Annotated in this window: 100 protein-coding genes, 1 tRNA gene and 1 pseudogene (2 of these 102 cut by a window edge); 67 read left to right on the plus strand and 35 right to left on the minus strand. The window is 58.8% G+C overall.

The features are described from left to right. Both D3871_RS03865 and D3871_RS03870 read left to right on the plus strand, forming a co-directional pair. A protein-coding gene (locus D3871_RS03865) for a proline--tRNA ligase (protein ID WP_119767701.1) crosses the window boundary here: on the plus strand, positions 1-613 show its final stretch. 1,112 nt of this gene lie to the left of the window's left edge; only the last 613 of its 1,725 coding nucleotides appear in the window; its start codon lies beyond the left edge, outside the window; it ends in the stop codon at positions 611-613. 16 nt (positions 614-629) lie between these two features. After that, positions 630-1,235 carry a lytic transglycosylase domain-containing protein gene (locus tag D3871_RS03870; protein WP_119767702.1) on the plus strand — a complete coding sequence of 202 codons (606 nt, stop codon included), beginning with the start codon at positions 630-632 and terminating at the stop codon, positions 1,233-1,235. Between the two features lie 93 nt (positions 1,236-1,328). Here the strand turns inward: D3871_RS03870 and D3871_RS03875 are convergent, their stop codons facing one another. Beyond that, positions 1,329-1,832 (minus strand): SWIB/MDM2 domain-containing protein, encoded by a 504-nt coding sequence (locus D3871_RS03875; RefSeq protein ID WP_119769870.1) that lies wholly within the window; start codon positions 1,830-1,832, stop codon positions 1,329-1,331. Positions 1,833-2,385: 553 nt separating this feature from the next. After that, positions 2,386-3,753, minus strand: a complete 1,368-nt coding sequence (ffh, locus tag D3871_RS03880) for a signal recognition particle protein (RefSeq protein ID WP_119769871.1) — start codon at positions 3,751-3,753, stop codon at positions 2,386-2,388. A gap of 424 nt (positions 3,754-4,177) precedes the next feature. Between ffh and D3871_RS03885 the strand changes: the two genes are divergently transcribed. From D3871_RS03885 to D3871_RS03940, 11 genes are all read left to right on the plus strand, one after another. Beyond that, a complete protein-coding gene (locus D3871_RS03885) occupies positions 4,178-6,007 on the plus strand; it encodes a sensor histidine kinase (protein ID WP_119769872.1) in 1,830 nt (609 codons plus the stop codon). Further along, a complete protein-coding gene (locus tag D3871_RS03890) occupies positions 5,976-7,346 on the plus strand; it encodes a sigma-54-dependent transcriptional regulator (RefSeq protein WP_119767703.1) in 1,371 nt (456 codons plus the stop codon). The genes D3871_RS03885 and D3871_RS03890 overlap by 32 nt, the downstream gene beginning before the upstream one ends. Before the next feature lie 95 nt (positions 7,347-7,441). Further along, positions 7,442-8,251, plus strand: a complete 810-nt coding sequence (locus tag D3871_RS03895; RefSeq protein WP_119767704.1) for a cytochrome C assembly family protein — start codon at positions 7,442-7,444, stop codon at positions 8,249-8,251. Then, positions 8,248-8,493, plus strand: coding sequence for a PP0621 family protein (locus D3871_RS03900; RefSeq protein ID WP_119767705.1), 246 nt, complete (start codon positions 8,248-8,250; stop codon positions 8,491-8,493). The genes D3871_RS03895 and D3871_RS03900 overlap by 4 nt, the downstream gene beginning before the upstream one ends. Before the next feature lie 36 nt (positions 8,494-8,529). Beyond that, positions 8,530-10,242, plus strand: a complete 1,713-nt coding sequence (locus D3871_RS03905; protein ID WP_119767706.1) for a two-component system sensor histidine kinase NtrB — start codon at positions 8,530-8,532, stop codon at positions 10,240-10,242. Between the two features lie 13 nt (positions 10,243-10,255). Continuing rightward, positions 10,256-11,728, plus strand: coding sequence for a sigma-54-dependent transcriptional regulator (locus D3871_RS03910; RefSeq protein ID WP_119769873.1), 1,473 nt, complete (start codon positions 10,256-10,258; stop codon positions 11,726-11,728). After that, positions 11,725-12,318 carry a 1,6-anhydro-N-acetylmuramyl-L-alanine amidase AmpD gene (gene ampD, locus D3871_RS03915; RefSeq protein WP_119767707.1) on the plus strand — a complete coding sequence of 198 codons (594 nt, stop codon included), beginning with the start codon at positions 11,725-11,727 and terminating at the stop codon, positions 12,316-12,318. The genes D3871_RS03910 and ampD overlap by 4 nt, the downstream gene beginning before the upstream one ends. A gap of 378 nt (positions 12,319-12,696) precedes the next feature. After that, positions 12,697-15,615 (plus strand): ribonucleoside-diphosphate reductase subunit alpha, encoded by a 2,919-nt coding sequence (locus D3871_RS03920; protein ID WP_119767708.1) that lies wholly within the window; start codon positions 12,697-12,699, stop codon positions 15,613-15,615. 109 nt (positions 15,616-15,724) lie between these two features. Beyond that, positions 15,725-16,915, plus strand: a complete 1,191-nt coding sequence (locus tag D3871_RS03925) for a ribonucleotide-diphosphate reductase subunit beta (protein WP_119767709.1) — start codon at positions 15,725-15,727, stop codon at positions 16,913-16,915. 527 nt (positions 16,916-17,442) lie between these two features. Further along, entirely contained in the window at positions 17,443-18,078 is a 636-nt protein-coding gene (locus D3871_RS03935) for a histone H1-like DNA-binding protein (RefSeq protein ID WP_119767711.1), read from the plus strand. 98 nt (positions 18,079-18,176) lie between these two features. Continuing rightward, a complete protein-coding gene (locus D3871_RS03940; RefSeq protein ID WP_119767712.1) occupies positions 18,177-18,719 on the plus strand; it encodes a YggT family protein in 543 nt (180 codons plus the stop codon). Between the two features lie 150 nt (positions 18,720-18,869). Here D3871_RS03940 and D3871_RS03945 read toward each other — a convergent pair whose 3' ends face one another. From D3871_RS03945 to D3871_RS03985, 9 genes are all read right to left on the minus strand, one after another. Then, entirely contained in the window at positions 18,870-19,325 is a 456-nt protein-coding gene (locus tag D3871_RS03945) for an outer membrane lipoprotein (RefSeq protein WP_119767713.1), read from the minus strand. Positions 19,326-19,477: 152 nt separating this feature from the next. Beyond that, entirely contained in the window at positions 19,478-20,410 is a 933-nt protein-coding gene (locus tag D3871_RS03950) for a carbohydrate kinase family protein (RefSeq protein WP_119769874.1), read from the minus strand. Positions 20,411-20,448: 38 nt separating this feature from the next. Then, the gene (locus D3871_RS03955; RefSeq protein ID WP_119767714.1) at positions 20,449-21,624 is read right to left on the minus strand and encodes a DUF3426 domain-containing protein; all 1,176 of its coding nucleotides are present in this window, start codon (positions 21,622-21,624) and stop codon (positions 20,449-20,451) included. A 5-nt stretch (positions 21,625-21,629) separates the two neighbouring features. After that, positions 21,630-22,544 carry a 50S ribosomal protein L11 methyltransferase gene (prmA, locus tag D3871_RS03960; RefSeq protein WP_119767715.1) on the minus strand — a complete coding sequence of 305 codons (915 nt, stop codon included), beginning with the start codon at positions 22,542-22,544 and terminating at the stop codon, positions 21,630-21,632. A 12-nt stretch (positions 22,545-22,556) separates the two neighbouring features. Continuing rightward, the gene (accC, locus tag D3871_RS03965; protein ID WP_119767716.1) at positions 22,557-23,936 is read right to left on the minus strand and encodes an acetyl-CoA carboxylase biotin carboxylase subunit; all 1,380 of its coding nucleotides are present in this window, start codon (positions 23,934-23,936) and stop codon (positions 22,557-22,559) included. 90 nt (positions 23,937-24,026) lie between these two features. Continuing rightward, positions 24,027-24,494 carry an acetyl-CoA carboxylase biotin carboxyl carrier protein gene (gene accB / locus D3871_RS03970; RefSeq protein ID WP_119767717.1) on the minus strand — a complete coding sequence of 156 codons (468 nt, stop codon included), beginning with the start codon at positions 24,492-24,494 and terminating at the stop codon, positions 24,027-24,029. A gap of 78 nt (positions 24,495-24,572) precedes the next feature. Continuing rightward, entirely contained in the window at positions 24,573-25,010 is a 438-nt protein-coding gene (aroQ, locus tag D3871_RS03975; RefSeq protein WP_119767718.1) for a type II 3-dehydroquinate dehydratase, read from the minus strand. Between the two features lie 81 nt (positions 25,011-25,091). After that, a complete protein-coding gene (locus D3871_RS03980) occupies positions 25,092-25,616 on the minus strand; it encodes a TlpA family protein disulfide reductase (RefSeq protein WP_119767719.1) in 525 nt (174 codons plus the stop codon). Next, on the minus strand, positions 25,613-26,227 hold the full coding sequence (locus D3871_RS03985) for a hypothetical protein (RefSeq protein WP_119767720.1): 615 nt from the start codon (positions 26,225-26,227) through the stop codon (positions 25,613-25,615). The genes D3871_RS03980 and D3871_RS03985 overlap by 4 nt, the downstream gene beginning before the upstream one ends. A gap of 165 nt (positions 26,228-26,392) precedes the next feature. On the opposite strand from D3871_RS03985, the gene mpl reads away from it, so the two are divergent. The 8 genes from mpl to corA all read left to right on the plus strand — a co-directional run bounded on the left by mpl (position 26,393) and on the right by corA (position 34,800). Further along, entirely contained in the window at positions 26,393-27,769 is a 1,377-nt protein-coding gene (gene mpl / locus D3871_RS03990) for a UDP-N-acetylmuramate:L-alanyl-gamma-D-glutamyl-meso-diaminopimelate ligase (RefSeq protein WP_119767721.1), read from the plus strand. Then, positions 27,766-28,350 carry a YqiA/YcfP family alpha/beta fold hydrolase gene (locus D3871_RS03995; RefSeq protein WP_119767722.1) on the plus strand — a complete coding sequence of 195 codons (585 nt, stop codon included), beginning with the start codon at positions 27,766-27,768 and terminating at the stop codon, positions 28,348-28,350. Before mpl ends, D3871_RS03995 begins: the two co-directional genes overlap by 4 nt. Beyond that, positions 28,347-28,946, plus strand: a complete 600-nt coding sequence (locus D3871_RS04000; RefSeq protein ID WP_119767723.1) for a chorismate--pyruvate lyase family protein — start codon at positions 28,347-28,349, stop codon at positions 28,944-28,946. The genes D3871_RS03995 and D3871_RS04000 overlap by 4 nt, the downstream gene beginning before the upstream one ends. Positions 28,947-28,960: 14 nt before the next feature. After that, a complete protein-coding gene (locus D3871_RS04005) occupies positions 28,961-30,949 on the plus strand; it encodes a ribonuclease catalytic domain-containing protein (RefSeq protein ID WP_119767724.1) in 1,989 nt (662 codons plus the stop codon). Between the two features lie 71 nt (positions 30,950-31,020). Next, complete coding sequence (locus tag D3871_RS04010; protein WP_119767725.1) at positions 31,021-31,923, plus strand: energy transducer TonB; 903 nt, start codon at positions 31,021-31,023, stop codon at positions 31,921-31,923. An 8-nt stretch (positions 31,924-31,931) separates the two neighbouring features. Continuing rightward, on the plus strand, positions 31,932-32,741 hold the full coding sequence (gene aroE, locus D3871_RS04015; RefSeq protein ID WP_119767726.1) for a shikimate dehydrogenase: 810 nt from the start codon (positions 31,932-31,934) through the stop codon (positions 32,739-32,741). A 6-nt stretch (positions 32,742-32,747) separates the two neighbouring features. Continuing rightward, a complete protein-coding gene (mtgA, locus tag D3871_RS04020; RefSeq protein ID WP_119767727.1) occupies positions 32,748-33,443 on the plus strand; it encodes a monofunctional biosynthetic peptidoglycan transglycosylase in 696 nt (231 codons plus the stop codon). A 391-nt stretch (positions 33,444-33,834) separates the two neighbouring features. Further along, positions 33,835-34,800 (plus strand): magnesium/cobalt transporter CorA, encoded by a 966-nt coding sequence (corA, locus tag D3871_RS04025; protein ID WP_119767728.1) that lies wholly within the window; start codon positions 33,835-33,837, stop codon positions 34,798-34,800. 90 nt (positions 34,801-34,890) lie between these two features. Here the strand turns inward: corA and hemL are convergent, their stop codons facing one another. Further along, complete coding sequence (gene hemL / locus D3871_RS04030) at positions 34,891-36,174, minus strand: glutamate-1-semialdehyde 2,1-aminomutase (RefSeq protein WP_119767729.1); 1,284 nt, start codon at positions 36,172-36,174, stop codon at positions 34,891-34,893. Between the two features lie 18 nt (positions 36,175-36,192). Then, positions 36,193-37,023, minus strand: coding sequence for a bifunctional hydroxymethylpyrimidine kinase/phosphomethylpyrimidine kinase (gene thiD / locus D3871_RS04035; RefSeq protein ID WP_119767730.1), 831 nt, complete (start codon positions 37,021-37,023; stop codon positions 36,193-36,195). Positions 37,024-37,134: 111 nt separating this feature from the next. On the opposite strand from thiD, the gene D3871_RS04040 reads away from it, so the two are divergent. The 6 genes from D3871_RS04040 to D3871_RS30705 all read left to right on the plus strand — a co-directional run bounded on the left by D3871_RS04040 (position 37,135) and on the right by D3871_RS30705 (position 47,651). Continuing rightward, entirely contained in the window at positions 37,135-37,287 is a 153-nt protein-coding gene (locus tag D3871_RS04040; RefSeq protein WP_119767731.1) for a rubredoxin, read from the plus strand. A 189-nt stretch (positions 37,288-37,476) separates the two neighbouring features. Further along, positions 37,477-37,878, plus strand: a complete 402-nt coding sequence (locus D3871_RS04045) for a response regulator (RefSeq protein ID WP_119767732.1) — start codon at positions 37,477-37,479, stop codon at positions 37,876-37,878. 23 nt (positions 37,879-37,901) lie between these two features. Next, positions 37,902-38,267, plus strand: a complete 366-nt coding sequence (locus D3871_RS04050) for a response regulator transcription factor (protein WP_057290154.1) — start codon at positions 37,902-37,904, stop codon at positions 38,265-38,267. Positions 38,268-38,275: 8 nt separating this feature from the next. After that, the gene (locus tag D3871_RS04055; protein ID WP_119767733.1) at positions 38,276-38,848 is read left to right on the plus strand and encodes a chemotaxis protein CheW; all 573 of its coding nucleotides are present in this window, start codon (positions 38,276-38,278) and stop codon (positions 38,846-38,848) included. 52 nt (positions 38,849-38,900) lie between these two features. Next, positions 38,901-41,201: a methyl-accepting chemotaxis protein gene (locus tag D3871_RS04060; RefSeq protein ID WP_119767734.1), complete on the plus strand. Its 2,301-nt coding sequence runs from the start codon at positions 38,901-38,903 to the stop codon at positions 41,199-41,201. 105 nt (positions 41,202-41,306) lie between these two features. Next, the gene (locus tag D3871_RS30705; protein WP_233575503.1) at positions 41,307-47,651 is read left to right on the plus strand and encodes a hybrid sensor histidine kinase/response regulator; all 6,345 of its coding nucleotides are present in this window, start codon (positions 41,307-41,309) and stop codon (positions 47,649-47,651) included. An 85-nt stretch (positions 47,652-47,736) separates the two neighbouring features. Here the strand turns inward: D3871_RS30705 and D3871_RS04075 are convergent, their stop codons facing one another. Further along, a complete protein-coding gene (locus D3871_RS04075; protein ID WP_119767735.1) occupies positions 47,737-49,230 on the minus strand; it encodes a cryptochrome/photolyase family protein in 1,494 nt (497 codons plus the stop codon). 105 nt (positions 49,231-49,335) lie between these two features. Between D3871_RS04075 and D3871_RS04080 the strand changes: the two genes are divergently transcribed. From D3871_RS04080 to D3871_RS04105, 6 genes are read left to right on the plus strand one after another with little or no spacing between them, the layout of a single operon-like run. Next, complete coding sequence (locus tag D3871_RS04080; RefSeq protein WP_233575504.1) at positions 49,336-49,974, plus strand: YqgE/AlgH family protein; 639 nt, start codon at positions 49,336-49,338, stop codon at positions 49,972-49,974. Between the two features lie 2 nt (positions 49,975-49,976). After that, positions 49,977-50,366, plus strand: a complete 390-nt coding sequence (ruvX, locus tag D3871_RS04085) for a Holliday junction resolvase RuvX (RefSeq protein ID WP_119767737.1) — start codon at positions 49,977-49,979, stop codon at positions 50,364-50,366. Further along, positions 50,353-50,859 carry a bifunctional pyr operon transcriptional regulator/uracil phosphoribosyltransferase PyrR gene (gene pyrR / locus D3871_RS04090; protein WP_119767738.1) on the plus strand — a complete coding sequence of 169 codons (507 nt, stop codon included), beginning with the start codon at positions 50,353-50,355 and terminating at the stop codon, positions 50,857-50,859. Before ruvX ends, pyrR begins: the two co-directional genes overlap by 14 nt. Further along, on the plus strand, positions 50,852-51,811 hold the full coding sequence (locus D3871_RS04095; RefSeq protein WP_119767739.1) for an aspartate carbamoyltransferase catalytic subunit: 960 nt from the start codon (positions 50,852-50,854) through the stop codon (positions 51,809-51,811). Before pyrR ends, D3871_RS04095 begins: the two co-directional genes overlap by 8 nt. 3 nt (positions 51,812-51,814) lie before the next feature. Continuing rightward, positions 51,815-53,107, plus strand: coding sequence for a dihydroorotase (locus D3871_RS04100; protein ID WP_119767740.1), 1,293 nt, complete (start codon positions 51,815-51,817; stop codon positions 53,105-53,107). Positions 53,108-53,114: 7 nt separating this feature from the next. Continuing rightward, positions 53,115-53,930, plus strand: a complete 816-nt coding sequence (locus tag D3871_RS04105) for a lysophospholipid acyltransferase family protein (protein WP_119767741.1) — start codon at positions 53,115-53,117, stop codon at positions 53,928-53,930. On the opposite strand, the gene D3871_RS04110 is transcribed toward D3871_RS04105, so the two are convergent. After that, on the minus strand, positions 53,884-54,708 hold the full coding sequence (locus D3871_RS04110; protein WP_119767742.1) for a symmetrical bis(5'-nucleosyl)-tetraphosphatase: 825 nt from the start codon (positions 54,706-54,708) through the stop codon (positions 53,884-53,886). The two genes, D3871_RS04105 and D3871_RS04110, sit on opposite strands and share 47 nt — an antisense overlap. 238 nt (positions 54,709-54,946) lie before the next feature. Here D3871_RS04110 and rfbB point away from each other — a divergent pair, with 238 nt between their 5' ends. From rfbB to waaA, 19 genes are all read left to right on the plus strand, one after another. Further along, entirely contained in the window at positions 54,947-56,026 is a 1,080-nt protein-coding gene (rfbB, locus tag D3871_RS04115; protein WP_119767743.1) for a dTDP-glucose 4,6-dehydratase, read from the plus strand. Further along, positions 56,023-56,910 carry a glucose-1-phosphate thymidylyltransferase RfbA gene (gene rfbA / locus D3871_RS04120; RefSeq protein ID WP_119767744.1) on the plus strand — a complete coding sequence of 296 codons (888 nt, stop codon included), beginning with the start codon at positions 56,023-56,025 and terminating at the stop codon, positions 56,908-56,910. Before rfbB ends, rfbA begins: the two co-directional genes overlap by 4 nt. A 2-nt stretch (positions 56,911-56,912) precedes the next feature. Further along, positions 56,913-57,464 (plus strand): dTDP-4-dehydrorhamnose 3,5-epimerase, encoded by a 552-nt coding sequence (gene rfbC, locus D3871_RS04125; RefSeq protein WP_119767745.1) that lies wholly within the window; start codon positions 56,913-56,915, stop codon positions 57,462-57,464. Then, positions 57,461-58,342 (plus strand): dTDP-4-dehydrorhamnose reductase, encoded by an 882-nt coding sequence (rfbD, locus tag D3871_RS04130; RefSeq protein ID WP_119767746.1) that lies wholly within the window; start codon positions 57,461-57,463, stop codon positions 58,340-58,342. Before rfbC ends, rfbD begins: the two co-directional genes overlap by 4 nt. Before the next feature lie 79 nt (positions 58,343-58,421). Next, on the plus strand, positions 58,422-59,831 hold the full coding sequence (locus D3871_RS04135; protein ID WP_119767747.1) for a mannose-1-phosphate guanylyltransferase/mannose-6-phosphate isomerase: 1,410 nt from the start codon (positions 58,422-58,424) through the stop codon (positions 59,829-59,831). 11 nt (positions 59,832-59,842) lie between these two features. Then, complete coding sequence (locus D3871_RS04140; RefSeq protein ID WP_199724726.1) at positions 59,843-60,628, plus strand: ABC transporter permease; 786 nt, start codon at positions 59,843-59,845, stop codon at positions 60,626-60,628. Continuing rightward, on the plus strand, positions 60,628-61,857 hold the full coding sequence (locus D3871_RS04145) for an ABC transporter ATP-binding protein (protein ID WP_119767749.1): 1,230 nt from the start codon (positions 60,628-60,630) through the stop codon (positions 61,855-61,857). The genes D3871_RS04140 and D3871_RS04145 overlap by 1 nt, the downstream gene beginning before the upstream one ends. Before the next feature lie 132 nt (positions 61,858-61,989). After that, positions 61,990-63,216 (plus strand): glycosyltransferase family protein, encoded by a 1,227-nt coding sequence (locus tag D3871_RS04150; RefSeq protein WP_147376743.1) that lies wholly within the window; start codon positions 61,990-61,992, stop codon positions 63,214-63,216. After that, positions 63,206-64,618, plus strand: a complete 1,413-nt coding sequence (locus D3871_RS04155) for a glycosyltransferase family 4 protein (RefSeq protein ID WP_119767751.1) — start codon at positions 63,206-63,208, stop codon at positions 64,616-64,618. Before D3871_RS04150 ends, D3871_RS04155 begins: the two co-directional genes overlap by 11 nt. Before the next feature lie 136 nt (positions 64,619-64,754). Further along, positions 64,755-65,798, plus strand: coding sequence for a GDP-mannose 4,6-dehydratase (gene gmd, locus D3871_RS04160; protein ID WP_119767752.1), 1,044 nt, complete (start codon positions 64,755-64,757; stop codon positions 65,796-65,798). Beyond that, positions 65,782-66,711, plus strand: coding sequence for an NAD-dependent epimerase/dehydratase family protein (locus tag D3871_RS04165; RefSeq protein WP_119767753.1), 930 nt, complete (start codon positions 65,782-65,784; stop codon positions 66,709-66,711). The genes gmd and D3871_RS04165 overlap by 17 nt, the downstream gene beginning before the upstream one ends. Positions 66,712-66,797: 86 nt before the next feature. Further along, the gene (locus tag D3871_RS04170; protein ID WP_119767754.1) at positions 66,798-67,943 is read left to right on the plus strand and encodes a glycosyltransferase family 4 protein; all 1,146 of its coding nucleotides are present in this window, start codon (positions 66,798-66,800) and stop codon (positions 67,941-67,943) included. Between the two features lie 59 nt (positions 67,944-68,002). Beyond that, on the plus strand, positions 68,003-68,866 hold the full coding sequence (locus tag D3871_RS04175) for a glycosyltransferase family 2 protein (protein ID WP_119767755.1): 864 nt from the start codon (positions 68,003-68,005) through the stop codon (positions 68,864-68,866). A gap of 13 nt (positions 68,867-68,879) precedes the next feature. Further along, entirely contained in the window at positions 68,880-70,037 is a 1,158-nt protein-coding gene (locus D3871_RS04180; RefSeq protein ID WP_119767756.1) for a glycosyltransferase family 4 protein, read from the plus strand. Between the two features lie 8 nt (positions 70,038-70,045). Then, complete coding sequence (locus D3871_RS04185) at positions 70,046-71,524, plus strand: oligosaccharide flippase family protein (protein ID WP_119767757.1); 1,479 nt, start codon at positions 70,046-70,048, stop codon at positions 71,522-71,524. 151 nt (positions 71,525-71,675) lie between these two features. Continuing rightward, a complete protein-coding gene (locus D3871_RS04190) occupies positions 71,676-72,791 on the plus strand; it encodes an MraY family glycosyltransferase (protein ID WP_119767758.1) in 1,116 nt (371 codons plus the stop codon). A gap of 65 nt (positions 72,792-72,856) precedes the next feature. Beyond that, positions 72,857-74,233: a phosphomannomutase/phosphoglucomutase gene (locus D3871_RS04195; protein ID WP_119767759.1), complete on the plus strand. Its 1,377-nt coding sequence runs from the start codon at positions 72,857-72,859 to the stop codon at positions 74,231-74,233. Between the two features lie 12 nt (positions 74,234-74,245). Continuing rightward, on the plus strand, positions 74,246-75,244 hold the full coding sequence (gene waaC / locus D3871_RS04200) for a lipopolysaccharide heptosyltransferase I (protein WP_119767760.1): 999 nt from the start codon (positions 74,246-74,248) through the stop codon (positions 75,242-75,244). A gap of 31 nt (positions 75,245-75,275) precedes the next feature. Further along, positions 75,276-76,538: a lipid IV(A) 3-deoxy-D-manno-octulosonic acid transferase gene (gene waaA / locus D3871_RS04205; RefSeq protein ID WP_119767761.1), complete on the plus strand. Its 1,263-nt coding sequence runs from the start codon at positions 75,276-75,278 to the stop codon at positions 76,536-76,538. 75 nt (positions 76,539-76,613) lie between these two features. Here the strand turns inward: waaA and D3871_RS04210 are convergent, their stop codons facing one another. The 3 genes from D3871_RS04210 to D3871_RS04220 form a co-directional block, all read right to left on the minus strand. Further along, complete coding sequence (locus tag D3871_RS04210) at positions 76,614-78,020, minus strand: efflux transporter outer membrane subunit (RefSeq protein WP_119767762.1); 1,407 nt, start codon at positions 78,018-78,020, stop codon at positions 76,614-76,616. After that, positions 78,017-81,166 carry an efflux RND transporter permease subunit gene (locus D3871_RS04215; RefSeq protein ID WP_119767763.1) on the minus strand — a complete coding sequence of 1,050 codons (3,150 nt, stop codon included), beginning with the start codon at positions 81,164-81,166 and terminating at the stop codon, positions 78,017-78,019. Before D3871_RS04215 ends, D3871_RS04210 begins: the two co-directional genes overlap by 4 nt. 138 nt (positions 81,167-81,304) lie before the next feature. After that, positions 81,305-82,519 carry an efflux RND transporter periplasmic adaptor subunit gene (locus D3871_RS04220; RefSeq protein WP_119767764.1) on the minus strand — a complete coding sequence of 405 codons (1,215 nt, stop codon included), beginning with the start codon at positions 82,517-82,519 and terminating at the stop codon, positions 81,305-81,307. A 197-nt stretch (positions 82,520-82,716) separates the two neighbouring features. On the opposite strand from D3871_RS04220, the gene D3871_RS04225 reads away from it, so the two are divergent. The 4 genes from D3871_RS04225 to D3871_RS04240 all read left to right on the plus strand — a co-directional run bounded on the left by D3871_RS04225 (position 82,717) and on the right by D3871_RS04240 (position 88,035). Next, positions 82,717-83,352, plus strand: coding sequence for a TetR family transcriptional regulator (locus D3871_RS04225; protein WP_119767765.1), 636 nt, complete (start codon positions 82,717-82,719; stop codon positions 83,350-83,352). Positions 83,353-83,573: 221 nt separating this feature from the next. Next, the gene (locus tag D3871_RS04230; protein ID WP_119767766.1) at positions 83,574-85,595 is read left to right on the plus strand and encodes a TonB-dependent receptor plug domain-containing protein; all 2,022 of its coding nucleotides are present in this window, start codon (positions 83,574-83,576) and stop codon (positions 85,593-85,595) included. Then, positions 85,595-86,137, plus strand: a complete 543-nt coding sequence (locus D3871_RS04235; RefSeq protein WP_233575505.1) for a YfiR family protein — start codon at positions 85,595-85,597, stop codon at positions 86,135-86,137. Before D3871_RS04230 ends, D3871_RS04235 begins: the two co-directional genes overlap by 1 nt. After that, the gene (locus D3871_RS04240; protein WP_119767767.1) at positions 86,134-88,035 is read left to right on the plus strand and encodes a putative bifunctional diguanylate cyclase/phosphodiesterase; all 1,902 of its coding nucleotides are present in this window, start codon (positions 86,134-86,136) and stop codon (positions 88,033-88,035) included. The genes D3871_RS04235 and D3871_RS04240 overlap by 4 nt, the downstream gene beginning before the upstream one ends. Positions 88,036-88,051: 16 nt before the next feature. Here D3871_RS04240 and D3871_RS04245 read toward each other — a convergent pair whose 3' ends face one another. Genes D3871_RS04245 through D3871_RS04270 form a run of 6 tightly spaced genes read right to left on the minus strand, consistent with a single transcriptional unit; the run spans position 88,052 to position 95,580 of the window. Beyond that, complete coding sequence (locus D3871_RS04245; RefSeq protein WP_119767768.1) at positions 88,052-89,371, minus strand: TolC family outer membrane protein; 1,320 nt, start codon at positions 89,369-89,371, stop codon at positions 88,052-88,054. 33 nt (positions 89,372-89,404) lie between these two features. Further along, the gene (locus D3871_RS04250; RefSeq protein WP_119767769.1) at positions 89,405-89,728 is read right to left on the minus strand and encodes a rhodanese-like domain-containing protein; all 324 of its coding nucleotides are present in this window, start codon (positions 89,726-89,728) and stop codon (positions 89,405-89,407) included. 10 nt (positions 89,729-89,738) lie between these two features. Beyond that, positions 89,739-90,395 carry a protein-L-isoaspartate O-methyltransferase family protein gene (locus D3871_RS04255; RefSeq protein ID WP_119767770.1) on the minus strand — a complete coding sequence of 219 codons (657 nt, stop codon included), beginning with the start codon at positions 90,393-90,395 and terminating at the stop codon, positions 89,739-89,741. 42 nt (positions 90,396-90,437) lie between these two features. Continuing rightward, a complete protein-coding gene (locus D3871_RS04260; protein ID WP_119767771.1) occupies positions 90,438-93,668 on the minus strand; it encodes an efflux RND transporter permease subunit in 3,231 nt (1,076 codons plus the stop codon). A 44-nt stretch (positions 93,669-93,712) separates the two neighbouring features. Next, the gene (locus tag D3871_RS04265; protein WP_199724727.1) at positions 93,713-94,915 is read right to left on the minus strand and encodes an efflux RND transporter periplasmic adaptor subunit; all 1,203 of its coding nucleotides are present in this window, start codon (positions 94,913-94,915) and stop codon (positions 93,713-93,715) included. A gap of 14 nt (positions 94,916-94,929) precedes the next feature. Beyond that, positions 94,930-95,580, minus strand: a complete 651-nt coding sequence (locus D3871_RS04270; protein ID WP_119767772.1) for a TetR/AcrR family transcriptional regulator — start codon at positions 95,578-95,580, stop codon at positions 94,930-94,932. A gap of 226 nt (positions 95,581-95,806) precedes the next feature. On the opposite strand from D3871_RS04270, the gene D3871_RS04275 reads away from it, so the two are divergent. The 4 genes from D3871_RS04275 (at position 95,807) to recQ (ending at position 99,480) form a co-directional block, all read left to right on the plus strand. Beyond that, complete coding sequence (locus tag D3871_RS04275; protein WP_119767773.1) at positions 95,807-96,073, plus strand: YkgJ family cysteine cluster protein; 267 nt, start codon at positions 95,807-95,809, stop codon at positions 96,071-96,073. A gap of 10 nt (positions 96,074-96,083) precedes the next feature. Continuing rightward, positions 96,084-96,635: a DUF1439 domain-containing protein gene (locus D3871_RS04280; RefSeq protein ID WP_233575506.1), complete on the plus strand. Its 552-nt coding sequence runs from the start codon at positions 96,084-96,086 to the stop codon at positions 96,633-96,635. A 112-nt stretch (positions 96,636-96,747) separates the two neighbouring features. After that, complete coding sequence (locus tag D3871_RS04285; protein WP_119767774.1) at positions 96,748-97,581, plus strand: undecaprenyl-diphosphate phosphatase; 834 nt, start codon at positions 96,748-96,750, stop codon at positions 97,579-97,581. A gap of 72 nt (positions 97,582-97,653) precedes the next feature. Continuing rightward, positions 97,654-99,480 carry a DNA helicase RecQ gene (gene recQ / locus D3871_RS04290; RefSeq protein ID WP_119767775.1) on the plus strand — a complete coding sequence of 609 codons (1,827 nt, stop codon included), beginning with the start codon at positions 97,654-97,656 and terminating at the stop codon, positions 99,478-99,480. A 23-nt stretch (positions 99,481-99,503) separates the two neighbouring features. On the opposite strand, the gene gntR is transcribed toward recQ, so the two are convergent. Then, positions 99,504-100,526, minus strand: coding sequence for an HTH-type transcriptional regulator GntR (gene gntR, locus D3871_RS04295; protein WP_119767776.1), 1,023 nt, complete (start codon positions 100,524-100,526; stop codon positions 99,504-99,506). Positions 100,527-100,759: 233 nt separating this feature from the next. Between gntR and D3871_RS04300 the strand changes: the two genes are divergently transcribed. The 4 genes from D3871_RS04300 to D3871_RS04315 are packed head-to-tail and all read left to right on the plus strand — an operon-like array spanning position 100,760 to position 104,165. Then, entirely contained in the window at positions 100,760-101,314 is a 555-nt protein-coding gene (locus D3871_RS04300; protein ID WP_233575507.1) for a gluconokinase, read from the plus strand. Further along, on the plus strand, positions 101,311-101,862 hold the full coding sequence (locus D3871_RS04305) for a TRAP transporter small permease (RefSeq protein ID WP_119767777.1): 552 nt from the start codon (positions 101,311-101,313) through the stop codon (positions 101,860-101,862). Before D3871_RS04300 ends, D3871_RS04305 begins: the two co-directional genes overlap by 4 nt. Further along, positions 101,859-103,136, plus strand: a complete 1,278-nt coding sequence (locus tag D3871_RS04310) for a TRAP transporter large permease subunit (protein WP_119767778.1) — start codon at positions 101,859-101,861, stop codon at positions 103,134-103,136. Before D3871_RS04305 ends, D3871_RS04310 begins: the two co-directional genes overlap by 4 nt. A gap of 21 nt (positions 103,137-103,157) precedes the next feature. Further along, entirely contained in the window at positions 103,158-104,165 is a 1,008-nt protein-coding gene (locus D3871_RS04315; protein WP_119767779.1) for a TRAP transporter substrate-binding protein, read from the plus strand. 64 nt (positions 104,166-104,229) lie between these two features. Here the strand turns inward: D3871_RS04315 and trmB are convergent, their stop codons facing one another. Further along, on the minus strand, positions 104,230-104,922 hold the full coding sequence (trmB, locus tag D3871_RS04320; protein ID WP_119769880.1) for a tRNA (guanosine(46)-N7)-methyltransferase TrmB: 693 nt from the start codon (positions 104,920-104,922) through the stop codon (positions 104,230-104,232). A 94-nt stretch (positions 104,923-105,016) separates the two neighbouring features. Beyond that, a tRNA-Gly gene (locus tag D3871_RS04325) sits at positions 105,017-105,090 on the minus strand. Positions 105,091-105,314: 224 nt separating this feature from the next. Here D3871_RS04325 and D3871_RS04330 point away from each other — a divergent pair. The 3 genes from D3871_RS04330 to D3871_RS04340 all read left to right on the plus strand — a co-directional run bounded on the left by D3871_RS04330 (position 105,315) and on the right by D3871_RS04340 (position 107,584). Further along, positions 105,315-106,412, plus strand: a complete 1,098-nt coding sequence (locus D3871_RS04330; RefSeq protein ID WP_119767780.1) for an MliC family protein — start codon at positions 105,315-105,317, stop codon at positions 106,410-106,412. A 166-nt stretch (positions 106,413-106,578) separates the two neighbouring features. Beyond that, positions 106,579-107,061, plus strand: a complete 483-nt coding sequence (locus D3871_RS04335) for an META domain-containing protein (RefSeq protein WP_158597866.1) — start codon at positions 106,579-106,581, stop codon at positions 107,059-107,061. Positions 107,062-107,218: 157 nt separating this feature from the next. Beyond that, the gene (locus D3871_RS04340) at positions 107,219-107,584 is read left to right on the plus strand and encodes a Na+:solute symporter (RefSeq protein ID WP_147376744.1); all 366 of its coding nucleotides are present in this window, start codon (positions 107,219-107,221) and stop codon (positions 107,582-107,584) included. 118 nt (positions 107,585-107,702) lie between these two features. Here D3871_RS04340 and D3871_RS04345 read toward each other — a convergent pair. The 8 genes and pseudogenes from D3871_RS04345 to D3871_RS04380 form a co-directional block, all read right to left on the minus strand. Then, positions 107,703-108,284, minus strand: a pseudogene (locus D3871_RS04345) (LysR substrate-binding domain-containing protein); the annotation flags it as partial. Between the two features lie 65 nt (positions 108,285-108,349). Beyond that, positions 108,350-108,889 (minus strand): Rrf2 family transcriptional regulator, encoded by a 540-nt coding sequence (locus D3871_RS04350; protein ID WP_119767784.1) that lies wholly within the window; start codon positions 108,887-108,889, stop codon positions 108,350-108,352. Positions 108,890-109,215: 326 nt separating this feature from the next. Next, the gene (locus D3871_RS04355) at positions 109,216-110,466 is read right to left on the minus strand and encodes a putative Na+/H+ antiporter (protein ID WP_119767785.1); all 1,251 of its coding nucleotides are present in this window, start codon (positions 110,464-110,466) and stop codon (positions 109,216-109,218) included. 208 nt (positions 110,467-110,674) lie between these two features. Further along, positions 110,675-112,132 carry an NAD-dependent succinate-semialdehyde dehydrogenase gene (locus D3871_RS04360; RefSeq protein WP_420799654.1) on the minus strand — a complete coding sequence of 486 codons (1,458 nt, stop codon included), beginning with the start codon at positions 112,130-112,132 and terminating at the stop codon, positions 110,675-110,677. Positions 112,133-112,198: 66 nt separating this feature from the next. Beyond that, positions 112,199-112,918 (minus strand): helix-turn-helix transcriptional regulator, encoded by a 720-nt coding sequence (locus D3871_RS04365; protein WP_119767787.1) that lies wholly within the window; start codon positions 112,916-112,918, stop codon positions 112,199-112,201. Positions 112,919-113,028: 110 nt separating this feature from the next. After that, positions 113,029-113,397 (minus strand): VOC family protein, encoded by a 369-nt coding sequence (locus D3871_RS04370; protein WP_119769881.1) that lies wholly within the window; start codon positions 113,395-113,397, stop codon positions 113,029-113,031. 106 nt (positions 113,398-113,503) lie between these two features. Then, positions 113,504-114,709 carry a THUMP domain-containing class I SAM-dependent RNA methyltransferase gene (locus tag D3871_RS04375; protein ID WP_119767788.1) on the minus strand — a complete coding sequence of 402 codons (1,206 nt, stop codon included), beginning with the start codon at positions 114,707-114,709 and terminating at the stop codon, positions 113,504-113,506. Positions 114,710-114,802: 93 nt separating this feature from the next. Continuing rightward, a protein-coding gene (locus D3871_RS04380; protein WP_119767789.1) for a 2-hydroxychromene-2-carboxylate isomerase crosses the window boundary here: on the minus strand, positions 114,803-115,343 show its 3' portion. Its footprint extends 62 nt past the window's final position; the window shows 541 of its 603 coding nt (coding positions 63-603); its start codon lies off the right edge, out of view; its stop codon occupies positions 114,803-114,805.

The raw sequence follows: 115,343 nt of genomic DNA on the forward strand, positions 1-115,343 counted from the left end.
CTACACCGGGGTCAACTGGGGGCGTGACGTTCCCGAACCGATTGTTGCCGACTTGCGCAACGTGGTGGCGGGCGATCCGTCGCCCGATGGCAAAGGCACGCTCGCAATCCAGCGCGGCATCGAAGTCGGCCACGTATTCCAGCTGGGTACACGCTATTCCGAAGACATGCAGGCTACCTATCTCGATGAAACCGGCAAGCCGCAACTGATGCAGATGGGATGCTATGGCATCGGCGTGACGCGTATTCTCGGTGCGGCGATCGAACAGAACTTCGACGACAAAGGCATCATCTGGCCGACCGCGATCGCGCCTTTCGAAGTCGTGGTCTGCCCTATGGGTTACGACCGCAATGAAGCAGTCAAAGCCGAGACCGACAAACTCTACGATGCATTGCTGGCCGCCGGTGTCGACGTCATTCTCGATGACAGGGGTGAGCGTCCGGGCGTCATGTTCGCCGACTGGGAACTGATCGGCGTGCCGCACCGCATCGTGGTTGGTGACCGCGGCCTGAAAGAAGGCAAGCTTGAATATCAGGGCCGTCGCGATGCAACTGCAACGCCGGTCGCCTTGGAGGAAATGCTCGCTTTTGTTCAGATGCGACTGAACGGTTGATCCTGGTCCCGACGTGATGTTTTTGTTTTCGCGCCTGCTGGCGCTTGGCCTAGCGCTGTCGATGCTTGCCGGCGCCCATGCCGGCAACCAGAAGGAAGAAGCGCTCGCCGATTCGGTGCGGCTGGCGCTGGCGCGTGCCATCAGCGATACCCGTCCGCCCAAGCCCGAGTTTGCGAATATCGAGGACCGCATCAAGTACCTGCACTGGCTGGGAGAGATGTCGGAGCGGCTCAAGAAAAAATTGCCGGACACCCAGGTCAGACGGGAATTCCTGCAGACCGCCTGGTACGAGGCAAAACGGGCCGGTCTCGACCCCTCGCTGGTACTGGGACTGATCCAGGTGGAGTCGGCGTTTCGCAAATATGCGGTCTCGTCGGTCGGTGCACGTGGCTACATGCAGGTCATGCCGTTCTGGACCCGGGTGATCGGCGATGGCGATCGGAAGAAGCTTTTTCAGATGCAGACCAACCTGCGCTATGGATGCTCGATCCTGCGTCTTTATCTGGACATGGAGCGCGGCGACCTTTATCTGGCGCTTGGCCGTTACAACGGCAGCCGCGGCAAACCCGAATATCCGAACGCCGTCCTGGCCGCATGGAAAAGATGGGAGTTCAAGGAATAGTCGCGATTGTCGCCAGCATCGCGATGGCATCGTCGCAAAAACAAAAACGCCCGCGCGATGCGGGCGTTTTTGTTTGGCCTCTGGAAAGAGAGATTATTGCAGGTGATTGGAAATGAGTTTGGTCATTTCGAACATCGACACTTGCTTCTTCCCGCCAAACACAGCTTTGAGCTTGTCATCCGCATTGATCATGCGTTTGTTGGCATCGTCTTGCAGCTTGTTCTTCTTGATGTACTCCCAAACCTTCTTGGTGACTTCGGTACGCGGCAGCGGATTTGCACCAATCACGGCACCTAGCGTAGCGGACGGCGTCATCGGCTTCATGAACGCGGCGTTCGGTTTACGCGGAGTCTTTGGTGCAGCGGCTTTCTTTGCTACGGCCTTTTTGGCGGGAGCGGCGGCTTTCTTCGCCGGAGCTGCCTTCTTCGCAGCGGGTTTTGCTGCTGCCTTCTTTGCTACCGGCTTTGCTACTGCTTTTTTAGCAGGAGCTGCTTTCTTTGCCGGAGCTGCTTTTTTTGCTGCAGGTTTCGCTGCGACCTTCTTCGCAGCGGGCTTCTTGGCGGCCGTCTTGGCCGCGGGTTTTTTGGCTGTTGCCATCTTCAAGCCTCCTTCACAAAGTGTGTTGGGAAATTGCGTCATATCACGCAACGCTAATAGTGGTGCGGTTTTTCAAGGTATGCAAGTGTTTTTTGATCGTTTTAATACGATTTTTTAGAGGGCTATCCGTCGCTTCTTCATAGGGGAAAAACGATGAATGCGCTTTGTGCGGCAGAACAGGAATCGGAGCGATGCGTCGCTGCTGCGCTGCCCCAAGGGATGGTGCGCTGCAGAGTTGGCGGGGAAAGGGGCTTTGAAAAAAACGTGAATCAGCCGGAGAGCCGCGCCAGTAGCGGCTCTCCGCGAAACATGATGTTTACGATGGCGAGGCGGATGGGAGGGGAGGACAGTATATTCAGCCCTCCATCACGCGGTGTGCGCCGTAGTGAATCGGTGCCTTGGCGATGCATCATTCACCGTTCCGATGCACTGCTTTGGCATCTGCTTCGGGTATGGCGGCTGAATGAGCCATGCGTGTCCGATGCCGTACGCGTTGGGCGCCAGCCACGCCCACCCGTCGTCATGCGGGGGGGTGATGACGTGGATTGACGGTTTAACGGGTACCGGGCAGCATGCCTTTCATGCCGCGCATCATCTTCATCATGCCGCCGCCCTTGAGCTTTTTCATCATGGACTGCATCTGCTCGAATTGCGCCAGCATGCGATTCACTTCCTGTACCTGCACGCCGGCACCGGTGGCGATGCGGCGTTTGCGGGAAGCCTTGATCAGGTCGGGCTTGGCGCGCTCCTGCGGCGTCATCGAATTGATGATGCCTTCCATGCGGCGCACCTGTTTTTCTGCCTGATCCATGTCGGCATTGCCTGCCGCCTGCTGGAATTGCGCCGGGAGCTTGTCGATCAGACCCGACAGACCGCCCATTTTTTTCATCTGGCTGAGCTGGGCCTTGAAGTCATTGAGGTCGAACCTGCCGCCCCCCTTGATCTTGTCGGCCAAGTCTTTGGCGGCGGCAACGTCGACACCTTTGCGTGCTTCTTCGACCAGTGCGAGGATGTCGCCCATGCCAAGAATGCGGTTTGCCATCCGGTTCGGGTCGAAGGGCTCCAGTCCGTCCAGCTTTTCCGCAACACCGGCAAACTTCACCGGCTTGCCGGTAATATGCCGCACCGACAGTGCGGCGCCGCCACGGGCGTCGCCGTCGAGCTTGGTCAGCACCACGCCGGTCAGCGGCAATGCATCGTTGAACGCCTTGGCGGTATTGATCGCATCCTGGCCGAGCATCGCGTCGACCACAAACAGGGTTTCGATAGGCTTGAGCGCCGCATGCAGTGCGGCGATTTCATGCATCATCGCTTCGTCAATGCCCAGGCGGCCGGCTGTGTCGACGATCAGCACATCGTGATAATGCTTCTTTGCATAATCGAGCGCGGCGAGCGCGATGGCGACCGGTTTGTCGGTGACATGGGATGGAAAGAAGTCGGCGTCCACCTGCGCGGTCACGGTCTGCAATTGTCCGATCGCCGCCGGACGGTAGACGTCGGTGGAAACGGTCAACACCTTTTTCTTTTTTTGTTCCTTGAGAAACTTCGCGAGCTTGCCGACCGTCGTGGTTTTACCCGCGCCTTGCAGGCCGGCCATCAGGATGACCGCCGGCGGCTGGGTGGCAAAATTGAGTTGCGATGCTTCCGGGCCGAGATCGGCGCCCATGATGGATGCCAGTTCGCGCTGCACCACGCCGACCAGCGCCTGACCAGGGGTCAGCGAACCGACGACGTCTTCGCCAAGAGCTTTTTCCTTGACGCGCGAAATGAATTCGCGCACTGCCGGTAATGCGACGTCGGCTTCCAGCAGTGCCAGACGCACTTCACGCAGCATGTCGGCGGTATTGGATTCGGTCAGGCGCGCTTCGCCGCGCATCGTTTTGACGACTTTGGCAAGTCGTTGGGTCAGATTGTCGAGCATGGGGTGACGGTATCTCTGGAAGTGGAAGCTTGCTGCAGCCAGGGAAGGCGCAGCGGCAAAGCGCCATTTTACCCGATGCCGGCTCCGGTCTCCGGCGCAAGGTGCAATACGGCACCAGCCGGAAATGCCTTTTTGCAAAGGCAGGCAAACCATATCCGGCATGCGGCTTTCCGCACAGGTGCGATGCATGTATGCGGCCAACCGCCCTGTGCGCGTTGGGTCGTGCGAGACGGGCGCATCAGACGGACTACTGGGTGCCGCGCATCGCGCCTGGAAACTTGGCACAAAGCATGCAAGGCGCTGCGGTATGCAATATGGCAAATCCAACTCACCGTCCACCTTACGCGAAGGTAATATGTGGTCTGCAGCCCCGCAAGGCTGCGCATTCGAATTTGACCCCTATCATCGCCGCATGGACGACCGCATGAAATCCGTCAGGTTCAAGGCTGGCATATGTCTGGCCGTGGCTGTCGCCATTCTTGCCGTAGCAGCAGTCTATCTGCTTGCCGCAGGCAGGGCGGGCGACGATATCCATGCCGCCGGCGCAAGGCAACTGCAGATCATTGCACTAGACCTTGAATCGGTCCTGGAGCGATACGAGACGCTGCCGTTCACGCTCGGCGTACATCCCGACGTCGTGCGGGTACTGCTGCGGCCGGACGAAAACCGGACCGTCCAGCGCCTGAATCAGCTATTCAGTCAGATACAGCGGCATGCAAAGGTAAGCGCTATCTACCTGATGGATAAGGAAGGCAATACTCTTGCCGCGAGCAACTGGAACGAGCCGCTGACTTTTGTCGGCCGCAATTTCGCATTCCGGCCCTATTTCCGCGAGGCGCTCGCGGGCAAGGCAGGCCGTTTCTACGGGATAGGCAATGCCACCGGCGAACCCGGATATTTCATCGCCCATCCTGTCTATGCAGAGGCATTGCACCAGCCGGCCGAACCGATAGGCGTCATTGCCGTCAAGATCGGCCTGGCTGAATTCGAACAGACCTGGCGCAGCAGCGAAGACCCGATCACGCTGGTCGATCGCAACGGCGTGGTATTTCTCAGCAACCGCCCGGAGTGGCGCTATCACAGCATGAAGCCGCTGGACCGGCAGGCTCAGCAGCGCCTGGCGGATACGTTGCAATACGCGGCTCGGACGATACAGCCGATTGCTTTGCTGCCGAAGAAAGTGCAGGCCGGTTTCGGCGACCACGTCGCTCAACCGGTCAGCCGGCTCGGATGGCAACTGATGCTGTTTCCGTCGCAGGCGCGGATCAACCGGTCGGCCTTGCTGTCCGCCATCGCTGCGGCGCTGGTGTTATCGGTAGGCGCGATTTCGGCTTGGGCAGTCCACCAGCGCCGGCGACGGCTCGAAGAACGGATCGAATCGCGCAAGGCATTGCAGCGGGCGGCCGAAGAACTGGACCGCAAGATCGTCCAACGCACGCAAGAGCTGTTGCAGGCGAACCTGGATCTTGCATCGAGATATGCAAAATTGCAGGAAGCGGAGCATTTGCTGCGGTCGACGCAAAATGAACTGGTGCAAGCCGGAAAGCTTGCAATGCTGGGCCAGATGGCCGCCGGCGTCACCCATGAACTGAACCAGCCGCTGGCGGCGATCCGTGCATTCGCCGACAATGCCATCACTTTCCTGGCCCGCGGCCAAGCCGCCAAGGCGGAAGAAAATCTCGGCCAGATCAGCGCCGCGAGCGCCCGCATGGGTGCCATCATCGGTCAGCTCAAGGGCTTCGCGCGCAAGAGCCACGATGCGGTGGCAACCGTAGACCTCGCGAGGTCGGTACAGGCGTCGGCGATGCTCCTCGACAGCGAATTCCGGCGTCACGGCGTGCGTCTCGACATCGAGATCCTGCATCACGCGGCGGTGCTTGGTGATGCGGTACGCACCGAGCAAGTGCTGATCAATTTGCTGCGTAATGCGCTGGATGCGGTCGAACAGGCATCGGAGCGGCGGGTGGCGGTGTCCATCGATTGCGACGGGGAAGAAGCGCTGGTCCGGATTCGCGATTCGGGGCCCGGCATTCCAGAAGATGTCGTCCGGCACCTGTTCGAACCGTTTTTTACGACCAAGCCTTCCGGCAAGGGCTTGGGCCTGGGGCTCGCCATCTCTTCATCGATCGTGCAGGCCATGAACGGCCAGCTCAGCGCACGCAATCTGAGCGAAGGCGGCGCGGAATTTACGGTGCGCTTGCCGCTCGCGGCGGACATCCCAAATGAAATTGGAGGGCAGGTTGCCAGTGCATGAAGCGATATTGATTGAAGACGAGCAGGCGGTGCGCATGGCTACCGCGCAGACGCTTGAGCTGGCGGGCTTTCGGGTGCATGCCTGCGAAAGTGCCGAGAATGCGTTGGCCTTGCTGCAGTCCGAATTTCCCGGCGTTGTCGTCACGGATGTGCGTCTGCCCGGCCAGTCAGGGCTCGATTTGTTATCGCAGCTTGTCGCGATGGATGCGGACTTGCCGGTGATCGTCGTAACGGGACATGGCGATGTCGACATGGCGGTGGAAGCGATGCGTGCCGGCGCGTACGACTTCATTGAAAAGCCGTTTGCCGCCGAACGCCTGATGGAAACCGTCCGTCGCGCGCAGGAAAAGCGCAGTCTGGTGCTCGAAAACCGGCGGCTGAAAGCAGCCTGGACTTCGCATCCCGACATGCCGGCGCTGATCGGCGAATCGGTGGCGATCGAGCGTGTGCGCATGCTGATCCGCACAGTCGGTCCAACCACGGTCGATATCCTGATCAATGGCCAGACCGGCACCGGCAAGGAAGTCGTCGCTCGCCACCTGCATGCGGCAAGCGGCCGCAAAGGTCCGTTTGTCGCGCTCAATTGCGGCGCCTTGCCGGAATCGGTATTCGAAAGCGAAATCTTCGGTCACGAAGCGGGCGCTTTTACCAGTGCGCAGAAGCGGCGCATCGGCAAGCTGGAATATGCAAACGGCGGCACGGTATTTCTTGACGAGATAGAAACCATGCCGCTCGCATTGCAGGTCAAGTTGCTGCGCGTGCTGCAGGAGCGCAAGCTTGAACGCCTCGGTGGCAATGAGGCTATCAGTATCGATTGCCGGGTGATTGCCGCAAGCAAGGCCGACTTGCTGGAACTCAGTACCCAGGGCCGCTTCCGCGAAGACTTGTACTACCGTATTGGCGTCGTCAATATCGAACTGCCGCGACTGGCCGAGCGCCGCGACGATATTCCGCTTTTGCTTGCGCATTTCGTGCAAGGCGCGGCCATCCGCTACCAGCGACCGGTGCCGGGCTGGACGCAGGCGCAGATCGCCGGGTGGCAGGCGCGAGACTGGCCCGGCAATGTACGTGAGCTGCGCAATTTTGCCGACCGCCTGGTGCTTGGCGTTCTCGATCAGGCCGGTGCCGCTTCGGCGGCATCATCGGCAGAGTCCGATCTCGCCTTGCCGCAACAGGTCGATGCCTACGAACGCATGGTGATCGCTGATGCGCTGGCAGCCAGTGAAGGCAATGTCGCGGCGACAGCCGACCGGCTTGGCGTGCCGAAAAAAACCTTGTACGACAAGTTGAAAAAGTACCAGTTGCCTGCCGGACGCGGGATGGATGACAAAGCATCATGAAGGCGGACGATGCGATGGAGAGTGCAGTTGCCGGCACCGGATCCCGACCGGACATGGTGTAAACTCGGAAATCTGTCCATAACCGTCCCTGCGCGATGCACATCACCTTATTTGTACTTGCAGCGCTGCTCTACATGACTTGTGCCGCTTTGCCTTCGAAGCAACGGTTCGGCATTTCCGTCGGCACTGCGGCTGGCTGGCTTTTGCACGGCGGCGCGCTCTGGGCCGACATGGTGGTGCCGGGATCGCTGCGCATCGGTTTTGCATTTGTGCTGTCGGCCACGCTCTGGATTTCCGTCGCGGCGTATTGGCTGGAGAACCGCAATTTTTCGCTGGACGGTTTGCGCGTGCTGGTATTGCCGACCGCTGCAGTTGCCGTGGTGCTGCCGGCCTTGTTCCCCGGCAGCCTGATCCCCTTGCAGGACAAATCCAGTCTGTTTCCTTGGCATGTTGTGATCGCCATCCTTGCCTATAGCTCGTTGACCCTCGCGGCGTTTCATGCGGTGCTGATGGCGCTGCAGGAGTCGCGCCTTCATGCATCGCCGGCCGATGCGCGCGACCGTTGGCTGGCGCGCGCGATCGACCGGCTTCCCGCACTGCTGACCATGGAAAAGCTCTTGTTTCGCATGATTGCGTTCGGATTTGTATTGCTGACCCTGACAGTCCTGTCCGGCATCGTGTTCTCCGAACAATTGTTCGGCACGCCGATCAAATGGGATCACAAAACCATTTTCACTATCCTGTCCTGGGGTTTGTTTGGCCTGCTGCTGGCCGGACGGGTCGGGCGTGGATGGCGCGGCAAGACTGCCTTGCGGTTTACGCTGACGGGGTTTGCCACGCTGCTGCTGGCCTATGTCGGCAGCCGCTTCGTGCTTGAAGTCGTGCTGCACCGGGGGCTGGCATGAAGGTGCTGATCTGGACCGTCATCGTATTGATCGTGGTGCTATGGCTGGTGCGCGGCAAGAAAAACAAGACAAGGTCGCAAGCGTCTACGCATGCGCCGCAACCGGATTCGCTGGACGAACCGCAGCCTATGATCCAGTGCGCGGAATGCGGCGTCCACTTGCCGATGGCGGAAGCCTTGCCGGGACCGGCTGGCACGGTATTCTGCAGCGACGAACATCGGCGGCTGCATGCCAGTCGCTGAACGCCGCACGATACATCCGATGATGACGGCGGGTCGATGACGGACGTGGCGCAACAGCCGAGGGAAACGCGCGAGACCTTCTGGCGCACGCTGCAAACCTTTTGCGCTACCCGTGTCGTGATTACCGTGGTGCTGCTTGCCTACTTTGGCATCAATGCCATCCGGGCAACGCGTGCAGGCGAGGCCTTTGCCGATTGGCAATCGTGTGCGGCTTATCTGCTGGTGGCGATCGGGTTCGGCGTCTTGAGCACTTATGTGCAGCGCCGGCTCATGCTGCAGCTGCTGACCCAACTAGTGTTCGATATTGCCGCTATTTCCTTTCTTTATATCGCCTCGGGCGGCGCACGCAGCGGGCTGGCCATCCTCTATCTGTTTCCGCTGTCCGGTGCCGCAGTGCTTGCGCCCCTTGTGCTCGCGCTGTTCTTTGTCTCCATCGTCACGCTGATCCTGCTTGGCGAAAGCCTGTACCAGCTCCTTTATTCACTTGCCGACACCACGCCATCGCAAGCCGGTTTGTATGGCGCCGCCTTCTTCGCAGCGATTTTCGTCATCAACCGTCTCGCAGCCAAGGTGATCAAGCAGGAAGATCTGGTTGCGCAGCGGGGCAGGGATCTGCAATTGCAGGAAGCGATTAATCGGCTCGTCATCGCCGACATGGGCGACGGCATTCTTGTAGTCGGTGACGATACCGAGGTATTCGCTGGCAACCCGGCGGCGGAACACATGCTGGGGATGTCCATTGCATACGGACAACCGCGTTACAAGCTGACCGATCTTCCGGCCCTGGGACCGATCGCCGATGCCTTTTTCGCCTGGCAGCAGCCACGTGGCGCAGGCTCCGATGCCACTTCGGCTGGATCCAGTTACGTCAGGATCAAGCCGGTTGACAGGTCCGGTCCATCGCGCGACCGACGCCGCGAACTGGCTGCCCACCTGAAGCTGCGCTTTGCATCGGTCGAGAGTCTGGGCTTGAGTAACGACCGCACGGTGATCTTTCTGCAGGACGTCAGCGAAATCGAAAACCAGGCGCAGCAACTGAAGCTGGCGTCGATGGGTCGCCTGACCGCCAGCATCGCGCATGAAGTACGAAACCCGCTATCCGCGATTTCCCATGCGGCTTCTCTATTAAGTGAAGACCTGGTGCAGCCTACCGAAAAGCGCCTGCTCAACATCATCAGTGATAACGTGGTGCGTCTGAACCGGATGATCGAAGATATCCTGAAGCTGTCGCGCAAGGCGCATACCCATGCCGAGCCCTTGCGGCTTGCAAGCTTCCTCGCTGAAGTGCTGATCGAGTTGCGCGAAACGCACAATGTGGCGCCGGACATGATTGCGATGAGCAGCATGGATTACTATCAAGTCCGTTTCGATCCACTGCACCTGCGGGAGGTGGTGCTTAATTTGGTGTCGAACGCCTTGCGCTATGCAAGCGGTCTGCCCGGCAGCATCCGCCTGATGGGCACGTCGCCGACTGCCGAAAGGCTGGAACTGCATGTCCAGGATGACGGGCCGGCGATCACGCCGGAAGTCAGGGCGCATCTGTTCGAGCCGTTTTACACTACTTCCAGCAAGGGTACCGGACTCGGGCTCTATGTTGCCCGTGAACTATGCCTGAATAATGGCGCGATGCTGGATTACGAATACCGGATGGAGTTGTCGGGTGACGGGCGCGACGAACCAAGCGGCCGTTTTGTGATCACTTTTGCCGTAGCGCGTGATGGGTCGCTTGCCGGCCGCCATGATCAATGATGCGAGTATTGCCATGACTGTACCCCGAATTCTGGTTGTCGACGATGAAGACGATCTACGCGAACTGCTGGAAATCACGCTGATCAAGATGGGGCTGGATGTCGATTGCGCCGATTGCCTGGGCCAGGCGCGCAGTCATCTTGCGCAGACAGAATATGGACTGGTCCTTACCGACATGCGTCTGCCCGATGGATTGGGTATCGAACTGGTGCGGGAAGTCGCTGCTTCTTATAAGAATACGCCGATCGCCGTCATTACCGCTTTCGGCAGTACCGACAATGCGGTCTCCGCATTGAAGGCCGGCGCCTTCGATTATCTGTCCAAGCCGGTCGCGCTCGACCAGTTGCGGATGATGGTGCAGTCGGCGCTGCGCACGCACAAGACCGGCGGCAATGTCATGCCGGCCGGAACGCGAGCCGACAATGCTCAATCCTGTCTGGTCGGCCAATCGGCAGTCATGCGCGATTTGCGTGCGCAGATTGTCCGGCTTGCGCGAAGCATGGCGCCGGTGGCGATCACCGGGGAGTCCGGCAGCGGCAAGGAACTGGCCGCACGCGACATCCATGCGCACAGCGCACGCGCCGACAAACCGTTTATCGCGGTGAACTGCGGCGCAATCCCCGAAGCCTTGATGGAAGCCGAATTCTTTGGCTACCGCAAGGGCGCGTTTACCGGCGCCAACGATGACCGCGACGGTTTTTTTCAGGCCGCGAACGGCGGCACCCTGATGCTCGATGAGGTCGCGGATCTGCCGCTGCCGATGCAGGTCAAGCTGCTGCGTGCCATACAGGAGCGCCGGGTGCGCAAGGTCGGTGCAACGGTGGAAGAGCCGGTCGACGTCCGCATTATCAGTGCCACCCATCAAAATCTCGCCGAATGTGTTGAGCAAGGCCGGTTTCGGCAAGACTTGTTTTACCGCCTGAATGTGATCGAGCTGCGTCTGCCGCCGCTGCGCGAACGGCTCGACGATGTGGGCCTGCTGGCCGACGTCATCCTTGCGCGCTTATCCGGCGGTACGGCTCCGGCCGTGCTGACGCCGGCGGCGCTCGATGCCTTGCGCGCTTATGCCTTCCCCGGCAACGTACGCGAACTTGAGAATGTGCTAGAGCGTGCATTGGCTTTTGCCAACGAGGGCGCGATCGAGGTGGCGGATCTGGCGCTGAAAGCGGCGATGCCGCTCGCAGCTTCCAGCGTACGCGCCGCCGAACCGGAGCCGGTTGTGGTAGCAGAGCCCGAAGGCCGGGAAGTCTCTACACCGCCTGCGGCGGAACCCGCCAGCGGGATGAATGCAGCGATAAGTGAACCGGAAAGCGAACTTCCCGCCTCGCTTCCCGATTACCTGGACGCGGTCGAGCGCGACGTCATCTGTCGCGCACTTGCGAAAACACATTTCAATCGTACCCAGGCGGCCGAATTGTTGGGCATCAGTTTTCGCCAGCTGCGTTATCGCATGCAGCGTCTTGCCATTCATGAGCCCGACGCATGAACCGATTCCAGCTTGATGCCGCAGGGTGGTGCGCAGGAGTCGAACGCCAGCCTTCGCCCAACTTCGACGCCCGCGCCGCCGGCACCGTGATTGATCTGCTGGTCATTCACAACATCAGTCTGCCGCCGAGCCAGTTCGGCGGACCATATATTGCTGACCTGTTCGGCAACTGCCTCGATTGCGATGCACATCCTTACTTCGACCAGTTGCGTGCATTGCGAGTATCGGCGCACTTTCTGATCCGGCGCGATGGACATGTCATGCAATTCGTGTCGGCCAACGACCGCGCATGGCATGCGGGCGTATCGACGTTTTGCGGTCGAGAGCGCTGTAACGACTTCTCTATCGGGATCGAACTGGAGGGTTCGGATTTCGAACCGTTTGAGGTCGCCCAATACGCTTCCCTGGCCGAACTCACCGCAGCATTGCGCGCTCACTATCCCTTGACCGACGTCGTCGGACATGAACATGTCGCGCCTGGACGCAAGACCGATCCCGGGCCGCACTTCGACTGGGTGCGTTTTCGCAAGTCCTTGATTCGCAAAGACCTCGCTTCCGTAGTGCAAGGCGAACTGCGCTTTCCTTCTTAATACCCGGAAAAGTCAACCCTGTTTACTCAGGAAATTTGTTGTGCATCCCATAAAAAAGATATTGCATACTCCGGGTGCCGGCACTAGAATTAGTACCAATCGCGGCAAGCACCACTAGATATAGTAGTTGCCGCGATTCCCCTCATAGGGCTGTTCAGGGTAGGTCCGTAGCATATAAGTTGTCATGTTGTGGGTGGGCATTGAACAGTTCCCCCCTTGAAGTGCAAACCATTAGGCACGATGCCATGTCATCGGGCAAGGGTTCGTTCGTGCTTTCAAAAGCGGTTTGTACAGAGATGTGAACGTCGCCGGCATGGGGCGTTCTAAATTAACAATCATAAACAGCTCTACGGCTGTCGCGACACGTCAGGAGGCGAGATGCATTCAAATCAAGAAGTTTCCCTAAAATCCACCGCAGAATTCGGTCTCACCCCTTCGCACGCCCCCACCTCCGCTGCCACAGCCAACATGAACGTCAGCCTTGGCGACTATAAAGTCATCCGCCGCAACGGCGCGGTCGTCGGGTTCGAGCCGTCGAAGATTTCGATCGCCATGACCAAGGCATTCCTCGCGGTGAATGGCGGGCAGGGCGCAGCATCGGCTCGCGTGCGCGAACTGGTCGAACAACTGACCGATGGCGTGGTGTCGGCCCTGGTGCGTCGCCAGCCAGCCGGCGGCACCTTTCATATCGAAGACGTGCAGGACCAGGTCGAACTGGCGCTGATGCGTTCCGGCGAACACGATGTTGCCCGCGCCTACGTGCTGTACCGCGCCAAGCGCATGGAAGAGCGTGCGCAGCAGCAAGCGGCCAAGCCGACCGAGGCTCTCCAATTGCACGTGATTGAAGATGGCCAGCGTCGTCCGCTGGACCTCAATCAGGTACGCGATCTGATTACTGCCGCATGCGTCGGCCTCGAAAAGCATGTCGATGCTGAAGCCATCCTTTCCGAGACAGTCAAGAATCTGTACGACGGTGTGCCGGTCGAAGAGCTGCACAAGTCCGCCATCCTGGCCGCCCGCGCGCTGATGGAAAAGGATCCTGCGTACAGCAAGGTAACTGCCCGCCTGCTGATGCACACCATCCGCAAGGAAGTGTTCGGTCAGGAAGTCGCGCAGGCAGATGCTGCCGCGCACTATATCGATTACTTCCCGAAGTACATCAAGAAAGGTATCGAAGCCGATCTGCTCGACACCAAGCTTGCGCAGTTCGACCTCAAGAAGCTGGCGGATGCGTTGCAGCCGGAACGCGACCTGCAATTCGGTTACCTCGGCCTGCAAACGCTGTATGACCGCTACTTCCTGCATATCGAAGGCACCCGCATTGAAATGCCGCAGGCATTCTATATGCGCGTGGCAATGGGCCTGTCGCTCAATGAGATCGACCGCGAAGCCCGCGCGATCGAGTTCTACAACCTGCTGTCCTCGTTCGACTTCATGAGCTCGACGCCGACACTGTTCAATTCCGGTACCCAGCGTTCGCAACTGTCGTCGTGCTACCTGACTACGGTTGCCGATGACCTCGACGGCATCTATGAAGCGATCAAGGAAAACGCGCTGCTCGCCAAATTCGCCGGCGGTCTCGGCAACGACTGGACTCCGGTTCGCGCACTCGGCGCCCACATCAAGGGTACCAACGGCAAGTCGCAAGGCGTGGTTCCATTCCTGAAAGTGGTGAACGACACCGCGGTCGCGGTCAACCAGGGCGGCAAGCGCAAGGGCGCCGTCTGTGCCTATCTGGAAACCTGGCACATGGATATCGAGGAATTCCTCGACCTGCGCAAGAACACCGGCGACGATCGCCGCCGCACTCACGACATGAACACCGCGAACTGGATTCCCGACATGTTCATGAAGCGCGTGATGGAAAAGGGCGACTGGACCCTGTTCTCACCATCCGACGTGCCCGACCTGCACGACAAGTTCGGCAAGGCCTTCGAAGAAGCCTATACCGGCTATGAAGCCAAGGCTGCCCGCGGCGAACTCAAGTTGTTCAAGAAGGTGCAGGCGCTCGACCTGTGGCGCAAGATGCTGTCCATGCTGTTCGAGACCGGTCATCCATGGATCACCTTCAAGGATCCGTGCAATATCCGTTCCCCGCAGCAGCATGTCGGCGTCGTTCACAGCTCCAACCTGTGCACCGAGATCACGCTCAACACCAACGAATCCGAAATCGCGGTCTGCAACCTCGGTTCGGTCAACATGCCCGCACACATGAAAGACGGCAAGCTCGACCAGGTCAAGCTGCAGAAAACCGTCCGCACCGCGATGCGCATGCTGGATAACGTGATCGATATCAACTATTACGCAGTCAAGAAAGCGCGCGATTCCAACCTGCGTCACCGGCCGGTCGGCATGGGCATCATGGGCTTCCAGGACTGCCTGCACATGATGCGTATCCCGTACGCGTCGATGGATGCGGTCGAGTTCGCCGACCGTTCGATGGAAGCCGTCTGCTACTACGCCTACTGGGCATCGACCGAACTGGCGGAAGAGCGCGGCCGTTACAGCTCCTACCGCGGTTCGCTGTGGGATCGCGGAATCCTGCCGCAGGATTCGCTCAAGCTGCTGGCTGAAGAACGCGGCGGCTACCTGGAAGTCGACTCGTCCGAGACCATGGACTGGGCTTCGCTGCGCGCACGCATCAAGGAACATGGCATGCGCAATTCGAATTGCGTGGCGATTGCCCCGACCGCGACGATCTCCAACATCATCGACGTGTCCGCTTGCATCGAACCGACTTACCAGAACCTGTACGTGAAGTCGAACCTGTCCGGGGAATTTACCGAGATCAACGAATACTTGGTGCGCGACCTGAAGGCACGCGGCCTGTGGGATGAAGTGATGGTCGCCGATCTCAAGTACTTCGACGGCAGCCTGGCCAAGATCGACCGCATTCCGCAAGACCTGCGCGAAATCTACGCCACCGCGTTCGAAGTCGAGCCGAGGTGGCTGGTGGAAGCGGCATCGCGTCGCCAGAAATGGATTGACCAGGCGCAATCGCTGAACATCTACATGGCCGGCGCATCGGGCAAGAAGCTCGACGAAACTTACAAGCTGGCCTGGTTGCGCGGTCTGAAGACCACCTACTATCTGCGCACCATCGGCGCGACCCATGCCGAAAAGTCGACCACCAAGGCCGGTGCGCTCAATGCGGTTTCGGCACATGGCGGCATGACCGGAGGCATGGCTGCAGCGCCGGTGGCAGCGGCAACTTCGGCGAGCGACGAGCTGGCTGGTCCCGCCTGCATGCTGCGTCCGGGTGATCCTGGTTTCGAAGAATGCGAAGCCTGCCAGTAACACTGCAGGCATCAGGATCCCAAATAAAAAGCCGGCAGGCGTCGAATTGATCGCCGCTGGCTTGAACAACACGCAAGTGCAACTACAATACCTGTAAGGAAGATCAACCATGCTCAGTTGGGATGACGAAGTAACTCCAGCCGCGAGACCCGCTCAGGCACCACAACCGGCGCTGATGCCAGCGGCGTCGCATTCGCTTTCCCCCAATGCGCAAATGAACGCGCAGCTCACCAACGCCGCGCTCAATCCGGCTATGGTCGCAAAGCCGGCAGGCGATGAATCGCGCCGCGTCAATGCAGCCGACAAGCGCATCATCAACGGCCAGACCGACGTCAATCAGTTGGTTCCGTTCAAGTACAAGTGGGCATGGGACAAATATCTGGCTGGCTGCGCCAATCACTGGATGCCGCAGGAAATCAACATGCAGCGCGACATCGAGCTGTGGAAAAATCCGAATGGTCTGACCGAAGACGAGCGCCGTCTGGTCAAGCGCAATCTCGGCTTCTTCGTCACTGCCGACTCGCTCGCCGCCAACAACATCGTGCTGGGCACCTATCGCCACATCACTGCTCCGGAGTGCCGTCAGTACCTGCTGCGCCAGGCATTCGAGGAAGCAATTCATACGCACGCCTACCAGTACATCGTCGAATCGCTCGGTCTCGACGAAGGCGAGATCTTCAATGCCTATCACGAGGTCGCCTCGATCCGCGACAAGGACGAGTTCCTGATTCCATTCATCGACGTGCTCACCAATCCCGAGTTCAAGACCGGCACAGTCGAAGCGGATCAAACGCTGCTGCGTTCGCTGATCGTGTTTGCATGCCTGATGGAAGGGTTGTTCTTCTATGTCGGCTTCACACAGATCCTTGCGCTGGGCCGTCAGAACAAGATGATGGGTGCGGCCGAGCAGTATCAATACATCCTGCGCGATGAGTCGATGCACTGCAACTTCGGGATCGATCTGATCAATACAATCAAGCTCGAGAATCCGCATTTGTGGACTGCCGACTTCCGCGAAGAGATTAAATCGTTGTTTTTGCACGCGGTGGAGTTGGAATATCGCTACGCAGAGGATACAATGCCGCGTGGAGTGCTCGGTTTGAATGCGCCGATGTTTAAAGGGTACTTGCGATTCATCGCAAATCGTCGCGCACAACAGATCGGTCTCGATCCGATGTTCCCGCAGGAAGAGAATCCCTTCCCGTGGATGAGCGAGATGATCGATCTGAAGAAGGAGCGCAACTTCTTCGAGACTCGTGTGATCGAATACCAGACCGGTGGTGCACTGAACTGGGAATAAGTAAGAAAAAATCCTGACTCGAAACGAGCGGGATGAACGGAGATAAAGCAGTCGATCGGAAAGAAACCGCAAGGTGGCCGGTCACTGAAAACCCGAAGGATTATTACCAAAGTTAATGGACAGTAGACGAACGATCAGATCATCTCTGTTATCGCCGCTGACCCCGACGCTGTCGGGCAAGGCGGCTTTTTCCCTGAAAAACCTGTTGGTTTTTGTGAAAGAGTATTCCCGCGCCGGCTTTGTTGCCGGCGTTTTTTTTGGCTACGGCAATCGCAGCGCCCGATGCGCGCGATAGAAGTCCTCCCTCATTGCCGACGCGCGGCAATGATTTTCAGAAGAGAGGCGTAGTTCGAAAAGGCTGAAGTGCTGCATGAATGAGGTGATGCAGCAGTTCAGCTGGTGCCGAATTCATTAGTGCAAGCAGATGCTTGCTTGTGCCGATGAATAATCCGCATGACCCATCGCGATGGGGCAGGCGGGTTTACAACCTCGTAGTTTGAATTTTCCATCACGTGAAGGAGAAACAAATGGCAACAGCAAAGAAAGCAGCTGCGAAAAAAGCAGCCCCGGCAAAGAAGCCGGCAGCAGCAAAGAAGCCTGCAGCTAAGAAGGCAGCAGCTCCCAAGAAGGCAGCAGCAGCGAAGAAGCCGGTAGCAAAAAAGGCGGCAGCAGCGAAGAAGCCAGTAGCAAAAAAGGCGGCAGCAGCCAAGAAGCCGGTAGCGAAGAAAGCCGCAGCTCCTAAGAAAGCAGCAGTAGCCAAGAAGCCGGTAGCGAAGAAAGCCGCAGCTCCTAAAAAAGCAGTAGCTAAAAAGGCCGTAGCCAAGAAAGCCGCAGCTCCTAAAAAAGCAGTAGCCAAAAAGGTCGTAGCGAAGAAAGCCGCAGCTCCTAAGAAAGCAGCAGCAGCGAAGAAGCCAGCAGCCAAGAAAGCTGCAGCTCCCAAGAAAGCCGCTGCGAAAAAGGCAGCTGTTAAACCAGCTGCGAAGCCAGCTGCGAAGAAGGCCGCTGCCAAGCCTGCTGCGAAAAAAGCTGCAGCGCCCAAGAAGGCTGCTCCCAAGAAGGCCGCTGCGAAGAAATCCGCCGCCAAGCCTGCTGCTGCACCCGCTGCAAAGACAGTTCTCAATCCGGCAGCTGCATGGCCGTTTCCGACCGGCACCCGTCCGTAATCGTTGAACCTGTTCGCACGCCTGATTAAGTTCAGGCAAAATGCCCGTTGCGTGGCTATTCGCCGCCCAACGGGCTTTTTTCATGTGGAGACCAGATAGTGCTGACTAGCATTCTTACCTTGATTGTCGATGCGATCGCCGGCGTGTTGGGCGGTGTACTGTTGCTGCGTTTCTGGATGCAGGTGGTGCGGGTCCGTCCACCGACATCCTTGGGTCAATTCATTTTCCACCTGACCGACTGGCTGGTACGTCCGCTGCGTCGTCTGCTGCCTGGGGTCGGAGGCTATGATTGGGCGAGCCTGATCGCAGCGATCCTCATCATTATTCTTGCAGTGGCCATCGACCTTGCCATCCTCTCTCGTTTCTCGGCCGAATTCCTGACCACGATGTCGCTGCTGCGCTTCTTCCAATGGGTCTTCTATGGCTTCATGGGCCTGTTGATTCTCGAAGCCGTGTTCAGCTGGGTTAATCCGCATGCGCCGTTTGCACCTTTCATCCGTGCACTCAACGATCCGCTGCTGCGTCCGCTTCGTCGCGTCGTCCCGCTGGTCGGCAGCGTCGATCTCAGTCCTCTGGTCGCGCTGCTTTTATTGCAGATAGCCCTGATGCTGGTTACTACGGTAATTACTTCGCTGGCTTGATAAAGGATGGAGCGGTCGTTGCAAAACGACGCGGTGGACCGATTCCGGGATCTGCGAGGCATCGCGTCCATACGTAAATGCCCTGGCTTGCAAGCCAGGGCATTTACGCAGACGGGCGCGTTGAGGAAATCTGGTCAGGCTGAATCCGCTTTAATGGCTTAAGCGCACCAGTCCGTTATTGGTCGTTACCTTCACCATCTCGCCGACACGGAAACTTTCCCCGGGCTCAACAGCAAAGGTACGGAGTTCTCCATTGTCCAGGCGCACTGTCACTTCGGTAGTGCTGCGACCCGAACCGGACTGTTCGGCATGCTGACCCGCCATGCCGCCGGCAACCGCGCCACCGATGCCTGCAACTGCACTGCCGGTGCCGCTGCCTATCTTGCTGCCGGCGACGCCGCCCAGTATGCTGCCGACAAATGAGCCCAGTCCGGTGCTGCGTCCGTCACGCAGTACGACGTCTTTCACGTTGGTCACCTGTGCGGTTTGAACCAGAAACGTGCCTTGGGTAGAGGAGATGGTGGAGGGCGGAGGTGGCGATGATGCGCAACCGGGGAGCAGCGCCGCCGCCGACAGGAGAACCAGCCATTTCACATCGCTATCCATGCTGCCTCCGGATAAAAAGAATTCACGACAGCGGAGTCAGGACACAGGCCATGCAGATCGGAAAAGTGCGGTGCAGGTATTCTGCGTTCCTGTCGCCATGCCATCATCAATCACGCTGGATACCCGCGCAGCGAATTTCCGGACCGGTAATACTAAAAGCGATAACCGAATGCCTGCTGGAACCGGTCCTCAATCTCGGCGCGCGGCGGCGCATGATTCTGGCCGCCCTGGCTGGCGATCTTGATCGAGCCCATCAGGCTCGCCAGTCGTCCAGTCGTCTCCCAATCCATGCCATTGCTTAATCCATAGAGCAGACCGGCGCGGAATGCGTCGCCACAGCCGGTTGGGTCAATCACTTTTTCCACCGCTACGCAGGCAATGTCAATCCGTTTTCCGGCGGTGAAGATTTCCGCCCCTTGCTCGCCGCGGGTGACAATCAATGCGGTGACTCGCTGCGCAATCTGTTCAAAGGACAAGCCGGTACGCTCGGTCAACAATTCCGCTTCATAATCATTGACCGCCACATAGGTAGCCAGTTCAATGAAATGCTCCAGGTCAGCGCCGTTGAACATAGGCAGGCCTTGGCCTGGATCAAAGATGAAGGGAATATTCAGGTCCGCACAATCCTTCGCATGCTGCAACATGCCGTCGCGTCCATCCGGCGCAACGATGGCCAACTTTACGCTGCCTGCCTCTTTCACCTTGTTTTCATGCGAGCGCGTCATCGCGCCCGGATGGAAAGCGGTGATCTGGTTGCCGGCCGCATCGGTGGTAATGAAGGCCTGCGCAGTATAGGTATCCTCGATCATGCGCACGCATCGACGCGTGATCTGCAATTGATCGAGACGGTCCAGGTAAGGTTTTGCGTCTTGCCCCACGGTCGCCATGATGAGTGGCTCGCCGCCCAGCAGTTTGAGGTTGTAGCCGATGTTTCCCGCGCAGCCGCCGAATTCGCGCCGCATTTCCGGCACCAGGAAAGAGACGTTAATCTTGTGCAGCTGGTCCGCCAGCAGCGCTTCGGAAAAGCGTCCGCCGAACAGCATGATGGAATCGAAAGCGAGCGAGCCGCAGATTAAGGATGTCATGTTGGTGAACATTATGAAAAGAAATGGTGGTAACGGCGTCAGGGATAAAAGAGATAGACGCGATAGCCTGCCGCCTTCAGTTGCGACAGTTCAAAGTAAAGCTTGAGCGGCTGTTCCGAAGCCGGTGCAAACCCGCGCTCCAGTTCCTTGGTCGAAGCCAGATAGTCGCGCGGCTGGAATACTCGGCGCACCACGGGTTTTTCCGCGTTGTCATTCAAGGTCAGCTCGATGCTGGGCCAGGCCTGTACCGTCGAGCCATGATTGCGCAACAGCACTGTCAGGCTAAACGTATTGGAGTCCGCGGCCAGCGTTTGCAGTTCGCTCGACTCGATCGAAACCGAATCGACTCGGGATGGCAGACCGACCTGGCATCCGCTGCGTGCGCAGGCAGCGGCAAGAATCGGCTGGGCCTGCGGAATGTGCGCGGCAATCTGATCGCGGAACACATACGCTGCCTGGGCAATGAGCACGCCCAGCAGCAATGCGGATGCGGTCCCCATGAAAATATTCATTGCCCGGTCAAGCCGTTCGCGCCGGCGCGCCTGTCGGACAAAGCCCGGCTCCTCGTAATCGGCTGCATCCGCCGCATCGAGTGCATCCGACTCGCCATCCGTTGAAGCGCCAGGTTTACGGCGCCACGGGCGCGCCTGCAAGTCATCGATTGCCTGCTCGACCGGATCTTCCCCATGCTTGTCATCGGCGCTTGTAACGACGTCGTCAGCAGACGGTTTGCGCGGAACATGCGCAATGTCGATCAGCGTCATGCGCAGCAGCGGATCGTCTCTCGAGGGCTGGGTGTCGATCCCGCCGGATGTATCGGCATGTGCCGGCTCGATCGCCGCAGGCGGATTTGCCGCATCTGGCGTAATGCCCGCGTCGTTGATGACTGCATCCGAATTTGACGGCGGTAAATCGCCATGCGTTTGTTCCCCGGATTGACGTTCTTGCGTATCGGCACTTGCGACGTCGGCGGCCGACGCTTCCGTCGCCACCGGAGAAGTTGCCGGTTCGGATGAAACCGCCGATTGAGGCGCAGCGGGTGTCGGTGCAGATGGGGTATCTTGCGCGAGATCTTCCGGGTGCAGCAGGTTCTCTATGCCGTTGAAGATTTGCTTGCAGGCGCCGCAGCGGACCAGGCCAGCCCGCAGCTTGAGTTGGTCATGCGCGACCCGGAATGTCGTATGGCAATGCGGACATTGGGTTGCGAGGGCCATTTCGATTATTGCGGCGAAGCAGACTGACCGGCGAGCACGACCCAGCCCTCATGTTCGGCCCAGACCGTCATCTTGATGAATGGCGCATAGGCGGCGGCCACTTCATCGGCCTGACGGGTCAGAATGCCGGACAGGACCAGCATGCCGCCGGGCGCGACGCGGGACGACAGCATCGGGGCCATCAGCTTCAGCGGGCTGGACAGGATGTTAGCGACGACGATGCCGAAGGCTTGCGGGTGCGATGCCGACGCAAAGTCTCCCGGCAGGTAGTAATTAATATTGCAGCGATTGCGTTCGCTGTTATAGCGTGCCGATTCGATCGCCTGGGGATCGATATCGACGCCATACACTGCCGCTGCGCCCAGTTTTTCCGCCACCATGGCGAGAATGCCCGAACCGCAGCCATAGTCGAGCACCGACAGGCCCTGCGGCGGATGCGCTTCCAGCCATTCCATGCACAGGCGTGTGGTCGGATGACTGCCGGTACCGAAAGCCAGGCCGGGGTCGAGTTCGAGCACCAGTCCGTTCGGGTCCGGCGCGTCGTGCCAGCTCGGCACCACCCAGATGTTCTTGCCGATATGGATGGGGTCGAACTGCGATTGTGTCAGTCTTACCCAGTCCTGTTCGGCGACCGGCCGCAAGGAATAGTGCGGGACCGGCGCGATGCCGCAGGCGGCAGCGGCATCGGCGACGATCGCCGCGTGGTCGGCGGTTTCGTCGGCCAACGCCACCACCCGGCTATGTTCCCATGCCGCTTCGGCCGGCTCCATCCCCGGCTCGCCGAACAGCGGGCGCTCGGCGTCGGTGCCTTCGTCGGCATCTTCCACCGACACCGACAGCGCACCCGCCTCCATCAATGCATCGGACAGGGCCTCTGCATGGTCGCGTGCGACTTCGATGACGATTTCAGTCCAGCTCATGGTGTTCCTTATTTACTTCGCGCCCTTGGCAAGTGCCTTGGGCAGGTCCGGCTTGGCGGCAAGCTTTTGTTCCAGGTAGTGGATATTCGTGCCGCCTTCGAAGAAGCGTGCATCCACCATCAGCTCGCGATGCAGCGGGATGTTGGTCTGAATGCCTTCGACCACCATTTCCGACAGCGCGATCTGCATGCGACGGATTGCCTGTTCGCGCGTGGCGCCGTAGGCAATGACCTTGCCGACCATGGAGTCATAGGTCGGCGGTACGAAATAGCCGGCGTAAGCATGCGAGTCGACACGAATGCCGGGACCGCCCGGCGCATGCCAGGCAACGATGCGTCCCGGCGACGGCGTGAACTTGAACGGGTCTTCCGCGTTGATCCGGCATTCGATCGCGTGGCCGGACAATTCGATATCGCGCTGGCGGAAACGCAGTTTCTCGCCGGCGGCCACGCGGATCTGCTCTTGCACCAGATCCACGCCGGTGATCATTTCAGTCACCGGATGTTCGACCTGAATGCGCGTATTCATTTCAATGAAATAGAATTCGCCGTTTTCGTAAAGGAATTCGAAGGTGCCCGCGCCGCGATAGCCGATCTTGCGGCAGGCTTCCGCGCAGCGATCGCCGATGCGCTCGATCAGCTTGCGCGGGATGCCGGGCGCCGGTGCTTCTTCGATCACTTTTTGATGGCGGCGTTGCATCGAGCAGTCACGCTCGCCGAGCCAGATCGCGTTCTTGAACTCGTCGGCCAGGATCTGGATTTCCACGTGACGCGGATTTTCCAGATACTTCTCCATATAGACTTCGGGATTGCCGAATGCCGCACCGGCTTCGGTCTTGGTCATCGTGACCGCGTTCAGCAGGGCCGCTTCGGTATGCACCACGCGCATGCCGCGCCCGCCGCCACCGCCCGCTGCCTTGATGATGACCGGATAGCCGACCTTGCGCGCAATGCGAATGATTTCCTTCGGATCTTCCGGCAATGCGCCGTCCGAACCCGGAACGCAGGGAACGCCGGCCTTGATCATGGCATGCTTGGCGGACACCTTGTCGCCCATCAGGCGGATCGATTCCGGACGCGGGCCGATGAAGACAAAACCGGATTTTTCCACGCGCTCGGCGAAATCGGCGTTTTCCGACAGAAAGCCGTAACCGGGATGGATGGCTTCGGCATCGGTGACTTCGGCGGCGCTGATGATCGCCGGCATATTGAGATAGCTGAGCGCGGACGGTGCCGGACCGATACAGACCGATTCGTCGGCCAGCTTGACGTACTTGGCTTCGCGGTCAGCCTCGGAATGGACGACCACGGTCTTGATGCCCATTTCACGGCACGCGCGCTGAATGCGCAGCGCGATTTCACCACGATTGGCGATAAGAATTTTTTCGAACATGGCGGTTGCGTTGTGATGCGTTGGTATGCGTTTAGGGACTGTGTTGCGGTCTGGTCGGCGCGCGACAGGCGTACGCCAGCCGTAAAACGCTTAACCGATCACAAACAGCGGCTGGCCGAATTCCACCGGCTGGCCGTTTTCAACCAGGATTTGCTTGATGACGCCGGATGCGTCGGCATCGATTTCATTGAGCAGCTTCATCGCTTCGATGATGCAGAGAGTATCGCCTTCCTTGACAGTGGCGCCGATCTCGACGAAAGGAGGATTGCCGGGTGCGGATGCGCGGTAGAAGGTGCCGACCATCGGCGACTTGACGATATGGCCTTCCGGCTCGGCCGGTGCGGCAACGGGTGCGCCGGCGGCCTGCGGTGCCGAAGCGGCGGTCGGAACCGACAGTGTATGCGGCATGGATTGCGGTTGCATCATCACGACCTGGCTTTGCGGTGCCCCGGAGGATTTGACGATACGGACTTTGCTTTCGCCTTCGGTGACTTCAAGTTCGGCGATGTCTGATTCGGCGACGAGGTCGATCAGCGTCTTGAGTTTTCGTAGATCCATATGAAATGCCTCAGAATGATATTTTTATTGCAATTGGAGCCGCCACGATTATAAGTGTTCGCGGCGAGATAATGAAAATTAAAGCTTTTTGAGCGCGAAATCGATGGCGGCGCCATATCCGTCCACGCCCAGGCCGCAAATCACGCCGACGGCGATCTCAGACAGGTAGGAGTGATGCCGGAATTCTTCGCGTTTATGCACGTTGGATATGTGTACTTCAATGAATGGAATGGCAACCCCGGCCAGCGCGTCGCGTAATGCCACGCTGGTATGCGTCAGGCCACCCGGATTGATAATGATGCCGTCCACGCCTTCGGACCGCGCGGCATGGATACGGTCGATCAGTTCACCTTCGTGGTTGCTTTGGAAACAGGCAAGGACTGCACCGGACGCTATAGCTTGCGCCGCTGCCGCTTGTTCGACATCCGCCAGCGTTACCGATCCATATACTTCCGGTTCACGTGTGCCCAGCAGATTCAGGTTCGGGCCATTGACCAGAAGAAGCTTTTTTGCCATGGAGTTCTGACGCCGTTTGACGAGGATGGCGCATTTTGCCGTCAAATGATGCTGATTGGCAAGGAAAAGATCATTTGGAGCTTAGAGGCCTTCCAGATCCTTTCGCAATTCATCTATTTTCAGGCGTCCGGAATAGGCTTTTTTGACTTGCCCGTTGCTATCGATCAGCACGGTAAACGGTAAGCCGCCTACTTGATTGCCCAATTGTCGCGAGTATTCGCTGCCACCCATGCCACCGACATAAATCGGAAAGGAAATGTTGTATTTGGACACGAATTGGGCGATATTCGCGGGAGAATCGATGCCGATACCCAAAATCTGGGTTTTGCCGCGTGCTTCGAGTTCCTTCTGCAAGGCCGACAATTCAGGCATTTCATCCACGCAGGGCGCGCACCAGGTCGCCCAGAAATTGACAACAAGCGGTCGTCCCTTCCATTGGGAGAGCGGCTGCATTTTTCCGGAAGCGTCGGGTAGCGACGCCGCTAGCAAGGCATGAACAGCCGTCGCCTCGGCCGGTGCCGGATCACTCTGTCGATAACCGAGAAATACGCCAATTCCCGCGAACAACAGTCCAACTACCGCGAACATTACAATATTTCTTTTCATTCCCCTTCGCTTTCTGCAATCAGGCTGCGTAACGACGCCAGGTCGGCGCGCGCTATTCTACCGTCTGTCGGACTTTTGATGGCGCCGCGCAAGTCGTCGGTCTCGAACAGGCTCAGATGCACGCCTTCGTTATGCCACATGAAGCTGACGGTCTCGACCGGTTCGCTTCGGGCTTTGAAGTGCGGCGTTTCCGATACTTCAAAATCGACATTCTTGTTGATCAGGAAGATTTCGACATCCTTTGCACTTTCCGGGAAAAGCTGCAAATAAATATCCGAATGCTCGCCCGCTGTCCCATTGAGTACGGCGCCGGTCAAGTAGGGGGTGAATTCAGACAAGTCGTTCATCAAACGCAGTGCAAGCTTGCGTAGATGCAGCAAGCGGGCGGGCTGGGTATCGCCCAAAAACAGTTCATTGTAAATACGTACTTCATCTTCGATCTGTGCATTGTCGGGCATGTATTCTCCTCGCACCTTGGTATTGCCGAGAATTTGCTTGGCTGCCTTGCGCTTGGCGGTGCCGTAATCGGCGCCGTCTTCGGCGATCAGGCGTGCAGCCGCGGCGGCGATTTCCGCGCGCAGCATGTCGATATTGCTTGTGAAATTACTCATGGCGTCGATGATACTCCGATGATGCTCTGATGAGGCTGCCCAAGGCAGGCGGTCGCCGCTCAGGTAAAATTCCGGATTCGCTGCAACCTGTCTGATTGGACCGATTCCCCTTGGACCTTTCTCCGGGTATCCCGGTCAGATTCCTATTTCATTTGAAACAGCACAATGCATATCCACATTCTCGGCATCTGCGGCACATTCATGGGCGGCTTGGCCGTGCTGGCCAAGGAAGCCGGCCATAAAGTCACCGGCTGCGACGCCAATGTCTATCCGCCGATGAGCACGCAGTTGCAGGCTCAGGGCATCGAACTGATCGAAGGTTTTGCGCCGGAGCAGATCAGCCTGCAGCCCGATCTTTTTGTCATCGGCAATGTCGTTTCGCGCGGCAATCCGTTGATGGAAGAAATCCTGAACCGGGGCTTGCCCTATGTCTCCGGCCCGCAATGGATAGGCGAACACATCCTGCATGACAAATGGGTATTGTCGGTCGCCGGTACCCATGGCAAGACCACGACTTCATCGATGTTGGCATGGGTGCTGGAAGATGCCGGCTACGATCCGGGATTCCTGATCGGCGGCGTGCCGATGAATTTCGGCATTTCCGCGCGGTTGTCCGGCAAGACCGGGGAATCGCCGTTCTTCGTGATCGAAGCCGATGAATACGACACCGCGTTCTTCGACAAGCGCAGCAAGTTCGTGCATTACCGCACCAAGACCGCGGTATTGAACAATCTGGAATACGACCATGCCGATATTTTTCCCGACCTCGGTGCCATCGAAACACAATTCCATCACCTTGTACGTACCGTGCCCGGTGTCGGACGGCTGATCGTCAACGGGCGCGAAGAAGCGCTGCAGCGTGTGGTGGCGCGCGGTTGCTGGAGCGACAAGGAATTTTTCGGCGTTGACGGCGCGCAGGGCTGGGCTTTGAAAACACATGACGACGACAGCTTCGATGTCATCTTCAATGGTGAACTGCAGGGCACCGTGACTTGGTCGCTGACCGGCGAACATAACCGGATGAATGCGCTGGCGGCGATTGCGGCGGCGCGTCACGTCGGCGTCACGCCGGCGGTAGCGATCGAAGCCTTGTGCAAATTTGAAAACGTCAAGCGCCGTATGGAAGTGCGCGGTGCGGTCAGGGACATTACGGTCTACGACGACTTTGCCCACCATCCGACCGCCATCGCAACCACGGTTGCCGGTCTGCGCAAAAAAATCGGCGATGCACGCGTACTCGCAGTGCTTGAACCGCGTTCCAATACCATGAAGCTCGGCACGATGAAGCAAGCCTTGCCGGGCAGTCTTAGCGATGCCGACCTCGTATTCGGTTACGGCGCCAAGGCCGGCAAGGATGCGCTCGGATGGAATCTGGCGGAAGCGCTGGCCCCGCTGGGAAGCCGTGCCGCTGCCCATGACGAACTCGATGGACTGGTCCGGGCAATCGTTCAGGCCGCCCGGCCGGGCGACCATGTACTGGTCATGAGCAATGGCGGCTTTGGCGGCGTGCATCAAAAAATTCTGGATGCACTTGCGCAATGATTCTGTATCTGCACGGATTTCGTTCGTCGCCGCAATCGTTCAAGGCGCGTTTGCTAGGGCAAAGATTGCAGGCACTGGGTTGTGGCGCCGACTACCAATGTCCGCAACTGCCGGCCTCGCCGCGCGCAGCCATCGCCTTGGCGCAAACGGTAATAGGCGGCACCGCGCCGGAACGCCTGACGCTGATCGGCTCTTCGCTGGGCGGATATTACGCGACCTATCTGGCCGAACGCATTGGATGTCGGGCGGTCCTCTTGAACCCGGCGGTTACGCCGCCGCGCGATCTCGAAAAACATGTCGGCGTCACGACCGCTTACCATTCCGACGAACCGTTTGAATTCAAGCGCGAATATATAAAGGAGCTGGAAGAGCTGAAGGTGGCGCGCATTACGGATCCGCAACGCTATCTGCTGCTTGCCGCAACCGGTGACGAAGTACTCGACTGGCGTGCAATGGTGGCGCATTATCCCGCTGCGCGCCAGATCGTCATTGAAGGTAGCGATCACGGCATTTCCGATTTCGAACAATATCTGGACGAGGTATTGGCGTTTTGCGGCGTGCAGACAGGACAGCGACAGTGAAATTGTGTTCGGGGCGGCATGCGCGCTGGTGTGCGCATGTGAATGGCGTGTTTGCTACGCCTGACATGCGGGGCTGGTTGTCTGATACGGTATCGCTGACCAGGAAGCTGATTGCGCATAGCACGCGGTTCCGGGTCGAGCGCTTGCGCCAGCAGCAAGGCGTATGTCTGGCGGACGAATTCCATACGGTTGGCCTGGCGCGGCCCATACGCGTGCAGGAACGCGAAGTGCTGCTGCGCTGCGACGACCGGCCGGTCGTGTTCGCTCACACCATCGTGCCGCTGGCCGCGACAGCGTCCGACTGGCCGTTTTTCGGTACGCTGGGCGAGCGCTCGCTCGGTACGACCTTGTTCGGCGATCCTCGCGTTGCGCGGGGGACACTGCAGTATGCGCGCTTGCATGCGCAACATCCGCTGGTTCGTCGCGCAAGTGCGGCGCTCGGCCAAAAACATTTTGTATCGCCGCTGTTTGCGCGGCGCTGTTTGTATCGAAGAAAGAACGGTGTATTACTGGTCACGGAACTATTCCTGCCTGCATTGGCCGATCTCATTTCACTCCCGCGCCACCATGCGCGACTTGACGAATCAACACGCTGAAGAGCGAAGCATCCATGAATCTATTCTTTGAAGAGTCCGGCGATTTCAAGGCCGGCGCGATCCTGTCCCAGCAAGGCGAGGCATATCAGGTCGAACTGCAGACCGGCAAGCGCACCAAGGTCAAGGCACGCGATGTGTTGCTGCAATTTTCAGCACCCGAACCGGCCCAGCTGCTGAGCGACGCAAAAACCGTCGCTGATGAAATCGATCTCGACTTTCTGTGGGAAGTCGCCGGTCAGGAGGAATTCGGTTTCGCGGAACTTGGGACCGAGTATTTCGGACATGACCCCAAGCCGCACGAAGCCGCCGGTTTGTTGTTGCGCCTGCATCATGCGCCGGTCTATTTTTACAAAAAAGGAAAAGGTCGCTACAAGGCAGCGCCGGAAGACTCATTGAAGGCGGCGCTCGCCGGCATTGAAAAGAAAAAACAGCAGGCTTTGGTACAAGCCCAATATGTCGACGAGTTGAAGGCAAACCGCTTGCCGGATGTCTTCAAGCCCATCGTGATGCAACTATTGTTCAAGCCGGACAAGAACAGCATCGAATACAAGGCGCTGGAAACAGCCTGCACCGAATTGCAAACGACTCCGCAGCGCCTGATGCTGGCGGTCGGCGGCATCCCTTCACCGAAGCTCCTGCATCTGACGCGCTTCCTGCATGAGCATTTCCCCAAGGGCACTGGATTTCCCGCCATTGGCGTGCCATCGGTTCCGACGCTGCCGGTGGCCGATGTCAAAGCGTTTTCGATTGACGATGTCACGACCACCGAGATCGACGATGCCTTTTCAGTGGTAGCGCTGGGCGATGGCAAGATTCGGGTCGGTATCCATATCGCGGCGCCCGGCCTTGGGATCAAACGTGACGATGCAATCGACGCCATTGCGCGGCAACGTCTGTCCACTGTCTATATGCCGGGCGACAAGATCACCATGTTGCCCGATGAACTAGTGGACGCATATACCCTTGCCGAGGGCCGCACCTGCCCGGCATTGTCGCTGTACGCCACGCTCGATACTGCGGACTGGTCGGTTGTTGCAACGGAAACGAAAGCGGAAGCGGTACCGATCGCGGCCAACCTGCGCCACAACGATCTGGACGCCATGGTGACGGAGGAAACACTGGCCGCCGGAAGCGGCGACTATGCGCACAAGGAAGATATCGCTTTGCTATGGCAGTGGGCGCAAGTGTTGGAAAAAGGCCGCATGCTCAAACGCGAAGCGTTCGGCTTGAAACCGGAACAAACCAATCGCGTCGATTTCAATTTTTATGTGGTCGACGACGTTGTCAGCATTGTCCGCCGCAAGCGTGGCGCACCGCTCGACAAGATCGTCGCCGAGCTGATGATTTTTGCCAACAGCACCTGGGGCAAGCTGATGCATGACCACGGTGTGCCGGGTATCTACCGGGCGCAAGGCGCCGGTGGCGGCGGCTGGGCTGCAAAGATGCAGGTGCGCATGCTTACCCATGCAGCGCCGCACCAGGGGCTGGGTGTGGATCAGTATGCATGGAGCACCTCGCCGTTGCGCCGCTATACCGATCTGGTGAATCAATGGCAAATCCTGGCGTGCGCCGAACATGGCGTCACCGCGCCGCTGGTTGCGCAATTCAAACCCAAGGATGCCGATCTGTTTGCCGTGGTATCGGCTTTCGATGCAGCCTATGGCGCCTACGCGGATTTCCAGAACAACATGGAGCGCTACTGGTGCCTGCGCTGGCTGGCGCAGGAAAATGCCAGGCAGGTAGAAGCCGTGGTGCTCAAGGATGAAGTGTTGCGTCTGGTTGATATACCCTTGATCATTCGTCTGTCCGGCATGCCGCAGGCGGCGCGCGGTACGCAGGTCAGACTGGAGCTGATCCGTTGGGATGAAGTCGAACTCACCATCGAAGCCAGGTTGATTGAAATGACAACGGCTGCACCCGAGGTGGCCGAAGAAGTCGAAGCTCCCGATGATGAAATCGCCACAACCGAGACCGAAGCCGGTGCGGAGTCTGTTTCGGAATGAAAAAGTCCGGCAAACACTGCCGGGCTTTATCGTAAAATTCTAGGCTTCTGCAACCGCCCGAATGCTGCCGCGTGAAGTTATCTTTTCCTCAAAACCGTACCCTGACGATCGCCATTGCGGCATCGGTGCTGGTGCACGGCGCGCTGCTGGCAGTACGGTTTGCTGCGCCGGAAGCATTCAAGTTCAAGCCGACCGATCCCGGGCTTGAAGTCATTCTCGTCAATGCCAAACACGATCGCAAGCCGGTGAAAGCCGAAGCGCTCGCGCAAGCCAATCTGGACGGTGGTGGTCAGGCCGAAGCCGGACGCTCGAAGTCGCCGTTGCCCGACATGCGCAGGAGCGAAGACGGCGACGGCATGAAATCCATGCAGCGCCGCATCGACGAATTGGAACGCCAGCAGCGCATGCTGGCGCAAATGAACAAGAAATCCCCGCTTGCCACCGCGCCGACAAAAGACCGGACCAAGCCGCAGGCAGCGCCATCGCGTACGGAAGCGGCAGATGCCAGCGAAAGCGCGAAAGAGATCATGCGGCGCGAGGCGGAAATCGCCAAGCGCATCGAAGACGAAAACAAGCGTCCGAAGAAAACCTTCATTTCGCCAAGCACGCGCGAAGTCGGTTACGCGATGTACTTCAACAGCGTACGCCAGAAAATCGAAAAGCTCGGAACCACCAATTTCCCGCAAAAGGATGGACGCAAGCTGTATGGCGAGCTGACGTTGTCGATTTCGATTTTTCAGGATGGCAGCATTTATCTCAAGGACAAGGATGATGGTGTGACGGTCGACCGTTCGTCCGGCAATCCGACCCTGGATGAAGCGGCGCGCCGCATCGTTCGGCGTTCCGCACCTTTCGGCGCGTTCGCCAAGAACATGCGCTCCGGCGACAAGGAGGATGTGTGGGTTATGACAACGCGCTTCAAATTCACGCGCGATAATGAACTCGAAGCGGAATTGCAGGGAGGACGGAGTTGAGCGCACGCATGGACCGGTATGGCGTCATCGGCAATCCGATCGCGCATAGCAAGTCGCCCGAGATTCATGCTCAGTTCGCCGCACAAACCGGTCAGCATATGGCATACGAGCGCATATTGGCGCCGCTGGATGCCTTTTCCCAAACCGTTCGCGACTTGATGGCGCAGGGCTTTGGCGGCGCCAACGTGACGGTGCCATTCAAGCTGGAAGCCCATACGCTGGCAAGCACGCTGACCGAACGTGCACAGGCCGCCGGGGCGGTGAATACGCTGAAATTCGAACAGGGCACCATCCTTGGCGACAATACCGATGGCGTCGGCCTGGTCACCGACATTACCGAGAATGCCGGCTTGTCCTTGAGCGGAAAAAGAATCCTCCTGCTTGGCGCCGGCGGCGCGGCGCGCGGGGTGATCCTTCCCTTGCTTGCCAAAGCACCCGGCCAGCTCGTGATTGCCAATCGCACCGTGGCCAAGGCCGAAGAGTTGGCCGCGCAATTCGAATCGAAAGGCCACGTGTCGCCGAGCGCTTTCACGACTCTGGACCAGCCTTTCGATCTCGTCATCAATGCCACCTCGGCCAGCCTGTCGGCAGATGTGCCGCCGGTATCGCCCACGGTATTCGGTCGAGGCGCGCTTGCCTACGACATGATGTACGGGAAGGCGCCGACAGTCTTCATGCGATTTGCCGCGCAACATGGTGCAAGCGTGCGCGACGGCCTCGGCATGCTCGTCGAACAGGCGGCTGAATCCTTTCAGTTATGGCGCGGCGTGCGCCCCGGTACCGCCGAGGTGTTTGCAGCATTGCGCGCCAAGCTGTAGTTTTCGATGAAACGCTTGCGCAAATTGTTGTTGTGGCTGATCGTCGCGCCGATCGTGATCGTGCTGGCCATGCAGTTGTACTTCTTTGTACAGATCTGGTGGTGGATCGATCATAATCCGGGGTCCACCAGTTTCATGAGCCGCCAGCTTTCCGTGCTGCGCGAGAAGGATCCGAAGGCCCAGCTCAAGCACAAGTGGGTTCCCTACAACCGCATTTCCAACCACCTCAAGCGCGCGATCATCGCTGCCGAAGATTCCAATTTTTCCGGTCACGAAGGCGTCGACTGGGAGGCTATGCAAAAGGCCTACGAAAAGAACACCAAGAAAGGCAAGGTCATCGCGGGCGGATCGACCATTACCCAGCAGCTCGCGAAAAACCTGTTCCTGTCGGGAGAACGCAGTTACCTGCGCAAGGCGCAGGAAGTGATCATCACTTACATGCTCGAATACCTGATGGACAAGGAACGCATCTTCGAGATTTACCTGAATGTGGTCGAATGGGGCGTCGGCGTCTATGGGGCGGAAGCGGCGGCGCAACATTACTATGGCGTGTCGGCAGCGGCCCTTGGACCGGCACAGGCAGCAAGACTGGCGGTCATGCTGCCGCGTCCGCGTTTCTATGACAAGAATCGCGGCTCGGGTTATCTCGCGCGCCGCACTGACCTGATCCTGCGCCGCATGGGTGGGGCTGAACTGCCGTAGCCCGTACTATCAATCCCGACCCGAGCGATTGATACACCCGAAAAAGCAATCGGGCAATACTAGGGCGTGTCATCCTTTGCGCAAATCCGCGATCCATGTCGCGAGGATGTGAAGCCGCTTGCCTGCCGTCGCCTATCTCAGTACACTTGCGAAGTTTTCGTTTCCGGAGACCCGTCTTGGGTAGTCCCAGTACACACAGTCGACCATCGACAGACAGTCGATCGGCGAGATAGCGCGCTACCCGACATTCACAAGCGTCTACTCGCCAAACTCTTGGTGGGCGGACGCGTCCAGGCCAATCCCGTGGCCGCGTTCCCTGAACATCAATCTGCCTGCGGAATTCTTTCGCAGGCGGCTGTGACCTATACAAAGGCCGCAGCCGGGAGAGCACATGATTAATGTATTCGTCTTGCAGAATGGACGCCTGAACCAGGTCAATATTGAAACCAGGAACGACCTGGAAAATGTTGCGCCGGTATGGGTGGACCTGACCGATCCAAATGATGACGAGCGCGCGTGGGTGAAGAGCATCTACGGCGTGACACTGCCGGGCGAAGACGAGGTGAAGGACATTGAAGCATCCGCGCGTTATTACGAAGCGGAGAATGGCGACCTGCACCTGCGCACCGATTTTTTGCTGGAAGAAGACGATGGCCCCTCGCGTGTGGTGACCGTCGCGTTCATCCTCGCACGCAACATGCTGTTCTCGGTCCACACCGACGATTTGCCGGTATTCCGCCTAGTGCGCATGCGCGCCCGCTCCCGTCCAGGTTCGATTGGCGATTACAAGGATGTCTTGCTCGACTTGTATGCCACCGATGCCGAATACTCCGCGGATGCGCTGGAAGGCATTTATCAGAATCTGGAAGAAGTCAGTCGTCGCGTGCTGCAAAAGAAGCTGACCGACGAAGATGCAGCGGCTGCACTGAATGCGATTGCCCAGGAAGAAGACTTGAATGGACGCATACGCCGCAACATGATGGACACCCGGCGCGCGGTGAGTTTTTTGATGCGTGGACGGCTACTCAATGCCGAGCAGTTTGACGAAGCGCGTCAGATCCTGCGCGATATCGAATCGCTGGATGGCCATACCGCTTTCCTGTTCGACAAGATCAACTTCTTGATGGATGCAACCGTCGGTTTCATCAACATCAATCAGAACAAGATCATCAAGATCTTTTCCGTTGCCAGCGTCGCATTCCTTCCGCCTACGCTCATTGCGAGCATCTATGGCATGAACTTCAGGATACTGCCCGAGCTGAACTGGGAAATGGGTTATCCATTCGCGCTCGCGCTGATGATAGGCAGCGCGGTGGCGCCTTTCCTCTATTTCCGCCGCCGGGGCTGGCTGAACTAAATCGGGCAGCTGCACCCAATCCATACTGGGTGCATGCATTGCTGTTTCGCGCAGAAGCGGCAATGCGATGGGTGCAGCTGGATGCCCGGTTCAACGAATTGCAGCGAATGCCTTGTCGGCTGCAGCAATGGTCGCGGCGATCACTTCATCGCTATGCTGCGACGAGACGAAACCGGCTTCGAATGCAGATGGCGCAAGATAGACGCCAAGGTCCAGCATCGCATGGAAGAAGGTATTGAACTTCTCTTTGTCGCATGCCATGATTTGCGCAAAGCTTCCCGGCACCTCGGTACCGAAATACAGGCCAAACATGCCGCCAACGGAATCCGCGCAAAATGCGACGCCATTGGCCTTCGCGGTTTCCGTGAGACCTGCAGCGAGCTTGCCGGTTTGTGCCGACAGCGCTTCATAAAATCCCGGTTGCTGGATCAGCTTCAATGTACTCATGCCGGCAGCGACTGCGACCGGATTTCCCGACAGCGTGCCGGCCTGATAGACCGGACCCAGCGGCGCCAGAAATTTCATCAGGTCCTTGCGACCACCGAATGCGGCGACCGGCAGGCCGCCGCCGATGACTTTACCCAGCACCGTCAAGTCGGGTGTGATGCCATACATTCCTTGCGCACCCGTCAGACCGACACGGAAGCCGCACATCACTTCATCGAAAATCAGGATGGAGCCATGCTGCGTACACAGCGTGCGCATGGTCTGCAGGAATTCCGGTGTGGCACGCACCAGGTTCATGTTGCCGGCTACCGGTTCGACGATTACGCAGGCGATCTGGTCGCCCATCTGATGGAACACTTCTTCCAGTTGTTGCGGATTGTTGTAGTCGAGTACCAGCGTATGTTTTGCGAAATCTTCCGGCACACCCGCCGAGGTCGGGTTCCCGAATGTCAGCAGGCCGCTGCCCGCTTTTACTAGCAGCGAATCCGCATGGCCGTGATAGCAACCCTCGAACTTGAGGATCTTGTCGCGGCCAGTGGCGCCGCGCGCCAGGCGCAGAGCGCTCATCGCCGCTTCGGTGCCGCTCGATACCAGACGCACTTGCTCCACAGAAGGCAGGATGCGGCAGATTTCTTCGGCCATTTCAATTTCACCTTCGGTCGGTGCGCCGAAGCTGAGGCCGCGTGCCGCGGCTTGCTGTACTGCATGGATCACATCGGGATGCGCATGTCCGACAATCGCCGGTCCCCAGGAGCCGATGTAATCGATATAGCGCTTGTCGTCGGCATCCCAGAAGTAGGGGCCTTCGGCGCGGGTGATGAAGCGCGGCGTACCGCCGACCGAACGGAATGCGCGCACCGGCGAATTGACGCCGCCCGGCGTGCTGGTTTGCGCACGCGTGAAAAGAGTATCGTTTTTGGAAGTCATACGAAAAAAGAAAGAGAATTATTTGTCGGATTCCTGATCCGGTTCGCGTACCCAGAAATAGCGGTCTGGAATCAGTTTGCCCATGCCGAGACGGTGGGCATTGCTCAATGCCGCATGGGTGAACTCCTGGGCCTCGAACACTGCTTCGGGTGCATCGACACCATTGGCCAGCATCGCGGCGATGGTCGCGGATAAGGTGCTGCCTGCGCCGCTGAAGGAGCCGGGCAGCCGCGGCCAGGCATCGTTGCGCAGTACGCCGGATTCATCGAACAGCATGTTGTTGACTTCATGCACATCGCCTGATGTGCCGGTCAAAAACAGATATTCGCAACCCATTTCAATGATGCGCATCGCATCAATGGCCATCAAGTCTTCGCTGGAACTGTCGCGCCATGTTTCGGCCAATCGCGATAGTTCCACCGCGGAAGCAAGCAGCATGGTGGATTGCGGAATCAGCAACTCGCGCACCGCGATCAGCATGTCTTCGCTATCCTGGCCCTGATCCGGCATTGCTGTCAGAAACGGGTCGAGTATCAGTGGAATATCGGGATAGTCGGAAACGATCTCGGCGATGACCGACACGTTTTCAATGCTGGCTACGGCACCGATCTTGAACGCCGCCACCGGCATGTCCTCCAGGATCACGCGTGCCTGATCCGCCACCCAGTCCGCGTCGATCACCTGCACGTCTTCGATGCGCGCGGTATCGGCGATCAGGATCGACGTGACGACAGACAAACCATGGCAGCCCATCGCGGCGAAGGATGCCAGATCGGCCTGGATGCCGACGGCGCCTGCCGGATCGGTCGCACCGAAGGTCAATATCAAGGGAGAAGTTTGGTTTTGCACGGTTGGTAGATTAAGATATCTGACTTTGCATTTTACTTGATTGAAGGGCAGTCAACTGTGAGTAATACCGCTATACAAACCGCTACGCCGAACGCAGAATTCAAGACCTGGATGTGCCTGATCTGCGGCTGGATCTACGATGAAGAGGCAGGATTGCCGGATGAAGGCATCGCTCCGGGAACCAGATGGGCCGACGTGCCGATCAATTGGACCTGCCCGGAATGCGGCGCACGTAAAGAAGATTTCGAAATGGTGGCAATTTAAAGACACATCCGTAAAAGCAACATTGAAAAAATTGCAACATTGATGCATCATTCCAATCGGCAATGCTAAGATCGATCGGCACTCGCCAAGTGCGGCGTTGATCCAGATCAACCCTATGCTTGTATTAAAGCATCTTGCTTTTTGTTACAGTTGGGTCGTATATTGCGTTTAGGTAAATGAGATTACGTCATGACAACATCTGTGGAAAACGGCAGTCTCAAGATCATGGTGATCGACGATAGCAGCACGATTCGTCGATCCGCCGAAATCTTTCTCGGTCAGGCCGGCTATCAAGTCGTTCTTGCCGACGATGGCTTCGATGCATTGGCGAAAATGAATGACCATCGTCCCGCCCTGATTTTCTGCGACATTCTTATGCCTCGCCTTGACGGTTACCAAACCTGTGCACTCATCAAGAAAAGCGCAAAGTTCCACACAACCCCGGTGATCATGCTGTCATCGAAGGACGGCTTGTTCGACCGCGCGCGAGGCGCCATGGTTGGCTCCGATGCCTACCTGACCAAGCCATTTACCAAGGACAGCCTGCTAAAGACGGTACGCGAACATGCTGCCGTCGCCCTATCCCGGTGATTTCTCTGCTGTAAAGGTTCACGATGCCCATTCAAAAAATTCTTGTTGTTGACGACTCCCCCACAGAGCGTTATTTCCTTACGGACATTCTGATCAAGAACGGATTTTCCGTGTCTACCGCGGAGAACGGCGAAGAGGCGCTCCTTAAGGTAAAGGCCGACAAACCGCAATTGATCCTGATGGATGTGGTCATGCCGGGTCAAAACGGTTTCCAGATCACGCGCGCCATTTCACGCGATCCGGAAACCCAGGAAGTTCCGATCATCATCTGCACCAGCAAAGGTCAGGAAACGGACCGTATCTGGGGACTGAGACAAGGCGCACGCGACTACATCGTCAAGCCGGTCGACCCGCAGGAACTGCTGTCCAAGATCGCCGCTCTCGGCTGAGCGCATCCATGACCCCGCCTACCGTGGAACCTGGAGTCGTCGCAGTCAGAGAGTCGGACAGCGGAGCACGCCGTAACCGCCTGCGCGAATTTCAAGCACAGTTGGTCGAGCGCATGCAGGCCGCCAGCGCCGGTACCCGTACGCAAGCCAGCCAGCTGGGCGTGATGATAGGGCAGACGCGCTGGTTGCTCAATTTGCAGGAAGCCGGGGAAATTGTCTCGGTCGGCGCCATTACCCAGGTGCCTCTGACACAGGACTGGTTTCTCGGCTTGACCAATATCCGAGGCAATCTGGTAAGCGTGATCGATCTTGCGCGCTTTCGCGGGCAGCCGGCGACCCCGGTCGATAAGGATAGTCGTATCGTCGCATTTGCCCCTTCCCTTGGTTTCAACAGCGGACTTTTGGTCTCGCGCGTGATGGGCTTGCGCAATGTCGCCGAAATGGAAGCCCGGGTCGTCGAGGACACCTCGGAAATGCCGTGGGCATTGCAACGTTACGTCGACCGTGACTCCCAGCTCTGGACCGAACTCAACCTATCTTTAATCGTACAGGACGCACAATTCCTGCACGTCGGTATCTGAACCACTCGGTTCCGTACCCCTATCGCAATCAGATTCACGAGGAGACTCAGTAATGGCGTTTAAATTACCGTTCTTGGCTAACGATAAAAAAGAAGCAGTTGCTGAGGAATCTCCTCTTGCCAGCGGCAACCTTGCCGTCGATGCAGCCGAACAGCCGGCAGCGGAGGCGCAAGCCGCCACTACATCGGTGCCGGCGGTCCCCGAGCCGCAGCGTAACCTGAACGCGACCTTCATCGGCGACGCCCTGGAAAAGGGCGGCGATATCCGCCTTCCTCTGATCGGCACACTGCCGCTGCAACAGCAGGTACGTATGCTGCTGGGCATGCTGAGTGCATCGCTCGTATTAGGCGCCGGATTCGTGTGGGTCAACTCCAGCTATTCCTCGCTCGTGTCTACCCAGACCCAGATTGCCGGTGATGCGCTGATGCACTCTCAGCGTATCGGTAAGGCGGCCCCGAATGCGATTCAGGGCAACCTTGAGGCGTTCAAGCAGCTGGAAGAAAGTCGCAAGGAACTGAACCGCGACCTGAATGTTTTGCTCAAGGGCGGCGACTACCAGGGACGGGATATCGCGACGCCGGATGCGCAGATGGAAGCGATTCTGAAAGAGACGCAAAAGATCTGGGTCAATTCCGACAAGGCTGCGGAAACCATTTTGAAGCTCAAGAAAGAGTTGACCGGTTTCGGTACCACGCTGCAAAAGCTGAATACATTGTCACCGGTTCTGCTTGAACTGACCGAACAGATTGCAACGCTGAAGGCCCAAGGTGGCGCCTCGCCGCGTGAGATTTCTGCCGCCGGCCAGCTGGTCATGCTGACCCAGCGTCTCGGTCGTAGCGCGAATGAGTTCCTGACCTCGGAAGGTGTGAACCCGGAAACCGCTTTCCTGCTCGGTAAGGACACCAACACCTTCCGCGACATTACCGAGGGCTTCCTGAATGGCAGCGACGTTTTGCGCCTGACCGCCACCAAGGACGAGGACACGCGCGAAAAGCTGGTTGAACTGCAAAAGGCGTTTGCCGAATACCAGCAGTCGGTTGCCACCATCCTCGGCAACCTGCAAAACTTCATCGCCGCGAAACAATCGGAGCAGCTGGTCTTTGCGGAAAACGAAACGCTAAAACAACGCATCACCAACCTGCAAAAGGCTTATCGCGCGGAAGAGGATTCGCTGCACTGGTCGGCCTGGTTGATGATGGCCAGCGCCGTGGGCGCGCTGCTCGCCGCGGTCGGTATCGCACTCGTACTGTTGCAGGATAGCCGCAACCGTACGAAGGAAGCAGATCAGCGTCGTCAGGAAGCGGAAGAACAGCGTCTGCAGGCGATGCGTCAGGAAGACGAGGCCAAGCGCGCCAACGATCAGAACCAGGCAGCGATTCTGCGATTGATGAACGAATTGCAGGAAGTGGCAGACGGCGACTTGACGATCCAGGCAACGGTGTCGGAGGACATCACCGGCGCGATCGCGGACTCGGTGAATTACACGGTGGAAGAATTGCGCGGCCTGGTCGGCCGGGTTACCAAGACCGCCGAGCAGGTGACCGCCGCATCGAATCAGGCGCAGGAAATTTCCGACGGCTTGATGAATGCGTCGCAAAAGCAGTCGCGCGAAATTCAGGAAACCGGCCAGGCGGTGCTTGAAATGGCGGTTCAGATTACCGACGTATCCAAGTCCGCCAACGAATCGGCGGAAGTTGCGCGCCAGTCGGTGTCGGCGGCGGAGCAGGGCACACGCGCTGTGGAAGACGCGATCAAGGGCATGAATGAGATCCGCGAACAGATTCAGGAAACATCGAAGCGAATCAAGCGTCTCGGCGAGTCTTCGCAGGAGATTGGTGAAATCACCGAACTGATTTCCGACATTACCGAACAGACCAACGTGCTGGCACTGAATGCGGCGATCCAGGCGGCGTCGGCAGGTGAAGCGGGGCGCGGCTTCTCGGTGGTTGCGGAAGAGGTTCAGCGTCTTGCGGAACGTTCCGGCGAAGCGACCAAGCAGATCGGTGCGCTGGTCCGCACGATTCAGACCGATACGCACGATGCGGTGGCCGCGATGGAAAAATCGACCCAGGGTGTGGTCGAGGGTGCCAAGCTGTCCGATGCGGCCGGTGCTGCGCTCTCCGAAATCCGTAGCGTGTCGAATCGCCTGGCGGATCTGATTCAAAGCATTTCGGCAGCGACCGAGCAGCAGGCAACCTCGGCCAATGGCGTTGCACAGAATATCCAGAATATTCTGACGGTCACCGAGCAGACGCAGCAGGGCACGCAGCAGACAGCGCAGTCGATTCGCGAATTGTCGATGCTGGCGGAAGAGTTGAAGAATTCGGTTTCCCGTTTCCGCGTAACTGCTTGACGCTTACCCAGTTGTCCCGGATCGCGTCAATAGTCCACGGTCCCCTTAGCAATGCCTGGCGGCGCACCGGTCCGGCGCGCCGCCTTTGACCCCCGCGAGGCAGTCATGACCACCCCTACTTCCACCTCATCGCTCGGTGCTCGGGAAACTTTCGACACCGGCCCGCTTTCCTGGGTGATGGGGGAGATCCGCGAAGCGCTCAATCGCTCCAAGACCTCCATTCTCGAAGCAGTCGCACAAGGTGCCGAATCCCAGGCGACGGCCATTCGCCATGCGAAAAGCTACCTGCATCAGGCCCACGGCGCCTTGCAGATCGTCGATGTCGACGGCGTGGCCATCATTACCGAAACTGTCGAGGATTTGCTCGATCGCGTCGATGCCGGACAGCTTGGACTCTCCAGCGAGCTGGCGCAGGCCATCGGGAATGCGTATCAGGCGCTGATCGAATATCTGGACGAATTGCTCGCCGGCGTGCCTCACCAGCCAGTGCGGTTGTTTCCATACTACCGTGCGCTGCTTGAAGCGCGCGGCGCGGAGCGCATCCATCCGGCCGACCTGTTTTTCCCCAACCTCGCAATTCGTCCTAAGCTGCCGCCTAACGGTGCAGCCGAAGAGGTGAAGCCGGCAAAATATGTCGCCTTGCGTCAACGTTTTGAAAAGGCATTGCTGCCTTTCCTCAAGAGCAGCGAGCGCAGCGCCGAGCTTGCAAATGCAACTGCAATGCGCGACATCGTCAGCGAGATCGAAAGCCTGCAGGCGAATCAGCAGGTTCGCGCATTCTGGTGGGTGATGCACGGTTTGGCGGAAGCAGTAGCCGGCGGCCAGATCGACAATGAAATCTATGTCAAGCAGCTGTTTGCCCGCATCAATCTGCAAATCCGCCGGCTTTGCCAAGGATCATCGAGCATTGCCGAGCGGCTGCTGCGCGATGCTTTGTTCTTCATTGCCAAGGCGCAGGACCCGTCGCCGCGTGCGCGTGAAATCCGCCGCGTCTATCAACTCGACGGATTGGTGCCGACGGACTACGACCGCAAGCGTTACGGCCAGGTCGACATGGATGCGCTTGGCCTGGCAAAGGAACGCCTGTCTCAGGCAAAGAATATCTGGAACCGTATCGTCGGTGGCGACGCCAGCGTTGCGGAATCCTTCGAGCATGAAATGCGCGTACTGGCCGACGCCGGCTCGCGCCTGAACTCGCCGCCATTGACCAAGTTGCTGCGCGAGCTCAAGGGCATTGCACGCCATGCGGCCTATGCCAAGCCGGGTGACGCGCTGGGCCTGGAAATGGCGACCAGCTTGCTGTTTATCGAAAATTCCCTGAGCCAGATCGGGCGACTTCCCGATAACTTCAACGAGCGGGCCGACGCCATGACCGCACGTTTGCTGTCGGTCGTGACTGGAGAGCAGCCCGCACAGGCCATGCCCTGGCTCGATGACATGTCGCGTCAGGCGCAGCAGCGCCAGACCATGACGGCGGTGGCAAGCGAAATGCAAAGCAGCCTGCGGCAAGTCGAAAAAATGCTCGACGAGTATTTCCGCGATCCCGCGCAGCGCAACGCACTCGGACAGCTTGATACTGTACTGCATCAGATCGAAGGAGCCATGGCGGTTCTCGATCAGGATGATGCAGTCCGCACGATCCAGCAGACGCGCACGGCGGTGCAGGGTTTCCTTGCGGCCGATCAGGCCGAGCCTGCCGTGCAAGACTTTCAGCATGTGGCACAGAATGTCGGTGCGCTCAGCTTCTTTATCGAAACCTTGCAGCATCAGCCGGATAATGCCCGCGATCGTTTTTCCTTCGATGAAGAGCGGGGCCTGTTTCGTGCCAATCTGATCGAAAAGGATATTGCTGCCGACGCCGAGATCGACGAGCCAGTGGTTTCCGAGTTCGGTACGCAGGGCAGCGTCAAGGCTGATGAGGCAGTGCCGCCTGCGGTGCAGACGGTGGAAGACGAACTCGCCTTTCACCAGCAGCAGTCGGCAGAGCTGGCGATGTCGCTGAGCGCAGAGCCCGATAACCAGGTGTTGCAGGAACAACTGAAGGAATCGCTGGAAAGGATTCGCCTCGATGCAACGCTGGTGGACAATCCTGAAGCCAATGACCGGGCCCAGGCTGGTATCGAGATTCTCGAGCGTGCAGATTTTTCCGCATCCAGCGAAGCCCTGGCGGACATCATCACGGCTACGGTGCCCCCAATTCAGATGGAAGAAGTCTTGCCTCCCGTGGTTGCGCCTGCGACTGACGAAGCGGTCGATGCTGAATTGCTTGAGATATTCCTGCTGGAAGCCGAGGAAGTGCTTGATGCCGTGCGGCACACCATGCCCGAATCGCGCAATCAGCCGCACAATCAGGAACACCTGACAACCCTGCGGCGTTCCTTCCACACGCTCAAGGGTAGCGGCCGCATGGTCGGACTGGTGACCTTCGGCGAGGCCGCGTGGAGCATAGAACAGGTCTTGAACCTGCGTCTGTCCGAATCGCGCGGCGGCGAGGCCGAACTGTACGCTTTGCTCGACAAGGCAGTCGACGTTCTGGGCGCGTGGGTGCAGGATCTGAAATTGACGGGGCGCTCGGACCGTACGCCGCAGGCATTGGTGAATGCAGCCGAGCGCATCAAGGCAGGCGAACAGTTCAGCTATGAGGAATCGCTTGCCGTTCCAGCCGAAGAACAGGGCACAGCGCAGCTGGCAGTTCTCGACGGCAGTGCGGATGTCGAAGTGCCGATCAAGCAGATCAGCGTTGCTATCGAACCGGAATTCCCGGAAGCGCCAGAGTCGTCTGAACTGGCTGCAAGCTTACCGACCTTTGATGCACTTGAGATACTGGAAGCGCCTCAGCATCAGTCGGAATCGGTCATCGATCAAGATGCTGCCATCGATCTGATCGAGCCCATTGCCGCCAATGTCGACGCGGCGCTGCCGATAGTTGAAGAAGGCCAGATGTCGGATGCTGAAATGGCACTGTTTGCGATGCCGGCAAGCCACGACGAATTGATCGCCGCTGCAGGCGCGCAACCAGAAAACATGGCGCTTGATGCGGATATGTTGCCTGCAATAGACCTCTCCGTGCCGGACAACGACGACGCTACGTCGTCGCTGACATCCGATGCTGGTGCGGAAGAGAATCTGGCCATCCCGGAAGCAGTTCAGGAAACGGCAGGGGAAGAGCAGGCGATTTCTGTTCAAGAAATGATTGCGCCGGACGATCTGTCGGAAGCGCTTGACCTCATCAATGAGGTGCGATCGACGCCGGCCGCGGCGGAAGTCATCGAATTTCCGACCATGCGCCCGCCCGAGGTGCGTGCCAATGACAATGTGAAGCGTATCGGCGACCTGGAAATCAGCGTCCCGCTGCACAATATTTATCTGGCCGAGACCGATGACCTGGTGCGCGTACTGGCGCACGACATCGCGGAATGGCGGCATGAACCGGATCGCGTCGTCAGCGTGCAATCGGTCCATGCGGCCCATTCCCTCGCCGGAAGTTCGGCTACGGTAGGTTTTTCCACATTGCATGAAGTCGCGCATGCAGTGGAAATGGTGTTGCAATTCCTGCTGCGCCGCCCCGTTCGCCTGCAGCCGCATGAATATGACACGCTGGACGAGTCTGTCGCCTGCCTCAAGGCGATGCTGCAGAAATTCGCCTTGGGTGAAATGCCTGCCGATGAGCCGCAACATGTACGCGTGTTGGAAAATCTCCGGCGCGATATCGAACTGCGTTCCCAGATGGCGGATCTTGCCGTCTCGCATGACCTGGCCCCGACCGTTCTCGATGCGGATACAGGAATTGATACCGACGCGACATCTGCATCTGCGCCAGTCGATGCAGCACCGATACAGGCGGTCGCCGAGCCATCGGCAGACGCCGGTGTTGAGCCGACACCGGATGACAGCGTGCAGCTCTGCGCAAGCGCTGAAGACTTCAGCCTGCTGCTCGAACCGGTGGAAGCGGAAGCAGCACAAGACTCACAAGAACCGCAGTCGTCCATCGATACCGATCCGGCACCGATGCCTGCTATCGTAACAGCCGGCGATGCCGAGCTTGCTGCCGATCCGACGCTTGCGATCCGCGATGAGCTTGACGCCGATCTGCTGCCGGTCTTCCTGGAGGAAGGGCGGGACATGTTTCCGCAAATGGGCACCGCATTGCGCGGATGGCAGCAGGAAGGCAGCAGCCTGGCCGCGCCGCAATCCGTCCTGCGTCTGCTCCACACGCTGAAAGGTAGTGCGCGCATGGCGGGTGCAATGCGCCTCGGCCAGCATTTGCACGACATGGAAACCCGGATTGAAAACATCATGCATCTGGGCACGCCGGAGTCGCTTGCACTCGAAGATTTGCTGATCCGCTATGACCAGGCGTTGCATATGTTCGAGCTGTTGCAGAATCCCGTAGCGGCCACGGCTGCGCCGATGCCGGCCGATACGGCTGCTGCAATCGAGGCAACTACGGCAGACGCAGCGCCGCAGGCCGGACCGACCGTCCTGTCGCCGCTGATGCCCGTGCCTTCCATCAAGCCGGCGCTAACCAATCCGCCCGTCAGCCGTGCAGTCGCTGCACCCGCCGCGCCGGCCCCGCTGGTGCGGGTGCGAGCTGACATTCTGGACCGCCTCGTCAACCAGGCCGGTGAAGTGTCGATCTCGCGCTCCAGACTCGAAACCGAAGTCGGCACCCTGAAGCAGTCCTTGTCGGAACTGACTGAAAACGTGTCGCGTTTGCGCGATCAGCTGCGCGAAATCGAAATGCAAGCCGAAACGCAGATCACTTCGCGCATGACGCATTCGGCCGATCGCGAATTCGATCCGCTTGAGTTCGACCGCTTTACGCGTCTGCAGGAACTGACGCGGATGATGGCCGAAAGCGTCAACGACGTCGGCTCCGTGCACCAGAATCTCAGCCGCACGCTCGACAGTGCAGCCGGCGACCTGTCTATACAGGCGCGCCTGACGCGCGATCTGCAGCAAGACCTGATGCGGGTGCGCATGGTGCAGTTCGCAAGCATTTCCGAACGCCTGTTCCGTGTCACGCGCCAGGCCGCCAAGGAAGTCGACAAGCGCGTCAACCTCGACATTCGCGGCAGCGCGGTCGAGATCGACCGTGGCGTTCTCGAAAAAATGACCGGACCGTTCGAGCATCTGTTGCGCAATGCGATTGTGCATGGCATCGAAAAGCGGGAGCAACGGCGCGTCGCCGGCAAGAACGAGACCGGCGAACTGCTAGTCGAAGTGCGCCAGGAAGGTAACGAAGTCGTGATCCAGTTTTCGGACGATGGTCAGGGCTTGAATCTCGGGCGCATTCGCGACAAGGCCGAGCGCATCGGATTGCGCGCCAACGATGTCACGATGTCCGATGAAGAAGTGACCGACCTGATTTTCCATCCAGGCTTTTCGACAGCGGAAGAAATTACCGAACTCGCGGGACGCGGTGTCGGTATGGATGTTGTGCGCTCGGAAGCGGCGGCACTCGGTGGTCGCGTCACGACCCGGACCGAAACCGGCAAGGGTACCCAGTTCACGATCCGCCTGCCGCTGACCCTGGCGGTCACGCAGGTAGTGCTGATCTCGACCGGCGGTGTCACTTATGCAGTACCTTCGGTGCTGGTGGAACAGGTGCAGCAGCTCAAGACCAACGCGCTTGCCGCCGCCTATAACGAAGGCGCGGTCATCTGGCAGGGGCAGCGCGTGCCGATGCACTATCTGTCTGCGCTGCTGGGCAATACCCAGGCTTCACCGGTATCGCAGCACTATTCACCGCTGATGATCCTGAAGAGCGGCAACGACCGGGTAGCGGTTCACGTCGATGAAATCATGGGTAACCGTGAAGTCGTGGTCAAGAACATCGGACCGCAGCTGGCGCGCATGATCGGCATCGCCGGGGCAACCGTGCTTGGTTCGGGCGACATCGTTCTGATTCTCAACCCGGTACCGCTGGCACAGCGTGCGGCGCAGGATAATGTCCGCGCACCGCGCATGGTGCCGTCGGATGCACCTGAAGCAATGGGTGCGGTGGCCGAGATGAGTGCGCATGAACCCTCGGCACCGACCAGCGGACCGGTTCAGGGACTGCGTACGCAGAACATCGTGATGGTGGTCGACGATTCCCTGACCGTGCGGCGTGTCACCCAGCGTCTGCTGACGCGCGAGGGTTATCAGGTCGTGCTGGCGAAGGATGGCGTCGATGCGCTGGAACATCTGCAATCGGTAACGCCGGATGTGATGCTGGTCGATATCGAAATGCCGCGCATGGATGGTTTCGACCTGACACGCAATGTGCGCGGCGATGAACGCAGCCGTCATATTCCCATCATCATGATCACTTCGCGTACTGCGGCGAAACATCGCAACTATGCGCTTGAGCTGGGTGTTAACGAGTATCTCGGCAAACCGTATCAGGAAGACCAGTTGCTCGGATTGGTTGCAGGTTTCGTCCGCAAGGAAACGTCGATATCCTGAGTCCCCACGTTGGCTACAAATTGCAAGGCCCGCATGTGCAAGCATGCGGGCCTTGTGCTTTGAAGACGACGGATCAGAATCGGTATTACTCGTCGACGACGTCTGCCATGACAGCCTTCTTTACAATGGCATACCGTTCCAGCGTGCGCTTGCGGGCTTCATCATGCTGTACCAAGGGATGTGGATAATCGATTCCCAGCGTTAAGCAAGCGTCGGTCAATACTGCGGCCGGAGCAAGCCATGGTGCGTGAATCCATTTGTCGGGCAATCGCGCCAGCACCGGCAGATAGTGCCGAATGAATTTTCCTTGCGCGTCGAATTTTTGCGACTGTGTGACGGGATTGAAGATGCGGAAATAGGGTTGGGCATCGCAACCCGATGAGGCGGCCCATTGCCAGCCGCCGTTGTTGGCCGACAGGTCGAAGTCGTTCAACAGATCGGCAAAAAAGCGTTCGCCCCAGCGCCAGTCTATGCCCAGGTCCTTGATCAGAAAACTGGCGGTGACCATGCGCAGCCGGTTATGCATGAAACCAGTGCGCCTGAGCTGCAGCATTGCGGCATCGACCAGCGGATAACCGGTGCGCCCGTCGCACCACGCCCGGAACAGCTGCTGTGCATGATCCCCTTCTTCCCACCGGATCGCGTCGTACTCCGGCTTGAATGCACGATCTGCGACCCTCGGATGATGGTGCAGGATCATGAAATAAAAATCGCGCCAGATCAGTTCGGACAGCCAGGTGGCTGCGCCAGTCCCGCCCCCGGCGCGACGCATGGCATCGACCGCCTGCCGCGCCAGCCCCCGGATCGAGACGGTGCCGAAGCGCAGATGAACCGATAAGAACGACGTCCCCTTGATTGCCGGGAAATCGCGTGTTTCATGGTAGCGGTCCAGGCAGTCGCGAAAGTCTTCAAACAGTTGCTCGCCGCCGGACATGCCGGCCGGTATGCCGAGTTCCGCAAGGTCGCTTGCTTCGAAGCCGATCTCTGCCAGCGACGGAGGGCACTTGGCGTCCCCGTTGCCCGGAGCGGCCAGACGGGATGCATAGGTTTCGGCCGGATAGGCTTTCAGGTAAAAGTCGTCGGACGACGAGTGCAGTTTCCTGAGCCAGGCATTCTTGTATGGCGTGAAAACGGATAAAGGCTTGCCCGCCTGTGAAAGCACCTCGTCCTTTTCGAATATCACCTGATCCTTGAAGCTGCGCCAGGCTATGCCTGTCTTTTGCAGGGCGGCTGTGACCCGTGCATCGCGCGTGACCGCAGCCGGTTCATAGTCATGGTTGGCGAATACCGCATCTACCCGGAGTTCTGACGCCAGCCTGGGAATTTCTTCCGCCGCATGTGCATGCCGCACGATCAGGAACCCGCCGAGGCGGCGCAGTTCCGCATCGAGCTCGACGATGCTGGCATGGATGAAGTCGACTCGCCTGTCCCGACGGTCGAGCAAATCCAGTATGTCCTTGTCAAAAATAAAAGCGCAATAGACGCTGCAACTTTGTCGCAATGAATGATAAAACGCGGCATGATCGAAACAGCGCAGGTCGCGCCGGAACCACACCAGGGAATTGTTAAACTGTTGCATGAGCGGCCTTTGGCCCGATCACGGAATTTACGCTTTGTCCGGGATGGAGCATACGTCAAAACTGTTAAAATGCTCTTTATGGTGAAACCCAGCAAGATACGCACGATGTCATCCCGTTCCGCTGCCGCGCGGCGCGCCGCCGATTTGTCGGCGAGCGCAGGCGACAGCGCTGAAACAGGATTGAATCTGGTCGACCACTTCCTGATCGCAATGCCTTCCATGCTGGACCCGGTGTTCGGCGGCACGGTGGTTTATCTCTGTGAACACAATGCCAACGGCGCGCTTGGGATGATCATCAACAAGCCGACCGATATGACGCTCGATACATTGCTGGAACGCATCGAACTGAATCCGGCATTGATTTCCGGACCGCTTGCCACGGGACGCAAGCCGGTGATGTTCGGCGGCCCGGTACAGGTCGAGCGCGGCTTTGTACTGCATTCTCCACATGGCGCATTTTCCTCGATGGTGCCGGTTTCCGATCTCATTGCCCTGACCACCTCAAAAGACGTGCTGGAAGCGGTTGCCTCCGGCGATGGCCCGCGTCGGCTGCTCGTCAGTCTTGGGTGCTGCGGCTGGGGCGGCGGCCAGCTGGAAGAAGAAATTGCTCGCAATGGCTGGCTGACGGTACGTGCGGATCCGGACATCATTTTCGATATGCCGGTGGAGCAACGTTTCTTCTCGGCCATGAAATTGCTGGGCATCGATCCGATGATGCTGGCTGGTGATGCGGGGCACGCCTGACAGTGGAAACGGTATTGGCGTTTGATTTCGGCCTCAAACGGATCGGCGTGGCAATCGGCAACACCCTGCTGAAGCAGGCGCAGCCCTTGACCGTCATTACGTCCGAGAGCAACGATGCCCGTTTTGCTGCTATCGAAGCCTTGATCGATGAATGGCAACCGCAGCGCTGCGTGGTCGGCTTGCCCATGCATCCGGACGGCGCCGAGCATGAAATGACCGCGCGCTGCCGCCGGTTCGCCAATCAGCTGCACGGCCGCTTTGGCTTGTCTGCGGTACTCGTCGACGAACGATACTCATCCGCCGTGTTGTCACAGCGGCGCGGCGAGCATATCGACGATGCAGCGGCCGCCATCATTTTGCAACAATATTTCGACGACTATGCCCAATCCTGATTTCGACGCAGAAGCGCTGTACCGGCAACTGGCCGACAGCGTCAAGTCTTCGCTCGCAAGCACCGACAATCTGGCGGTTGTCGGCATTTATTCCGGCGGCGCCTGGCTTGCCGAACGCCTCGCGCAGGAACTGAATGTCGGCAATCGCCTCGGTTTCATCGATGTCTCCTTCTACCGTGACGATTATGCGGAAAAGGGATTGCATGCCGAAGTCAAGCCGACCCAGATTTCATTCGAAGTGGAAGGCGCGACCATCCTGCTGGTCGACGACGTGCTTTACACCGGCCGCACGACGCGTGCCGCGATCAATGAATTGTTCGACTATGGCCGTCCAGCCAAAATCAAGCTGGCCGCGCTGGTCGATCGCGGCGGCCGCGAGCTTCCTATCGCCGCCGACTTCGTCGCGCAGACCGTGGCTTTGACCCAAGACCAGCAACTCGTATTAGGCCGCGATGACGACGGCCGGTTTTCCCTGACGGTGGACCATGCATAACCCGCAATTGAACAAGAACGGCGAGCTCCAGCATCTGCTCACCATCGAAGGCCTGCCTAAAGCGGTCATCACCCATATCCTCGATACCGCATCCTCGTTTGTCAGCATCAGCGACCGCGAAGTCAAGAAGGTGCCGCTGATGCGCGGCAAGAGCGTGTTCAACCTGTTTTTCGAGAATTCCACGCGCACACGCACGACTTTCGAGATTGCGTCAAAAAGACTGTCGGCCGATGTCATTAACCTGAATATTTCGGCGTCCAGTGCCAGCAAGGGCGAATCGCTGCTGGATACGATCGATAACCTGGCCGCGATGCATGCCGACATGTTTGTGGTGCGCCACGCACAGTCGGGTGCGCCTTACCTGATTGCCAAGCACCTGATCGACACCAATCAGCCGCATGTCCATGTGATCAATGCCGGTGACGGACGCCACGCGCATCCAACCCAGGGCTTGCTCGACATGTACACGATCCGCCATTACAAGAAGGATTTCAGCAATCTGACAGTGGCCATCGTCGGCGACATCCTGCACAGCCGCGTGGCCCGCTCGGACATCCATGCACTGACCACGCTGGGCGTGCCGGAAGTGCGCGCTATCGGCCCGCACACGCTGCTGCCCGGCGGGCTGGAACAACTGGGTGTGCGAGTCTTCACCGACATGAACGAAGGCCTCAAGGACGTCGACGTCATCATCATGCTGCGCCTGCAGAACGAACGCATGAGCGGTGCGCTGCTGCCGTCCGCGCAGGAATTCTTCAAGAGCTACGGCCTCACGCCGGAGCGCCTGGCGCTCGCCAAGCCGGATGCCATCGTCATGCACCCCGGTCCGATGAACCGTGGCGTGGAAATCGATTCGGCCGTAGCCGACGGCGCACAGGCCGTCATCCTGCCGCAGGTAACCTTCGGCATTGCGGTACGCATGGCGGTGATGAGCATTTTGGCGGGAAATTAACGAATGAAACTCCATATCAAGAATGGCCGCGTGATCGACCCGGCCAACGGTATCGACGCGCAAAGCGACGTGTATATCGCCGACGGCCGGGTTGCGTCGATCGGACAGGCTCCGGCAGGCGGCTTCGAGGCCGACAGGACGATCGATGCAAGCGGCATGGTGGTGGCTCCCGGCCTGGTGGACCTGAGCGCGCGGCTGCGCGAGCCGGGCTACGAATACAAGGCCACGCTCGAATCTGAAATGCAGGCGGCAATGCAGGGCGGCGTCACCAGTCTGGTATGTCCGCCGGATACCGATCCGGTGCTTGACGAGCCAGGCTTGGTGGAAATGCTGAAGTACCGCGCAAAAAGCCTGAACCAGGCGCACGTCTATCCGCTCGGTGCGCTGACCATGGGCCTGAAAGGTCAGGCGTTGACCGAAATGGCGGAACTGACCGAAGCAGGTTGCATCGGTTTCGCGCAGGCCGAAGAACCTATCGTCGACACCACGGTGCTGCTGCGCGCGCTTCAGTATGCCAAAACCTTCAACTACACGGTCTGGCTGCGGCCGCAGGATCCTCACCTCGGGCATGGCGGCATCGCGCACAGCGGCCCGGTCGCGTCGCGTCTCGGACTGTCCGGCGTGCCGGTGATGGCGGAAACCATTGCGCTGCATACGATATTCGAATTGATGCGCGCCACCGGCGCACGCGTGCATTTGTGTCGCATGTCTTCTGCTGCCGGTCTTGAACTGGTACGCGCGGCCAAGAAGGAAGGCTTGCCTGTCAGCTGCGATGTCGGCGCTCATCATATTCATATGACCGATGTCGATATCGGCTTCTTCGATTCCAATGCACGCATGACGCCGCCGTTCCGTTCGACGCGGGACCGTGATGCAATCCGTGCCGCGCTGTGCGATGGCACCGTCGATGTAATCTGCTCCGATCACACACCGGTCGACGACGACGAAAAACTGCTGCCTTTCGGCGAGGCGTCGCCTGGCGCCACCGGTCTCGAATTGCTGCTGCCGCTGGCAGTGAAGTGGGCTGAAGAATGTTTGGACAAGTCCGAGCAGCCGCTGGCGCGTGCGATCGCCAAGGTAACGTCCGATGCTGCGCGCGTCATCGGGCTGGATTGCGGTCGTCTGACTGCCGGCAGTGCCGCCGACATCTGTGTGTTCGATCCTGCCGCAAGATGGAAGGTGGATCCCAAGGCGCTCGCCAGCCAGGGCAAACACACGCCTTTCCTCGGCTATGAAATGAGCGGTCAGGTAAGCATGACCATCGTCGGCGGCCATATCGCGTTCGAACGCCGGTAGCAGTCGCATGCACGTTTTGGGTCTGATACGCGTGGTGCTGCACCTGTTCCAGGGGCTGGCCACCTGCGCATTCGTTTTTCCGCTGATCGATGCGGCCGGCCGTCAACGCTGCATCAAGCGCTGGTCGGCAAAGCTGGTGAGCGTGTGCGGCATCACCGTGCATATCGACCATACGCCCGATGTGCAGCCGGCGTCGCGTGCGCTGATCGTGTCCAACCATGTGTCCTGGCTGGATATATTCGTAATCAACTCACTGGAGCCCTGCCGGTTTGTTGCCAAGTCCGATATTCGCGACTGGCCGCTGATCGGCTGGCTGTGCGCGAAGACCGGCACTATCTTCATTTCGCGCGGCAAGCTGCGAGACGTGCGCAGGATCTACCAGGGACTCGTGGCCAGCCTGCATGCAGGCGAGCGTGTCGCGTTCTTCCCCGAAGGCACGACCGCGGCACAGGGGCAGGTACTGCCGTTTCATGCAAACCTGTTCGAAGCAGCGATCGAGGCGCAAGTCCCGATACAGCCTTATGCCATACGGTATGTCGACGCGCACGGCCGTTTGCATCCCGCAGCCGATTTCATCGGCGACATGAGTTTCGTGCAAAGCATGCTGACGGTATTGAAGGCGGGAGGAATGACGGCTCGTCTTTCCCTGCTCGCGCCGATCGAAACAGCGGCGGGCTCGCATCGACGCGAACTCGCCGATGCGGCGCATGATGCGATTGCAACTGCCTTGCCCGATTCCGTGGCGGCAAGCGACGCAATGCCTGAACCAAATTTCTCTAGATCGAGCCGGGTTTCTGGTATTGCGGGCAGTCGACCTGAATGACGCTGCGGTCGTCCAGACATACCGCACTGAGCTTGCCGCCCCACAGGCAACCGGTGTCCAGGCTGATGATATCCGGGCGCATGATCAAGCCCAGGGTTGACCAGTGTCCGAACACGACGGTCGTGTCTTCGGTATTGCGGCCGGGGACATCGAACCAGCGCATATAACCCGGCAACTCGATTTCCACACCCTTGGAAGTCGCCAGATCCATGGTGCCGTCCGCGCTGCAAAAACGCAGACGCGTGAGCGCGTTGACGATGCAGCGCAGGCGGTCCATGCCCTCCAGCCTATCTTCCCAGCGCGCCGGCTGGTTGCCATACATCTGGCGCAGGAAATCCAGCCAGTCCGGACCTTGCAGCATTTGCTCGACTTCCTGCGACAAGGCAATGGTTTGCTGCGCGGTCCATTGCGGTAACACGCCGGCGTGCACCATCAGATGATCGTTTTCCAGAATGGCGAGCGGCCGGTGGCGCAGCCAGTCGAGCAATTCATCGCGGTCCGGCGCGTCGAGAATCTCATCAAGAGTATCGGTGCGGTGCTGAGGCCGGATACCGTTGGCGACGGCCAGCAAATGCAGGTCATGGTTGCCAAGTACCACATTTGTGGTATCGCCGAGCTCGCGTACTTCGCGTAAAGTCTCGAGTGAATTCGGACCCCTGTTGACAAGATCGCCGACAAAAATCAGACGCGGGTCGGCGCAATGCGCATGTATCCGTTCGAGCAATTCGGTGAGTTTGGTGCGGCATCCTTGCAGATCACCGATTACATAAGTGGGCATAAGTCGTCATTGTCAGGTTGGCAAAATGGTGCCGGAGCATGTGTCTTCGGCTTCGCATTATAGGAAATCGACCTGGTTCTTGCGTGCAACCGATCCCGCGCCGAAACGGGCGATGTAACAATCACTTACTCAAAGAAGAGCCGAGAACTGTTGTAATACACCGTTCTTAATACGATTTTTGTAACAAATTCGAGTAAAATCATGGGTTTACTCAAATTTGCACTATTCAGGATTCTGCATGATATTCGTGACGGGCGGAGCCGGTTTCATTGGTTCCAATTTTGTGATTGACTGGTTGGCATCGAGCGACGAGCCTCTCGTCAACCTCGACAAGCTTACTTACGCCGGCAATCCCGACAACCTGTTGTCCGCCCGGCAGGACGCGCGTCACATCTTCATCAAGGGCGATATCGGCGATCAGGCTCTCGTGAGCCGATTGTTGCAACAGTATCAGCCGCGTGCGGTCGTGCACTTCGCCGCAGAGAGCCATGTCGATCGCTCCATCGACGGACCGGCCGACTTTGTCAGCACCAATATCAACGGTACATTCAGCCTGCTTGAGGCCGCACGCGAATACTACGCAGCGCTTCCGGCCGTCAAGCAGCGCGATTTCCGCTTCCTGCATGTCTCGACCGATGAGGTCTATGGTTCGCTGGCGCCGAATGAGCCAGCTTTCCGCGAAACGACGGCCTATGCGCCGAATAGTCCGTATTCTGCTTCCAAGGCCGCATCTGACCATCTCGTTCGCGCCTATCACCATACTTATGGCCTGCCGACACTGACGACCAATTGTTCGAACAATTACGGCCCATACCAGTTCCCGGAAAAGCTGATTCCTCTGATGATCACCCATGCATTGGTGGGCAAGCCGTTGCCGATCTATGGCGACGGCGCCAACGTACGCGACTGGCTGTATGTGGGTGACCACTGCACTGCGGTGCGCCGGGTGCTGGAGGCCGGCATGCCGGGGCAGACTTACAACATCGGCGGGTGGAATGAAAAAACCAACCTCGGGGTTGTGCATACCCTGTGCGATATCCTCGACAGCATGGCGCCGAAGTCAGAAAGCTACCGCGACCAGATTACCTTCGTGACCGACCGGCCGGGCCATGACCGGCGCTATGCAATCGATGCCAGCAGGATTGAGCGCGAGCTCGGCTGGCGACCCGCGGAGACTTTCGACACCGGAATCCGCAAGACTGTGCGCTGGTATCTCGACCATGCGGAGTGGATAGCCGGCATACGCTCGGGCGCTTACCTGAACCGTGCACAGCAGCTGCAGTCCATGAACAACGTGGACCAGGAGCATCGGCAATGACCGGCACGCGCAAAGGCATCATTCTGGCTGGCGGGTCCGGCACACGCCTGTATCCGGTCACGCTGTCGACTTCCAAGCAGCTGCTGCCGGTGTACGACAAGCCGATGATTTATTACTCGCTGAGCACATTGATGCTGGCGGGGATGCGCGACATTCTCATTATTTCGACACCTGCCGATACGCCGCGTTTTAGCGAATTGTTAGGCGATGGCAGCCAGTGGGGCATCAATCTCCAGTACGCGGTGCAGCCGTCGCCGGACGGACTCGCACAGGCTTTCCTCATCGGGCGCGAATTCATCGGTGACGCGCATTCGGCGTTGATCCTCGGCGACAACATCTATTACGGTCACGATTTCGACACACAATTGCGCAAGGCATCCGCACCGGTGCAGGGTGCCACGGTGTTTGCGTACCACGTGCACGATCCCGAACGTTACGGCGTGGTCGAGTTCGACGCCGAAAGCCGGGCGGTCAGCATTGTCGAAAAACCGGCTGTGCCGAAATCCAATTATGCGGTGACCGGACTCTACTTCTACGACAACCAGGTGTGCGACATCGCGGCCGGAATACATCCATCGGCGCGCGGCGAACTTGAAATCACCGACGTCAACCAGGCTTACCTCGATCGCGGTCAGCTCAATGTCGAAGTGCTCGGGCGCGGCATGGCCTGGCTGGACACCGGCACGCATGAATCGCTGCTCGAGGCGGCGCAATTCATCGCGACGCTGGAAAAACGCCAGGGCCTGAAAGTGGCTTGCCCCGAAGAGATTGCCTACCGCAAAGGCCATATCAGCGCAGAGCAGCTTGAAAGACTGGCGCAACCCTTGCGAAAGAGCAGCTACGGTGAATATCTGATGCACATTCTGAAGGACAAGGTGTTCTGACCATGCGCGTGATACCGACTGCCATCCCTGATGTGAAAATCATCGAGCCGAGCGTTTTCGGCGACGAGCGCGGCTTTTTTTTTGAAAGCTTCAACGAGCGCGTCTTCGCCGAACAGGTCAATGGCGGCCAGCGCGTGCACTTCGTTCAGGATAACCACTCGCGTTCGGCGCGGCATGTGCTGCGCGGTCTGCATTACCAGATCAGCCAGGCGCAGGGAAAGCTGGTGCGCGTGATCGCCGGTGAAGTCTTCGATGTGGCAGTCGACATTCGACGCAACTCGCCGAGCTTCGGTAAATGGGTGGGTGAGACGCTATCGGCCGCCAACAAGCGCCAGATGTGGGTTCCACCCGGTTTTGCGCACGGCTTTTTGGTGACCAGCGAGTCGGCCGAATTTTTGTACAAGACCACCGATTACTGGGCGAAGGAATATGAACGCTGCATCGCCTGGAACGATCCGGCGATCGGCATTCAATGGCCGACAGATGTCGCGCCGGCACTGTCCGACAAGGACCGCCACGGCCTCATGTTGTCGGATGCCGAGGTGTACTCGTGAAGATTTTATTGACGGGAAGGACCGGGCAGGTCGGGTACGAACTGCAGCGCAGCCTGCAGGGAATGGGCACGGTGATTGCGCCCGACCATGGACAGATGGACTTGTCCGACCTGGATCAGGTGCGCGATGTGGTGCGCTTGCACCGCCCGGACCTGATCGTCAATCCGGCCGCCTACACGGCAGTGGACAAGGCAGAAGAAGAACCTGAACTGGCGATGCGCATCAATGGCGAAGCACCGGGCGTGCTGGCCGAAGAAGCGCGAAAGCTGGGCGCCGCGCTGGTGCATTACTCGACCGACTATGTCTTCGATGGCAGCAAGCAGGGTCCCTATACCGAAGATGACCTGCCGTCGCCCGCCAATGTCTATGGGCGGACCAAGCTGGCCGGCGAGCAGGCGATACAGGCCAGCGGCGTTCCGCACCTGATTTTTCGTACCAGCTGGGTATATGGCCTGCGCGGAAAGAATTTTTTGTTGACGGTGCAGCGGCTCGCACAGGAGCGCGAAGAACTGAGAATTGTCGCAGATCAACACGGCGCGCCAACCTGGTGCCGTACCATTGCGGACACGACCGCCCATGTTGTTGGCAGCCTACAGTATCGCGGCGGCGAACACCGCCTGGATCATGAGCTGTGGCGGCAGAACGCAGGTGTCTACCATCTTGCTGCGCAAGGTCAAACTACCTGGCATGGTTTTGCCCAGACTATTGTTGCGCATTGGTCATCAAATAAAAAGCCGGTGGTCACGCCGATCGCTACGCAGGACTATCCGCTACCCGCGAAAAGGCCTGCTAATTCGGTGCTGTGCTGCAAACGGCTGACCGGGACGTTCTGCCGTTTGCCTGCATGGGACGAGGCACTGAAATTGTGTCTGGAATGATTAATGGCGATGCCGGTAGGCGCGTACCACGCTGCCTCCGTCGTTAGCCTCAACGAATTAAAAACTGTGAGATAACACTATGCTGATCCCCATCATTCTCTCCGGCGGCGCCGGCACCCGTCTCTGGCCGGTTTCGCGCGAGGCGTATCCGAAACCCTTCATGCGTATCGGCGGCGGCAAGAGTCTGTTGACGCAGACGCACGAGCGCGCGCTTGAAGTGTCGGGCAATACCGCGCCGCTGATCGTCACCAACCGCGACTACTATTTCCTGTCGCATGACGAACTGGAGAATCAGCAGATCAAGCCGCAATATATGCTGGAACCATCGGGCCGCAATACGGCGCCTGCAATTGCGCTCGCCGCTCTATGGGCGATCCAGCAGAAACCCGATGCCTGCATGCTGGTCATGCCGGCCGACCATCTGATCAAGGATACGCCGTCGTTCTACACGGCGGTACGCCATGCCGAAAACCTGGCAAAGGACGGTTTCCTGGTGCTATTCGGCGTCAAGCCGACCGGTCCCGAAACCGGCTTCGGGTATATCGAAATGGGTAACAAGGTCAGCGAGCATGCGCAGGTCGTGCAGCGCTTCGTCGAAAAGCCGGATGCCGTCACCGCTGCCCGTTATCTGGCCGAAGGCAATTACGTCTGGAACAGCGGCATGTTCTGCTTCAAGGCCAGCACCATCCTGGATGCCTTCGCTACCTACAATCCCGCGCTGCTGGAAGCTGCGCGCGAGGTATGGAACAGCACCAAGCTTGACGGCGACAAGATGGAACTGCCGGCCAGCTTTACCGCACTGGAAAACATCTCCATCGATTACGCCGTGATGGAAAAGGCAAAAAACATTGCCGTGATTCCGGGCGATTTCGACTGGAGCGACATCGGCGCCTGGAAAGCCGTGGCCGAAGCGATTCCGGCCGACGCATCCGGCAATACGCAAAACGATTGCCAGACCATCGTCATCGACAGCCGCAATACCCACATCCAGACCACCGACCGCCTGGTTGCCGTGATCGGTCTGGACAATTTGCTGGTGATCGATACGCCTGACGCCTTGCTGGTTGCCGACAAATCGCGCAGCCAGGAAGTCAAGGAAGTGGTCAATCGCCTCAAGGCCAGCGGTCATGAATCCCACAAGACCCACCGCACGGTCGCACGGCCATGGGGTACATACACGGTGCTGCAGGATGCGCCCGGATTCAAGATCAAGCGCATTGCCGTCAAGCCCGGCGCATCGCTGTCGCTGCAGATGCACCATCACCGCAGCGAACATTGGGTGGTCGTTTCGGGCAAGGCCGAAGTCATCAATGGCGAACAAACCGTGGTGCTGGAAGCCAACCAGTCCACCTATATCCCGGCCGGCAACAAGCACCGCCTGACCAATGTGGGAAATACGGAACTGGCCCTGATCGAGGTACAATGCGGCTCCTATCTGGGCGAGGATGACATCGTCCGCTTTGAAGATATATACGGCAGGGTTCAATAATGGCAGTAAGCATGTTGCGTTCGATATGGAGCTATCGCGGCTTCATATCGGGCAGCGTCAAGCGGGAGTTTCAGTCGCGTTACCGCAATTCGTTGTTAGGCGCAGCATGGACGGTCCTCAATCCGCTGGCGATGATCGTGGTGTACACGGTCATCTTTTCGCAAGTGATGCGCACCCGTTTGCCGGGCATCGACAATGGCTTTGCGTACAGTATCTACCTGTGCGCGGGCATATTGACCTGGGGCTTGTTCTCGGAAATCGTCAGCAGGGCGCAAAACGTCTTTCTTGAACATGCCAATCTGATCAAAAAGATCAGTTTTCCGCGCATTTGCCTGCCGATCATTGTCGTGATGAACGCGGGCGTCAACTTTGCGATCATTTTCAGCCTGTTTGTGATCTTCCTGCTGATGTCAGGCACTTTCCCCGGCCTCAGCTTCATTGCGATCTTTCCTGTTCTTGCCATACAAATCATGTTCGCAATTGGGCTTGGTATCATTGTCGGCGTATTGAATGTTTTTTTTCGTGATGTAGGTCAGTTCTTCGCCGTTCTGCTGCAGTTCTGGTTCTGGTTTACGCCTATCGTCTACCCGGCCTCCATCCTGCCATCCGAGGTACGCCCCTATCTCAACTGGAATCCCATGATGCCGCTGGTCAGCGCATATCAGGATATCCTCGTACACGGAAAGTGGCCGCAATGGGACACCATGTTGATTCCCGCCGCCCTGGCCGTATTGTTATGTATTGTCGGCATGCGTTTGTTCCGCAAGCGCGTCGGCGAAATCGTGGATGAGTTGTAATGGGCCGGATACGCGTTTCAAACCTTGGTAAGGCCTACAAGCAATACCACAATCACTGGTCACGCCTGGCCGAATGGATGCTGCCATTTTTCGGTATGCGTCATCGCCTCAAGTGGGTGATGCGCGAAGTCAGCTTCAATCTGGACCAGGGCGAAGCGGTCGGCATCATCGGTATCAACGGCGCCGGCAAGAGCACGCTGCTCAAGATGATCACCGGTACCACGCAACCGACGACCGGCAGTGTCGAAATCACCGGGCGTGTCGCGGCGCTGCTGGAACTGGGCATGGGCTTTCACCCCGATTTCACCGGCCGGCAAAATGTCTTCATGTCCGGCCAGCTGCTCGGTCTGGGCGTCGATGAAATCGCCCAGCTGATGCCCGAGATCGAAGCCTTTGCCGAGATCGGCGACTATATCGACGAGCCGGTGCGCACCTATTCCAGCGGGATGCAGATGCGCCTGGCGTTCAGCGTCGCGACCGCCAAGCGGCCCGATGTACTGATCGTCGACGAAGCGCTTTCGGTCGGCGACGCGTATTTCCAGCACAAGAGCTTCGACCGCATCCGCTCCTACAGCAGGGCGGGTACCACGCTGTTGATCGTCTCGCATGACAAAAATGCAATCCAGTCGATCTGTAACCGCGCGATCCTGCTTGATGGCGGGCGGCTGGTAAAAGAGGGCGCGCCGGAAGAAGTTATGGATTACTATAACGCCCGGCTCGCCGAACGGGAAAATGCCAATCTGAACTTGCAGCAGCAGGTAAGGGACGACGGCAAGGTCCAGACGATCTCGGGCACCGGCGAAGCGACGGTGATGGATATCGCCCTGCTCAACGAGCGCGGCGAGCCGCAGGAGCTGTTCGACGTCGGCGTTCCGGTCACGCTCCAGGTCAAGGTCAAGACGCATGCCGACATTCCGCGGCTGGTGCTGGGCTACATGATCAAGGACAGGCTGGGGCAGGCGATCTATGGAACGAACACCGACCTCACCAAGCAACCGCTGCATGATGTCGAAGCCGGAGAAGTGATCACTTACCGTTTCGATTTCCCGCTGAATCTGGGACCTGGGACATATTCCATCGCCACTGCGCTGGAAAGCACGGATACGCACCTCGTCAATAATTATGAATGGCGCGATCTGGCACTGGTCTTTTCGGTGACCAACCTGAGCAAGCCGGAATTCGTCGGCTGCGCATGGTTCAACCCGCAGATCAGTATCGCGCGTCCCTGAGCCGGACGCGTGTTACCGCAGCAAATTGAATGAAGTAGCGCGCATGCCGGCGGCAGCCTTGCGGGCACGCGGGGGATTAGTATTGAATTGAGGGATTGCCTTGCAATCTCGACCAGCATCAATCGGAAGACGATGAAAAAGATAAAAATACTCATGCTCGCCAATTATCCGATTGTCGAGCCGCGCCACGGCGGCCAGCTGAGGACTTTTCACATCCGCGAGGAATACGCCAGGGCCGGCATCGACGTCGATCTGGTGTCCTTTTTCCAGGAAGGCGGCTACCAGTACTACGAAAGCACCGACATTCCGCTGCCGGGCACACTCTCGGTGGTCATCAACAAGGATTTCGACTACGCCGTCTATGACTATCTGTCCGCGCTGCATGTTGCGCAGGACCCGGTCATCTACGACAAGCTGGCCTCGCAGATACGCAACGGCGGCTATGACTACGTACAGCTCGAGCAGCCGTACTTCTGGCCCGTACTCAAGAAAATCCTCGCTTCCGAAAGCCTGGGTTCGGCCGCGCCGCGCGTGATCTTCTCGTCGCAGAATATCGAGTACGAGATGAAGGAAGAAGTCCTTCACAAGATCAAGGCGCCGCAGGATTACGTCAGCCTGGTCAAGGACAGCATTCGCCAGATCGAGATCGAACTGGTCAATAGCGCGCATATCACCTTCGCGGTGTCGGAGCAGGACCGCATCAAGCTGCAGGAACTCGGCGGTCGCAACGACGTCGTGCTGCTGCCCAACGGCGTCGGCAAGCTGCAAGTCGATCCGCAGTCGGTCGAAGGCTGGCGCGGCATTGTGCCGAAAGAACCGTTCGCCACTTACATCAGCAGCGCGCATCTGCCCAATGCCGTCGGCTTCTTTTCCTCACTCGGCAATTCTCTCGCTTTCCTGCCGCCTGACCGCAAGATGGTCGTGGCCGGCGGCGTGTGCCAGCTGATCGAGCGTTCGGAAGAATTCAACAAGTGGTCGAGCATCAACCGTTCGCGCTCCATCCTGTTCGGGCCGGTGGACAATATCGGCGTGGCCGCGCTGCGCAAGTTCACCCATGTGTTCGTGCTGCCGATCACCACCGGCGGCGGCTCCAACATCAAGACCGCCGAAGCGCTGGTCACCGGCGCCTATGTGCTCGGCACCTCGACCGCTTTCCGCGGCTTCGAACATTTCGCCAATGAGGCGGGCGTCTATATCGAAGACGATCCCCAGGCATTCCGCAGCCGTCTGGTGTCGCTGCTCAGCCTTGCGCCGAACCGCCTGACCGAAGAAAGCCGCATCCGGCGCGAAGGCCTCCTGTGGGAAAACACCCTGAAGGAAATTTCCAAAGTTGTCGTGAAAGATTTCAATGCTCGCTAACGCCGTGTCCGCTCAAACCGAATCGACGATCTGGTTCGATTTCACGACCTCGTTCAACTGGACCCGGCCGGCGGTGGGCATCGTGCGCATGGAGCAGGAATGCTGCCGCGCGCTGCTCAACATGGTGCCGGGGCGGGTGCGCGCCTGCATCTTCGACCAGCGCACGCTGTCCTATTACGAACTGCCGATCGACGATGTCTGGCGCATCCTCAATCGCGTGTGGACCGATGCACCCACCGTTGCGCCGGTAACGGCGATTGCTCCGGCACCTTCCGGCGAAGTGAGTTTCGCCCGTCGCGTCGAGCAGGTATTGCGCCGTGCCGCCCGCAGGGGCGTGGCAGCGCTGCCGGCACGTCACCAGCTGAGTGCCAAAGCCAAACTGATGAAGCTGCGCCGCATCGCCGCGTACGCCTACAACGAATGGAAAGCGCCGGATGTCGCCGTGCCTGCGCTGCAGTCGAATGCGCCGGCCGCGAGCGAGCCGTCGGTCTACCCCAAGGCCGATATCCGCAAGACCGATACCTATCTGACCATGGGCCTGGACTGGGACCATAACAAGATCGAGTTCCTGTACCGCCTGAAGAAGGAAATCGGCTTTCGCATCAACTGCGTCGCCTACGACATCATTCCGGTGCTGTTCCCGCACTTTTATTCGGAGGGCGCGGACCAGTTCTTTGCGCACTACTTCTCGAACATGGCGTGGATCGCCGACCACATCTTCTGCATTTCGGAATGCACCCGCAAGGACTTGCGCAAGCTGCTGGTCGAGCTGGGCACGCCGGTGCCCGACATGTCGGTGGTGCGCTTGGGCGACATGCTGCCGGTGATCCATGAGCAGCAGCATTCCGATGCGGTCAAGCGAGTGGCGCAGGAGCGCTTCATCCTGATGGTGTCGACCATCGAAATCCGCAAGAACCACCAGGTCCTGTACAACGCCTACGTGCGCCTGATCGAGCAGGGCGTCACCGATTTGCCAAAGCTGGTATTCGTCGGCATGCCGGGCTGGCGCGTTAACGACTTCATCTTCACGATCCAGCAGGACAAGCGCGTGCGCGACAAGATCGTCATCCTCAACCGGGTCACCGATGCGGATCTGGCCTTGCTGTACGAGACCTGCGATTTCACGGTGTACCCGTCGCTGTACGAAGGCTGGGGCCTGCCGGTCGCGGAAAGCCTGACGCACGGGAAGTTCTGCCTGACGTCGCATGCAGGCTCGATTCCGGAAATCGCAGGTGATATCCTTGATTATCTGGAACCTTGGGATGTGCTGGGCTGGGCGGAAAAGATCAAGACCTACGCCACCGATCAGGCCGCGCTGCAATCCAAGGTTCAAGCCATTACCAGCCGATACAAGACGACGTCCTGGAATGAGACTGCCGCATCCATTCTGAAACAACTTTGATTTCTATTATCACGGCCAGGATTGATTTCCATTAACTTGTGCAAATGCTCAAAAATATATTTCTTTAAAGCAATAAAGAGCAGCTTCGCCAATACCTTTGGTTTCCTTTTTCATATCCAGACTATAAAGTTCAAACATGACTAAACCATCTATCGCAATCGTTACCGGCATAACCGGCCAGGATGGCGCATATCTCGCCGAACTCTTGCTCGACAAGGGCTATATCGTGTACGGCACCTACCGCCGCACCAGTTCGGTCAATTTCTGGCGTATCGAAGAACTGGGAATCGAAAAGAATCCTAACCTGCACCTGGTCGAATACGACCTGACCGACCTGAGCGCAAGCATTCGCCTGCTGCAGACCACCGGCGCCACCGAAGTGTATAACCTGGCCGCGCAAAGTTTCGTCGGCGTGTCCTTCGACCAGCCGGCGACGACAGCGGAAATCACCGGTATCGGCCCGCTCAACCTGCTCGAAGCGATCCGCATCGTCAATCCGAACGTGCGCTTCTACCAGGCGTCCACGTCGGAAATGTTCGGCAAGGTCCAAGCCATTCCGCAGATCGAAAGCACGCCTTTCTATCCGCGCAGTCCGTATGGTGTCGCCAAGCTGTACGCGCACTGGATCACGATCAATTATCGCGAGTCGTACAACATCTTTGGCTGCAGCGGCATTCTGTTCAACCATGAATCTCCGCTGCGCGGCCGCGAATTCGTGACTCGCAAGATCACCGACACCGTCGCCAAGATCCGCCTCGGCAAGCAGGACGTGCTTGAACTCGGCAACATGGATGCCAAGCGCGACTGGGGCTATGCAAAAGAATACGTGGAAGGCATGTGGCGCATGCTGCAGGCTGACGAGCCGGATACTTTCGTGCTCGCCACCAATCGTACCGAAACGGTACGCGATTTCGTCACGATGGCATTCAAGGCTGCCGATGTGCAACTCGAATGGCGCGGTTCCGGAGAGAGCGAAACCGCGGTCGATGCTTCCAACGGCAAGACCGTGGTGCGCGTGAACCCGAAATTCTACCGTCCGGCCGAAGTGGAACTGCTGATCGGCAACCCGCAAAAGGCCAAGGACAAGCTGGGCTGGGCGCCGGAAACGACACTGGAGCAGTTGTGCCAGATGATGGTAGAGGCCGACCTGCGGAGAAACGAGCGTGGGTTCTCCTTCTAATACGACGGACAACGGTCACCGCGGCCGTGTCCTGCTCACCGGCGCCAACGGTTTCACCGGCAAATATGTGCGGGCGGAACTGGAAGCGGCCGGCTATTCGGTCTGCGGCGCGCTGGTCGGCGCCGCACGCGGACCGCATGAAACGACGCTCGACATCACGTCGCTCGACGACTGCCGCCGCGTGCTCGACAAGGTGCGCCCAGATTATCTGGTACATCTGGCGGCGATCAGTTTTGTCGCGCACGCGGATGCCGACGCGTTTTACCGCGTCAATGTCATCGGCACGATGAACCTGTTGCAAGCGATTGGCGACACCGGTGCGCCCGTCAAGCGCGTGCTGGTTGCCAGCAGCGCCAACGTGTACGGCAACGCGACCGCCGGCGTCATCGCCGAATCGCAGCCACCGCAGCCGGTCAATCATTACGCCGCGAGCAAGCTGGCGATGGAACATCTGGTCAGGACCTGGTCGGACCGGTTGCCCATCGTGATTTCGCGGCCGTTCAATTACACCGGCGTCGGGCAGCAGCCGAATTTCCTGGTGCCGAAGATCGTGTCGCATTTCGTCAGTCGGGCATCGGTGATCGAGCTAGGCAATCTGGACGTGGAGCGCGACTTCTCCGATGTACGCATGGTCGCGCATGCCTATCACGGCTTGCTCGAAAACGATTGCGCCGGCGAGACCGTCAATGTCTGCAGCGGCCGGCCGTATTCGCTACGGTCCATCATTGACCTGATGCAGGACATCGCCGGTTATGAAATCGAAGTGCGGGTCAATCCGGCTTTCGTGCGGCAGTCGGAAGTGAAGACCCTGGTTGGGTCGCCGGACAAGCTGCGTGCGATCGTCAGCGACCTCAATCCCGTCCCGTTGCAAGAAACCCTACGCTGGATGTACCAAGCCGGCGTCGGTTCCTGAACGTGCATACCTTGCAAGCCAGAGCGGGAGCGGCACCGGAGAAACGCCCGGATGCGTTCCCGACGCATCAACAGCAGCCCGTGGACATGCTCGATAGCATACGGGTCGGCTTCAACGCCGTGCCGCTGCTCGGTCCGCTGACCGGCGTCGGGCAGTACACTTTTCGTCTCATTACCGAGATGCAACAATTGCTGCGCGTGAGGCCCTGGCTGTTCTATGGGACTTCGTGGGACACCGAAATCCGCAGCGCCGCACCGGCAGCGATCCGGCAAATGAACAACGCGATGAAACGCCTGGTGCCGCAGCCCCATGTGGTCGCCCGCTTCATCAAGCAGAGCCGCTTTTCCTCGGGCGTCAAGGCAAACCGGATAGACCTGTACCATGAACCGGCTTACCTGGCTTTTCGCTTCAAGGGGCCGACGGTCGTCACGGTGCATGACATTTCCTGGATACGCCATCCGGAAACCCATCCCCAGGACCGTGTGCGTGAAATGAATCGCGTCATGCCCTCGGTCGTCAAGCGCGCGGAACATATCATCGTCGACTCCGAGTTCGTCCGCAGCGAAGTCATCGATCACTACGGCGTTGCTCCGGAGCGGGTGACGACGGTGCTGCTCGGCGCCTCACCCGAATTTCACCCGGTCGCCGCCGACCAGTGTGCAAGTGTGCTAAAGCAATTCGGCCTGTCGCCGGGTCGCTATGTGCTGGCGGTCGGTACGCTGGAGCCGCGCAAGAATCTGTCGACCGTGATCGCCGCCTACGCGCAATTGCCCGATGCAGTGCGCCAGCGGTATCCTCTGGTGATCGTCGGGATGAATGGTTGGGGAATGGAAAAATTTTCCGACAGCCTGAAGCACATGATCCGGCGCGGTGAAGTGCGCCTGCCTGGCTATGTCGCGCAGGCCGATTTGCCGGCGCTGTATTCCGGCGCAAGGCTGTTCGTGTATCCATCGCTCTACGAAGGATTCGGCCTGCCGCCGCTGGAAGCGATGGCATGTAAGGTACCGGTCATCGCATCGAACCGCGCCTCGCTGCCCGAAGTCGTTGGCGATGCTGGCTTGCTGGTCGAGCCGCTCGATGATGTCGCCATCGCCGCGCACATGCGCGCGCTGATCGAAGACGATGCGCTGCATGCGCGGCTGAGCATGGCCGGACTCGTGCGCGCCGATGGATTTACGTGGCGCAAGTTCGCGCTTGAAACGCTGGCGGTTTACCGAAAGGTGCTGGCCTGATCGCACGCGGACAGACATGTACGAACCATTGACCATCTTTACGGAAGCAAAGCGGCATCATGCGGATTAGTTGCGCCATCGTCAGTTATCACAATCCGCCCGAGCAGATTGCCGAGGCGCTGCGCAGTGTCGCCGCCACGCCGATGGATATCGCGCTCTACCTGATCGACAATTCCGCCAACGACAGTCTCGGCGCGGTGGCGCGCGAGTTTGGTGCGCACTATATCCACCGTCCCGACAATCCGGGTTTCGGCAGCGCGCATAATCTTGCGATTGCTGCTTCGCTGGAGCAGGGCGCCGATTACCATGTCGTGCTCAACCCGGATATAAGCTTCGGGCCGGAAGTCCTGCCTGCGTTGTCCGCCTACATGGAACAGCATCGCGATATCGGATTGCTGATGCCCGATATCCGTTATCCCGACGGCAGCCGTCAACATTTGTGCAAGCTGCTGCCGCATCCGGGCGATTTGACGGTACGGCGCTTCCTGCCTTTCCTGTATCGCTTGAGCGGGCGTGTGCACACCTATGAACTGCATTGCGGCGACTATGACAGCACGATGGAAGTGCCGGCCCTGTCCGGCTGTTTCATGTTCCTGCGTACTGCCGTGCTGCGGCAGGTCGGCGGCTTCGACCAACGCTTCTTCATGTATCTGGAAGACGTGGACTTGTCGCGTCGCATCGGACGCGTTGCACGCACCGTCTACTATCCTGGCGTATCGATCGTGCATGCGTATCAGAAGGGCTCTTACCGCAATAGCGCATTGCTGATGCGGCACATACGGTCTGCGATCCAATACTTTGGCAAGTGGGGCTGGTTCTTCGATGCCGAGCGTAGCGAAGTCAATCGGCGCGCGCTGCAGAAACTCCAGAAGCGTCCCCAAGCCACCGTGACTTCGGCCTCGATGCTGGATCGCAAGCCATGATGCCGGTGCGCGCATGAAGCGGATATTGATCGATCTGACCCAGCTGCCGCTGCAGCGCACCGGTGTCGGCATCTATGCGGTCAATTACGTGCGTCGGCTGCAAGCCTTGGTCGGCAACAGGCAACTGCATTTCCTGGTGCTTGATGACGATGCGGAGCTGCTGGCCGAAACGCGGGCAATTCCGGGCGTGGTCGTCACTTCGCTGAAAGCCGCGGTGTTCCGGCGCTTTGTGTTCCGCGTCCTGCTCGAGCAGGTCTTGATTCCCGCCTTCGCGCTCGCGCGCCGCATTGATGCGGTGCATTCGCTGCACTACAGTTTTCCACTGCTGTCGTTCGGGCGCTTCAAGCGCATCGTGACCGTGTGCGACATGTCCTTCTTTCTGTTCCCGGAACTGCATGTGCCGGTCAAACGCAAGTTCTTCCAATTCTTCATCCGTCAGTTGCCCCGTACCGAAGGCTTGCTATTCATCTCGGGTTCGACAATGAGGGATTTCCATCGCTATTTTCCGAACTCTGCGGTGCCCGAGCAGGTCATCCCCCTGGGAACCGATTTGGCAAGGCTGGCAACGACGCCCGATCCGGCGCTGATGGCTGGCTTGCGCGCGCGCTTCGACATCGCCCAATACATCCTGTATGTCGGCACGATAGAACCACGCAAGAATATTCTTGGCCTGGTGCAAGCGTTCGAAAGCATTGCCCATCGCTACCCTGCGGTGAAGCTTGTCATCGCCGGCAAGCTGGGCTGGGACTACGATACGCTGCTGCAATACGTAGAGGTATCGCCGCTGCGTGAACGCATCGTATTGACCGGCTACATCAACGAAGCGGAAAAGCATGCGCTGCTCAAGTCGGCACTGCTATTTACCTATGTTTCGTTTTACGAAGGCTTTGGATTGCCAGTGCTGGAAGGCATGGCCGCTGGCGTGCCCACCATTACCAGTAATCTTTCCTCGATGCCGGAAGTCGCCGGTGATGGTGCACTCCTGGTCGATCCGCACCAGACCGGGCAGATCGCCGCCGCAATCCAGTCACTGCTGGACGATCCGCAGGCGAGGGCTACACTGGTGCAGCGCGGCCTGACGCAGAGCCGCCAGTTCACCTGGGAAAGCATGACCCAGACTTCGCTCGCGTTTTACGATCGGGTTGCGCCCGCCGCCGGCGCGAGCGCCTGACGCCCAACATGCCTATCCTGCGTTTCTTTACCTTCAATTTGCTCGGTCATGTGTTGCCGATGCTGGTCGCGCTGGTATCGGTGCCGGTGATCGCGCACGTAGCAGGAGTGGAGCGCCTCGGCGCGCTTGGTATCGTGTGGGCCCTGGTCGGCTATTTCGGCTTCCTTGATTTCGGCTTGAGCCGGGTCGTCACACGCCGTGTCGCCAGCGCCGCAGATCAGGGCGAACTGGCCGCCGAGCTTGCGGTGCTGCGCGGTTTCCTTTGGTGGCGCGCGCTGCCTGCTTTACTGGCGATCGGTGCCGTATTGTGGGCTGTGCGCCCGCTGTTTCAGCCACATCTGCCGCCCGGCGCTCTCGGCGTCGAACTCGCAACGGGATGGGTATGGATCGCATGGAGCATTCCGGTGACGCTGGCCACCAACTGGTTGCGCGGAACGCTGGAAGGCGTGCATCGCTTTGCGCGGGTCAATGTGTTGCGCACGATTTTCGGCGCCTGGACCTATGCGGCCCCGGCGGTCGCCGCACTGATTTCACCCACGCTCGATGCCATGATTGCCGCCATCGTGGTCGGCCGTGTGCTGGCCCTGCTCTCGCATGCGCTCGCCTGCCTGCGCGCCGAGCCTGCCATCCTGCTTGGCGTTGCGCGGCCGTCGGGCATGCGCCAGTTCTTCCATGAAGGCGGATGGATCACGATATCCAATGTCATCGGTCCGCTGATGGTGTATTCCGACCGTTTCGTGCTGGCTGCACTGCTGCCGCCGAAAGCGGTCGCCTGGTATGTGACTTCGCAGGAAGTCATGCTGCGCACGCTGGTGATCCCGGGAGCGCTTGCCGGCGTGCTGTTCCCGAAATTCGCCGGCAGGCGTGATGGCGATAGCGAAGTGCCGCTGATCGCCTTGTACGAACGCGGCATCCGAGTCTCTGCCGCGCTGATGCTGCCGCTGGCCGCCCTGGCGGCCGCCGGCGCTTACGACGGCTTGCGCTTGTGGCTGGGAGAAAGCTTCGCAGCCAACGGTTACCGGGTGGTGGAAATCGTCGCGGTCGGCATCTTTGTCAATGCGATCGCGCATTTGCCGTTCGCCTGGCTGCAGGCAACCGGACGATCTGATCTGACCGCTCGCATCCATCTGATCGAATTGCCTTTGTATGCGGCCGGGCTGTTTGCCGCCGTCTCAACCGGGGGTATCGTCGGTGCCGCCGCGTTGTGGACGGTGCGGATCACAGTCGATTGCCTGCTGTTGCTGTCGTTTGCGGGCCGCGACGGCATCGGTCCGGCCGCCAGGCCTTTGCTGGCCGGCATGCTGCTGGTCATCGCAGCCGGACTTTGTTCCGGGCCCGAATGGTCGTGGCCATGGCGCATCGCGATATGCACGCTTGCCACCTTGGGCGGGGTGCTGGTTTCCTGGCTGGTCATTCTTTCGCCGGGCGACCGCGACGAATTGCTCCGGCGCTCGCGACAAGGTGTTGGTAATCAGTTAAGTCCCTGAAATATTGGTAAAAATTACGCAAATCAGGTGATAAACGTATGGCAATAATTTAGACTGTCACCTTCTTTGGCCCGGCTAAACTTGGCAGCGCCGAATCGCCACCACCGATGGTCGGCCATCCGGCAACGGTTTCAGCCATTGTTGATCATTCATGTCGTCTTTTCTCATCAGCTTCATCGCTTCCGCTCTCCTGACGCTCCTCATCATCAAGTTGTCCCGGCTGCATCGCTCGGTGCTGGACAATGACATGAGCGGCGTGCAAAAGGTGCACGTGCGTGCGGTGCCGCGCATCGGCGGCGCGGGCATTTTTGTCGCGGTCGTCGTCACGGCGGCGATTGCGATGCTGCGCACGCCGGATATCGGCAAGGGCATCCTGCTGATCCTGATCTGTTCGTCGATCGCCTTTGCCGGCGGTGTCATCGAAGACTTCACCAAGAGCGTCAGCCCGGCGCGCCGCCTGCTGCTTACCATGGTGGCCGCTGTGCTGGGCTATTACCTGCTGGATGCGCGCATCGAACGCATAGACTGGATCGATTCCGTCTGGTCGCTCAATTATGCGTGGATCGCGCTACCGCTGACGGTACTGGCGGTGGCCGGGATCGCCAACGCCATCAATATCATCGACGGCTTTAATGGCCTGGCAACCGTGGTCAGCATCTGCATGCTGCTGTCGCTTGGCTATGTCGCGCTGCAGGTCAACGATACCTTCATCCTTGTTGCCGCAATGATCGTGGCCGGCGCCGCGGCCGGCTTCCTGGTCTGGAACTATCCGGCAGGACTGATCTTCCTGGGCGATGGCGGCGCCTATTTTCTCGGCTTCATGCTTGGCGAACTGTCGGTACTGCTGGTGATGCGCAATCCCGAAGTCTCGACCTGGTATGCAGTGTTGTTGCTGATCTATCCAGTCTTCGAAACGCTGTTCTCGGCTTACCGCCGCCTGTTCCTGCGCGGCCAATCGCCCGGCACGCCGGATGGCATACACCTGCACAGCCTGATCTTTCGCCGCGTCGTGTTGTGGGCGGTCGGGCGCCGCGATGCGCGCGCACTCAACCTGCGCAATGCAATGACCTCGCCTTATCTGTGGCTGCTGTCGCTGATGGCTGTGATTCCGGCAACGCTGTTCTGGCGTCATACCTGGGTATTGATGTCGCTCTGCATGTTGTTCATCGCCAGCTATGTCTGGCTGTATGCACGCATCGTACGCTTTCGCTCGCCGCGCTGGATGATCGTGCGCAGGAAAAAAAACCAGAAGCGTCCCAAGCGCTAGCTTGCCTCGCCTGCAGCCTTTGCCAGCATTCCGTATAGTTCTATCTTTTTATCGCATTCGACACCATGGCAACTCTTTCTCAAAGCATATTCAAGGCCTACGATATCCGCGGTATCGTAGGCAAGACTCTGGACGCTGATGTTGCCGCCGGCATCGGCCAGGCATTCGGTACGGCAGCGATCCGCAAAGGGGAAACGACCGTCGTCATCGGTCGCGACGGCCGCCTGTCGGGTCCCGAATTGTCTGCGGCGCTGGCCTCGGGCCTGCAGCGCGCCGGCGTCGATGTGATCGACCTCGGCGTGGTCGCCACCCCGATGCTGTACTTCGCCACCCATGTGCTCGACGCGCAGTCCGGCATCATGGTCACCGGCAGCCATAATCCGCCCGACTACAACGGTTTCAAGATGGTGCTCGGCGGCGAAGCCATCTATGGCGAGGCGATCCAGGGCTTGTACCAGGCCATCGTCAAGAAAGATTTTGCGCAAGGCAATGGCAACTACCGCACCCACGACATCAAGCAAGCCTATCTCGAGCGCATCACCAGCGATGTCAAAACCAGCCGGCCAATGAAGATCGCGGTCGATTGCGGCAATGGGGTGGCCGGCGCCTTCGCGCCTGAACTGTACCGCGCGATGGGATGCGAGGTGATCGAACTGTTTTGCGAAGTCGATGGCACCTTCCCCAATCACCATCCCGATCCGGCCCATCCGGAAAACCTGCAAGACCTGATCCGCTGCCTGCAGACGACCGATGCCGAAATCGGCCTGGCCTTCGATGGCGACGGCGATCGCCTGGGCGTGGTGACCAAGGATGGCCAGATCATTTATCCGGACCGGCAACTGATGCTGTTTGCGCAGGATGTGCTGACCCGCCATCCGGGCAAGGAAATCCTGTACGACGTCAAATGCACGCGCCATATCGGGCCGTGGGTCAAGCAGCATGGCGGGGTGCCGCTGATGTGGAAGACCGGGCATTCGCTGGTCAAGGCCAAGCTGCGCGAGACCGGTGCGCCCTTGGGCGGCGAGATGAGCGGACATGTGTTCTTCAAGGACCGCTGGTACGGCTTTGACGATGGCTTGTATGCGGGTGCGCGGCTGCTGGAACTGCTGACGCGCATGCGTGATCCGTCGGCGGCGCTCAATGCCTTGCCGCAGGCCAGCAGCACACCGGAGTTGCATCTGCATCTGGAAGAAGGCGAGAACGTGGCCTTGATTGCAAAGCTGCAGCAGGATGCGCGTTTTCCCGATGCCGAGCAGATCGTCACGATCGACGGCTTGCGGGTCGAGTATGCGGATGGCTTCGGTCTGGCACGCTCGTCGAACACCACACCGGTGGTCGTGATGCGCTTCGAAGGCGAGACGGCGGAAGCACTGTCTCGCATCCAGGAAGAATTCCGCCGTGCCATCGTGGCCGCGAAGCCAGATGCGCATCTGCCGTTCTGATCGACGGCTGCCGTGAAAATCCTGATCGTCCGCGTCTCCTCGCTCGGCGATGTGGTGCACAACATGCCGATGGTGGCGGATATCCTGCGCCATCATCCGCATGCGCAAATCGACTGGGTGGTGGAAGAAGCCTATGTGAACCTGGTGCGGCTGAATGCCCGCGTGCGCAACGTGATTCCCTATGCATTGCGGCGCTGGCGCAAGAGTTTGCTGGCGCCGGCCACGCGTGCGGAAATGCGTGCGTTTTACCATCGCGTGCGCAGCGAGCGGTATGACATCGTGTTCGATACCCAGGGTTTGCTGAAGACCGGCATCGTGATGCGCATGGCACGCATCACGCCGAATGGAAAACGTGTCGGTCTTGCCAATGGCACCGAAGGCTCCGGCTATGAAGGCGCATCGCGCGTGTTTCATACGACCAGCGTGCCGGTCGATGTGCATACCCATGCGGTGTTGCGCGGGCGGCTGGTCGCGGCCGCCGGACTTGGCTATACGGTCGACACGCCCGCCGATTTCATGTTGCAGCCGCCGCACTTCGATGCGCTTCCGGCATGGCTGCCCGAGCGGCCTTATGCCGCATTCTTTCATGCGACCGCGCGTGCTTCCAAGCAATGGGCGTCGGGTAACTGGGTTCAGCTGTCGCACTTGCTCGACCGGCGCGGTTTGCCGGTGCTGCTGGCGTGGGGCAATGATGCAGAGTACGCGGTGGCACAGCGGCTTGCCGCGCAAATGCCGAATGCGCAAATCCTGCCCAGGCTGTCGATGATGGAAGCGGTATTGTTCGCGCAGCGCGCGGCGCTCGCCATCGGCGTCGATACCGGCCTGACCCATATCGCCGCCGCTTACAACCGGCCCACCATAGAACTGTATTGCGATTCGCCACGCTGGAAGACCGAGGGCAACTGGTCGGGCAATATCATCAATCTCGGGGAGCAGGGTGCGCCGCCTTCGGTTGCCGATGTCGCTGGCGCGATCAACAGCCTGCTTGGCGGTGCGAATGGCAAACGCTGAGCCGCGCGCGGTTTTTCACAGGATCTGACGGATGCGCATTCTGTACTCGATTGCATGGTGGCTGGCGTTGCCGCTGGTAGCCTTCCGGCTATGGCTGCGCGGCCGCAAGGAGCCCGGCTATCGCCGCAACCTCGGTGAACGTTTCGGTTTTTACCGCCAGCATCCGCCACCGGCGCTGATTTGGTTGCATGCGGTATCCGTCGGGGAGACGCGCGCGGCCGAGCCGCTGGTGGATGCCTTGCTGGACGCATATCCGACGTATGGCATCCTGCTTACGCATATGACGCCGACCGGCCGTGCAACCGGCCAGGCGTTGTTCGGCAAGCACGCGCCACGCATCGTGCAGTCTTATCTTCCCTACGATACCGGCTGGATGGTCGGCCGCTTTCTACGACACTTCAAGCCGCGTATCTGCATCTTGATGGAAACCGAAGTCTGGCCGAATGTGATGGCGCAATGCGTCAGCCATCGTGTGCCTGTCGCGCTGGTCAACGCGCGCTTGTCCGAGCGCTCGCTGGCCAAGGCGCAGCGCCTGTCCGCGTTGATGACTGAGCCTGCGCAGGCAATGACGTGCGTCGCTGCGCAGACGCAGGCCGATGCGGCACGCATCGCTTTGCTTGGTGCGCCTAACGTGCACGTCACCGGCAGTGTCAAGTTCGATGTTGCGCCAACGAAGGAAGCCGTGGACAAGGGCATGGCAATGCGCCATCAAATTGGCGCTCGCCCGGTATTCCTTTGCGCCAGCACGAGGGAAGGGGAAGAAGAGCTCATCCTCGATGCGTGGCAGACAACAGAAACAGGCGATGCGTTACTGCTCATCGTGCCGCGCCATCCACAACGCTTTGATGAAGTCGTGCGCATGGTGCAGGGGCGTGGGCTAGCGCTGGTGCGGCGATCTGCGATGGCAAATATGCCGGTCGCAGCAGATACCCGCGTGCTGCTTGGCGATTCAATGGGGGAAATGTTTGCTTACTACACTGCTTGCGACCTCGCGTATATCGGCGGCAGTCTCTTGCCGCTGGGTGGGCAAAACCTGATCGAAGCTTGCGCGGTCGGCAAGCCGGTGCTGATTGGTCCGCATACCTTCAATTTCACTGAGGTCAGTGACGATGCGATTGCCGCAGGGGCTGCGCTGAGAATGGCAAATGCGACGGAGATGGTGAGCGAAGCACAACGTCTGCTGACCTCCCCTCAAGAGCGCATCGGCATGGGTGAACGCGCACTTGCCTTTGCATACCAGCATCGTGGAGCGACTGCGCGCACCATGGCCTTGCTAGCGCCGCTGATTGCGTGATATCGCAGCGTTGTGCCGGGTTCCTTCTCTTCTTGAAGGAACCCGATGCTCGGCGTTTCAGCAGGTGGCCCGACTTTACTTCTTGTCCGCCACCGTCACTTCATTCAACCCGCCACCCAGCGAACGATACAAATCGATCGCATTCGTCAAACGCAGCAGGCGCGCCTGAATCAGAGCTTGCTGCGCAGAAAACAGTTCACGTTGCGCATCGAGCACATCCAGCGAGCTGGCCACGCCGTTCTGGTAACGCAGGTCGGCCAGCTTGAGCCGTTCAGCCTGCGCTTCCTGCACCGCACGCTGTGCATCGATCTGTTCATCCAGCGTCGCGCGTGCCGCGAGCGCATCGGATACTTCGCGGAACGAGGTCTGTATGGTTTTTTCATAGTCGGCGATCGCGACGTTCTTGCGCACTTCCGCAAGATTGAGGTTCGCGCTGTTGCGGCCGGCATCGAAGATGGGCAGCAACAGTTGCGGTGCGAACGACCAGGTGCGCGATCCGGCTTCAAACAGGCCCGACAATTCGTTACTAGCGGTGCCTATGCCTGCCGTCAGCGATATGCGTGGAAAGAAAGCTGCGCGCGCCGCACCGATATTGGCATTGGATGCCTGCAGCCGCTGCTCGGCGGCACGAATGTCCGGACGCCGTGTCAGCAGATCCGAAGGCAGGCCGGCCGGGATATCGGTGACCAGGTTTTGCTCGGACAGGGCGACTTCGGGCGGCAGGTCGGTCAGCGGCCGACCCACCAGCAGGGTCAGCGCATTGGCCGCCTGAGCGCGTTGCCGGGTCAGCGTGGCAAGCGATGCGCGTGCGGTCTGCACCAGCGTCTCGCTCTGGCGCAGGTCAAGCGCGGATGAGGCGCCCACTTCGAAACGCTGCTGCGCGAGTTTGTAGGCGGTTTGCCGGCTTTCAAAGGTCTTGCGCGCAAGCTCATACTGTTCCGCGAACGCACGCTCGGCGAGATATGCCTTCGCCACTTCGGCAATCAGCGAAATGCGCGCCGAGCGGGCGGCTTCTTCGGTTGCCAGAAATTGCGCCAGCGCCGCATCGTTCAGGCTGCGTACGCGGCCAAAGAAATCCAACTCGAATGCCGCGAGGCTGAGGCCGACCTGATAGGAACTGCTGACGGTGGACACGCCGAGCGGATTGATGCCCGCCGCCGTGCGCGCACGCGCACCGCTGACGCCCGCATTTAGGCTGGGCAACAGATCGGCCGACTGGATGTTGTACTGCGCACGCGCTTCTTCGATACGCAAGGCGGCGATGCGCAGGTCGCGATTGTTTTCGAGCGCGGCGGCAATCAGGGCTTGCAGGCGCTGGTCTGGAAAGAATTCGCGCCAGCCAGCGGTGCTTGCCGGACCCTGGCCCGGATCGAAGGAATAGGCGGTGGCGATCGGCGCCGCAGGACGTTCATAGGTCGGCGCCAGCGAGCAGCCGCTCAGCACACCGGCGAGCAGCAGCAGGGATGTCAATTGCTTGATCATTGCGTGTAATCCTCATGCAAATGCGAGTGCGCGGCGTGGAAGCGCTTCTGGCGTTCACTATCCTTGAAGAGCTTGCGTACGACCACGAAGAATACCGGTACCAGGAACACGGCGAGCACGGTGGCGGTAATCATGCCGCCCATGACACCGGTGCCGATCGCGCGCTGGCTGGCGGAGCCGGCACCGCTTGCGATCACCAATGGCAGTACGCCGAGAATGAAGGCGAGCGAGGTCATGATGATGGGCCTGAATCGCAGGTGTACTGCTTCCAGCGTCGCCTCGATCAGGTCGCGCCCTTCGGCCTGCAAGTCCTTGGCGAATTCGATGATCAGGATCGCATTCTTCGCCGACAGGCCGATGATCGCGATCAGGCCGACCTTGAAGTACACATCGTTCGGCATGTCGCGCATGGTCGCGCCTAGCAGCGCGCCAAGGATACCCAGCGGTACCACCAGCAATACCGAGATCGGTATCGTGGCGCTTTCATACAGCGCGGCGAGCACCAGGAATACCGCCAGCAGGGACAGCAGGAACAGCGCCGGAGCCTGTGCGCCGGAAGTCTTTTCTTCCAGCGACTGGCCGGTCCATTCGAGGCCGATGCCGGGCGGAAGCTGGCTTACCAGGCGTTCCATCTCTTCCATTGCTTCGCCGGTACTGCGGCCGGGCGCCGGACCGCCGGAAATCTTCATCGCCGGATAGCCGTTGTAGCGGAACAGTTGCACCGGACCGAGTATCCAGTTCGATGTGGTGAATGCGGAGAACGGCACCATGTTGCCTTTGGCATTGCGCACATACAGCTGCAGCAAGTCTTCCGGCTGCATCCGTTGCTGCGCTTCGGCTTGCACCACGACGCGCTGCTGGCGTCCCTGGTTCGGGAAGTCGTTGATGTAGGACGAACCGAGCGATGTGGACAGCGTGGCATTGATATCGGAGAACGAGACGCCCAAGGCATTGGCCTTGTCCCGATCAATGCTGATCTGCAACTGCGAGGTATCTTCCAGTCCTTCCGGGCGCACCTCGGCCAGCACCTTGCTCTGTCCTGCCATGTCCAGCAACTGCTTACGCGCGGCAAGCAGTGCGTCATGTCCGACGCCGCCACGGTCCTGCAGACGCATCGTGAAGCCGGTCGCATTGCCAAGCTCCGGAATCGGCGGCGGGCTCAACGGAAACACGATGGCATCCTTGATCTTGGAAAACTCGCCGAAGGCTTTGCCGGCGATGGCGGTGGCCGATTGATTCTTGTCGCGTTCGCTCCAGTCCTTGAGTGGTGTGAAGACCAGCGCGGCATTCTGTCCGCTGCCCGAGAAGCTGAAGCCGAGCACGCCGACTACGCGCGCGACGCCGGGCTGCTTCAGGTAATACTGCTCGACCTGTTCCAGCACCTGTACAGTCCGGTTCGCGCTTGCGCCCGGCGGCAACTGGATGTTAGTGATCAGGTATCCCTGGTCTTCCTGCGGCAGGAAGGAGGTCGGCAGGCGCGCGTAGAGCAGGCCGACGCAGCCGACGATCAAGGCGAAGATCAGCATGTAGCGTCCGGTCTTGCCGAGCATGCGTGCGACCATGCCCTGGTAACTGGTCGCCGTACGGTTGAAGCCGCGATTGAACCAGCCGAAGAAGCCGCGCTTCTCGTGGTGATGGCCTGCTTCCACCGGTTTGAGCAGCGTCGCGCACAGCGCCGGCGTCAGCGTCAGCGCCATCAGCGCCGAGAACACCATCGACGACACCATCGACAGTGAAAACTGGCGGTAGATCGCGCCGACCGCGCCGCCGAACATCGCCATCGGCAGGAACACCGCGACCAGCACCAGCGTGATGCCGATGATCGCGCCGGTGATCTGGCCCATCGCCTTGCGCGTCGCCTCGCGCGGCGACAAGCCTTCCTCGCTCATGATGCGTTCGACGTTTTCGACGACGACAATGGCATCGTCGACCAGAATGCCGATGGCGAGCACCATGCCGAACATCGTCAGCACGTTGATCGAAAAACCGAACAGCAGCATCATCGCGAAGGTACCCATCAATGCAACCGGCACCACGATGGTCGGGATCAGCGTATAGCGGAAATTCTGCAGGAACAGATACATCACCAGGAACACCAGCAGGACCGCTTCCAGCAGTGTCTTGACAACTTCTTCGATGGAAATCTGAATGAAGCGCGAGGTGTCGTACGGAATTTCGTATTTCACGCCGGCCGGGAAATAGCGTGACAACTCATCCATGCGCTGGCGTACCGCCTTCGCGGTGGCAAGCGCGTTGGCCGTCGGCGAAAGCTGCACGCCGACCGCGGCCGTCGGCTGGCCGTTCAGGCGCGCCGACGTCGCATACACCTGGCCGCCGATTTCGATGCGGGCGACATCGCGCAGGCGCACGGTGGACCCGTCGGGATTGGCGCGCAGCACGATGCCACCGAATTCTTCCGGCGTAGACAGCTGGCCGGTGATGACGATGGGCGCGGTGATTTGCTGCGTGGTCGGATTGGGCAGTTCACCCAGCGTGCCCGAGGCGACCTGGGCATTCTGCGCACGAATCGCATTGTTGACATCGGCCGGCGTCAGCTTCAGTCCCACCAGCTTGGCGGGGTCGATCCAGATCCGCATCGCGCGCTCGGTGCCGAACAATTGGGCCTGGCCCACGCCGGGCACGCGCTTGAGTTCATTGAGCACATTGCGTGAGATGTAATCGCCCAGCGCAATCGGATCGAGCCGGCCATCGGTGGAGGACAAGGTGGTGAACAGCAGGAAGTTGTTGCGCGCCTTGGTCACCTGCACGCCTTGCTGGGTAACCGCTTGCGGCAGACGGGCTTCGACCCGCTTCAGGCGGTTTTGCACATCGACGGCGGCAAGATCGGGGTTGGTGCCGGGCAGGAAGGTGACGGTGATCTGCGCCTGGCCGTTCGCCTGCGCTTGGGACTCGATGTATTGCAAGCCTTCGGCGCCGTTCATTTCCTGTTCGATCAGGCTGATGATGCTATCGTCGAGCGTTTTTGCAGTCGCGCCGGGATAGTTGGCCGTGATCTGGACCGCCGGCGGGGCAATGGTCGGATATTGCGCGATCGGCAAGCGTGTGATCGACAATGCTCCCGCAAGCAGGATGAAGAGTGCGATAACCCAGGCAAATACCGGGCGATCGATGAAAAACTTTGCCATGCAGGGCTCCGTTATTGAGCGCGACCGGCGCGGCTGGAAACAATGCCGGTCGCGATGCAGCCTTCATGCGCGTGCAGGCGCAAGAAGCTGCAGATAGGGAAAACACATTGCGGATGAGTCATGTGGTGCGCAATGGTCTTATTTCGTTTTTTGTTGCTGGCTGTCCGCACCGTTCGCGTTGTTTGCGGATGCTGGTGCGTCCGGTGCCGATTGCCATGGCACCGGTTTGACCGCAGCACCCGGCTTGACCTTCTGCAAGCCTTCGACGATTACGCGATCGCCTGCCTTCAAGCCTTCGCTCACCACCCAGCTATTGCCTTGCGAGCGTGCGGTCTTGATCGGACGGGCCACGGCCTTGTCGTCCGCGCCGACCAGCATGACCGTGGCGCCGCTCAGGTCGCGCGTGACCGCCTGTTGTGGAACGGTGATCGCATTTTCAGTCACTGCCTGTTCGAGCTGTGCGCGCACATACATGCCTGGCAGCAACATGCGGTCCGGATTCGGGAATTCGGCGCGCAGCGTCACCGCGCCCGAACTTTCATCGACCGCGATATCGGAAAACAGCAGCTTGCCCGCATGCGGATAGGCGCTGCCATCTTCAGACAGCAGTGTCACCTTTGCCTCGTCCTTGCCGACGCGCTTGAGTTGTCCGTTCGCCAGCGCGCGGCGCAATTGCAGCAGGTCAGTGCTGGACTGGGTCAGGTTGACGTATACCGGATCGAGTTGCTGGATGGTCGCCAGCGGCGTGGCTTCGCCCTGGCCGACCAGTGCGCCCTCGGTGACTTGAGCACGTCCGATGCGGCCGGAGATCGGCGCGTTGACGGTGGCATATCCAAGATTGAGGCGGGCCGTTTCCTGCGTCGCCTTGGCAGTCGCCAGATCCGCCGTGGCCTGCTTTTGCGCAGTCAGTGCATCGTCATATTCCTGCTTGCTGATGGCGTTGGTTTCCACCAGCGGCTTGTAGCGTTGAACTTTCAGATTGGCCTGAGCCAGGTTGGCTTCGGCTTTCGCCACTGCCGCGACGGTACTGTTGAAGCTTGCCTGGTAAGGGCCCGGATCGATGCGGAACAGCACTTCGCCTGCCTTGACATCGGCGCCTTCGCGAAACACGCGTTTGAGAACGATGCCGGGTACACGCGCCCGCACCTGTGCGACGCGGGTCGCCTCGACACGGCCGGGCAATTCGGTTGTCATCACCAGGCGTTGCGGAGCAACGGTAACAATCGACACTTCCGGCGGCGGCATGCCGCCCTGAGGTGTCTGCGCATTGGCAGTCTTATCGCCGCAGCCGGTCAGTACGGACAATGTGCCGGCAAGCGCAAGGATGCACGGGACATAACGAAGAGCACTCATAAATAGTCGCAAGATAAGAAGGTTTTCATGGCTGCGGGAAGGATGGGCGGGCGGTGGCGAGCACATCGACCTCCATCAGCGGTGTTTTTTCAAACGTAGACCTGCTATTATACATACATACGTGAATGTATGTATGTGCCGACCAGCGATGGCTGGATAACCGTAAATCATATCCTTGTTGAAGAAATATCTTTGCCATGGCAAGAAGTACAAAGGAAGAAGCGCAGGAAACCCGCAATCGCATCCTCGATGCAGCGGAGGACGTGTTCCACGCCCACGGGGTAGGGCGTACGACCTTGGCCGACGTGGCGGATGCGGCCAAGGTTACCCGTGGTGCCATCTATTGGCATTTCAAGAACAAGGGCGACCTGTTCGACGCAATGTGTGATCGCATTCGTCTCCCAATGGAGGCGATGGTCGAAGCAAATGTCGATCCGGCGGAAGTCGATCCTCTTGGGCAACTACGGCGAACCTGCATTTTCGTACTGGTCGAAGCGGTCACCAATCCGCATTCGCGAAAAGTATTCGACATCCTGTACCACAAATGCGAATTCGTCGATGCAAACGATCCGATCATGATTCGGCAGAAAGAGTGCTATCTGGAAGGAAGCAGCAATGTCGAGCGCGTACTTGGCAATGCCATTGCATTAGGTCAGCTGCCGCAGGATCTCGATATCAAGCTTGGATCCATATCTCTGCGTGCAACATTGAACGGCATACTTAATAACTGGCTGTTTGCCCCCGATACCTTTGACCTCGCCGACTGCGCGGAACGCCTTGTCGATGCCGCGCTCGATACCTTGCGTCATGCAACGAGCTTGCGAATGAAATAGCGGCTCACTGGCTTCTTGTTGGCTGCCGGTTACTCGCCGTGCAGGCATGCTACATATTGTGCATTGCAAAAACGAAAATATTGCCGAAAGACATTCTTATTCGTCATCGTCGGTTAGAATCCAAAGCAGGTAGCTCTCTCGGTTTGTCCATGTCGGACCCGAATCATTGAAAGCGAAGTCCCTTCCGGATCGCACGTGCCCATTCGAGCAAGGGTCATTGGATGCAAAACCGTTTTGCTTCTTTCAGGCCGGGGTTTCACCGGCGACGTATCGCCATACTCTGCGCATGCCTTGCCGCATTGTCCGGAGGCGAGGCCGTACACGCCGCTGACCTGGGAATAGATCTGCCAGCCTTGCCGATCGAGCGTCTGCTTACGCTGGAAGTGTATAGCGCCTCGAAGTTTTCGCAGAAAATCACCGAGGCACCTTCCGCCGTTTCGGTCGTCACCGCCGCTGATATCAAGGCATACGGCTGGCGTACGCTGGCCGATATCCTGCGCAGCATGCGCGGACTGTATCTGAATTACGATCGCAATTACGATTATCTCGGCGCGCGCGGATTCCTGCGGCCGGGCGATTACAACACGCGTTTTCTGCTGCTGGTCGATGGCAACCGCATCAATGACGGCGTTTATGATCAGGCGCCAATCGGCACCGAATTCATCGTCGATGTCGACCTCATCGAGCGCGTGGAATTCGTTCCCGGTCCAGGTTCATCGATCTATGGAGCGAATGCATTTTTCGGCGTCATCAATGTCCTGACCAAGCGAGGCAGTGATTTGCCCGGTTCCAGAGTTGCCGTCGAGGGCGGAAGCCACGGCGAGCGCAAGCTTAGGGCCAGCTACGGCATGCGCAATGCGGAGGGTCTTGATCTGCTGATTTCGGCGACCAGTTATCGCGAGCGCGGTGCCGATCTGTATTACCCGGAATTCGACAACCCGCCCGGCAGCGGCGGCATTGCAACGCATCGCGATCATGACCGTGCCGACCGTGTCTTCCTGAAAGGTGCAATCGGTCCGCTGACGATGTCGATCGCACATGCCGAACGGACCAAAGGGGTTCCTACCGCTTCGTTCAGCCAGGTTTTCAACGACCCGCGATCCCATACGGTCGATGTGCAAAGCATGGTCAACGTCGGTTACCGGACCCGGCTCGATAGTGACAGCGAATTGTCGTCGCACCTGTATTGGGGGCGTTATGACTACGATGGCGATTACCTCTATGACTTGCCCCCGGTTTTGATCAATCGCGATGGATCGCGCTCGCGCTGGTGGGGCGGCGAAACCAAGCTGATCACCACCCGCTTCGCCGGCCACAAGACGGTGGCGGGCGCGGAATACCGACGCGACTACCGGCGCGGGCAATTCAATTTCGATGTCGACCCATTTGTGTTCAATCTGGACGACCGGCGCGCAGGCAGCCGAAGCGGCGTGTATGTGCAGGATGAAATGACGCTGAGCAAAGACCTGCTGCTCAATGCCGGCATGCGCTACGACTGGAGCGACTCGCACGGCGGAACCTTCAATCCGCGTCTGGCATTGATCCGCAAGCTTACCCCGGCGACCACCGTCAAGGCCTTGTATGGAAAGGCGTTCCGCGAACCGAATGCTTTCGAGATGTATTACGCGATGGCTGGCGCAGGCGGTCAGCGGGCCAATCCCGATCTTAAGGCGGAACGCATACGCACCCTGGAGTTGGCGGCGGAACATCAGCTGGCTGCGGACACGCGCGTGATTGCTTCCGCGTTTCGCAACACGGTGTCGAACCTGATCAGCCAGGCCGTCGATCCGACAGACGGCCTGCTGATCTACGGCAATCTGAGCAGGGCAACTGCGCACGGGGTCGAGGCAGAGTTGGAGAGGGCGTGGGCGCGTGGCGCACGCATGCGTGCCAGCTATAGTTGGCAACGTACGAACGACAGCGCTACCGGCGCCAAGCTGCCGAACACGCCGCGTCATCTTGCCAAGCTGAACCTCTCCGCGCCGGTATATCGCTCCTGGCGCGCCGGCCTGGAAGCGCAATACGTTGCCCGGCGAAATAGCCTGCAAGGCTACGCGGAAGCATTCTGGCTGGCCAACCTGACCTTGTCGTCGGTGCGCATTGCGCCCGGCCTCGAACTCTCGGCCAGCATTTACAACCTGTTTGACCGGCAGTATGTCGATCCCGGTGCGGCAGAACATGTGCAGGACCTGATCCGTCAGAACGGCCGCACGATGCGGATCAGACTAAGCTACGCATTCTGATGACAACCAGAGCGTCTCGTACACGTCAGTTGATCGCATGCGGCCTCACCGCGGCAAGCATGCTGCCTGCCATGGCGATCGCGCAGCCCGTGCCCGAGCAAGACCTCAAGGCGGCATTCGTCTACAACTTCGTGCTGTTTACGGATTGGCCGTCCGATACGACGTTCGAAGGAAACGCATTGAATATCTGCATCCATGCAAACAGTGCCATGCGCCCTGCAATGGCGGCACTCAACGACCGATCCATCAAGGGATATCGGATCGCGGTGCGCTCGCTCGCCACACTGGACAACTTGCGAATCTGTCACGTGCTGTTTGTCGATAGCGGCGACCGCGAACGCTGGACGCAGATTCGCAAAGCGGTCGACGGTGCGCCTGTGCTGACCGTATCGGATGACGAGGAAATCAGGCTCGATGGCAGCATCATCGCTTTAGGCGCAGAAGGAAATCGTGTGGTATTCGATGTCGACATGCGGGCGGCACGACTTGCGAGACTGGGGCTGAGTTCCAAACTCTTGCGCCTGGCAAGGACGGCCCAATGAGCGCGCAACCGGTTGCAGGGCAGGGACGCATCGGTCACTGGATGAATCTTGCCAACCTGGCTACGGCGGTAGCGGCATTGCTGGTAGCTGGCGTGTTGCTGATCGTGTTTCAGTTTCTGTCATTGCGTAATGCGATGGTGGAAGACGTCAGCGTACAGGCGCGCATCATCAGCGAAAACAGCGTTGCGGCGGTCCTGTTCCATGACAGCCGTGCAAGCGGAGAAACCTTGGCCGTGTTGTCCGCGTCGCCCAGCATAGAAGCGGCCGCGATATTCGATGTGAACGGTACGGTGCTTGCATCGTACCAGCGCGAAGACGCGTCGAAAGTCAGCACTCCCGGACCGGGACTGATCGAGGACGGCCACCGTTTCGGCTTGCGCCATTTGCTCCTTGCGCGACGCGTCGAAGCCGAGAAGCGCGGCATCGGTCATGTGGTATTGCGTGCCAACCTCACGCAGTTATATGGACGGCTCGGTGCCTATGCCGGCATGATGCTTGCGGTTGCGATCGGCTCGCTCGGTATTGCCTATCTGCTGGTGTCGCGCATGCGCAAGGTGATCAAGCGTGCCGAAGCGCACCTGGATTACCTGGCGCATATCGATTCGATCACCGGTTTGCCGAACCGGCATGCATTCAACGAGCGGTTGGCATTTGCACTGTCGCGCGTCGACCAGCACGGCGGCAGTGTCGGCCTGCTCTTGCTCGATCTCGACAATTTCAAGATCGTCAATGACACTCTCGGGCACCATAGCGGCGATATCCTGCTCAAGGTGGTTGCGCGCCGGCTGCTCGAATGCCTGCGCAGCGGCGATGTGCTGTGCCGCATAGGCGGCGACGAATTCGCGGTCATTCTCGAATCGGTCGGCGCATCGGATGGCGAGGGCGCCGCGGAGCGCATTCTTGCCGCACTGACCGCGCCCTTCGACGTTGACGTGCATGAAATCTACGTCACGGCCAGTGTCGGCATCAGCCGCTATCCGGCCGACGCACGCGATCTGGAAACGCTGACGCGCAATGCCGATACGGCGATGTACCAGGCCAAGGGCAAGGGCAAGAATGCCTATGAAAAATTCCATCCGGAACTGGACCGGCGGGTACGCAATCGCCTGTCGCTGGAAACCAATCTGCGCAAGGCAATGGAGCGTGGCGAATTGCTGCTGTATTACCAGCCGCAGGTCAGCTTGCATGACGGCCGCCTGGTCGGGCTTGAAGCGCTGCTGCGCTGGAATCATCCGGAAACCGGATTGATCAGTCCGGCGGAATTCATTCCCGTGGCCGAAGACAGCGGAATGATCGTGCCTATCGGGCGATGGGTGTTACGCACCGCATGTCGCCAGGTTGCCCTGTGGCGCGAAGCCGGACTGGGAACGATCAATGTGTCGGTGAATTTGTCGGTACGTCAGACGCGTGATCCGCATTTGCTGCGCGATATTCTCGATGCTCTGCATGACAACGGCGTGAGTCCCGGGCAACTCGAACTGGAAATCACCGAAAGCGTGCTGATGGATAACGTCAAGGTGAACGTCGAATTGCTGGAGCGTCTGCAAACCGAAGGCATACGCCTGTCAATCGATGATTTCGGCACCGGATATTCATCAATGGCGTACCTGAAGCGCTTTCCTATCGATCAGGTGAAAATCGACCGCACCTTTGTGCGCGATATTCCCGGTAACGGAGACGACGAGGCAATCACGAGCGCCATCATTGCGATGGCCCACAGTCTCGGCCTGTCGGTGGTCGCAGAAGGCGTCGAAACGGCGGCACAACTAGACTTCCTGCGCAGTGCCGGTTGCGACGTCATGCAGGGCTACTATTTCGCCGAACCGAGGCCTGCTGAACAGGTATCGGCTTTGCTGACTCGCCGCATGCCGCTGGTCGAGCGCTCTGAGATGCCCTAGTGAGTTCGCTCGTGCCTCACTGCACCAGCAAGGCATTCACCTGCGCCAGGTCTTCTTCCTTCAGCACACCGGCTGCCGACTTTAGACGCAAGCCGTTGACGATGGTGTCGTAGCGTGCCCGTGAGAGGTCGCGACGGGTGGAAAACAACTGTTGCTGCGCATTCAGGACGTCGATGTTGATGCGTACGCCCACCTGATAGCCAAGTCGGTTCGAATCCAGCGCCGATTGGCTGGACACTTCTGCGGCTTCCAGGGCTCTGACTTGCGCCAGGCCTGAATTCACACCGAGGAAAGCCTGACGCGCGCCTTGAGCAGCGATGCGGCGCGCATTCTCCACATCCGAACGGGTGCGATTTTCAAGGGCAATTGCCTCCCGCACGCGACTGTCGATCGCGAAGCCGGCGAACAAGGGAATATTCCATTGCACGCCGATCACGTTGGTATCGGCTACGCTGCCGGTTGCGCTCGTGATGCTGCCGGTCTGATTCGTGTGATTGCGGCTGGCGACCAGATCGACGGTCGGGTAATGGCCCGCGCGATTGCGCTTGATTTCGCGTTGTGCGATTTCCAGTGCGAGTTGCTGACTGATGACGCCGAAGTTTTGCTGTTCGGCGCTTTGCACCCAGTTGTCGACTACTGTCGGTTCCGGTCCCGCCAGCTTGATGCCCGGACGCAGGGTGGCGAGGTTGCCGGCGGGCTTGCCGATGATTTGCTGCAGGGCGGTGCGCTTGATTTCGAGATCGTTCTGCGCGGCAAACTCTTGCGCGATCACCAGATCGTAGCGTGCCTGCGCTTCATGGCTGTCGGTGATCGTCGCAGTACCCACTTCAAAGTTACGCTTTGCCGACGCGAGCTGCTCGGTGATTGCGCTTTTCTGCGCCTGTACCGACGCCAGTGCATCCTGCGACGCCAGCACGTCGAAATACGCCTGCGACACGCGTACGATCAAATCTTGCTGCGCCTGCCCGAATTGCGCTTCGCTGACCGCGACCGACAGCTTGCTCTGCTGGTATTGCTCCCAGTTGGCAACGCGGAACAGCGGCTGAGACAGCGATACGCTATAGCTGTTGGCGTTGAAACTGCGGCTGGCGGCAATACCGGCAGCGCTCGCATCGAGGTCACTGCGGGTATAGCTGCCACCGACGCCGACTTGCGGCAACAGGCCGGCGCGCCCCTGGATGACCCGTTCCTGCCCCGCGGCCAGCGTCGAACGCGCGCTGGCATACACCGCATCGTTGGCGAGCGCCTCGCGATACACCTGCAGCAAGTCGATGGCATGCGCATTGAGCGACATGAAAGTGCCGGCAAGCAGGGTGGCGAGCGCAGTTTTCCGCATTGGGAGTTCTCCGGGGTATCTCAGTGAGGGTAGTTAATAGGTAGGCATGGATGGATCGACCTGCAGCGCCCAGGCATGCACGCCGCCGGTCAGGTTGATCACATTGGCAAAGCCGTTGCGTTCGAGGAATGCGGCCACCGACATGCTGCGCGCGCCGTGATGGCAGATGCAGACGATAGCGGCTTCGTCATCGAGTTCTTGCATGCGTGCCGGAACCGTATTCATCGGAATCGCCAGCGAATCCGCGATGTGGCAGGTCTGGTATTCCCAGGGTTCGCGCACGTCCAGCAACACCGGCTTCTGGCGCGTCGCATCGGCAAGCCATGCAGCCAGTTCTGGAGCGGTAAGAGTTTGCATGATGGCGGTCCTAGAAAGTGAACTGAGACGGCGCAATCGCGTCGCGCAGCGGTTTGACGTCGGTTTCAAAAACCGTCGTCGTGTCGTAGGCGGTTTCGGACTTGCGGGTAATGAGCTGGGCCGACATCACTGGCGGTTCGCCGACGATTGCGAATAGACGGCCGCCGATCTTCAGTTGTTTGAGGAAGGTATCCGGCAGCAGCGGCAGCGAGCCGGAGATCACGATCACGTCATACTGCGCATCGCCATTGCCCCAGCCCTGCGCGCCATTGCCCTGAACCACGTCGACATTGGTGATGCCGTGAGCGGACAGATTTTGTTCCGCCATCGCCTTGAGTTCGGGATTGATTTCGACGGTGGTCACGTGGCGTGCCTTGTGGGCCAGCAGGGCTGCCATGTAGCCGGAACCGGCACCGATTTCCAGTGCGGTCTCATGTTTTTTTGGGGCGACTTCCTGCAGGATGCGCGCTTCCATTTTGGGCGCGAACATCGATTCGCCGCCCGGCAGCGGAATCTGTGTGTCGACGAAAGCAAGGCTCTTGTAAGCGTCCGGCACGAAGCCTTCGCGCTTGACGACAGTCAGCAGTTCGAGAACGTCGAGTGCGAGCACATCCCAGGGACGGATCTGCTGTTCGATCATGTTGAAACGGGCTTGTTCGATATTCATGTCGGGACTCGGTAGTGGGTTGGAGACGAACTCGCTATTTTATCAAACGGCATCATCGTTTTTGCTCTGTAGCACCGGTGTTGCGGCCGCGCCGCGATGGGTGTCAACTCCTGCGCCGTGCCATTTGCGGCGCGCCCATGATGCAAAATCGTCAAGATAGGTGTAAATCACCGGTACCACGACCAATGTCAGCAGGGAAGAGGTGATGATGCCGCCGATGACCGCCTGCCCCATCGGCGCCCGCTGTTCCGAGCCTTCACCCAGACCGAAAGCCAGCGGCACCATGCCGAACACCATGGCCAGCGTGGTCATCAGGATTGGACGCAGACGCACATGCGCGGCTTCCAGCAATGCCTCGGTGCGTTCCGCGCCGGCCTTGCGCGCCTGATTGGCAAAGTCGACCAGCAGAATCGCATTCTTGGTCACCAGACCCATCAGCATGATGAAGCCGATGATGGAAAACATGTTCAGCGTCGAACGGAAAAACATCAGCGCCAGGAACACGCCGATCAGCGTCATCGGCAGCGCCGACATGATCGCAATCGGCTGCAGGAAGCTGGCGAATTGCGATGCCAGGATCATGTAGATGAAGATGATCGCCAGCGCCAGTGCCGACAACGCGTAACCAAAGGATTCCTGCATGTTCTTGGTCGAGCCGCCCATCTGGTAGCGATAGCCGGGTTGCCAGTTCATGCCGTCGAGTACCTTGCGCACCTCGGCGCTGACTTCGCCAGCCGAGCGGCCGACCACGTTGGCCGACAATTCGACTTCGCGATTGAGGTCGCGCCGGTTGATTTGGTTGGCGCCGGTCGATGGCGTGATGGTGGCGACCTGGCGCAGCGCGACCATCTTTGGCGTGCCGTCGGCATTGGTTTGCGAACTGGCCAGCATCAGGCGTGACAGATCATCCGCATTGTTGCGGTCGGATGGCGCAAGGCGCACCTTGACGTTGTAGTTTTCATCGTCGGGTGCGCGCCAGGTTGTGGTTTCATCGCCCGCCAGCAGAGGCCGCAAGGCATTGCCGATCTGCGCCACACCCACGCCGAGATCGGCGCCGATATCGCGTCGTGGTTCAATCGCGATGGTCGGCTTTTCCGCCTTCAGGCTGGAATCGAGATCGACTACCCCCGGCACCGCGCGAATCTTTGTCAGTGCTTCCTCGGTCAGGCGTGCAAGCTGTTTCAAGTCCGTGCCTTGCAGACTCAGGCGCAACTGCTTATTGTCGCCGCCGACGCCGTCAAGCGAGCCGACATGCGTCACCGTGATGCCGGCTACCTGCAATAACCGCTGACGTATCGGATTGGCAAGTTGGCCGGTGCTGCGCTCACGCTCGGTGCGCGGGACCAGGCGCATGAAGGTGGTCACGTAATTTTTGCCCTGCGCTGCTCCGGTGTTGATCGTGGTGTACAGATCTCGCATTTCCGGAAACTCGCGCAGCGTGCGCTCGACCTGCTGGCTCTTGCTTTCGGTGAATTCCAGCGAGGAGCCGACCGGTGTATAGTAGGTCACGCCGATTTCCGAGTAGTCGCCCTGCGGCACGAATTCCGTTCCGATCAAGCCGCTGGCAGGAATCGCCAGTCCCGCAACGAAAGTGGCGATCGCGATGACGAGCGTCAGCACGCGCCGCTTCAGCGACCAGGCGAGCAGATTCTGATACGTGCGCGACATCCATTGCACCAGGCGGTCGAATTGGCCGAGCACGCGGCCTATCGTGCGCTGGTACAGATTGCGCCGCGTATCAGCGCCTTCATGGCCATGTACCACCGGGTCTTTCCAGATCGATGACAGCATCGGATCGAGCGTGAACGACACGAACATCGAAATCAGCACGGCGGCCACCACCGTAATGCCGAACTGGTGGAAGAAGCGGCCGATGATGCCGCCCATGAAACCCACCGGCAAAAACACCGCAACGATGGAGAACGTGGTCGCCAGCACTGCAAGACCGATCTCGGCCGTGCCTTCCAGCGAGGCGGTGCGGTGATCCTTGTAGCGTCCGTTGATCTTCATGCCGGCATGGCGCACGATGTTTTCACGCACCACGATCGCATCGTCGATCAGCAGGCCCACGCAGAGCGACAGCGCCATCAGCGTGATCATGTTGATCGTGAAGCCGAAGATGTACATAAACAGGAAGGTGCCGATAATCGCCACCGGCAGGGTCAGTCCCGTAATGACGGTCGAGCGCCAGGAATTGAGGAACAGGAACACGATCAGGATAGTCAGCGCCGCGCCTTCAAGCATCGTGCGGCGCACATTGTCGACGCCGGTGCGGATCTGGCGCGAGCTATCCTTGATCACATCGATCTTGATGCCGGGATAGAGCGCGGTCATGCGCGGCTCCAGTTCCTTCAGCGCTTCGTTCATGCCGTCGGCGACATCGATGGTGTTTTGTCCCTGTGCCTTGAGTACCTGCAGCGCCAGCGTGCGCTTGCCGTTGTACAGCGCCAGGCTTTCCTGTTCTTCCTGCCCGTCGACCACGGTGGCGATCTGCGACAGGGTGACCGGCTGACCGCCGCGCCGGGCGACGATGATGCGGCCAAAGTCTTGCGGATTCTTCACCTTGCCCTGGATCTGCACGACTTTTTCATCGGCGCTCGACCGGATGGCGCCGGTCGGTAATTCCTGGTTCTCGTTGCGTAGCGAATTGATCACCTGGTCGATGCCGATCCCGAGCGCTTCCATCTCGCCCGGCTTCACGTAGACTTGGATCTCGCGCTTGACGCCGCCTACGAGTGTCACCGAACCGACGCCGCGTACGTTTTCCAGACGTTTCTTGACGACCTGATCGGCGATCGTGGTCAGCTCGCGCATGTCGCGCTGCTTGAGCGCCGGATCGCTGGTGACCGAAATCGACATGATGGGCTGGTCGGCCGGATCGAAGCGCATCACGCGCGGTTCCTTGACCTCGCGCCGGAAGATGGCTTTGACCAATGCCACTTTTTCGCGCACATCCTGCGCCGCCTGAGCCGGATCGATGGTCAGGTCGAATTCGATGATGACGACGGAGCTGCCTTCATACGAGCGTGAAAACAGGTTCTTGATGCCATTGATCGTGTTGACGCTTTCCTCGACCTTGCGCGTGATGTCGGATTCCACCGTCTCGGGAGAAGCGCCCGGATAGTCGGTCTGCACCACCACCACGGGAAAGGTAATGTCCGGAAACTGATCGACGCGCAGGCGCTGGTAGGAAAACAGGCCGAGTACGACCAGCACCATCATCATCATGGTTGCAAGGACGGGGTTGCCGATACTGATGCGGGTGAACCACATGGGAGTTGTTTTCCTTCAGCGCTGTGTGACGGGACAGGAAAATCTCATTGTGCTGCGCCGTTGCCGGCGGGCGCTGCAGTGCTTGCATTGGTTCCGCCTGCGGGCGGATTGGCTGCTGCAACATTCAGGATCTTCACTGCGGTGCCAGTGCGCAGTGTGCCGAGATTGGCCTTGATGATCTGCGCGCCGTTTTCCAGTCCACCGGTGATTTCTACCGCGTCGCCGCTGCCATTGTCGCCATGCATGCCCAGCGCGACCGGTTTGCGCACGAGCTTGCCGCTTTCAATCGCATAGACGAAAGGCTGGCCGCCATCCTTTTGCACCGCCGATTGCGGAACCGTCAGCACACCGGACTTCTTTGCCATCGTGAGCTGTGCTTCGCCGAACATGCCCACGCGCAGCGCACTCTGAGGATTGTCGACCTGCACATAGACATAGATGGAACGCGATCCGGCCTGCGTGGCGGGGTTGATGCGGGCCACCTTGCCGATAAATGATTTGGACACGCCTTCGACCGTGACCTGCACTTCCTGGCCGAGGGCGACGTTGCCGATGTCGGAGGCAGGAACCGATGCTTCCATTTCCATCTGGCTCAGGTCAACCACGTCGAGCAGGCGATTGTCGGCCGATACCTTTTCGCCCGGCTGTACCATGCGGCTGCTGACCAGCCCCGCAATCGGCGTACGGATTACGGTGTCGCCGAGCGCCTTTTCGGCTACATCGAGGGCGCCGCGCGCAGATTCGACATTGGCGCGGGCGATGTCGTACTGGCTCGATGCATTGTCGAATGCATTCTTGGAAATGAAGCCCTTGTCCAGCAACGCCTTGTTGTTATCGCGCGCCTTGGTGGCGATGTCCAGCTGTCCGCGCGCGGCTTGCAGTGCGCCCCTGGCCTGATCGAGACGAGCTTGATAGTCGCGCGTATCCATTCTTACCAGCACCTGGCCCGGTTTCACCGCTTCGCCTTCGCGCACCAGCACTTCGCGGATATCGCCCGGGATGCGCGCCTTCACGCTGACTTGATTGACTGCGCGCAGCGAACCCGACAATGGCATCAGCTGGCGCAGCTCGCCGCTACCGATATGCATCACATCGCTGGGCAGGAATTCCATGGCCGCCGGTACGGACGCCAGGATGGATGCGTTGTCCGGCTTGGCCGGCGCGGGCTTTTTCAGCATGGCGCCTGCGACGCCCGCCACCAGCAGGCAGGTAGCCAGAATGATCCAGAAACCACGTCTTTTCAGCATGGAAAATCCATTGTTTATTTGACTGGAGCAGCTTCCTGTTTCAGGACGCCGTGCAGAAAAAGGTCGATAAAGCTATCCAGATATTTTTCAGGCTGCATGGCTTTGGTCTCGAGCGTACTGAATGTATGCTTCCACAGCATCAGCATGATCATCGGCGCGCACACCACATTCATCGCTTGGCTGACATCGATATTGCGGAATTCGCCACGGCTGATGCCGCGCTCCAGCATGCGCGCGATCATGGCATTGCCGCGGGAAATCACCTCATCATGGTAAAACTTTGCCACTTCGGGAAAGTTGCTTGACTCTGCAACCATCAACTTCGAAATGCCGGAAAGCTTGGTATTGCCAATTCTTTCCCACCAGCCATACGCAATTTCATGAAACAGGGCAGAAGTCGGACCTTCAAAATTGCCGATGATGCTTTCCGCTTCACCCAGCACGGGCACCACGTTTTCCCGTACCACCGCCATGAACAATTCTTCCTTGTTGGTGAAGTACAGGTACAGCGTGCCTTTCGATACGCCGGCTCGCGCGGCAACATCATCCAGCCGCGTCGCCGCGTATCCCCGTTCGACAAATAGGTCAAGCGCAGCAGCCAGCAATTCTTGCGGACGGGCATCCTTACGCCGTGCCCAGCGCGGCTTTTTAAAGGGGCAATTCATATCGGGAATGGGAAATCCAAATAACTTACTTACGAGTCAGTAATGTAATCGCCATTGCAGGTAGCGTCAAGCGCCGCCATGACGTGGTCATGGACAGTGCGCGTCACAAAAGAAATCAACAATAGCCAGTAAAATTTACGGCTTCAAGAAAAGGATCGCCTACGATGACTCTAATGCCGAACCGGCGGCGCTGTACTTCGTGCCTCATGCGCGCGGGAGAGGCATCATGACGCATAAACAACAATGCCGTGCCGATTGTGGCGCTTGCTGTATCGCGCCCTCGATTTCGTCGCCCATTCCGGGTATGCCGAATGGCAAGCCGGCAGGAGTGCGATGCGTCCAGCTCGATGCTTCCAACCGATGCATGATTTTCGGCAAACCGGAACGGCCAGCGGTGTGCGAAAGTCTACAGCCATCGAATGAAATGTGCGGCGAGTCGCGCGCGTATGCCATCGCTTACTTGTTGCGACTTGACGAATTGACTTCGACCTGAAGGAGGAGCGATGAAAATCCGACCAAGTCTGGCGTGCCAGATTCTCGTATTGCTGCTGCTGGTATCCTGCGCTGCTATGATGGGTCCGCAGACGCGGGAAATTCCGCTCGCACAATTGCAGGAATCGATCGCCAAGCGTTTTCCATTCAATAACCGGTATCTGCAACTGCTCGATATCCGCGTGACGAATCCGCGGGTTGCGCTGCAGCCGGAAGGCAATCGCATCCTGACCAGCATGGATATTTCAGTCGCACCGCCTTTCCTGAAACAGTCATGGAGCGGAAATTTCGCAGTCTCGGGGCGTCCGCAAGTCGACCTGGCGCAAAATGCGCTGGTCCTGGGCGAACCGCAGGTCGAGGCGTTGACGGTGAACGGTCTGGATCCGCTCTATGCGAATCAGGTGACGCGGCTCGGTGGATTCCTGGCCGAACAGCTGATGCAGAATCTGCCGCTCTATACCTTCAAGCCGGAAGAGTTGCGTTACGCAGGCACTCGCTTTAATCCGGCAAGAATTGCGACTACGCAGAATTCTGTCGTGGTAACCTTTGAGCCTGTGAAATAGTTGCGGTTGATGTGCTGCATCAGGCTTGATGCCTGATGTATTTTTGCTTATTCACCGACCCGCGCGGCCTTGCCTGCGGCGGGTTTTTTATTGACTCCGATATCAGTACACAATGGACTTAACACTTGCGCTCAAAGCGCTCATCATGGGTATCGTCGAAGGCTTGACGGAATTCCTTCCCATCTCTTCCACCGGACATCTGATCCTCGCCGGCAGCCTGCTCGACTTCACTGGTGAAAAGGTCAAGGTTTTTGAAATTGCAATCCAGGCCGGCGCAATGCTTGCCGTGTGCTGGGAATACCGCGTGCGCATCGCCAGCGTCATCACGGGTATTGGCAGCGATCGCAAGGCGCAACGTCTAGTGCTGAATCTGATCATCGCCTTCGTGCCGGCGGCGGTGCTGGGATTCATTTTCAACAAGAGCATCAAGGCGGTATTGTTTGCACCGGTTCCTGTCGCGCTCGCATTCATCGCGGGCGGCCTGATCATTCTGTGGATAGAGCGCAGGAACCGGGGCGCAGCAGGTGTGGCGCGGGTCGATACCGTGGATGACATGACGGCAATGGATGCCTTGAAGGTCGGGCTGGCACAGGCGTTTGCCCTGATCCCTGGCACCAGCCGTTCCGGCGCGACCATCATCGGCGGCATGATGTTTGGTCTGTCGCGCAAGGCCGCAACGGAATTTTCATTTTTCCTGGCGATTCCCACCCTGTTCGCCGCGACCATCTATTCGGTATACAAGGAACGCGCGTTGCTGTCGGTTGCGGATCTTCCCTGGTTCGGCGTTGGCGCGATTGCTGCGTTCGCATCCGCGTTCCTGTGCGTGCGCTGGCTGCTGCGTTATATCAGTTCGCATGATTTCACGATCTTTGCGTGGTATCGGATCGTATTCGGTTTTGTTGTGATTGCCTCAGCTTATGGCGGTTGGGTGACTTGGGCGGAGTAGAGTCATGTCAGCCTGAACGTGTCGTCCGAAATCGGCGGCACGATAGGGTCGGAATGGCTCTAGAATAGCGGGATGTCTTCACAAGCCATTCATGACCCCGCGCTGCACATTCTGCAGACGGTATTCGGTTATCCCTCGTTTCGCGGCCAGCAGGCCGATATTGTCAATCATGTGGCCCGTGGCGGAGACGCCTTGGTATTGATGCCCACGGGCGGCGGCAAATCCCTCTGTTACCAAATCCCGGCAATGCTGCGCGATGGCGTAGGGGTCGTCGTCTCGCCGCTGATTGCGTTGATGCAAGACCAAGTCGATGCGCTCGCCGAAGTCGGTGTCAGGGCAGCCTTCCTGAATTCCACACAGAGCTTCGATGAAGCCATGCGCACCGAGCGGCGCGTGCGCAACGGCGAACTCGACCTTGTCTATGTCGCGCCGGAACGCTTGATGACACCGCGCTGCCTGGATTTGCTCGACGCCTCGAAGATTGCGCTGTTCGCGATCGATGAGGCGCACTGCGTGTCGCAATGGGGACATGACTTCAGGCCGGAATACATACGCCTGTCGATATTGCATGAACGTTTTCCCAATGTTCCGCGCATTGCATTGACGGCCACCGCCGATCCTCAGACGCGTGCCGAGATCGCGCACCGGCTGCAACTCGACGACGCCCTGCAATTCGTCTCGTCATTCGACCGCCCGAACATCCGTTATCAGATTGTCGAAAAGACCAATGCCCGCAAACAGGTGCTGGACTTCATCAATGAAGAGCATCCCGGCGAGGCAGGCGTCGTGTATTGCCTATCGCGCAAAAAGGTTGAAGAGACCGCCGAATTCCTGCAGTCGCAGGGCATCAATGCCTTGCCTTATCACGCGGGCATGGACATGTCGGCGCGCACCGCCAACCAGGCGCGCTTCCTGCGCGAAGACGCGATTGTGATGGTGGCGACGATTGCCTTCGGCATGGGCATCGACAAACCAGATGTGCGTTTCGTCGCCCACCTCGACCTGCCCAAAAGCATAGAAGGCTATTACCAGGAAACCGGCCGCGGCGGGCGCGACGGTGCGCCGGCGGATGCCTGGATGGCCTATGGGTTGCAGGACGTGGTGCAGCAGCGGCGCATGATCGACGAGTCGGAAGCCGACGACACCTTCAAGCGCATACAGGGTGCCAAGCTCGACGCGATGCTCGGGCTATGCGAAACCCTCAATTGCCGTCGCGTGCGCCTGCTCGATTACTTCGGCCAGCCCTCGGGGCCGTGCGGCAATTGCGACGTCTGCCTGAGTCCGCCGGTATCCTTCGACGGCTCGATCCCGATGCAGAAGCTGTTGTCCGCGATCTATCGTGTGGAGCAGCGCTTCGGCGCGGGGCATGTGATCGATGTGTTGCGCGGCGCGAGTTCCGACAAGGTCAAGCAATGGCGGCACGACAAGCTGACTACTTTCGGCATCGGCAGCGAAACCGGCGAGCAGGAATGGCGGGCGATCCTGCGCCAAGCAATTGCATTGGGCTTTGTGTTGGTGGACCACGATGCGTATGGCTCGCTCAAGTTGACCGATGAAGCCCGTCCGGTGCTGCGCGGCGAGCGCAAGGTACAACTGCGGCAATACCAGAAACCAGTCAAGAAACGGCGCGAAGCGGTCAAGCCGAAAGGCTATGTCGAAACCGATCTGTCGAGCGTCGAACAGGCGATCTTCGACAAGCTGCGCTGGTGGCGCGTCGAGACCGCGCGCAAGCACAATGTGCCGGCATATGTGATCTTCCACGACGCGACGATGCGAGAAATCGCCAAGACCAAACCCACGTCGCTCGACGATCTGCGCAATGTGTCGGGTGTCGGCGAGAAAAAGCTGGAAACCTATGGCGAAGAGATTGTCGCGCTGATCGTGGAAATGGCGGACTGAGGCCTTTCCACCTACACCGGCGTTCAGGTGCTTTCGCGCACAATCAGCGAAAAGCCGACATCCTTCTTTGCCGGCACCGGTGTTTCCCCATTCATCAATTGCAGCAGCATGCTGGCGGCGGTGTGCCCGATTTCGTAACGCGGAGTCGCGACCGTGGTCAGCGTCGGATGCACCCACGCCGCTGCGGCCAGATCATTGAAGCCGGCAACCGCGAGTTTGCCCGGCACCGGGATGCCGCGCCGCTGGCATTCGAACAGCACGCCAAGCGCAAGGTCGTCATTGCAGCAGAACAGCGCATCGGTATGCGGCGCCTGCTCCAGCAACCGGCCCAGCAACGTTGCGCCGAGTCCGATGGAAGAGGGCGTGGGATCGAGGATTTCGCCGACCGGATAATTCAGTCCCGCCTCGTGCAGCGCCGCGCGGTAACCGGCAAGCCGCTCCATCACGCGCGGATCGAGCTGCGCTCCCAGAAAACCGATACTCCGGTAACCGCGTTCGAGCAGATGCCTGGTGATCGCCAACCCGGCATCGAATTGTTCCAGTCCGACCGAATACATATCCGCATCGGTCATTTCCATCATGTGCACGACTGGCACGCGGCTGCGCTGCAGTAAGTCGCGCGTTGCATTGGTCTGGTCGAAGCCGGTGATCAGAATGCCATCTGGCGAGTGTTCGAGATAGGCACGCAACAGGCTTTCTTCTTCTTCGGGCGAGTAACGGGTATCGCCGATCAGGGTGCGGTAGCCCGCCGCATGCAGCACATCGCGCACGCCTTCCAGCAATTGGGTGAACACCGTGTTCGACAGTGAAGGGATCAGCACTGCCACGCTTTCGGAGCGTGCACGCGCAAGCGCACGCGCCGCGCGATTGGGCATGTAGCCGAGTTCAGCGATCACGCTTTCGATCTGCGTACGCAGCTCTTCGGAGACGAGGTGCGGCGCATTCAGCACACGCGATACCGTGATCGAGCTGGTGCCGACGCGTTCCGCGATTTCACTCAGAGTCACGCGGCCGGACTGGGTGGGACGAGGTTTTCTGCTAGCCATAAAAGATCTTTTACCTCAAGCAAAGTAGTGCTGCAAGGCATGCTTAAAAGTTTAATTTTCCGCTGCATCCAAAGCCACGGAGAATTGGTTTCCCACATTAAATTGCTGCGTCGCCGCATCGAAAACGCTTTACAAACGCGTGTCGGGGACTAAAATCCGGCTACTGTTAGCGCTAACAGTAGTCCAAAACAGCGCGATTTTCAAATCGATTTCATTTCCAGGACCTTAGCCGCATGCCGGATCATCCCACCCAATACCTTGAAGCCGTACCCAAACGCTGGATCGTCATGGGCGTCAGCGGTTGCGGCAAAAGCGAGATAGGCCGCTTGCTCGGCGAGCGTCTCGGCGTCGCCCATATCGAAGGCGACGAACATCACCCTCCCGTCAACATTGCAAAAATGGCGGCCGGCACGCCGCTGGATGATGCCGATCGTCAGGACTGGTTGCTGATCCTGCAACAGAAAATCCGTGCAGCCGCCGACAGGGGCCTTGGCATGGTGTTGTCGTGTTCGGCCCTGAAGCGGCGCTATCGCGACCTGCTGCGCGGCGGCGATCCCGATCTGTTCTTCTTGCACCTGGATGGCGACCGTGAACTGATCGCGCAACGCATGCAGGCGCGTCCGGGCCATTTCATGCCGGTCGCCTTGCTCGATAGCCAGTTTCGCGATCTGGAACCATTGCAGCCTGACGAAGCCGGCGTGCGTGCCGATATCCGGCTTGCGCCGGAAACCCTGGTCGATGAGGTGCTGGCCAGGTTCAACCCCGATATCAGAAAGGAAGAAAAATGAAACGACTGATTCCGGCGGCCGAACGCCTGGTCGAATCGTTGATGGGACTGGCGCTTGGCATCATGGTTGTGCTGGTGTTCGGCAATGTCGTGCTGCGATATGGCTTTGATTCCGGCATTGCATGGGCAGAGGAAATCTCGCGCCTGATGTTCGTCTGGCTGATCTTTCTCGGCGCCATACTCGCCTTGCGCCACCATGCGCATTTGGGTGTCGAACTGGTGCAAGCCAAGCTGTCCCCGCCGTTGCGTCGTGCGTGCGCCGTCATCAGCCATCTGCTGATGCTGTACGGCTTATGGCTGTTCTTCGACGGTAGCTGGACCCAGACCAAGATTGGCATGACAACCTATTCCACCGTGCTTGGTTATCCGACCGCACTGATGGCTGGCTCCGGTCTATTGTGTGCGGGATCAATGATGCTGATCGTCGGTGTCAATCTCTGGCGCATCCTGCGCAAGGATCCGCGCGCCATGGTGCCGGGCGATGCGCCTGATCCCGGCGATGAATGGCAGGCAGCAGTCGTTGCCGAAGGCCAGGGAGTCGCCAAATGACACTCGGTATCTTTCTCGCTGCACTTACCGTGCTCATGGGCCTGGGCATGCCGATTGCGTTTGCGCTCATGCTGACCGGCGTCGCGCTGATGGTGCATCTCGATTTCTTCGATGCGCAACTCGTCGCGCAAAACATGCTGTCAGGCGCCGACAACTTTCCCCTGATGGCGGTCCCGTTCTTCATTCTCGCCGGTGAACTGATGAACGCGGGCGGCATTTCGCGGCGCATCATCAATCTCGCCGTCAGTCTGGTCGGGCATATCAAGGGCGGACTCGGTTACGTTGCGATCGGCGCGGCAGTATTGCTGGCTAGTCTGTCCGGTTCCGCCATCGCCGACACTGCGGCACTTGCGACGCTGCTGATTCCAATGATGCGCGACAACGGCTATCCGGTACCCGAGAGTGCGGGTCTGATCGCATCGGGCGGCATCATCGCGCCCATCATTCCGCCGTCGATGTCCTTCATCATTTTCGGTGTGGCCACCAATACCTCGATCAGTGCGCTGTTCCTGGCCGGTATCGCACCGGGTATCTTGATGGGCGTAGTACTCGTCGGCGTCTGGATGATGATGACTCCGCGCATGAATGTCGTCGCCCAGCCAAAGGCGACCTGGGCCGAGCGCAAGCATGCATTGATCGACGGCGTATGGGCACTCATGCTGCCGATCATCATCATCGGCGGTCTGCGCGGCGGCATCTTCACGCCGACCGAAGCAGCGGTGGTGGCGGCCGTCTATTCATTGCTGGTCAGCGTATTCGTCTATCGCGAAGTCAATGTGAAGATCCTCGGCAAGCTGCTGGTCGAAGCTTCGCGCACCACCAGTATCGTGATGTTCCTTTGTGCCGGTGCGCTGGTCTCGTCCTACATGGTGACACTGGCCGACTTGCCGGCCCAGGTAATCGATTTGCTCGCCCCCCTGATGGACGATCCGCGTGTGCTGATGGCCGCCATCATGCTGTTGCTGCTTGCCGTCGGCATCGTGATGGACCTGACTCCGACCATCCTCGTGATGGGGCCGGTACTGATGCCGATCGCTGTCAAGGCAGGCATCGATGCCACGTATTTCGGCGTGATGTTTGTACTGGTCGGCACCATAGGCCTGATCACGCCGCCGGTCTGCACCGTGCTCAACGTCGTATGCGGCGTTGCAAAGATCTCGATGGAAAGCGCGACGCGCGGGGTATGGCCTTTCCTGCTCGCCTACCTCGTACTGCTTTCCCTGTTCATTGTATTCCCCGGGTTCATCACCGTACCGATGACCTGGTTCCGCTGACTTCAACCACTAGGAGACACCATGAAAAAACTCGTCAACGCGCTCGCCATTGCACTCGCGCTGGCCGGCATTGCCGGCAGCGTTCAGGCTGCCGACTACAAGCCGCGCATCATCCGTTTCGGTTACGGCCTGGCCGAAGACAGCAACCAGGGACGTGCAGTCAAATTTTTTGCGGAAGACCTCGCCAAGCGCACCGATGGCAAGATGAAAGCAAAGGGTTTCGCCAGCGCCAGCCTGGGCAGCGACACGCAAATGCAGAATGCATTGATCGGCGGCGCGCAGGAAATGATGGTCGGTTCGACAGCCACCCTGGTTGGTATCGTCAAGGACTTCGGCGTGTATGACTTGCCTTTCCTGTTCAATAACGAGAAAGAAGCCGATGCGGTGCTCGACGGCCCATTCGGACAAAAGCTCGCGGCCAAGCTGCAGGAAAAGGGCCTGGTAGGGCTGGTCTATTGGGAAAACGGCTTCCGCAACCTGACCAATACCAAGCGCCCGGTCGCCAAGCTGGAAGACCTCCAAGGCATCAAGCTGCGCGTAATGCAAAACCCGGTGTACATCGACATGTTCAACAGCTTCGGTGCGAATGCCGTGCCGCTGCCTTTTTCGGAACTGTTCACTGCGCTCGAAACAAAGACGGTCGATGGTCAGGAAAATCCGGTCAACACGATCCAGTCGAGCAAGTTTTACGAAGTGCAGAAATACCTGTCGCTGACCAAGCATGTGTATAGCCCATGGATCGTTTTGGCCAGCAAGAAGTGGTGGGATGGCCTGTCTGCCGACGAAAAGAAAGTGATACAGGAAGCGGCGGTGGCATCGCGTGAATTCGAACGCAAGGATAGCCGTGAAGCGGCAATCAAGGCGGTCGACTTCCTCAAGCAAAAAGGCATGCAGGTAACGGTGGTCAGCGATACCGAACTGGCGCGCATGCGTGAGAAGGCGAAACCCGCGTTCGACAAATTTTCGGCTGAAGGCGGAGCCGACCTGATCAAGGAATTGCAGGGCGAGATCACGAAAGTGCGCAAGTAAGCAGGCAATCAGGTCGTGATGCGATAGGGGGTTAAGGCGCAGAGCCTTAACCCCCTTTGCATTTTTAGCTTGCGTCCTGGCGTTTCACAAATACCAGATCCCATACACCATGGCCCAGCTTCAGGCCACGGTTTTCAAACTTCGTCACCGGTCGGTAATCGGGCCGGGGAGCGTAACCCTCGGCCGTATTCTTCAGCGCCGGTTCCTCACTCAGCACCTGCAGCATCTGTTCGGCGTAATCCTGCCAGTCGGTTGCGCAATGCAGATAACCGCCAGGCGCAAGTCGCGACACCAGCAATTCCACAAACGGTCCCTGAATCAGACGCCGCTTGTTGTGCCGCGCCTTATGCCATGGATCGGGAAAAAACACATGCACACCCGATAGCGAATTCGGCGCGATCATATGCGTGACGACTTCAAATGCGTCATGCTGGAGTATGCGCAGATTGCTCAGGTTTTGTTCACCGACCAACTTGAGCAGGCTGCCCACGCCCGGCGTATGGACCTCCACACCGATGAAATCCTTGTCCGGTAAGCCGGCTGCGATTTTTGCGGTTGTGTCGCCCATGCCGAATCCGATTTCCAGGATCTGCGGCGCAGTGCGTCCGAATGCCTGCGTAAAGTCGAACGGCGCCTTGACATAGGGAATACAGAATTGTGGCCCGAGCGTTTCGATGGATCGCGCCTGCGCAATCGAAAGACGACCAGCGCGCGTCACAAAACTGCGGATACGATGTTCGGTCGGGTCGTACAGCATCTGCCGTGTACCGGCGTCGTCGGAATGATTGTCGGACATGCTAGAAATGAGTGAAAAAGCAAATAAAAAAGGCACCGATCGGTGCCGAATATCCTGGAGCGGGTGAAGGGAATCGAACCCTCGTCGTAAGCTTGGGAAGCTTCTGCTCTACCATTGAGCTACACCCGCGTACAGGCGCATTTTACGCGGGTTTTGGGGTGGTTTGCAAAGTGGCGGAATGGCCAGTGTGCTGGAAAATGACATGGCCGCTTTCCCCTTCCAGAGTTGCCGGAAAGTTTTCAAACTGTCACTAAGAATAAGACTTGAGATTTGTCATGTGTGGCTTGGAGGTGAGTCCTATAGTTGTATGCCTCGTCGTGCTGTTCGTTACCTGACACTGATTGGATGTGTCCATGATCGTTCCGCTCTATCGATGCAAATTTATGAGCTTGGCAGTGTCTGCCATAGCCGTATTCTGCATAAACGCCAGTGCGGCTAAAGATGCGACTCCAGAGAAGATTGTCACGACTCTCCGTATTATCTATGGCGTCGATGGTCTTCGCTATTTCAGCAACAATGTCGATCTCAACGGTGATGGCAAGGCCGAGATTGTGGTGTATCCGGTAGGCCCTGGCGTCTGCGGCAGCGGAGGTTGCGACTTATTGGTCTTCTCCCCTCAGGAAAGTGGATATCGCCTGGTTTCCACGATCAGTGTGACCCAGCCCCCAGTTCACGTTGCCAAGGACAAGACATCGGGCTGGCGTGATCTACAGGTCGGAGTTGGAGGAGGAGGAGCAAAGGCGTCGCTCGTACAGCTCAGCTTCAACGGTAAGACCTATCCTACCAATCCTACTGTTTCTGGGCCCTTGGTGCGGTCAATCAAAAGCGCGGACGGAAAAGCCCTGATCGAAAAATTTTCCTCAATGGAAGAAGCTCAGGTGCTTGCAACCAATACCGCCAAGTCGTCTATTGAGGTGGCGACGATTCCATCATTCGATTGTGAAAAGGCAACAAATGCGGTTGAAAAATTAGTTTGCACCAATAAAGCACTGGCAGCACTCGATAAGAGTGTGGCAGATGAGTACCGCCTGGGCGTGTCCGCTAGCTCTGAATGGACCGACAGTGACAAGGAGGCGGAAAGGCAACGACAGCGAGGTTGGATCAAGGCCCGAAACGCCTGCTCGAAAGAGACTAAGATGGACAATTGCGTCACTGCCGCTTATCAAAAACGGCTCATCGAACTCCAGATCAGGAACGGTAAGCTCACAAGCGAAGCGCCTGTCGAGTACCGGTGCAAGGGGCGTGAAGATACACCCGTTAGTGTCGCCTATTATGCACAAACCAACCCGCCCGCAGCAGTCGTAACTGTAGGCAATCGACAGACCATCACATTCGCTACCCAAACGGCCAGTGGGGCTCGCTACACTGCCGCCGGAGTGGACCTATGGGAGCATCATGGCGAAGCGACATTGAAGTGGTACGGTACAGATATGGTCTGCCGGGCGCCATGAAAGGCCCTCGAAAGAATACAAGAAATTTTATCCTATCGACGTAGCTTAGATGAGAGGCCGGCCAGTCCGCAGCCAGTTGACAGCTAGTGCGTTAGGAGGCAGTCCTCTTTGCAGCCCATATATGCTTAGTTTCCTCACTTTGAGCCGCGCTTTCCAAGGAAGTCAAATGCTAGCAACCGCGTCTTTGAAAACCTTCTGTACATTGTTCCTTAGCGCACTGCTTATTGCCTGTTCAGCAGTCCCGGCCAACTTGTCTTCTTCTGGCTCAGACGCTGATCGGGCCGCCAAAACATTGACGCCCGTGGTGCTAAGCGGCACAAGGTGGCAATTGTTACGCTTTCAGGGTGGTGACGGCAGGACTCTGGTTCCTGACAAGGCAAGCTACATCATCGACTTCCAGAGCGATGGCCGTGTCAATGTGCGTTTCGACTGCAACCGGGGGAGCGGAACTTGGAAATCGTCAGACCCGAGCGGCCTTCAGTTTGGACCGCTGGCGCTCACGCGAGCGATGTGCCCGGAACCAGCCCTGCATGACCGCCTCGTTAAAGACTGGACATTCGTCCGGTCCTTTGTGATCAGCAATGGTCACTTATTCCTTTCACTCATGGCCGACGGCGGCATCTACGAGTTCGCACCGGCCCCGGCTTAACTCTCTGTTTTATTAACGTATGTACGCTGCGACTTCTTGGATTGCCGAGTACCTGACACCCGAACGCCAGCAGCGCCATAGTGTGTTGACGTGTACATGCCTCAGTTTTCGCGCATAACCAATTACTACACGTATGCAGATCAGTCGAGCTACAGCGGTGAAGATTGGAGTCGGGGCGATTAGCCTCATCCTCCTGCTTCAGGCATTCAATAGCTTTGCCTGTTACAAACATAACTTCAGCGATTATCTGCACGGTGTAATGATATTTCTTTTTATCCCGCTGCTTCCTGCTGTAATTTCACTGTTTTTGCCGAATGCGCTGCGAGCAGTAGGAGCCTGTGCGTGTCTGGCCCCCTGGCTAATCCTTGCATATTACGTGGACTGCATCAAACCATATACCGACGGTGGTGCATCAATGTCCTATATTGCGGTGCTTTTCTACGGGACACCGTGCGCAATTATTGGAGCAATCATTACCGGCCCTTTGACAAGGATGTTTGGAATTAATATTAATAAACGTTAACCGCAACGCAGAGTACAGCTGACTCAGCTTGAAATAATTGGACCGTGAGAACCCAGTCATCCCGTCTCGACGGAATCCCGGAGAGATCGATGGATGACGGTCGCCGGCATCGCGATACCTATCCCCTTCGACTTTCTGCAATTGCCCAGGTACGAAAACTTTCCAGCTCTGCCTGCTTTCGTGCGCTACGCGGATAAACCAGGTAGTAGGCAAAGTTAACCTTTAGCTTTTTTATCAGAACGCTGACGAGTTTGCCTTCCTGCAGTTCTTTTCGGATGAACGACTCACGGAGAAGGGCGACTCCGCGCCCCGCCAAAACAGCGTCCATCACGCCATTTCCGGTGAACACCGGTCCCTTGTCGTGGGTGACGCTCGTTGCTTTGAAAAGCGCTGCCCATACTTTCCAATCGTTGCGATCTTCATCATGCAGCAGACTGCAATGCCGAAGATCGTTGGCTGACTTCAAGGCTGGCAGCGACGCCAATAGCGACGGACTGGCGACCACAATCAATGGCTCATCCAGCAGTTTTTCACTGCATAGGCCAGGATACGTTCCCAAACCATGGAGAACCGCGACATCCACCTGATCCCGTTCGAAGTCGACAAGTTCATGCGAAATGTTGATGCGCAGATCGACGCCTGGACATTGCGCTGAAAAGTGATTCAATCTGGGTAGCAGCCACTGCAGAGCAAATCCCTGCGTGCAGCTGACATTAGGTTACATCCGCACGCAAGAGTGCATTTATACGCGGCCAGGGCTTCCGGTCACACGAATTCGCTGAGCTGCCTGTATCCCAGATCTCTCGTTTTTTCAAAGGAACCGACCAAAGCTCCCAGGTTAAATTTTTCCAATTGCCTCAAGACGGTTTGACGTACCTGGAGATTCGCCTGTGCGAGTAGAATATCGGTGCTCGTTTGCGTACGCTGTTCACAGGTTTTTCGCGCGTTATGCCCTGAACGATGCGTATGGCTTGTGGTGGACAAGACGACGTCGTCGACGAAGAAACACTCAAATATCTGTGCAAACGTAATGCTTTCCAACGGTCTCGCGCGCCTCCATAATCCAGTTGTGTCGAGTTCGCAGCTGACGATTCCGCCGTCGCACAACCGGTAGAGTATTGAAGTCACTATGTCGGGTTCGATACCCAAACTCGTCGCTACACACTGTGCGTTTGCACCTTTTTTCGCTGAATTGAGCGAAAGATCAGCGACTATCCTGACAGCGAGTTGAAATTCAGCTCCCAGACAATCCGTACTTGCGCGCAGACTTGCCAGTTCCGATACCGCGGTTGTTAGTAACTGCATACGATGATCTCCCAGCCGTCTCTAAAGCATGGTCACGTATTGCGGACGTACTGCTTCCGCATCCGCGATATTTTTGCATCTCTGAATAATTTGTTTTTGTCGAGATGGTGACGGAATTCTAAAAACTTATCGAATTTTCAGGTGATCAAAAGATAACTGCTTATTTTTCTTGATAAGCGAAATTGGAGACTGTCTGCCGCAAAAAGAAAGAAATGGCTCGGATTTTTTTATCAATGAAAAATCTCGTGCTGCATCTCCGCCCGATATGGAGCACTGCCGTCTGCCACACCCAGACTATGGCGTTCCCTGGTAGGGCGCTAGCCTCGCTAGAGGAAGAAGAAAAATGCGGCGACTGTCGTGGGTAGCAATGCGCCCAACAACAATCCACCGACGCCGATCGACTCATCATTGAAGCCGTTTCGCAGGAGGGCAACACCCGCCGGATTGGGCGCATTCGCAATAACGGTCAAGCCGCCGCCAACGACGGCGCCGGACACAAGCATGTATTTAGCTTGGTCCGACAAGCCTTCGATCAGAGAACCAAGATAGGTAAGCGCCGCGTTATCGGTAATCGCTGTCAGCGCAATCGCGCCGAAAAACATCGCGGTGGGTTCCAGGCTGGAGACGATCGGCTGCAACCACCATTGCTGCATACCTCCAAGAACGACCAGTCCGGCCAGAAAGAATCCGACCAGCAGCCCTTCCTTCAAAATCAACGGGCTCTGATATTGCGAGTAAGCCTGGGTAAAGCCTAGAAAAAACAGAAAGACGCCAAGAAAAATAACTGGGTGATGAGCGAATACCACCACGGCGGCGAGGAACAGCAGATGAATCACGCTGACCAGACGCGGCACAGTGGCTTCGCTTTCTTCTGCAGAAGCAGTATTCGTTTCTGCGAGATGCTTGCCAAGCAAAAAGGTCACCGCAGTTGCGTTGATCAAAACCGCGGCGCACGCCTTCCAGCCGAAGGTAGCGGCCATGAATGCACTATCCCAATTCCATTTTGCAGCGACCATCAACACCGGCGGAGCAGCAAATGAAGTGAGCGTGCCACCAATCGAGACATTCACAAACAGCACACCGAGAGCGCCGTACTTGATCCATTCCGGAACGCCTTGCCGGAAAACCACCGGCGCCAGCATGAGGGCCGCAAGCGTCATCGCGGCAGGCTCGGTAATCAGGGAGCCGATGAGCGGCACCAAGGCCATGCATAACCATGTTTGTGCTACAACGGTGCGGATAGGGGCAAGTCTGGCGAGCATGGAAATAAGGCTTTTCACTGCCTCAAGCACCGGGCGTGACGCAGCGACCACCATGATCACGAATACGAACAGCGGTTCCGTGTATTGACGCGACTCGGCATACTCGATCGCCTGCTTGCCGCCTTGAAGCAAGGCTATGCAGACGAGCAGGATAAACGCCCACAAGCCAAAGACGACTTCGATCTCGCCCAGCAAATGAAACAGACCGGCATGTTTGGGGCTGCGATCGGCCATGCGTTCAAATGACTTGGCGGCGAAGGTGTGCACAAGAGCGAGTGCAAACAGGACCGCTGCAACGGTATTGATGGTGTCCATGAATTTGTTATTTTCTGGTTGCGCTTGCGTGAGGGAACGAGGGGTGCAACAAGCTGCACGTCAAACGGCATGTGCCCGCCGACATTGCGGCAGTCCGGGAGTTGTATTGAGCCGATCCGGCCTCATGCAGTACACGCGAGGACGGATCGGACCGATGGCAGGCTTGAGCTGGAGAGAAGAAGTCCCGGCAGCTATGCTCGGCGCGCGTTCAAACGCCGCCGATGCACAGATATTTCATTTCCAGATATTCCTCGATACCGTACTTCGACCCCTCGCGTCCGAGACCGGATTGCTTGACGCCGCCGAACGGTGCAACTTCATTCGATATGATGCCGGTGTTGATGCCGACCATCCCGTACTCCAGCTTCTCGGCGACGCGCCATACACGGCCGATATCGCGCGAGTAGAAATAGCTGGCGAGGCCGAACTCGGTATCGTTGGCCGCGGCGATCGCTTCTTCTTCGGTCTTGAAGCGGGTAACCGCTGCGACTGGTCCGAAGGTTTCTTCGCGCATGATCTTCATGTCGCCCGTCACGTTGGCCAGCACGGTCGGTTCATAGAAGTGGCCACCCAGTGCATGCAGCTTGCCGCCGGCCAGCACGTTCGCACCCTTGGCGAGCGCATCAGCGACATGTTCCTCGACCTTGGCGATCGCCTGATCGTCGATCAGCGGACCTTGGCCTACGCCTTGTTCGAAACCGTTGCCGACCTTGATCTTCGCTGCGCCGGCCGCCAGTTTTTCGACAAACGCGTCATAGATCGATTCATGCACATAGAAACGGTTGGTGCAGACGCAGGTCTGGCCCGCATTGCGGTATTTCGAGACTAGCGCGCCTTCGACGGCGGCATCGATATCGGCGTCTTCAAATACGATGAAGGGCGCATGGCCGCCGAGTTCCAGCGCGAGTTTTTTCACCGTAGGAGCGCTTTGCTGCATCAGGATGCGACCGACCGGCGTCGATCCGGTAAAGGACAAATGACGAACGACGGGGCTGTCGCACAAGACCTTGCCGACGTCGATCGAACGCTGCGAATCGGCGGTGATAATGTTGATCACGCCGGGCGGCACGCCGGCACGGTGCGCCAGCTCGGCCAGGGCCAGCGCCGACAGCGGCGTCTGCTCGGCCGGCTTGATGACGATGGTGCAGCCGGCCGCAACTGCCGGAGCCACCTTGCGGGTAATCATTGCAATCGGAAAATTCCATGGCGTAATGGCCGCGCACACACCGATAGGCTGCTTGAGCACCACCATGCGCTTGTCGCTCCAGGTCGATGCCATTACATCGCCGGACACGCGTTTGGCTTCTTCCGCAAACCATTCGACAAAGCTTGCGCCATACATCACTTCGCCCTTGGCTTCGGGTAGCGGCTTGCCTTGTTCGGCCGTCATCAGCGCGCCGAGGTCGCCCGCGTGCAGCATCATCAGTTCAAACCACTTGCGCAAAACGGCGGCGCGCTCCTTGGCTGTCTTCGCGGCCCATGCCGGAAATGCCGCATTGGCCGCATCGATGGCGGCACGGGCTTCGTCCGCGCCCATGTTCGGGACGGATGCGATGGTGGCGCCATCGGCGGGATTCGTGACATCAAAAGTAGAGGCGGCGCCTACCCACGCACCGTTGAGGTAGGCCTGGTTGCGCAGCAGTGCGCCGTCGTTCAGTTTGGGCATGCCCTTGACCTGTTGCAGCATGATTGTCTCCTGGTCTTTTTTAAAAGAACAAGAATAGCGCAAAGCTCAGGGCGTCGTCGGCCCGATCGGCGGAGGAGGGCGCGCTGTGCTGGAACGTTGCACCGAGCGAACAAAATCGGCAAGACGCCGTCCTTCATGACTCGGATAGCTGTCGGCGGTGGCAAGTGCACGCACGCGGTCAAGGCGGAACGAGCGGAAATCGCTGCGCAGCTCGCACCATGCTGCAATCAGCCAGGTACCGCCAAAGAAATAGAGCGCCAGCGGCCATACGACGCGTTCCGACATCGCCGCTCCTGCATCGGCGTATTCCAGCTGCAACTTGCGACGCTGTCCGATGGCTTGCCGAATGGCTTCGAGCCGCTCGCCATGCAGGGGATCGATATGAAAGGCGGGGGCATACAGCGCGGTCGCTTCGACAAAATCGCGCTTTTCGCGCGGCAAGGCCAGCGTCACCTTGGCCAGCGCCGCCACGGCCGAGGCGGCGAGCTGGGGGCCGCCCCAGGCTTGCACCATGCGCATGCCGATGACCAGCGCATCGATCTCATCGGGGGAAAACATCAGGGGCTGCAAATCGAAGCCGGCCTTGATCCGGTAACCGACGCCAGCTTCGCCCTCGACCGGTACGCCCGACAGCGACAGGTCGCGGATGTCGCGATAAATGGTGCGCTCCGACACCGCCAGCCAGTCGGCCAGTTGCCTGGCCGTGGTCAGGCGGCGCGCACGCAAGTACTGCGCGATCTGGAACAGACGGTCGGCGCGGCGCATGGTTATCCTTTCCGACGCTTTGTCATGGGGAAGCACGTGTTGAAAGTGGACGCGGCAGGCATGCGTGCATTCTGGCAAACGGGCAGGCCGGCGTCCAGAGTCTGCTCGCTCTAATGTTCGGCGTGCAGCGCGATGCGATTACCTTCGGTATCCACGAAATGCGCAATGTATCCGAGTTCGCGCGGCAGTGCCATTTTCCCCATCAGCACGCGTCCGCCCGCAGCTTGTACCCGGCCAAGGACCGCATCGAGACCGGGTGTCGCATCGAGGTACAGCACTGCGCCATTCTCGTTGGGAACCAGATACCCGCCATGCGCGACACAGCCTACGCTCTGACCTTGGTCGTCGATGAAAATACCCATCGGCAAACTGCCGATATCTTCCACTTTCAGGCGGGTATCGAAGATGGTTTCATAAAAGCCGACAGCGCGTTTGAAGTCGACGGAAGGGATTTCAAACCAGTTGACTTTTGTTTGCATGATGCGCTCCTTGTTATTGAACGGTTGAATGCCGGTTGGCATAGGACGCATCATGCGACAGGGCTCCTGACAGCATTGTGTCAGGAGGCATTGTCAGGAATCTCTATCAGGAAGTTTTCGGCTTGGCCTCTTCGCGCCGGTTGAAGCCGGCCACCATGTCGAAGCGGAACAAACGGCATTCGAGCGCGCCATTGAAAAAAGGCGTCTTGCGCGATTCCTTCAGGCGCAGCAATTTCGGCAGGCCGAGGTCGGCGGTAAAGAGAAAAACCTTCCAACCCGGAAAGCGCTGCTTGAGCGTGGTGCTGAATGCGCTGTAGAACGCAGTCGCCATTTCGTCCGGCGCTTGCGTGCTGTCGCCGCGCACGCCGATACGCTCGCCATAGGGCGGGTTGGTCAGGATGACGCCGGGAATGCCGCTCGGCGGTTTGACCTCCTGCGCCTCGATTTGTTTGAGCGGGACGTCGAACTGTATGCCGGCGTTGGCGAGGTTGTTGCGCGCCATGACCACCATGTCGCCCGAGATGTCGCTGCCGAACAGCGTCGGCGCACGGGGCAGGGCATTGGGTTTGACCTCGTCCTTGATCGCCTGCCATTCATTGGGCTTGAAGCCGAAAAACTTTTCGAACGCGAACGAGCGCCGCGAACCCGGTGGAATGCCGGCCAGGATCTGCGCCGCTTCGATCAGTATCGTGCCGGAGCCGCACATAGGATCGAACAGCACCGTGCCCGGTGTCCAGCCGGATACCCGCAGCAGGCCGGCAGCAAGATTTTCGCGCAGCGGCGCATCGCCAGTTTCCTGGCGCCAGCCGCGCTTGAACAGCGCTTCGCCCGAGGTATCGAGGTAGATCGTGTAGCTGTGGGCATCGAGAAAGCCGACGATGCGCATGTCCGGCGTGCGGGTATTGACCGAGGGCCGTTTCTGGTACAGATCGCGGAAGCGGTCGCACACGGCGTCCTTGATCTTTAGCGTGGTGAATTCCAGGCTCTTGAGCGGCGACTTGATGGCAGTAAGGTCGACCCGGATCGTGTGATCGACGTCGAACCATTCTTCCCAGGGCTGGGCCAGCGTCAGGTCGTAGATGTCGTTTTCGTTGGCATACCCGGCTTGCGCGATGCGCAGCAGCACGCGCGAGGCAATGCGCGAATGCAGGTTGATGCGATAGCTGTCGGACAGCGAGCCGGAGCAGTGCACGCCGCCCGGTACCTGGTTATGAACTTTCAGCGTCTTGCTGTGCTGAGCGATTTCGTTGATCTCTTCTGCGAGCGCGGCCTCAAGCCCGCGCGGGCAGGGACAAAAATAAGAATGTGCCATGGGGAACCCTTTATCCGTGATGAATCAGTGCTGCTGTTGAACGCTGCCAATCCTTTGGCCTGCGCTTGTTGCCAGGTGTTGCGATATATATGCCTATGCCTTGAAGGCCCGTTCGACGAAATCCAGACGGTCCTGTCCCCAGTAGCCTTCGCCATTGACCACATACCAGGGCGAGCCGAATACGTTGGCGGCGATCGCTTCATCGGTGTAGCGATCGTATTCGCTCTGCACGCTGGCGGTCTCGGATGACTTCAGCAGCGCCTTGCCGTCATGCCCGCATTCGAGGGCGATGGCCGCGAGCGTATCGGCGTCGCCGACGTTTCTTTCCTCCGCCCATATCGCGTGCATGATCGCGCCAGTGATATGCAATGCGGCGTCAGTGCCGTGCGCCAGCCGGGTGGCAATGATCAGCTTTGCAGCCGGATCGCCGGGGACCGGGAAGAACTTCGGCTGCAGGTTCAGCGGAATCTGCAGGAACTCGCTCCAGCGCTTGAGCTCCACCAGGCGGTAAGCCTGGCGCTGCGGCGGGCGCTTGGCCAGCGGCAGTCCGCCGGACACGTTGAATACCTTGCCGAGATCGCAGGGTTTCAGATCGATCTGTACGCCGTACTGCTTGGTCAGCGCGACGAAACGC

Origin of the sequence: Noviherbaspirillum saxi (assembly GCF_003591035.1) — a bacterium.
Taxonomy (GTDB): domain Bacteria; phylum Pseudomonadota; class Gammaproteobacteria; order Burkholderiales; family Burkholderiaceae_D; genus Noviherbaspirillum; species Noviherbaspirillum saxi.

Bases quoted from the DNA above. Each gene is read 5' to 3' on its own strand.
- D3871_RS03870 (WP_119767702.1), top strand. From the start codon at position 630: ATGTTTTTGTTTTCGCGCCTGCTGGCGCTTGGCCTAGCGCTGTCGATG.
- D3871_RS03875 (WP_119769870.1), bottom strand. From the start codon at position 1,832: ATGGCAACAGCCAAAAAACCCGCGGCCAAGACGGCCGCCAAGAAGCCC.
- ffh (WP_119769871.1), bottom strand. From the start codon at position 3,753: ATGCTCGACAATCTGACCCAACGACTTGCCAAAGTCGTCAAAACGATG.
- D3871_RS03885 (WP_119769872.1), top strand. From the start codon at position 4,178: ATGAAATCCGTCAGGTTCAAGGCTGGCATATGTCTGGCCGTGGCTGTC.
- D3871_RS03890 (WP_119767703.1), top strand. From the start codon at position 5,976: ATGAAATTGGAGGGCAGGTTGCCAGTGCATGAAGCGATATTGATTGAA.
- D3871_RS03895 (WP_119767704.1), top strand. From the start codon at position 7,442: ATGCACATCACCTTATTTGTACTTGCAGCGCTGCTCTACATGACTTGT.
- D3871_RS03900 (WP_119767705.1), top strand. From the start codon at position 8,248: ATGAAGGTGCTGATCTGGACCGTCATCGTATTGATCGTGGTGCTATGG.
- D3871_RS03905 (WP_119767706.1), top strand. From the start codon at position 8,530: ATGACGGACGTGGCGCAACAGCCGAGGGAAACGCGCGAGACCTTCTGG.
- D3871_RS03910 (WP_119769873.1), top strand. From the start codon at position 10,256: ATGACTGTACCCCGAATTCTGGTTGTCGACGATGAAGACGATCTACGC.
- ampD (WP_119767707.1), top strand. From the start codon at position 11,725: ATGAACCGATTCCAGCTTGATGCCGCAGGGTGGTGCGCAGGAGTCGAA.
- D3871_RS03920 (WP_119767708.1), top strand. From the start codon at position 12,697: ATGCATTCAAATCAAGAAGTTTCCCTAAAATCCACCGCAGAATTCGGT.
- D3871_RS03925 (WP_119767709.1), top strand. From the start codon at position 15,725: ATGCTCAGTTGGGATGACGAAGTAACTCCAGCCGCGAGACCCGCTCAG.
- D3871_RS03935 (WP_119767711.1), top strand. From the start codon at position 17,443: ATGGCAACAGCAAAGAAAGCAGCTGCGAAAAAAGCAGCCCCGGCAAAG.
- D3871_RS03945 (WP_119767713.1), bottom strand. From the start codon at position 19,325: ATGGATAGCGATGTGAAATGGCTGGTTCTCCTGTCGGCGGCGGCGCTG.
- D3871_RS03950 (WP_119769874.1), bottom strand. From the start codon at position 20,410: ATGACATCCTTAATCTGCGGCTCGCTCGCTTTCGATTCCATCATGCTG.
- D3871_RS03955 (WP_119767714.1), bottom strand. From the start codon at position 21,624: ATGGCCCTCGCAACCCAATGTCCGCATTGCCATACGACATTCCGGGTC.
- prmA (WP_119767715.1), bottom strand. From the start codon at position 22,544: ATGAGCTGGACTGAAATCGTCATCGAAGTCGCACGCGACCATGCAGAG.
- accC (WP_119767716.1), bottom strand. From the start codon at position 23,936: ATGTTCGAAAAAATTCTTATCGCCAATCGTGGTGAAATCGCGCTGCGC.
- accB (WP_119767717.1), bottom strand. From the start codon at position 24,494: ATGGATCTACGAAAACTCAAGACGCTGATCGACCTCGTCGCCGAATCA.
- aroQ (WP_119767718.1), bottom strand. From the start codon at position 25,010: ATGGCAAAAAAGCTTCTTCTGGTCAATGGCCCGAACCTGAATCTGCTG.
- D3871_RS03980 (WP_119767719.1), bottom strand. From the start codon at position 25,616: ATGAAAAGAAATATTGTAATGTTCGCGGTAGTTGGACTGTTGTTCGCG.
- D3871_RS03985 (WP_119767720.1), bottom strand. From the start codon at position 26,227: ATGAGTAATTTCACAAGCAATATCGACATGCTGCGCGCGGAAATCGCC.
- mpl (WP_119767721.1), top strand. From the start codon at position 26,393: ATGCATATCCACATTCTCGGCATCTGCGGCACATTCATGGGCGGCTTG.
- D3871_RS03995 (WP_119767722.1), top strand. From the start codon at position 27,766: ATGATTCTGTATCTGCACGGATTTCGTTCGTCGCCGCAATCGTTCAAG.
- D3871_RS04005 (WP_119767724.1), top strand. From the start codon at position 28,961: ATGAATCTATTCTTTGAAGAGTCCGGCGATTTCAAGGCCGGCGCGATC.
- aroE (WP_119767726.1), top strand. From the start codon at position 31,932: ATGGACCGGTATGGCGTCATCGGCAATCCGATCGCGCATAGCAAGTCG.
- mtgA (WP_119767727.1), top strand. From the start codon at position 32,748: ATGAAACGCTTGCGCAAATTGTTGTTGTGGCTGATCGTCGCGCCGATC.
- corA (WP_119767728.1), top strand. From the start codon at position 33,835: ATGATTAATGTATTCGTCTTGCAGAATGGACGCCTGAACCAGGTCAAT.
- hemL (WP_119767729.1), bottom strand. From the start codon at position 36,174: ATGACTTCCAAAAACGATACTCTTTTCACGCGTGCGCAAACCAGCACG.
- D3871_RS04040 (WP_119767731.1), top strand. From the start codon at position 37,135: ATGTGCCTGATCTGCGGCTGGATCTACGATGAAGAGGCAGGATTGCCG.
- D3871_RS04045 (WP_119767732.1), top strand. From the start codon at position 37,477: ATGACAACATCTGTGGAAAACGGCAGTCTCAAGATCATGGTGATCGAC.
- D3871_RS04050 (WP_057290154.1), top strand. From the start codon at position 37,902: ATGCCCATTCAAAAAATTCTTGTTGTTGACGACTCCCCCACAGAGCGT.
- D3871_RS04055 (WP_119767733.1), top strand. From the start codon at position 38,276: ATGACCCCGCCTACCGTGGAACCTGGAGTCGTCGCAGTCAGAGAGTCG.
- D3871_RS04060 (WP_119767734.1), top strand. From the start codon at position 38,901: ATGGCGTTTAAATTACCGTTCTTGGCTAACGATAAAAAAGAAGCAGTT.
- D3871_RS30705 (WP_233575503.1), top strand. From the start codon at position 41,307: ATGACCACCCCTACTTCCACCTCATCGCTCGGTGCTCGGGAAACTTTC.
- D3871_RS04075 (WP_119767735.1), bottom strand. From the start codon at position 49,230: ATGCAACAGTTTAACAATTCCCTGGTGTGGTTCCGGCGCGACCTGCGC.
- D3871_RS04080 (WP_233575504.1), top strand. From the start codon at position 49,336: ATGTCATCCCGTTCCGCTGCCGCGCGGCGCGCCGCCGATTTGTCGGCG.
- pyrR (WP_119767738.1), top strand. From the start codon at position 50,353: ATGCCCAATCCTGATTTCGACGCAGAAGCGCTGTACCGGCAACTGGCC.
- D3871_RS04095 (WP_119767739.1), top strand. From the start codon at position 50,852: ATGCATAACCCGCAATTGAACAAGAACGGCGAGCTCCAGCATCTGCTC.
- D3871_RS04100 (WP_119767740.1), top strand. From the start codon at position 51,815: ATGAAACTCCATATCAAGAATGGCCGCGTGATCGACCCGGCCAACGGT.
- D3871_RS04105 (WP_119767741.1), top strand. From the start codon at position 53,115: ATGCACGTTTTGGGTCTGATACGCGTGGTGCTGCACCTGTTCCAGGGG.
- D3871_RS04110 (WP_119767742.1), bottom strand. From the start codon at position 54,708: ATGCCCACTTATGTAATCGGTGATCTGCAAGGATGCCGCACCAAACTC.
- rfbB (WP_119767743.1), top strand. From the start codon at position 54,947: ATGATATTCGTGACGGGCGGAGCCGGTTTCATTGGTTCCAATTTTGTG.
- rfbA (WP_119767744.1), top strand. From the start codon at position 56,023: ATGACCGGCACGCGCAAAGGCATCATTCTGGCTGGCGGGTCCGGCACA.
- rfbC (WP_119767745.1), top strand. From the start codon at position 56,913: ATGCGCGTGATACCGACTGCCATCCCTGATGTGAAAATCATCGAGCCG.
- D3871_RS04135 (WP_119767747.1), top strand. From the start codon at position 58,422: ATGCTGATCCCCATCATTCTCTCCGGCGGCGCCGGCACCCGTCTCTGG.
- D3871_RS04140 (WP_199724726.1), top strand. From the start codon at position 59,843: ATGTTGCGTTCGATATGGAGCTATCGCGGCTTCATATCGGGCAGCGTC.
- D3871_RS04145 (WP_119767749.1), top strand. From the start codon at position 60,628: ATGGGCCGGATACGCGTTTCAAACCTTGGTAAGGCCTACAAGCAATAC.
- D3871_RS04150 (WP_147376743.1), top strand. From the start codon at position 61,990: ATGAAAAAGATAAAAATACTCATGCTCGCCAATTATCCGATTGTCGAG.
- D3871_RS04155 (WP_119767751.1), top strand. From the start codon at position 63,206: ATGCTCGCTAACGCCGTGTCCGCTCAAACCGAATCGACGATCTGGTTC.
- gmd (WP_119767752.1), top strand. From the start codon at position 64,755: ATGACTAAACCATCTATCGCAATCGTTACCGGCATAACCGGCCAGGAT.
- D3871_RS04170 (WP_119767754.1), top strand. From the start codon at position 66,798: ATGCTCGATAGCATACGGGTCGGCTTCAACGCCGTGCCGCTGCTCGGT.
- D3871_RS04175 (WP_119767755.1), top strand. From the start codon at position 68,003: ATGCGGATTAGTTGCGCCATCGTCAGTTATCACAATCCGCCCGAGCAG.
- D3871_RS04180 (WP_119767756.1), top strand. From the start codon at position 68,880: ATGAAGCGGATATTGATCGATCTGACCCAGCTGCCGCTGCAGCGCACC.
- D3871_RS04185 (WP_119767757.1), top strand. From the start codon at position 70,046: ATGCCTATCCTGCGTTTCTTTACCTTCAATTTGCTCGGTCATGTGTTG.
- D3871_RS04190 (WP_119767758.1), top strand. From the start codon at position 71,676: ATGTCGTCTTTTCTCATCAGCTTCATCGCTTCCGCTCTCCTGACGCTC.
- D3871_RS04195 (WP_119767759.1), top strand. From the start codon at position 72,857: ATGGCAACTCTTTCTCAAAGCATATTCAAGGCCTACGATATCCGCGGT.
- waaA (WP_119767761.1), top strand. From the start codon at position 75,276: ATGCGCATTCTGTACTCGATTGCATGGTGGCTGGCGTTGCCGCTGGTA.
- D3871_RS04210 (WP_119767762.1), bottom strand. From the start codon at position 78,020: ATGATCAAGCAATTGACATCCCTGCTGCTGCTCGCCGGTGTGCTGAGC.
- D3871_RS04215 (WP_119767763.1), bottom strand. From the start codon at position 81,166: ATGGCAAAGTTTTTCATCGATCGCCCGGTATTTGCCTGGGTTATCGCA.
- D3871_RS04220 (WP_119767764.1), bottom strand. From the start codon at position 82,519: ATGAGTGCTCTTCGTTATGTCCCGTGCATCCTTGCGCTTGCCGGCACA.
- D3871_RS04225 (WP_119767765.1), top strand. From the start codon at position 82,717: ATGGCAAGAAGTACAAAGGAAGAAGCGCAGGAAACCCGCAATCGCATC.
- D3871_RS04230 (WP_119767766.1), top strand. From the start codon at position 83,574: ATGCAAAACCGTTTTGCTTCTTTCAGGCCGGGGTTTCACCGGCGACGT.
- D3871_RS04235 (WP_233575505.1), top strand. From the start codon at position 85,595: ATGACAACCAGAGCGTCTCGTACACGTCAGTTGATCGCATGCGGCCTC.
- D3871_RS04240 (WP_119767767.1), top strand. From the start codon at position 86,134: ATGAGCGCGCAACCGGTTGCAGGGCAGGGACGCATCGGTCACTGGATG.
- D3871_RS04245 (WP_119767768.1), bottom strand. From the start codon at position 89,371: ATGCGGAAAACTGCGCTCGCCACCCTGCTTGCCGGCACTTTCATGTCG.
- D3871_RS04250 (WP_119767769.1), bottom strand. From the start codon at position 89,728: ATGCAAACTCTTACCGCTCCAGAACTGGCTGCATGGCTTGCCGATGCG.
- D3871_RS04255 (WP_119767770.1), bottom strand. From the start codon at position 90,395: ATGAATATCGAACAAGCCCGTTTCAACATGATCGAACAGCAGATCCGT.
- D3871_RS04260 (WP_119767771.1), bottom strand. From the start codon at position 93,668: ATGTGGTTCACCCGCATCAGTATCGGCAACCCCGTCCTTGCAACCATG.
- D3871_RS04265 (WP_199724727.1), bottom strand. From the start codon at position 94,915: ATGCTGAAAAGACGTGGTTTCTGGATCATTCTGGCTACCTGCCTGCTG.
- D3871_RS04270 (WP_119767772.1), bottom strand. From the start codon at position 95,580: ATGAATTGCCCCTTTAAAAAGCCGCGCTGGGCACGGCGTAAGGATGCC.
- D3871_RS04275 (WP_119767773.1), top strand. From the start codon at position 95,807: ATGACGCATAAACAACAATGCCGTGCCGATTGTGGCGCTTGCTGTATC.
- D3871_RS04280 (WP_233575506.1), top strand. From the start codon at position 96,084: ATGAAAATCCGACCAAGTCTGGCGTGCCAGATTCTCGTATTGCTGCTG.
- D3871_RS04285 (WP_119767774.1), top strand. From the start codon at position 96,748: ATGGACTTAACACTTGCGCTCAAAGCGCTCATCATGGGTATCGTCGAA.
- recQ (WP_119767775.1), top strand. From the start codon at position 97,654: ATGTCTTCACAAGCCATTCATGACCCCGCGCTGCACATTCTGCAGACG.
- gntR (WP_119767776.1), bottom strand. From the start codon at position 100,526: ATGGCTAGCAGAAAACCTCGTCCCACCCAGTCCGGCCGCGTGACTCTG.
- D3871_RS04300 (WP_233575507.1), top strand. From the start codon at position 100,760: ATGCCGGATCATCCCACCCAATACCTTGAAGCCGTACCCAAACGCTGG.
- D3871_RS04305 (WP_119767777.1), top strand. From the start codon at position 101,311: ATGAAACGACTGATTCCGGCGGCCGAACGCCTGGTCGAATCGTTGATG.
- D3871_RS04310 (WP_119767778.1), top strand. From the start codon at position 101,859: ATGACACTCGGTATCTTTCTCGCTGCACTTACCGTGCTCATGGGCCTG.
- D3871_RS04315 (WP_119767779.1), top strand. From the start codon at position 103,158: ATGAAAAAACTCGTCAACGCGCTCGCCATTGCACTCGCGCTGGCCGGC.
- trmB (WP_119769880.1), bottom strand. From the start codon at position 104,922: ATGCTGTACGACCCGACCGAACATCGTATCCGCAGTTTTGTGACGCGC.
- D3871_RS04330 (WP_119767780.1), top strand. From the start codon at position 105,315: ATGATCGTTCCGCTCTATCGATGCAAATTTATGAGCTTGGCAGTGTCT.
- D3871_RS04335 (WP_158597866.1), top strand. From the start codon at position 106,579: ATGCTAGCAACCGCGTCTTTGAAAACCTTCTGTACATTGTTCCTTAGC.
- D3871_RS04350 (WP_119767784.1), bottom strand. From the start codon at position 108,889: ATGCAGTTACTAACAACCGCGGTATCGGAACTGGCAAGTCTGCGCGCA.
- D3871_RS04355 (WP_119767785.1), bottom strand. From the start codon at position 110,466: ATGGACACCATCAATACCGTTGCAGCGGTCCTGTTTGCACTCGCTCTT.
- D3871_RS04360 (WP_420799654.1), bottom strand. From the start codon at position 112,132: ATGCCCAAACTGAACGACGGCGCACTGCTGCGCAACCAGGCCTACCTC.
- D3871_RS04365 (WP_119767787.1), bottom strand. From the start codon at position 112,918: ATGCGCCGCGCCGACCGTCTGTTCCAGATCGCGCAGTACTTGCGTGCG.
- D3871_RS04370 (WP_119769881.1), bottom strand. From the start codon at position 113,397: ATGCAAACAAAAGTCAACTGGTTTGAAATCCCTTCCGTCGACTTCAAA.
- D3871_RS04375 (WP_119767788.1), bottom strand. From the start codon at position 114,709: ATGGCACATTCTTATTTTTGTCCCTGCCCGCGCGGGCTTGAGGCCGCG.